88 protein-coding genes and 1 pseudogene (1 of these 89 running past the window's edge) are annotated in these 115343 nt (G+C 59.0%); 64 read left to right on the top strand and 25 right to left on the bottom strand.

Annotated features, from left to right (window positions below):
- Both ACFOTD_RS04490 and glnA read left to right on the top strand, forming a co-directional pair.
- On the top strand, positions 1-758 hold the 3' portion of the coding sequence (locus ACFOTD_RS04490; RefSeq protein ID WP_378116142.1) for an LLM class flavin-dependent oxidoreductase. It extends 265 nt beyond the left edge of the window; 758 of the gene's 1023 nt are visible here — the last part of the coding sequence; the start codon falls outside the window, past its left edge; it ends in the stop codon at positions 756-758.
- 318 nt (positions 759-1076) lie between these two features.
- Positions 1077-2501, top strand: coding sequence for a type I glutamate--ammonia ligase (glnA, locus tag ACFOTD_RS04485; RefSeq protein WP_378116140.1), 1425 nt, complete (start codon positions 1077-1079; stop codon positions 2499-2501).
- Positions 2502-2559: 58 nt separating this feature from the next.
- Here the strand turns inward: glnA and thpR are convergent, their stop codons facing one another.
- Positions 2560-3189 carry an RNA 2',3'-cyclic phosphodiesterase gene (thpR, locus tag ACFOTD_RS04480; RefSeq protein WP_378116138.1) on the bottom strand — a complete coding sequence of 210 codons (630 nt, stop codon included), beginning with the start codon at positions 3187-3189 and terminating at the stop codon, positions 2560-2562.
- Between the two features lie 126 nt (positions 3190-3315).
- Between thpR and serC the strand changes: the two genes are divergently transcribed.
- The 4 genes from serC (at position 3316) to ACFOTD_RS04460 (ending at position 7003) form a co-directional block, all read left to right on the top strand.
- Positions 3316-4404 carry a 3-phosphoserine/phosphohydroxythreonine transaminase gene (gene serC, locus ACFOTD_RS04475; RefSeq protein WP_378116136.1) on the top strand — a complete coding sequence of 363 codons (1089 nt, stop codon included), beginning with the start codon at positions 3316-3318 and terminating at the stop codon, positions 4402-4404.
- Positions 4405-4515: 111 nt separating this feature from the next.
- Entirely contained in the window at positions 4516-4983 is a 468-nt protein-coding gene (gene trmL / locus ACFOTD_RS04470; RefSeq protein WP_378116134.1) for a tRNA (uridine(34)/cytosine(34)/5-carboxymethylaminomethyluridine(34)-2'-O)-methyltransferase TrmL, read from the top strand.
- A gap of 158 nt (positions 4984-5141) precedes the next feature.
- Positions 5142-5384, top strand: a complete 243-nt coding sequence (locus ACFOTD_RS04465; protein ID WP_282907680.1) for an AbrB/MazE/SpoVT family DNA-binding domain-containing protein — start codon at positions 5142-5144, stop codon at positions 5382-5384.
- 497 nt (positions 5385-5881) lie between these two features.
- Positions 5882-7003, top strand: a complete 1122-nt coding sequence (locus ACFOTD_RS04460) for an aminotransferase class I/II-fold pyridoxal phosphate-dependent enzyme (protein WP_378116131.1) — start codon at positions 5882-5884, stop codon at positions 7001-7003.
- Between the two features lie 3 nt (positions 7004-7006).
- Here the strand turns inward: ACFOTD_RS04460 and ACFOTD_RS04455 are convergent, their stop codons facing one another.
- Entirely contained in the window at positions 7007-7315 is a 309-nt protein-coding gene (locus ACFOTD_RS04455; RefSeq protein WP_378116129.1) for a Rieske (2Fe-2S) protein, read from the bottom strand.
- Entirely contained in the window at positions 7312-8328 is a 1017-nt protein-coding gene (locus tag ACFOTD_RS04450) for a DUF2161 family putative PD-(D/E)XK-type phosphodiesterase (protein WP_378116127.1), read from the bottom strand. The genes ACFOTD_RS04455 and ACFOTD_RS04450 overlap by 4 nt, the downstream gene beginning before the upstream one ends.
- A 169-nt stretch (positions 8329-8497) precedes the next feature.
- Here ACFOTD_RS04450 and ACFOTD_RS04445 point away from each other — a divergent pair, with 169 nt between their 5' ends.
- The 11 genes from ACFOTD_RS04445 (at position 8498) to ACFOTD_RS04395 (ending at position 24564) form a co-directional block, all read left to right on the top strand.
- On the top strand, positions 8498-10393 hold the full coding sequence (locus tag ACFOTD_RS04445) for a PrkA family serine protein kinase (protein WP_378116125.1): 1896 nt from the start codon (positions 8498-8500) through the stop codon (positions 10391-10393).
- 176 nt (positions 10394-10569) lie between these two features.
- Positions 10570-12486 (top strand): D-apionate lactonase family protein, encoded by a 1917-nt coding sequence (locus tag ACFOTD_RS04440; protein ID WP_378116123.1) that lies wholly within the window; start codon positions 10570-10572, stop codon positions 12484-12486.
- Between the two features lie 19 nt (positions 12487-12505).
- Positions 12506-13792 (top strand): ribulose-bisphosphate carboxylase large subunit family protein, encoded by a 1287-nt coding sequence (locus tag ACFOTD_RS04435; RefSeq protein ID WP_378116122.1) that lies wholly within the window; start codon positions 12506-12508, stop codon positions 13790-13792.
- A 4-nt stretch (positions 13793-13796) separates the two neighbouring features.
- On the top strand, positions 13797-15266 hold the full coding sequence (locus ACFOTD_RS04430) for a four-carbon acid sugar kinase family protein (protein ID WP_378116120.1): 1470 nt from the start codon (positions 13797-13799) through the stop codon (positions 15264-15266).
- 78 nt (positions 15267-15344) lie between these two features.
- Positions 15345-16208 (top strand): phosphogluconate dehydrogenase C-terminal domain-containing protein, encoded by an 864-nt coding sequence (locus tag ACFOTD_RS04425; protein WP_378116118.1) that lies wholly within the window; start codon positions 15345-15347, stop codon positions 16206-16208.
- A gap of 10 nt (positions 16209-16218) precedes the next feature.
- Complete coding sequence (locus ACFOTD_RS04420) at positions 16219-17289, top strand: Gfo/Idh/MocA family protein (RefSeq protein WP_378116116.1); 1071 nt, start codon at positions 16219-16221, stop codon at positions 17287-17289.
- Positions 17290-17929: 640 nt separating this feature from the next.
- Positions 17930-18583 (top strand): GntR family transcriptional regulator, encoded by a 654-nt coding sequence (locus tag ACFOTD_RS04415; protein ID WP_378116114.1) that lies wholly within the window; start codon positions 17930-17932, stop codon positions 18581-18583.
- 46 nt (positions 18584-18629) lie between these two features.
- Positions 18630-19958, top strand: a complete 1329-nt coding sequence (locus tag ACFOTD_RS04410) for a glycoside hydrolase family 140 protein (RefSeq protein ID WP_378116112.1) — start codon at positions 18630-18632, stop codon at positions 19956-19958.
- Between the two features lie 318 nt (positions 19959-20276).
- The gene (locus tag ACFOTD_RS04405) at positions 20277-21623 is read left to right on the top strand and encodes an MATE family efflux transporter (RefSeq protein WP_378116110.1); all 1347 of its coding nucleotides are present in this window, start codon (positions 20277-20279) and stop codon (positions 21621-21623) included.
- 125 nt (positions 21624-21748) lie between these two features.
- Positions 21749-23407 carry a helix-turn-helix domain-containing protein gene (locus ACFOTD_RS04400; RefSeq protein ID WP_378116108.1) on the top strand — a complete coding sequence of 553 codons (1659 nt, stop codon included), beginning with the start codon at positions 21749-21751 and terminating at the stop codon, positions 23405-23407.
- A gap of 89 nt (positions 23408-23496) precedes the next feature.
- A complete protein-coding gene (locus ACFOTD_RS04395; RefSeq protein ID WP_378116106.1) occupies positions 23497-24564 on the top strand; it encodes an ABC transporter substrate-binding protein in 1068 nt (355 codons plus the stop codon).
- Positions 24565-24660: 96 nt separating this feature from the next.
- Here the strand turns inward: ACFOTD_RS04395 and ACFOTD_RS04390 are convergent, their stop codons facing one another.
- From ACFOTD_RS04390 to ACFOTD_RS04375, 4 genes are all read right to left on the bottom strand, one after another.
- Positions 24661-25557, bottom strand: a complete 897-nt coding sequence (locus ACFOTD_RS04390; protein ID WP_378116104.1) for an SDR family oxidoreductase — start codon at positions 25555-25557, stop codon at positions 24661-24663.
- 86 nt (positions 25558-25643) lie between these two features.
- Positions 25644-27044, bottom strand: coding sequence for a SpoVR family protein (locus tag ACFOTD_RS04385; RefSeq protein WP_378116102.1), 1401 nt, complete (start codon positions 27042-27044; stop codon positions 25644-25646).
- A 106-nt stretch (positions 27045-27150) separates the two neighbouring features.
- Positions 27151-27939 (bottom strand): hypothetical protein, encoded by a 789-nt coding sequence (locus tag ACFOTD_RS04380; protein WP_378116100.1) that lies wholly within the window; start codon positions 27937-27939, stop codon positions 27151-27153.
- A complete protein-coding gene (locus ACFOTD_RS04375) occupies positions 27926-28471 on the bottom strand; it encodes an RNA polymerase sigma factor (RefSeq protein WP_378116098.1) in 546 nt (181 codons plus the stop codon). The genes ACFOTD_RS04380 and ACFOTD_RS04375 overlap by 14 nt, the downstream gene beginning before the upstream one ends.
- Positions 28472-28616: 145 nt before the next feature.
- On the opposite strand from ACFOTD_RS04375, the gene ACFOTD_RS04370 reads away from it, so the two are divergent.
- The 4 genes from ACFOTD_RS04370 (at position 28617) to ACFOTD_RS04355 (ending at position 35187) form a co-directional block, all read left to right on the top strand.
- Positions 28617-29849 (top strand): GIY-YIG nuclease family protein, encoded by a 1233-nt coding sequence (locus ACFOTD_RS04370; RefSeq protein WP_378116096.1) that lies wholly within the window; start codon positions 28617-28619, stop codon positions 29847-29849.
- A 132-nt stretch (positions 29850-29981) separates the two neighbouring features.
- Positions 29982-32366, top strand: a complete 2385-nt coding sequence (helD, locus tag ACFOTD_RS04365) for an RNA polymerase recycling motor HelD (RefSeq protein ID WP_378116094.1) — start codon at positions 29982-29984, stop codon at positions 32364-32366.
- Positions 32367-32512: 146 nt separating this feature from the next.
- A complete protein-coding gene (gene recQ, locus ACFOTD_RS04360) occupies positions 32513-34360 on the top strand; it encodes a DNA helicase RecQ (protein WP_378116092.1) in 1848 nt (615 codons plus the stop codon).
- 179 nt (positions 34361-34539) lie between these two features.
- Positions 34540-35187 (top strand): transcriptional regulator, encoded by a 648-nt coding sequence (locus ACFOTD_RS04355; protein WP_378116090.1) that lies wholly within the window; start codon positions 34540-34542, stop codon positions 35185-35187.
- A gap of 293 nt (positions 35188-35480) precedes the next feature.
- On the opposite strand, the gene ACFOTD_RS04350 is transcribed toward ACFOTD_RS04355, so the two are convergent.
- A complete protein-coding gene (locus ACFOTD_RS04350) occupies positions 35481-35918 on the bottom strand; it encodes a hypothetical protein (RefSeq protein ID WP_378116088.1) in 438 nt (145 codons plus the stop codon).
- A 4-nt stretch (positions 35919-35922) separates the two neighbouring features.
- On the bottom strand, positions 35923-36696 hold the full coding sequence (locus ACFOTD_RS04345) for a hypothetical protein (protein WP_378116087.1): 774 nt from the start codon (positions 36694-36696) through the stop codon (positions 35923-35925).
- A gap of 144 nt (positions 36697-36840) precedes the next feature.
- Between ACFOTD_RS04345 and ACFOTD_RS04340 the strand changes: the two genes are divergently transcribed.
- From ACFOTD_RS04340 to ACFOTD_RS04225, 24 genes and pseudogenes are all read left to right on the top strand, one after another.
- Entirely contained in the window at positions 36841-38292 is a 1452-nt protein-coding gene (locus tag ACFOTD_RS04340; protein ID WP_378116085.1) for a spore germination protein, read from the top strand.
- A gap of 19 nt (positions 38293-38311) precedes the next feature.
- A complete protein-coding gene (locus tag ACFOTD_RS04335) occupies positions 38312-39418 on the top strand; it encodes a GerAB/ArcD/ProY family transporter (protein WP_378116083.1) in 1107 nt (368 codons plus the stop codon).
- Positions 39411-40598, top strand: a complete 1188-nt coding sequence (locus tag ACFOTD_RS04330) for a Ger(x)C family spore germination protein (RefSeq protein ID WP_378116081.1) — start codon at positions 39411-39413, stop codon at positions 40596-40598. Before ACFOTD_RS04335 ends, ACFOTD_RS04330 begins: the two co-directional genes overlap by 8 nt.
- Before the next feature lie 23 nt (positions 40599-40621).
- Positions 40622-40744 (top strand): hypothetical protein, encoded by a 123-nt coding sequence (locus tag ACFOTD_RS04325; RefSeq protein ID WP_378116079.1) that lies wholly within the window; start codon positions 40622-40624, stop codon positions 40742-40744.
- Positions 40745-40816: 72 nt separating this feature from the next.
- A complete protein-coding gene (locus ACFOTD_RS04320; protein WP_378116077.1) occupies positions 40817-41641 on the top strand; it encodes a phospholipase D-like domain-containing protein in 825 nt (274 codons plus the stop codon).
- Positions 41642-41690: 49 nt separating this feature from the next.
- On the top strand, positions 41691-42458 hold the full coding sequence (locus tag ACFOTD_RS04315) for a TIM barrel protein (protein WP_378116075.1): 768 nt from the start codon (positions 41691-41693) through the stop codon (positions 42456-42458).
- 65 nt (positions 42459-42523) lie between these two features.
- A complete protein-coding gene (locus ACFOTD_RS04310) occupies positions 42524-43033 on the top strand; it encodes a CBO0543 family protein (protein WP_378116073.1) in 510 nt (169 codons plus the stop codon).
- Positions 43011-43502 (top strand): CBO0543 family protein, encoded by a 492-nt coding sequence (locus ACFOTD_RS04305; protein ID WP_378116071.1) that lies wholly within the window; start codon positions 43011-43013, stop codon positions 43500-43502. The genes ACFOTD_RS04310 and ACFOTD_RS04305 overlap by 23 nt, the downstream gene beginning before the upstream one ends.
- Before the next feature lie 56 nt (positions 43503-43558).
- On the top strand, positions 43559-45004 hold the full coding sequence (locus ACFOTD_RS04300; protein ID WP_378116069.1) for a spore germination protein: 1446 nt from the start codon (positions 43559-43561) through the stop codon (positions 45002-45004).
- Between the two features lie 13 nt (positions 45005-45017).
- On the top strand, positions 45018-46103 hold the full coding sequence (locus ACFOTD_RS04295) for a GerAB/ArcD/ProY family transporter (RefSeq protein WP_378116067.1): 1086 nt from the start codon (positions 45018-45020) through the stop codon (positions 46101-46103).
- Position 46104: 1 nt separating this feature from the next.
- Positions 46105-47220: a Ger(x)C family spore germination protein gene (locus ACFOTD_RS04290; protein WP_378116065.1), complete on the top strand. Its 1116-nt coding sequence runs from the start codon at positions 46105-46107 to the stop codon at positions 47218-47220.
- A 135-nt stretch (positions 47221-47355) separates the two neighbouring features.
- On the top strand, positions 47356-48645 hold the full coding sequence (locus tag ACFOTD_RS04285; protein ID WP_378116063.1) for a class II aldolase/adducin family protein: 1290 nt from the start codon (positions 47356-47358) through the stop codon (positions 48643-48645).
- Between the two features lie 272 nt (positions 48646-48917).
- Positions 48918-49134, top strand: a pseudogene (locus ACFOTD_RS04280) (YwhD family protein); the annotation flags it as partial.
- 1084 nt (positions 49135-50218) lie between these two features.
- Complete coding sequence (gene aguA / locus ACFOTD_RS04275; RefSeq protein ID WP_378116061.1) at positions 50219-51361, top strand: agmatine deiminase; 1143 nt, start codon at positions 50219-50221, stop codon at positions 51359-51361.
- A gap of 138 nt (positions 51362-51499) precedes the next feature.
- A complete protein-coding gene (locus ACFOTD_RS04270) occupies positions 51500-52540 on the top strand; it encodes an alpha/beta hydrolase family protein (RefSeq protein ID WP_378116058.1) in 1041 nt (346 codons plus the stop codon).
- Positions 52541-52543: 3 nt separating this feature from the next.
- Entirely contained in the window at positions 52544-53542 is a 999-nt protein-coding gene (locus tag ACFOTD_RS04265) for a hydroxyacid dehydrogenase (RefSeq protein ID WP_378116056.1), read from the top strand.
- Positions 53543-53655: 113 nt separating this feature from the next.
- Positions 53656-55047: an extracellular solute-binding protein gene (locus ACFOTD_RS04260; RefSeq protein ID WP_378116054.1), complete on the top strand. Its 1392-nt coding sequence runs from the start codon at positions 53656-53658 to the stop codon at positions 55045-55047.
- Positions 55048-55445: 398 nt separating this feature from the next.
- Complete coding sequence (locus tag ACFOTD_RS04255) at positions 55446-58628, top strand: glycosyl hydrolase (RefSeq protein ID WP_378116052.1); 3183 nt, start codon at positions 55446-55448, stop codon at positions 58626-58628.
- A gap of 33 nt (positions 58629-58661) precedes the next feature.
- A complete protein-coding gene (locus ACFOTD_RS04250; RefSeq protein ID WP_378116050.1) occupies positions 58662-60869 on the top strand; it encodes a helix-turn-helix domain-containing protein in 2208 nt (735 codons plus the stop codon).
- 701 nt (positions 60870-61570) lie between these two features.
- Positions 61571-63160, top strand: a complete 1590-nt coding sequence (locus tag ACFOTD_RS04245) for an extracellular solute-binding protein (protein ID WP_378116049.1) — start codon at positions 61571-61573, stop codon at positions 63158-63160.
- Positions 63161-63237: 77 nt separating this feature from the next.
- On the top strand, positions 63238-64146 hold the full coding sequence (locus ACFOTD_RS04240; protein ID WP_378116047.1) for an ABC transporter permease: 909 nt from the start codon (positions 63238-63240) through the stop codon (positions 64144-64146).
- A gap of 12 nt (positions 64147-64158) precedes the next feature.
- Positions 64159-65025, top strand: a complete 867-nt coding sequence (locus ACFOTD_RS04235) for a carbohydrate ABC transporter permease (protein WP_378116045.1) — start codon at positions 64159-64161, stop codon at positions 65023-65025.
- A gap of 148 nt (positions 65026-65173) precedes the next feature.
- The gene (locus ACFOTD_RS04230) at positions 65174-66133 is read left to right on the top strand and encodes a DMT family transporter (RefSeq protein WP_378116043.1); all 960 of its coding nucleotides are present in this window, start codon (positions 65174-65176) and stop codon (positions 66131-66133) included.
- A gap of 43 nt (positions 66134-66176) precedes the next feature.
- The gene (locus ACFOTD_RS04225; protein ID WP_378116041.1) at positions 66177-68207 is read left to right on the top strand and encodes a family 20 glycosylhydrolase; all 2031 of its coding nucleotides are present in this window, start codon (positions 66177-66179) and stop codon (positions 68205-68207) included.
- Between the two features lie 19 nt (positions 68208-68226).
- On the opposite strand, the gene ACFOTD_RS04220 is transcribed toward ACFOTD_RS04225, so the two are convergent.
- Positions 68227-69870, bottom strand: a complete 1644-nt coding sequence (locus ACFOTD_RS04220; RefSeq protein ID WP_378116039.1) for an SGNH/GDSL hydrolase family protein — start codon at positions 69868-69870, stop codon at positions 68227-68229.
- 258 nt (positions 69871-70128) lie between these two features.
- On the opposite strand from ACFOTD_RS04220, the gene ACFOTD_RS04215 reads away from it, so the two are divergent.
- The 5 genes from ACFOTD_RS04215 (at position 70129) to ACFOTD_RS04195 (ending at position 77435) form a co-directional block, all read left to right on the top strand.
- Positions 70129-71946: a cache domain-containing sensor histidine kinase gene (locus tag ACFOTD_RS04215; RefSeq protein WP_378116037.1), complete on the top strand. Its 1818-nt coding sequence runs from the start codon at positions 70129-70131 to the stop codon at positions 71944-71946.
- A 1-nt stretch (position 71947) separates the two neighbouring features.
- A complete protein-coding gene (locus ACFOTD_RS04210) occupies positions 71948-73558 on the top strand; it encodes a response regulator (RefSeq protein ID WP_378116490.1) in 1611 nt (536 codons plus the stop codon).
- A 189-nt stretch (positions 73559-73747) separates the two neighbouring features.
- On the top strand, positions 73748-74677 hold the full coding sequence (locus ACFOTD_RS04205; protein ID WP_378116035.1) for an ABC transporter permease: 930 nt from the start codon (positions 73748-73750) through the stop codon (positions 74675-74677).
- Positions 74678-74688: 11 nt separating this feature from the next.
- On the top strand, positions 74689-75564 hold the full coding sequence (locus tag ACFOTD_RS04200) for a carbohydrate ABC transporter permease (protein ID WP_378116033.1): 876 nt from the start codon (positions 74689-74691) through the stop codon (positions 75562-75564).
- 152 nt (positions 75565-75716) lie between these two features.
- Complete coding sequence (locus ACFOTD_RS04195; RefSeq protein ID WP_378116031.1) at positions 75717-77435, top strand: extracellular solute-binding protein; 1719 nt, start codon at positions 75717-75719, stop codon at positions 77433-77435.
- A gap of 167 nt (positions 77436-77602) precedes the next feature.
- Here ACFOTD_RS04195 and ACFOTD_RS04190 read toward each other — a convergent pair whose 3' ends face one another.
- The 3 genes from ACFOTD_RS04190 to ACFOTD_RS04180 form a co-directional block, all read right to left on the bottom strand.
- Positions 77603-79444 carry a hypothetical protein gene (locus tag ACFOTD_RS04190; protein WP_378116029.1) on the bottom strand — a complete coding sequence of 614 codons (1842 nt, stop codon included), beginning with the start codon at positions 79442-79444 and terminating at the stop codon, positions 77603-77605.
- A 7-nt stretch (positions 79445-79451) separates the two neighbouring features.
- Complete coding sequence (locus ACFOTD_RS04185) at positions 79452-80558, bottom strand: glycoside hydrolase family 88/105 protein (RefSeq protein WP_378116027.1); 1107 nt, start codon at positions 80556-80558, stop codon at positions 79452-79454.
- Positions 80559-80667: 109 nt separating this feature from the next.
- The gene (locus ACFOTD_RS04180; RefSeq protein WP_378116025.1) at positions 80668-81492 is read right to left on the bottom strand and encodes an AraC family transcriptional regulator; all 825 of its coding nucleotides are present in this window, start codon (positions 81490-81492) and stop codon (positions 80668-80670) included.
- Between the two features lie 239 nt (positions 81493-81731).
- On the opposite strand from ACFOTD_RS04180, the gene ACFOTD_RS04175 reads away from it, so the two are divergent.
- The 7 genes from ACFOTD_RS04175 to ACFOTD_RS04145 all read left to right on the top strand — a co-directional run bounded on the left by ACFOTD_RS04175 (position 81732) and on the right by ACFOTD_RS04145 (position 93082).
- Positions 81732-82031: a nucleoside hydrolase-like domain-containing protein gene (locus tag ACFOTD_RS04175; protein ID WP_378116023.1), complete on the top strand. Its 300-nt coding sequence runs from the start codon at positions 81732-81734 to the stop codon at positions 82029-82031.
- Positions 82032-82410: 379 nt separating this feature from the next.
- A complete protein-coding gene (locus ACFOTD_RS04170; protein ID WP_378116488.1) occupies positions 82411-83295 on the top strand; it encodes an ABC transporter permease in 885 nt (294 codons plus the stop codon).
- Positions 83296-83313: 18 nt separating this feature from the next.
- Positions 83314-84192, top strand: coding sequence for a carbohydrate ABC transporter permease (locus ACFOTD_RS04165; RefSeq protein ID WP_378116021.1), 879 nt, complete (start codon positions 83314-83316; stop codon positions 84190-84192).
- 51 nt (positions 84193-84243) lie between these two features.
- The gene (locus tag ACFOTD_RS04160; RefSeq protein WP_378116019.1) at positions 84244-85794 is read left to right on the top strand and encodes an extracellular solute-binding protein; all 1551 of its coding nucleotides are present in this window, start codon (positions 84244-84246) and stop codon (positions 85792-85794) included.
- 33 nt (positions 85795-85827) lie between these two features.
- Positions 85828-88104, top strand: coding sequence for a helix-turn-helix domain-containing protein (locus ACFOTD_RS04155; protein WP_378116017.1), 2277 nt, complete (start codon positions 85828-85830; stop codon positions 88102-88104).
- Between the two features lie 222 nt (positions 88105-88326).
- Complete coding sequence (locus ACFOTD_RS04150) at positions 88327-90168, top strand: heparinase II/III family protein (RefSeq protein ID WP_378116015.1); 1842 nt, start codon at positions 88327-88329, stop codon at positions 90166-90168.
- A 94-nt stretch (positions 90169-90262) separates the two neighbouring features.
- Positions 90263-93082: a sugar-binding protein gene (locus ACFOTD_RS04145; protein WP_378116013.1), complete on the top strand. Its 2820-nt coding sequence runs from the start codon at positions 90263-90265 to the stop codon at positions 93080-93082.
- A gap of 47 nt (positions 93083-93129) precedes the next feature.
- On the opposite strand, the gene ACFOTD_RS04140 is transcribed toward ACFOTD_RS04145, so the two are convergent.
- Together ACFOTD_RS04140 and yhbH are read right to left on the bottom strand one after the other, a co-directional pair.
- The gene (locus tag ACFOTD_RS04140) at positions 93130-93309 is read right to left on the bottom strand and encodes a hypothetical protein (protein ID WP_378116011.1); all 180 of its coding nucleotides are present in this window, start codon (positions 93307-93309) and stop codon (positions 93130-93132) included.
- Positions 93310-93386: 77 nt separating this feature from the next.
- Positions 93387-94574 (bottom strand): sporulation protein YhbH, encoded by a 1188-nt coding sequence (gene yhbH / locus ACFOTD_RS04135; RefSeq protein ID WP_378116009.1) that lies wholly within the window; start codon positions 94572-94574, stop codon positions 93387-93389.
- 164 nt (positions 94575-94738) lie between these two features.
- On the opposite strand from yhbH, the gene ACFOTD_RS04130 reads away from it, so the two are divergent.
- A complete protein-coding gene (locus ACFOTD_RS04130) occupies positions 94739-95059 on the top strand; it encodes a phasin family protein (RefSeq protein ID WP_378116007.1) in 321 nt (106 codons plus the stop codon).
- A gap of 13 nt (positions 95060-95072) precedes the next feature.
- On the top strand, positions 95073-96746 hold the full coding sequence (locus ACFOTD_RS04125) for an ABC1 kinase family protein (protein WP_378116005.1): 1674 nt from the start codon (positions 95073-95075) through the stop codon (positions 96744-96746).
- A gap of 110 nt (positions 96747-96856) precedes the next feature.
- Here the strand turns inward: ACFOTD_RS04125 and ACFOTD_RS04120 are convergent, their stop codons facing one another.
- The 7 genes from ACFOTD_RS04120 to ACFOTD_RS04090 form a co-directional block, all read right to left on the bottom strand.
- On the bottom strand, positions 96857-97702 hold the full coding sequence (locus ACFOTD_RS04120) for a carbohydrate ABC transporter permease (protein WP_217594057.1): 846 nt from the start codon (positions 97700-97702) through the stop codon (positions 96857-96859).
- 12 nt (positions 97703-97714) lie between these two features.
- Positions 97715-98620 (bottom strand): carbohydrate ABC transporter permease, encoded by a 906-nt coding sequence (locus ACFOTD_RS04115; protein WP_378116003.1) that lies wholly within the window; start codon positions 98618-98620, stop codon positions 97715-97717.
- 82 nt (positions 98621-98702) lie between these two features.
- A complete protein-coding gene (locus tag ACFOTD_RS04110) occupies positions 98703-100097 on the bottom strand; it encodes an ABC transporter substrate-binding protein (RefSeq protein ID WP_378116001.1) in 1395 nt (464 codons plus the stop codon).
- A gap of 127 nt (positions 100098-100224) precedes the next feature.
- On the bottom strand, positions 100225-101508 hold the full coding sequence (locus ACFOTD_RS04105; protein ID WP_378116000.1) for an extracellular solute-binding protein: 1284 nt from the start codon (positions 101506-101508) through the stop codon (positions 100225-100227).
- A gap of 40 nt (positions 101509-101548) precedes the next feature.
- On the bottom strand, positions 101549-102535 hold the full coding sequence (locus ACFOTD_RS04100) for a substrate-binding domain-containing protein (RefSeq protein WP_378115998.1): 987 nt from the start codon (positions 102533-102535) through the stop codon (positions 101549-101551).
- 2 nt (positions 102536-102537) lie between these two features.
- Complete coding sequence (locus tag ACFOTD_RS04095) at positions 102538-104325, bottom strand: sensor histidine kinase (RefSeq protein ID WP_378115996.1); 1788 nt, start codon at positions 104323-104325, stop codon at positions 102538-102540.
- Position 104326: 1 nt separating this feature from the next.
- Positions 104327-105949 (bottom strand): response regulator, encoded by a 1623-nt coding sequence (locus tag ACFOTD_RS04090; protein WP_378115994.1) that lies wholly within the window; start codon positions 105947-105949, stop codon positions 104327-104329.
- A 228-nt stretch (positions 105950-106177) separates the two neighbouring features.
- Between ACFOTD_RS04090 and ACFOTD_RS04085 the strand changes: the two genes are divergently transcribed.
- The 4 genes from ACFOTD_RS04085 (at position 106178) to ACFOTD_RS04070 (ending at position 111971) form a co-directional block, all read left to right on the top strand.
- Positions 106178-106693: a DUF2569 domain-containing protein gene (locus tag ACFOTD_RS04085; protein WP_378115992.1), complete on the top strand. Its 516-nt coding sequence runs from the start codon at positions 106178-106180 to the stop codon at positions 106691-106693.
- Between the two features lie 173 nt (positions 106694-106866).
- Positions 106867-109395 (top strand): DNA topoisomerase 3, encoded by a 2529-nt coding sequence (locus tag ACFOTD_RS04080; protein WP_378115990.1) that lies wholly within the window; start codon positions 106867-106869, stop codon positions 109393-109395.
- A gap of 211 nt (positions 109396-109606) precedes the next feature.
- On the top strand, positions 109607-109999 hold the full coding sequence (locus tag ACFOTD_RS04075; RefSeq protein WP_378115988.1) for a DUF423 domain-containing protein: 393 nt from the start codon (positions 109607-109609) through the stop codon (positions 109997-109999).
- Between the two features lie 142 nt (positions 110000-110141).
- Positions 110142-111971 carry a putative bifunctional diguanylate cyclase/phosphodiesterase gene (locus ACFOTD_RS04070; protein WP_378115986.1) on the top strand — a complete coding sequence of 610 codons (1830 nt, stop codon included), beginning with the start codon at positions 110142-110144 and terminating at the stop codon, positions 111969-111971.
- A 29-nt stretch (positions 111972-112000) separates the two neighbouring features.
- Here the strand turns inward: ACFOTD_RS04070 and ACFOTD_RS04065 are convergent, their stop codons facing one another.
- Entirely contained in the window at positions 112001-112423 is a 423-nt protein-coding gene (locus ACFOTD_RS04065) for a hypothetical protein (RefSeq protein ID WP_378115984.1), read from the bottom strand.
- Between the two features lie 187 nt (positions 112424-112610).
- On the opposite strand from ACFOTD_RS04065, the gene ACFOTD_RS04060 reads away from it, so the two are divergent.
- Complete coding sequence (locus ACFOTD_RS04060) at positions 112611-112928, top strand: YunC family protein (RefSeq protein WP_378115983.1); 318 nt, start codon at positions 112611-112613, stop codon at positions 112926-112928.
- A 63-nt stretch (positions 112929-112991) separates the two neighbouring features.
- Here the strand turns inward: ACFOTD_RS04060 and mtnA are convergent, their stop codons facing one another.
- Together mtnA and mtnK are read right to left on the bottom strand one after the other, a co-directional pair.
- Positions 112992-114071: an S-methyl-5-thioribose-1-phosphate isomerase gene (gene mtnA / locus ACFOTD_RS04055; RefSeq protein ID WP_378115981.1), complete on the bottom strand. Its 1080-nt coding sequence runs from the start codon at positions 114069-114071 to the stop codon at positions 112992-112994.
- A gap of 35 nt (positions 114072-114106) precedes the next feature.
- Positions 114107-115321, bottom strand: coding sequence for an S-methyl-5-thioribose kinase (gene mtnK, locus ACFOTD_RS04050; protein ID WP_378115979.1), 1215 nt, complete (start codon positions 115319-115321; stop codon positions 114107-114109).
- Between the last annotated feature and the right edge of the window lie 22 nt (positions 115322-115343).

Below are 115343 nucleotides of genomic sequence, written 5' to 3'. Positions count from 1 at the left end.
AAAACTTCAGGGTGCTCGAAGGCTTATACCCGGGAAGGATCGATCTTGGCATCGGCCGGGCGCCGGGGGGGATGCCGCTCGTATCGCGGGCGATGGGAAGGGAGGAGGGAAAGGACAAAGAAGCGGGCTTCGTGAATTCGTTGCACGAGCTCGCGGCTTATCTGAATCTCGGACCGCCGCTCGGATCCGGGCATCCGTTGGCAGGACTGGCGGCTTCGCCCGCCGTCCGAACGCAGCCGGAGGCATGGCTACTGGGCTCCAGCAGCCATAGCGCGCAGGTCGCTTCGGCGATGGGCGCGGGCTTTGCGTTTGCCCATTTCATCAATGGAAAGGGCGGGCAAAACGCCGCGCGCGCGTACAGAAGACAATTTAAGCCGGGACCGCTCGGCGCGTCGCCCCGCGTTGCGGTATGCATATTTGTCGTCTGCATGGACGACGACGGCCAAGCGGAGCGGGAAGCGGCATCGCTCGACCTGCGGCTGCTTATGAACGACAAAGGCGAGTTCGGCCGGCCTGTGCCGAGCCGCGAAGAAGCGCGCGCTTACGCGTACAGCGCGGCTGACCGCGCGAGGATCGCGGAGAACAGAAGCCGAATGATCGTCGGCGGCCCCGAACGGGTGAAGCGGATGCTTTACGCGCTTGCCTCGAGCTATGGAGCGGACGAGATTATCGTCAATTGCATTACCGCGGACGCGGCTTCCCGGTCCGCCAGTCTGGGGCGCGTCGCTGGCTTGATCCGCAAGCGGATCGCCAGGTAAATCCGGGCAGGCCGCATTGGCGGAAAGTAATAAGAATCGGGCGGGAGCCGGACGTTCGGCTATTCGCGCGGCGGTCGGCCGACGCAAGCCGAAGGCCTGCGCGCCGCCCGCCGTACGCGGTTTTTCGGCCTTTTGGGGGCGCTGTTTTTCGGTTTGTCAAAAGTGTTAACATACCTCACACTTCCACAAAAAATACCTTACATAAGTATTGACGCTCTTCTATCAAAAAATTTATAATAGCGACAGAGTTCAGGTGAAAAGTTGAACGTTGTTTCGTTTCATAAGACCTAATGTTCGGAAATGGGGAGGAAATTCGAAATGTCTGCACAAAACGTTTTGGATCTCATCAAGGAAAAGAATATTGAGTTTGTAGATTTTCGTTTCGTCGACTTGAACGGCCGCGCCCACCACATCACGCTGCCGGCGACGGAAGTTGACGAAGATACTTTCGTTAACGGCGTAGCTTTCGACGGTTCTTCGATCACCGGTTTCCGCGGCATCGAACAATCCGACATGGTTATGATGCCCGACACGGAGACGGTCTACGTGGATCCGTTCACCGCTCACGCTACCCTGATCGTGATGTCCAACATCTACACGCCGGACGGCGAACGTTACGACCGCGATCCGCGCTCGATCGCGCACAAGGCTGAAGAATTCCTTCAACAATCCGGCGTCGGTACGGCTGCTTACTTCGCACCGGAATCCGAATTCTTCATCTTCGACGACGTTCGTTATGAGAGCACGATGAATTCGTCCTCCTTCTTCGTCGATTCCGAAGAAGCCGCTTGGAACACGAACCGCAAGGAAGAAGGCGGCAACCTGGGCTTCAAAATCGGCGTCAAGGGCGGCTATGTGCCTGTAGCTCCGGTCGACTCCCAACAAGACATCCGCAGCGAGATGGTCCGCCTGATGCAAGAAGCCGGCCTGCGCGTCGAACGTCATCACCACGAAGTGGCGACTGCCGGCCAAGCGGAGATCAACTTCCGCTTCGACACGCTGACGACGACTGCCGACAACCTGATGAAGTACAAATATATCGTGCACAATGTTGCCCGCCAATACGGCAAGGTCGCGACATTCATGCCAAAGCCGCTTTTCGGCGACAACGGTTCCGGCATGCACGTCCACAGCTCCATCTTCAACGGCGGCGAGCCTCTGTTCTACGAAAAGGGTTCTTATGGCAACCTGAGCGAGCTCGCTCTGAACTACATCGGCGGCATCCTGCACCACGCGCCTGCCCTGATTGCAATCACCAACCCGTCGACGAACTCCTTCAAACGTCTGGTTCCTGGCTACGAAGCGCCGGTTAACCTCGTGTTCTCCGCCGGCAACCGTTCGGCTGCCGTTCGTATCCCGGTCGCTGCCGTTACGCCGAAGGGCTGCCGCATCGAGTTCCGTACGCCGGACTCCACCGCGAACCCTTACCTCGCTTTCGCAGCGATGCTGATGGCAGGCCTCGACGGCATCAAGCGCAAGATCGATCCGCGCGCGCTGGGCTACGGTCCGTTCGACAAGAACATCTACGAGCTGACCGACGAAGAGAAGGCAGAAATCCGCAGCGTTCCGGGCACCCTGGACGAGGCGCTTGACGCCCTCGAAGCGGACTTCGAATTCTTGACCGAAGGCGGCGTCTTCACCAAGGAATTCATCGACAATTACGTCGAAGTAAAGCGTGCAGAAGCGAAGGCTGTTGCCATCCGCATTCACCCGCACGAATATGGCCTCTACTTCGATTGCTAATCGAAGCCGGTTTATCGAAAAGCTCCCGCAAGGGAGCTTTTCTTGCGTGTGCCCGGCTTTACCCGGGAAACGGGATCGTATCGAGCCGCTCGTAGGAAGGCGAACGTCCGAGATGAGAACGGAAGATCGTGACCGCGTCCCCTGGCCAGACGGCGTGCAGACCTTCCTCGCGAGAAGCCGAAGCCTGCCATATTTCCTGGATCGATTCCTTCGCGCAGCGTTCTCCTTCGCAGCTGCGGGCGAGCGTAATATGCGGATGATAAGGTCTGGCCTCTGGTTCGTAGCCGATTCGTTCCCGCAGTCGTTCGCCGAGCAGCCGGTGAAGCTCCTGCAGCGGAGAGACGGCAGGATCCGCTTCCTGACTGCCGGCGACCGCATTGTCCTCGTTCGATTGTTCAATGCCGCACCAGAGCACGCGCGGCGCGGATGGGGGACCGAAGGTGCCCGGCGCGGAGAGCGCCAATCGGGGCGGCTCCGTTTGCCCGACGGCTTCGATGGCTGCGATCCGGATATCGGGAAGCTTGTCCTGCGGCGTATTGCCCAGGTAATGAAGCGTGATATGATAATCGGCAGGATGGGTCCATTTTCGATAAGATAGCGCGGACTTCATTCCTTGGGATATGCTGCCCAGTGCGCTTTCGATAGGCTGCGGGAGTACAATTCCTAGGAAAAGACGAAAGTTTTCCATAAGGTCCTCCTGGTTCGTTCGGGAATTTTCTGTTTTGTCATCCTTTTGCCCTTTAAAGCGGTTGAACACCTGAAGCAGCTTTGTTATGATGTTTGAAGATGAAACGACTACAAGGTGGGAAATGAAATGTCCAATCGTGCGTACAACTTTAACGCGGGTCCGGCCGCTTTGCCCTTAGAGGTTCTGCAGCGGGCGCAGGAGCAATTCGTCGATTTTGAAAACAGCGGCATGTCGCTGATGGAGATGTCCCACCGCGGCGCCATTTACGAACGTGTACATAATGAAACGGAGCAGCTGGTGCGGGAGCTGATGGGCGTGCCCAAAGGCTACAAGGTACTGCTCGTTCAAGGCGGCGCCAGCACGCAGTTCGCGATGGTTCCGATGAACCTGCTTAAGCCGGACAAGGTAGCCGCTTACGTCGCTACCGGCAGCTGGGCGACCAAGGCGATCAAGGAAGCGAAGCTGTTCGGCGAAGTCGCGATCGCGGCTTCCTCCGAGGCGGATGCCTACAAGCGGATTCCGTCCCTTAGCGAGCTTAACGTGCCGGACAACGCCGCTTATGTGCATCTGACTTCGAACGAGACGATCGAAGGGACGCAGTGGGCCGAATATCCGGATACGGGAGACGTGACGCTCGTCGCGGACATGTCCAGCGATATTTTGTGCCGGCCGGTCGACGTATCTCGTTTCGGACTTATTTATGCCGGCGCGCAAAAAAATCTAGGACCGTCCGGAGTCACGATCGTCATCGTTCGCGATGACCTGGTCGGCGCGCCGTCGATGACCGTCCCGACGATGCTTCGTTACGATACGCATGCCAAGAGCGGCTCTCTTTATAATACCCCGCCTTCATTCGCCATCTACATGGCCAACCAAGTTTTGCATTGGGTGAAGACGCAAGGCGGCGCCGCAGGCGTCGAGCAGCTGAATCGCGAAAAAGCGAATCTCATCTATTCGACGATCGACGCGAGCGGCGGTTTTTACAAAGGCTTCGCAAACCCGGACAGCCGTTCAATCATGAACGTCACCTTCCGCCTTGGCAGCGAAGAGCTGGAGAAGAAGTTCGTGAAGGACTCCGAAGCCGCGGGCTTTATCGGACTGAAAGGCCATCGCGACGTCGGCGGCCTGCGCGCATCGATCTACAACGCCGTACCGCTGAACAGCGTCAAGGCGCTCGTGGACTTCATGGGCGAATTCGCCCGCACCAACGGTTAGGTTCGACCGGCTGCAGCCGACGCATGCATAACAGGCCGGAATGGATTAACCGCGGCGCTCGCCGCGGTTTTTTCGCATCGTTTAACGACAATTGCCAAAGGAGGCAACGAAATGCCTTTTCATATCGTACTCGTCGAGCCCGAGATCCCCGCCAATACCGGTAATATCGCCCGCACATGCGCCGCGACCGGCACGCATCTGCATCTGGTGCGTCCGCTTGGCTTCTCGACCGACGACAAGGTGCTAAAGCGAGCGGGTCTCGATTATTGGTATGCCGTCAACATTACGTATTACGATTCGTTCGCAGAGGTCCGGAGCGCCTTCCCCGAAGGCCGTTTTTTCTACGCCAGCACCCGCAGCGCCCGCCGCTACAGCGAACTGCAATACAGAGACGGCGACTTGTTCGTCTTCGGCAAAGAAACCAAGGGATTACCCCAAGCGCTCCTCGACGAAAACCCCGGACAGAGCATCCGGATGCCGATGACGGACAAAGTCCGGTCGCTTAATCTGGCCAACTCCGCGGCGATCGTCGTTTACGAAGCGCTGAGGCAAACCGGTTTTCCCGGTTTGGAAGGCTAAAATCCTAATTTTTTCGACATAAATCGGCAAGATTCTTGCATTATTTTAAGCAAAATCTATTTTTTGCAGGGATTGTCGAGGAAGTTAGCGAACCTAAGGTTAAGACTTGGGCATAATCCGCACTTGTTATGAATACCGAAAGAATGGAGAGGACTGCTTTGAAGCCTGCTGGTGTCGTAAGAAAAGTGGACCAACTCGGCCGGATCGTGCTGCCGAAATCGCTGCGGAAGCGTTATCAGATGAATGAAGGAGATCCCGTAGAGATTCTGGTGCAGGGAGATCATATTATTCTGGAGCGTTATCGTCCGCGGTGCGTATTCTGTTCGTCCATGGAGAACGTCACCGAATACAAGGAACGCCATGTTTGCGGCGCCTGCCTGAAGGAAATGAACACGCTCTAATCTACAATTCCATGACCGTTAGCGAGAGCCTTTCCCGACCGGTATCGTCTGCCGGCCCGGAAACGGCTCTTATTCGTTATAGGGCGCGTATAAGCAACAGGTACTTATTCGTTACGAGGCTCCTCTGCATTAAAAGATTTCTCTGCATTAAAAGACCCCCAGGACAGCCGCTCGCGCGGAATGGTCTTGGGGGTCTTGCCGCTTCGCGAAGCTTAAGGCGGATGCCTGTCCTAATCGGGGATTAGAGACCTTTGGTCTTGTCCTCGTTGTAAGAAGCAGTCAGCATCGCCGTAATGAACATCGCGAATACAAGCATGACGATCCAGAACTTGTCGCTCATACCGAATAACATGTTCGACACCTCCACTAAACTTCCTCTATTATAACCAAGCCCGCCCAAAAAGAAAACGCAAAAAACGGCGTTCGCGCAGCATACACTGTATCGTGGGCAAAACGCCCGGCGCGCGAGCGCTCGGAAGCGATTGGAGATGGGGGCCATGATCAATTGGATGGGCGGCTGGCCTGCCGACGGTTTGCTGGCTGAAGCAGAGTGGCAGGAAAAGCGCCAGGCGTCGTCCGTCGCGGCCGCGGAAGCGATCGCGTACAGACTGCGCCGGCAGGAGACGGAAAAACGGCTCGCCTCGCTGGTATTGTCGGGCCAGCTCGGTCCGTATTGGCAGCCTGCGGACGACCCGGGACAATGGCTCCTTACAGACGATGCGGACGAGGCGCTCAGATTGACGACGAAGACGCTGCTGCAGCCGGGAGATTCTATTCTGGTCGAGCGCCCTACGAGCCGCACGGCATTGCAATTGTTCGCCCGGGCCGGCGCCGCCGTTTTCGAGGTGCCGGGCAGCAACGAAGGCATGGATCCCGAAGCGCTGTCTGACGCCATCGCCGCCGTCAAGCCGCGCGCCGTCTATGTATCCCTGACCTGCTCGGACCCGGCGGGCTGCAGGTGGAGCGACGAGCGGCGCGCCGCTCTGCTGAGACTGTGCGCGCAAGCCGGCGTAGCGCTCGTCCTCGACGAGCGACAAAGCCTGACATGCGATTGGACGGCGAACCTGGCCGCGGGAGTAGAAACAGGACCGGCCGCGATCATCGGCGGCTTGCCGTCCGGGCTCGTATCGGGCATGCGCTTCGGCTGGCTCCAATGGACGGGATGGACAGCGTCCGATCCGGCGTTCATGCCAATTCCCCCTGCGAGAAGGCCGGACCGGGAGCGGGATGCGCTGGACGATCGCGACGCGCTGCTCCGCTATTGGAGCGAGTCGTCTCCGATCCCCGCGCTCGAGACCTTAAGGTTCATCTATCGGACGCGGCACGACTTGCTGGCGGAGCGAATCGCGCAAGCGGGAATTCCGGGATTGATCTGCAAGCAGCCCGAAGCGGGAAGCCATGCCTGGCTCAAGCTGCCGGACGGATTGGAGGGCGAGCCGCTGCTGAAGGCGGCCTGGCTCGAAGGCGTGCTGTTCCAGCCGGGGGCAGGTTACTATGCCACGGCCGCGGACCGGTCGCGGCTGCGTCTGACGCCGGTCCATTCGGATGAGCGGGAAATATCGGAGGGCGTCAAGCGGTTGCGCCTGACGATCGAGGCTTTTACGGGAAGATCGGGTTGAAGCTTAGTAATCGGAGCCGCAAGCGAATAACAGGCCGTCGACGAGCTCGACGTCGCGGCGCATGAGGCGTTCGTCGCCGCGGTTCGTACACGCGCCCGAGCGTCCGTCGAACGTCCAGTAGTGGAGCGGACAGTAGAAATCGCCGTCGGCAAGCAGCACCTCTCCGCCGGCGTGCGGGCAATAAGAGAGAAGGAGCAGCATGCGCCCTTCCTCGTCCTTCGTCAGCCAGTAAGGCGTGCCGTCCAGCTCCAACGATAGAGGCTCTCCGGTAAACATCTCCGCGGGGCCGAGCAGAATGCGTGAATCAGTCATCTACGCTGCAACTCCTCTATATATAAGTTAGCCGATTCAAGAGCGTCGGCATTCATGGCTTCTTCAGCTTCGGAAGCGACCGCGCCGGCGTCCGTTCGCACATCGGCATCTGGGGCGTCTGCGGCACTTGCGGCAACGGCAGCGGCTGCGGCCCACGGGAACCGGGTCTTCCAGTACGATACCGCTTCGCCATACTCAAGCAACGCGTCATGACCGGCGGGCGTTAACGCATACAAGCCGCGGCCCGCCTTGGCGAACCAGCCGTAGTAGTTGCTGCGCAGCAGCTGTCCCGGATCGGCGACCCCGGTAAGCGCGCCGACCTGCCTGGGCGCGAGCGCAGGCGCGTCCGAGCAGCGGAGCGCCAGCGCGCACTGGAGCGCGCGCTCCCTGTAGGCCGTGACGAGCTTGCGCTTGTTGCTGCCGCCGACATTGTAATCGCCGCTGCGTCCGGCGAATTCCTTGAGCAGCTTGGCGGCGCCCTTGCGCCGGCCGCCGGATCTGGCCGTCGGCACGGCGACCGGGAGGAGCGGGGCGGCGGCAGCTGCGTAGCGCTCGGCGCCGACCTCGGCGACAGCGGCCGCGACTCCTGCAGCGGGTATGCCTCCAGTCGATATGCCTCCAGTCGGCATGCCGCCGGCGGGCGGACTGCCGATCTCGCACCATACCTCGATGACCGGCGCCTTGGTTTTATAGAAAGTGACCGTCATGAAGCCGAGGGAGAGCCTGCGGCACAGATCCGAGATCTCGCCGAAGCGCTGGTTGTGCGCGCCCTTCTTGACCCGGTTGCGCTCGACGGCCAGCCAGACGGCGGCGCCCGTGCGCTGTCGCTCCAGGCCTTGGAGCAGCAAGGCGAGGGTAAACGTTTTTTTCATCTCGACGATGACGGGCAGCGAATCGTCTTGCCGGAGCGCGACCAGGTCGCAGCCTTTAATCTCCGCCTTGACCTCATAGCCTCTCGCCGTCCAGAACGCTTTGAGCGCAGGATAAAGCTCCGTCTCGTATTTGACCGCCACGCCGCTTCCCCCGTTCGCCGCTTGATTCAAACATTATAGCACGGTCATTTATTTTCATCCCGTTTTCGGGGCAAATTCGTCCACCTCCCCGCATAGGTATAGAGTACGTTGCGAAGACGATGAATGGGCACACCGATAGAGAGACGTATGAGACAGGGAGGATAGCGGCATGGACATCTTCAAGCGGCTCGCCGAGTACCGGACTGCTAGCGAGAGGTTGACGTGGACGGGATCATTTCGCGATTATATCGATTTGCTGAAGAACGACCCCGTACCTGCGATGACCGCGCATTCCAGGGTATACGACATGATCGTCTCCCACGGTGTGGAAGAGCAGAACGGCGTCAAGAAATACAAGTTTTTTGAAAACGACATTTACGGCCTCGACCGTACGCTCGAGCGGCTGGTCGAAGAGTATTTTCACTCCGCGGCCAGAAGGCTCGACGTCCGCAAGCGGATCCTGCTCCTGATGGGGCCGGTAAGCGGAGGCAAGTCCACGATCGTCACGCTGCTGAAAAGAGGGCTGGAGCAATATTCGAGGACGGCAAGAGGCGCTGTGTTCGCGCTGCAAGGCTGCCCGATGCACGAGGAGCCGCTTCACCTGGTGCCCAACGAGCTGCGGCCCGATTTTGAAAAAGAGCTGAGCGTCCGCATCGAGGGCAACCTCTGCCCGTCCTGCGCGCTCCGGCTGCGCAGCGAATACGGCGGAGACATCGAGTCCTTCCCGGTCGAGCGCGTATTTCTGTCCGAGGATACGCGGACCGGCATCGGCACGTTCAGCCCGTCCGACCCCAAGTCGCAGGACATTGCGGACCTGACGGGCAGCATCGACTTTTCGACGATCACGGAATTCGGCTCGGAGTCCGATCCGCGCGCCTACCGGTTCGACGGCGAACTCAACAAAGCGAACCGCGGCCTGATGGAATTTCAGGAGATGCTGAAGTGCGACGAGAAATTCCTGTGGAATCTGCTCTCACTGACGCAGGAAGGCAACTTCAAAGCGGGCCGGTTCGCGCTGATCAGCGCCGACGAGCTCATCGTGGCGCATACGAACGAATCCGAGTACAAGACGTTTATCGCCAACAAGAAAAACGAAGCGCTGCAGTCGCGGATGATCGTCATGCCCGTACCGTACAACTTGCGCGTGAGCGACGAGGAGAAAATCTACGCCAAGCTCATCGGGCAGTCGGACATGAGCCACATCCATATCGCGCCGCACGCGCTGCGGGCCGCCGCCATCTTCAGCATTTTGACGCGGCTCAAGGAATCCAAGAAGCAGGGCATGGATCTGGTTAAAAAGATGCGGCTCTACGACGGCGAAGAGGTCGAAGGCTTCAAGGACGCGGACCTCAAGGAAATGCAAAACGAGTTCAACGACGAGGGCATGTCGGGCATCGACCCGCGCTACGTCATTAACCGCATTTCCAGCGCGCTGATAAAACAGGACCAGGAGTACATCAACGCCCTCGACGTGCTGCGCGCGCTCAAGGACGGGCTCGACCAGCATCCTTCGATCACGAAGGAGGAACGCGAGCGGTACTTAGGCTTCATCTCCGTCGCGCGCAAGGAATACGACGCTCTGGCGAAAAAAGAGGTGCAGAAGGCATTCGTCTATTCGTTCGAGGAATCGGCGCGCACCTTGTTCGAGAACTACCTTGACAATATCGAAGCCTACTGCAACTGGCAAAAAATCAAGGATCCGCTGACTGGCGAATCGATGGATCCCGACGAGCGCCTCATGCGCTCTATCGAGGAGCAGATCGGCATTTCCGAAAACGCGAAAAAGGCGTTCCGCGAAGAGATTCTCATTCGCATCTCCGCCTACTCGCGCAAAGGGCGCAAATTCGACTACAGCACGCATGAGCGCTTGCGCGAGGCGATCGAGAAAAAGCTGTTCGCCGACCTCAAGGATATCGTCAAGATCACCACCTCCACCAAGACGCCTGACGAAAATCAACTCAAGCGCATCAACGAGGTCATCAACCGCCTAGTCGAGGAGCACGGCTATACGACGGCCAGCGCCAACGAGCTGCTGCGTTACGTCGGAAGCCTGCTGAACCGCTGATCGCATCGCCCGCCATCTTCATACTGCATCGCCGATCCTGCCTCCGGCAGGATTTTTTTTGCCCTCTGATCAATGCGAAGGATGTGAAAAGTGCTGTTGACGGATTCGTGCGAAGCCACTATGATCTAACTAAGATCTAAGATAGATATTAAATTGAATCAAAAGGTGGGGCCGAAGTGAAGCCTTCCGCTTTTTTGCAAATGGGGCCGATGCAAGCCGCGTTCGAGGACGGCGGATTGCGCGGGATTGCGTATGGCGGCACGGAGATCGTACGCGGCTTGTATGCGGCGGTAAGGGATCCGAATTGGGGGACCGTCGAGCCGCGCTTAAGAGACGTTCGCTCCACGAAATCCGCGGACGAATGGTCGCTAAGTTTTGTCAGCCGTCATACGCAAGGCGATATCGACTTCGAGTGGAGCGGCGTCATCTCGATGCGCGCGGATCGGCTGCGCTTCGACTTCGACGGCGTCGCCCAACGGTCGTTTATGAAAAACCGGATTGGGTTTTGCCTTTTGCACCCGATGACATTCGCCGGCTTGCCGGCCGTCATCCGGACGGAAGGGGGGATCGTGCACGGCGCTTTTCCGAACGCGATCTCGCCGCATCAGCCGTACAAGGCGATGCAGGGAATCGAATACGAGCCGGTCCCCGGCCTGCGCGTGGATACGACGTTCAGCGGGGATCTGTTCGAAATGGAGGACCAGCGGAATTGGACGGATGCCTCATATAAAACCTATTGTACGCCGCTGGAGCTTCCCTTCCCGGTCCCCGTGGAGACGGGACAGCGCTTGAGGCAATCCGTCGTCATTCAGGTTGCAGAGACCGGGATTGCAGGCGGCGCAGCGGCTGATCGGCTGCGCAGCGTTTGGGCCGGCAACGGCGATCCGGTGCCGGACTCGTCCGTCCGGATCGAAGCAGACGGGGCGGCTGCGTGCCGCCTGCCCGACATCGGGGTTGCGCTGGCGGAGGAGGCGCCGGATGCCGGGTCTGCCGCATGGCTGGAACGGCTGCGGCCTGCACACCTGCACGTATCGCTCGACCTGGGCGATGCCGGTTGGCGCGCCAGGTTGGAAGCGGCGGCTGCGGCTGCTGCCGGATACGGCTGCGGACTGGCGCTGGAGCTGCTGCTGGACGACAACAGGGAGCGGTTGCCGGAGCTCGCTTCGCTGCTCGCGGACAACGGGAGAGGGCGGCCGATGCCGGTCTTGCGACTGCTGCCGTATGCGGCCGGCGCGTTCACGTCGGACGCGGCTACGATGCGAGGTGTCCGGGAAGCGCTTGCGGCTGCGGGTCTGTCGCTGCCCGTCGGCGGCGGCACGCGCGCTTATTATGCGGAGTTCAATCGCGCGGCGCTGCCGCTGACGGATATGGAGCTGGCCGCTTATACGATCAATCCGCAAGTCCATGCCTTCGACGATCGTTCCCTGATGGAGACGCCGGCCGCGCAGCGGGAGACGGCGCTCGACGCCGCCGCCAAGTCCGGTAAGCCGCTCTGCATCGGGCCGATCACCTTCAAGCCGCGTCTCAATCCGAACGCGACGAGCGGCGGCGGAGCGATTCCGCTCGCGGACCGGACGGACGCCAGACAGCACGGGGCGTTCGGCGCGGCCTGGACCCTTGCCAGCGTCTCTGCGCTGTGCGTGCCGGCGGTGCGCGCGCTCACCTATTTCGAGACGTCGGGACCGCTCGGATCGGTATGCGGCGGCAAGGCAAGTCCGCTGTACTTCTTATTGCGGGACCTGATGCGGATGCAGGGCGCCGACGTGCTGTCCGCGAGCCGCTCGGCCGAAGACGTCGCCGTTCTGGCGGTACGGGCGACCGACGGCGGGCTGCGGGTGCTGCTGTCCAATACGACGGCTGCGCCGCGATCCGTGAAGATCGACGCGGGAGCGTCGTATGCGCTCCGGTCCGAAGCTTCGTACGGCTCGTATGAAGCCGATGCTGCCGGAGAACACGGTCCGGCGCCTGTCGAAGCGATGGCGGAACAGCCTTCGGCGGATGAGCGTGACCGTCATGACCATGTTCGCAGAATACTGGCGCCTTACGGTTGCATTTGTCTTGATTTTGAGAAAAGCAGCGCTATCGATACTTAGGAAAGAAGGTGAATCGCGGGTGCAGCAATCTTATGTCCGCGCGACTTATTTAATAGAAACGCCTCACGATCCGCAGCGTGCAGCATCCATTATGGCGGGCGAGCAGTCGACCGGCACCTTCGTTGCCGTGCCGGGCGAGACGGACGAGGTGAAGGCGCGCAGCGCCGCCAGGATCGTCTCCGTCCGGCAGCTGGAGACCGTTCGCGAGCCGTCGCTGCCTGGCGCCACCGTGCCGGCCGGTCATAACGGAGACTATTACCGCTGCGAGGTGGTGCTCGATTTTCCGTACGCCAACTTTGGCCCGTCCATTCCGAACCTGATGGCGACGGTCGCCGGCAACCTGTACGAACTGCAGGAATTTTCGGGGCTCCGCTTGACCGATCTGACCTTGCCGGACGAATTCGCAGCCGCTTATCCGGGTCCCAAATTCGGGATGTCGGGAACGCGCAGGCTGGCGGGCGTGCACGACGGCCCGATTATCGGCACGATCGTGAAGCCGAGCATCGGGCTAACGATCGAGGAGCTCGGCGCGACCGTACGCGGGTTGGCCGAGGCTGGATTGGACTTTATCAAGGACGACGAGCTGAACGCCAGCCCGTTGTTCGCGCCGTTCGACCGCAAGGTGAAGGCCGTCATGGAGGAGATCGAGCGCGTCGCGGACCTAACGGGCCGCAAGACGATGTATGCCTTTAACATTACAGGCGACATCGACGAACTGCGGCGCCGGCACGATCTCGTGCTTGAGGCCGGCGGCACCTGCGTCATGGTCAGCATTCAGAGCATCGGGCTTGCCGGACTGGCCGAGCTGAACCGTTATAGCCAGCTGCCGATTCACGGCCACCGCAATCAATGGGGCATGATGACCCGGCATCCGATGCTCGGCATGGCGTTCCCCGCGTATCAGAAGCTGTGCCGGCTCGCAGGGGCCGACCATCTGCACGTCAACGCGCTGAACAGCAAGTTTTACGAGAGCAACGCGTCGGTCATTCGTTCGGTCGAGGCGATCCGCGAGCCGCTGCTCGGCGGCTACGAAGCGGTGCCGGTGCTGTCCTCGGGCCAATCGGCGGTTACGGCCGCGGAGACCTACCGGGCGCTCGGCACCGTGGATCTGCTCAACGTGGCCGGCGGCGGCATCATGGCGCATCCGGACGGACCGGCTGCGGGCGTGCGCAGCATGAGGCAGGCTTGGGAAGCGGCCAGGCAGGGCGTGAGCGCCGAAGACTATGCCGCTTCGCACCCGGAGCTGCGGCGGGCGCTCGACAAATTCGGCGGACTGCAGGTCGCGCGGGCCAAGAAAGAGGGCTAGGGCGATGATTGAACGCAAACTAGATAGGGAGCAGGAGCAGGAGCAGGAGCAGGAGCAGGAGCAGGAGCAGGAGCAGGAGCAGGCACGGGAGCAGGAGCGCCATCAGGCAGCCGGTCTGTTGCTTTCTTTCTACGGGGACGACTTCACGGGGTCGACGGACGTGATGGAGGCGCTGGCGCTGAATGGCGTGCGGACGGTGCTGTTCCTGGAGCCGCCGACACCGGAGGCGCTCGCCGCAGAGTTTCCGGACGTCCGGGCCTTCGGCGTGGCGGGCGTGAGCCGGGCGATGAGCCCGGCCGAGATGCAGCGGGAGCTGGAGCCGATCTTCGAGCGGCTGCGGGCGATCCCGACTCCGCTCGTTCATTACAAAATATGCTCGACCTTCGATTCGTCCCCGGAGGTCGGCAGCATCGGACGGGCGATCGAGCTCGCATCGGCGGTCTGCCCGGAACAGCGCTGCGTGCCGCTGCTGGTTGGCGTTCCCGAGCTTAGACGCTACACCGTCTTCGGCAATCACTTTGCCGGCGTAGGCGCGCAGACGTATCGTCTTGACCTGCATCCGACGATGTCCCGCCACCCGGTCACGCCGATGGACGAAGCCGATCTGCGCGTCCATCTGTCGCGGCAGACGGACAAGTCGATCGGCCTGATGGATATATTGGACCTGGCCGGAGACGGGGCGCGCGTCCGAAGCAGGCTGGCGGAGCGGCTGGCCGAGCGTCCCGACATCCTCCTGTACGACGTGCTCGACGAAGAACGACTCAAGCGAGCCGGCGAACTGATCTGGGAAGCGGCCGGGCAAGGCGGCAATCGTGTCGTCGTCGGATCGTCCGGCGTGGAATATGCGCTCGCCGCGCATTGGCGGGAGACCGGTCTCGCCGCTCCCGATACGGCGATGCTGCAGCCGCGAGGCGCCGTCGACCGCTTGCTGGTCGTCTCGGGGAGCTGCTCGCCGGCGACGGAGTCGCAGATCCGGTACGCGATCGCCGCGGGATTCGCGCCCGTGCCGATTCAGGCGGAGAAGCTCGTCGACCCGGCAACGGCGGAGCAGGAGCGGCGCAGATTGACCGGGGAGGCCAATGCGCTGCTGCGCGAAGGCCGCAGCCCGCTGCTGTACACGGCGCTTGGGGCCGAGGATCTGGCCATCTGCGCGACAAGGGAGAAGCTGGCGGGGACCGGCCATGCGGCGGCCGACACAGGCAAGTTGATCGGCGAGCAGCTCGGACGGCTGACCCGCGAAGTCGTCGCGGACAACCGGCTGTCGCGATTTTTGGTGGCGGGCGGGGATACGTCGGGTTTCGTCATGAGAGAACTCGGCATTTATGCGCTCGAATGCTTGATGCCGCTCGCGCCGGGCGGACCGCTGTGCCGGGGCTATGCCAAGGACGATCGCTTCGACGGCGTCGAGCTGGCGCTCAAGGGCGGCCAGGTGGGCAAGGAAGATTATTTTGTCCGCGTGCTGCAGGGCAGATAGGCGGAGGAGACCGGCTATCGGTCCGGCGCGATTCATTCATATGGCTTTATCGATCTTTTAATCCAAGGAGTGTGTCTGATGACAACGACAATCGCGCTAATCGGGGCCGGCGGGAAGATGGGCTGCCGGATTACGGACAATCTGAAAAACGGCGCCTACGCTATGAAATACGTGGAGATCAGCGAACGGGGACTTGAGAACCTGAACGCGCGCGGTCTCTCCGCGACGCCTCAGGACGAGGCCGTGCAGGCGGCGGACGCGATCATCCTTGCCGTACCGGACGTCGCCATCGGGCAAGTATCCGCTGCCGTCGTGCCGCTGATGAAGGCCGGCGCCATGCTGATCGTGCTTGATCCGGCAGCGGCTTACATGGGACATCTGCCGGAAAGGGACGACGTGACCTATTATGTGGCTCACCCGTGCCATCCGCCCGTATTCAACGACGAGACCGAGCCGGCCGCGCGCAAGGATTACTTTGGCGGCATCCATGCCAGGCAGGCGATCGTCTGCGCGTTGATGCAGGGACCGGAAGCGCATTATGGGCTTGGCGAAGCGATCGTCCGCGAGATGTATGCGCCGATCCTGCGCGTGCACCGCATCACGGTGGAGCAGATGGCGATGCTCGAGCCGACGATGGCGGAGACGATCGGAGCGGCGTCTGCGATGTTCCTGCGGCAGGCGATGGACGAGGCGGTCCGCCGCGGCGTGCCGCAGGAGGCAGCGCGGGATTTTATGCTCGGCCATATCCAGATCGAGCTGGCGATCGCCTTCGGCGAAGCGGGTAACCCCTTCTCCGACGCATGTCTTGTCGCGATGGAATACGGACGCCGCTACTGGCTTAAGGATGGCTGGGAGCGCTTGTTCGATCCGGAGCTGGTGCGCGAGCAGATCGACGTGATGCTGCACCCGGAAAAGCTGGACGCGATCGCGGGGCAAAACTGAGAGGAGCGCGATGTCGATGTGGAAGGTCGGATTGATCGGCACCGGTTATTGGTCCGTGAACCATCTTGCGGCTTGGCGGCGGATTCCCGGCGTAGAGATCGCTGCCTTGTGCAATAGAAGCCGGGGGAAATTGGAGTTGCGGGGCGCGGAATTCGGCGTTCCGGCTTCATCGCTGTACACGAGTCTGGACGACTTTTTCGCCCGCGACGACGTGAATGTCGTGGATATCGTCACCGGCCCGGAGACGCATCTCGAACTGGTCACCCGCGCCGCGCGCGCGGGCAAGCATATCATGTGCCAGAAGCCGTTCGCTTCCTCGCCGGAGGAAGCCGAGGAGATGGTTCGGATCGCCGCGGAATGCGGCGTACGGCTGATGGTGACAGAGAACTGGCGTTGGCTGGAGCCGAATCAAGTCATCAAGCGGGTGCTGGATGAAGGGACGATCGGCCGGCCTCAGGTCGGCAGGTACATTCATACGGACTACTATACCTCCCGGATGGCGCCGGGGGTTCCGCTGCCACAGCCCTTTTTCCGCGACATGCCGAGGCTTCTCTTTTACGAAATGGGCGCGCACTGGTTCGACACCCTCCGCTTCTTCTTCGGCGATCCGAGGCGGCTGTACGCGGAGACGCTCCGGATCAGCCCGCATATCGCGGGCGAAGATTCGGGCATCGTCACGCTCGGCTACGACGACGCTTATGTCGTCATGGATATGAGCTGGGCAACCCGGCGGGAGCTGGACGGTCCTCCCTCGGAGCAAGTGCGGGCCGAGCATCGCGAGCAGATCGTCATCGAAGGCGAGCGGGGCACGATAAAGCTGTATATGGACGGTAAAATCACCCTGATCGACTCGAACGGCGCGGAGACCTTCGTGGCCGAGCGAACGGAGCTGGATCATGCGGAGAGCCATTTCAGGCTCCAATCGCATTTTATCGACCGACTGAACGACGGGCATCCCTTCCAGACGAGCGGCGAGGACAATCTGAAGACGTTAAATCTGATCTTTGCGGTATATCGGAGCGCGGAGCGGCATGAAGCCGTTCTCGATCCGGCCACGCGGGCGCCGATAGGGCAGGCATAGCGGAAAAGCGTGCCGCTATCGCGTCTCGGGGCCGCGGCATAGTAGGCATAGCGGAAAAGCGTGCCGCTATCGCGTCTCGGGGCCGCGGCATAGTAGGCATAGCGGCAAAGCGTGCCGCTATCGCGTCTCGGGGCCGCGGCATAGTAGGCATAGCGGCAAAGCGTGCCGCTATCGCGTCTCGGGGCCGCGGCATGGGCAGGCATAGCGGCAAAGTCTGCCGCTATCGTGCCTTAGGGCCGTGGCTAGTGTAGGCCTAGCGGAAATAAGTTCCGCTACCGTGCCTTGTGGCCGTGGCTAGTGAAGTTCTAGTGGAAATGAGTTCCGCTATCTTGCCATGAGGGTGCGGCTTGGGCAGACATAACGGAAATAAGTTCCGCTACCGTGCCTTGTGGCCGTGGCTAGTGAAGTTCTAGCGGAAATGAGTTCCGCTATCTTGCCATGAGGGTGCGGCTTGGGCAGACATAGCGGAAATAAGTTCCGCTATCGTGCCATGAGGCTGAGGCTTGGGGAAGCATAGCGGAAATGAGTTCCGCTATCGCGCCTTGCGCCCCGATCTTCGCGGCATCGAATGCTTCTGGATCCGACCCGTCTGTTAAACTAAGGTTGCAATGAGACCACGCACAAGGGCGGTTGATTTTCAGTGACCGATTCACACGTACAAAAACCGGCTGAGCTAATGAAGGAACGTGCCTACAGGCAGATTCACGAGGCCATTTTAAACGAGACATTTCAGCCGGGCGCTTTCTTGTCGGAGCGCAAGCTGATCGATTTTCTCGGCATGAGCAAGACGCCGATCAAGTCGGCGCTCGACCGGCTGGAATCCGAAGGGTTCGTACAGGTATCGCCCAAGCAGGGCATCCTCGTCAAGGATCTGGCGATCGACAAGGTTCGGGACATCTTTGAATTGCGCATGGTGCTCGAGCTGTATATATGCGAGCAGTTGGCCGGACATCTCAAGCCGCAGGAGGCCGCCTTGCTTGAGCAGAATCTTGAGCTGCAGAAGCGGACCGCGGACGAAGAAGACGAGACGGGCTTCACGAGAGCGGACTCCGAATTTCATCTGCTCCTGAGCTCATTATCGGGCAACGCCGAGATTCATGCGGTGATGACGATGTATCAGGCGCATCTGTACCGCTTCGCGCTCCGGATTATCCGCAGGGTGCCCAACCGTATGCAGGCCGCTTATCAGGACCATCTTGACATCTATCGCGCGCTGGCAGGCGGCGACGCCGGTCTGTGCCGGCGGCTTATTCAGGAACATCTGGCGTTCGGCAAAGGCGTATTGACCAACTAACAGGGAACGGTGCCGCGTCGGCGGCATGTCGGGAGGATATTAAAGGATGAGCACAGCGATGCAAGCGCTGCGAGTCGGCGAGAACGGACGGATCTTGACGAAGGCGGACGGGAAGCCCTTCTTCTGGCTGGGGGATACCGCCTGGGAGCTGTTCCACAAGCTGAACCGCGAGGAAGCGGAGCTGTATTTGCGGACGAGAGCGGCACAATCGTTTAATGTGGTGCAGGCGGTCGCGCTGGCCGAGTTCGAGGGGGTCACGACGGACAATGCCTACGGCCGCAAGCCGCTGACCGTCCTCGGCGACGGATCGCCCGATCCGTCGCAGCCGGACACGGCAGGCGAATATTCATATTGGGACCATGTCGACTTCATCGTCCGCATGGCCGCTGAGCTGGGCGTTTACATTGCGCTGCTGCCGACCTGGGGAGACAAATTCAACCTGATGTGGGGCAAAGGGCCGGAGATCTTCACGCCGGACAATGCCTATGCTTACGGACGCTGGCTCGGCGCGCGATACAAAGACACGGTGAACGTCATATGGGTGCTTGGAGGCGACCGTCCGCTGCATACACGGCGGCACTTCGAGATTACGAACCGGCTGGCTCAGGGCCTCGCCGAGGGCGACGAGGGACGACATCTTCGCACTTTCCATCCGAGCGGGGGAATCTCGTCGTCGCTGCATGTCCATGACGAGCCGTGGCTGGACTTCAATATGATCCAGTCTTCGCATGACGTCGGGGAGCGTGCGAATTACAAGCTCGTGCAGAACGATTACGCCAAGTTTCCAGCGAAGCCGACATTCGATGCGGAGCCTTGTTATGAAGACATTCCGCGCGGATTCAACGCCGACAACGGGTACTTCGACGAGGCAGACGTGCGACAAGCCGCTTACTATGCGGTATTCGCAGGCGGCTTCGGCCATACGTACGGCCATCATTCTGTCTGGTCGATGAGCGGCGGCGCCTACGATTCCGTCGAGTTCGACGCGCCCGGCGCGTTTTTCATCATGAGCTGGCAGGAGGCGCTGCACCGTCCGGGCGCCGGGCAGATGCGGCATCTGCGTACGCTGATGGAATCGCGGGACCTCGCCCGACGCGTGCCGGATCAGTCGCTCATCGCGGACAATTACACGGGCTCCAACTATATGACGGCTACGAGCGGGCCGGGTTACGGACTGATCTACTCTCCGAACGGATTGCCCGTGCGAGCCAAGCTATCTCAGATCCCCGGCGAGCGCGTAAAGGCCTCCTGGTATTGCCCGCGTTCGGGGAGCGTCACCTTCATAGGAGCATACGATAGAGAAGATGCCCGGACCTTCACGCCGCCGTCCCGCGGAAGAGGCAATGACTGGATTTTATGTCTGGACTATGAATGATCGGCGGTATGCGCGAATGGTCAGTCATCGGTCGAGCTGGATATAACGGATGCGTGCGGTCAGGGAGCGGCGCATGCGATCGTCATCGATCCGGCGCCGGGGCGTGCGGACGCGCCGCCGCGGGCCATTCCGTCAAGCCGACCTACACCGTGCCGCTCAGAAGCGATCGGCCGAAGGCGTCGGCGCGCCTCACGTTGAACGTTTAAGCGATGCAAAGAGTCGTTTGAGACCATTGACTTACGCCAAGGCCTGATGCAGACTAGATGAACATCTGACTAAAGAGGTTCATATCTTCTGACAAAAGAGGTTCATATCTTCATGCCCTTATTCCGCAACTGGCTTCAAATCATGATGCTCGCGCTTCCGTCGCTGTTCGCGTTCGCTACGCAGACGGTTACCGGCACCGTCAACCTGATCATGGTCGGGCACCTGGGCGTCGTCGTCATCGCCGTCGTCGGCGTCTCCAATATTATCATGTACAACGTGTTCGCGCTGTTCTCCGGCATCGGGCACACGGTCAACTATCTTGTCGCGCAAAACTACGGGGCGGGAGAGATGCGCAAGGGGATCGGCCGGACGTATCTGGCGTTGATCGCGAGCGCCGGCATCGGCGCGCTTATCGTACTCGCGGGCTGGCTGGCCAGCGAGGGCGTGCTCGCCCTCACGGGCGGTTCCGACAGCGTCGTCGCTACGGGGGCCGACTATCTCGAGCTGCGTTTCTACGCGATGGCGTTCGGCATCGTCAGCTTCGTGTTCCACGGCTTCTTCCGCGGCGTCGGCAATACCCGCATCTCGATGATCGTGGCGATCGTCTCCAACCTGATTATGATCGGATTGACCTACGGATTCGTCAACGGTGCCATGGGCTTGCCGGAACTTGGCGTCGAGGGCGCAGGATGGGCGATTCTCATCGGGGAAGCGATCCAGCTCCTGCTGTGCCTCATCGTTTTCTACGGTCCGATGCACCGCAAGTTCGCGACGCGCGCCGTACCGAAGCCCGACTGGCGGGAGCTGCGGCTCGTCGCCCAGGAGAGCGGCAAGCTCGGCCTGATGGAATTTTCGATGAGCGTGTCGATGTACATCTTCACGATCTTCGTCGCCCGGCTCGGGGACGCGGCGCTCGCGGCCAACGAGGTAGCGCTTAACATCATGTCGTTCGGCTTTATGCCGGCGTTCGCCTTCGGATCGACGGCGACGATCCTCGTCGGCCAGGAGATCGGGCGCGGCAAGCCGCTCCTCGCGAGGAAGGCGGGGACGGATACGGCCGTGCTGGGGAGCGTGTTCCTCCTGCTGCTCGGGACGGCGGAGCTGATCTGGGCGGTTCCGATCGCGCGGATGTTCAGCCACGATCCGCTCGTGTACGGGACGGCGGCGCATCTCATCCAGGTATCGGCTTATCTTCAGATATTCGACGGACTGTACAATTTCTATGCGGGCGGTCTGCGCGGCATCGGCGATACGACGTTCCTGATGCGGGCGTCGCTCGCGCTCAGCTTCCTGCTGTTCGTGCCGCTTACGTACTTGTTCGTGCAGGTGGCGGACTGGGGCAGCATGGGCGCGTGGCTCGCGCTGTATACGTTCTTGACCGTCCTCGGCACGACCGTGGCCGTGCGTTATTACCGGACGGACTGGCATGCGGTAAGGCTAAAAGAAGCGCACGGTTAACGTTCGCGTTTATCATCGATTTGGCCGCAGGCCGCCCCCAGGCTCTTCTTTTATAGCCTGCGGGGCGGCCTGCGGCTATAATTTAAAGAAGCTTGCAACTAGACATCAAGAGGAGCGCAAAATCGATGGAGATCACGCCCGAACACCTATATAGGCTGAAGCATGCAGCGTCCGTCGTCTCTCCGTTCGGGCCTATGGCGTTCGCAGCGCGAGCCTCCGGGCGGCTGACGCTTCTGGTCCCAACGAAGGGCGAGGGCGCCGTCGTAATCGACGGCATCAATTATCGGCTCGGCCAGATTGAAGCGCTTGTTTTGCCGGCAGGCGTGTCCTGGCGGCTCGAAAGGAGCGAAGAGAACCGTGCGCTTGCGTGCGCCGTATTGGAATTCGACAGCTATGCGGAGCTCGGTGACGGGAGGCTCGTCCTTCGCGCTCCTGCTACAGGCGTTAGCCGGATCGCGCTGCCGCCTGCCGCCGCCTCGCTGGCGCAGGCGGCGATCGAGGGTTGGTCTGGCGATGCGCTTGGCCGGATGGAAGCGAATGTCCGATTCCAGGCTTGCATCCTGGCCGTTTTGCGAGCCTCGGCCGAGGCGGAAGCAGGCGCTCCCGGCTCTCTCGTCGCTTCCGTTTCTCCCGGACGGGAGCGAGAGGAAGCATCTCTCCAGACCGACGGGCGCGAGGCCATTCGCGCCGCCATCGCATACATAAAAGCGAATCTCGCGCGTCCGCTGACGCGGGAGGCGCTGGCCAGGCAGGCCGGCATGAGCGTCGCCCATTTTTCCCGTCTGTTCAAGCAGGAGACGGGCCGGGCTCCGATGGAGTACCTGAATGATGCCCGCATCGGGCAAGCAGCCGAGCTACTGCAGCGTCCGGGCCGCACGATTCGCGAGACGGCGCACGAAGTCGGCTTTCAGGACGAATTTTACTTCAGCCGCAAATTCAAGTCCGTCAAAGGCGTATCTCCGGTCGGCTTCGCCAAAAGTCTGCGGCGATCCACGGCGCGCATCGCGTCTGTGGCGTATCCGTACACGGACCATCTGCTCGCGCTGGGCATTCGTCCGCATGCGGCGCTCGTGCCGTATGCGCTGCCGCCGGCTCCGGAATGGGAAGGCGTCATCGGCGTCGGACGCCTGCAGCCCGATCTCGACCGGCTCGTCGGCGCGCAGCCGGAGCTGATCATAGGGTTTCAGAGCGAGGACTACGAGGAACCTGACAAAGCCGCGTTTTTCAGCCGCATCGCGCAGACGTGCACGGTCGGATTCGGCGGAGAGTGGCGGGAGCATCTGATGACGATCGCGCGCGCGGTCGGTCGCATGGAAGAGGCCGAGCGATGGTTGGCGAAGTATGAAGCGCTCGCCTCCGGCGCGCGGCGATCGCTCCGTGACCGGATCGGCGAAGAGACCGTGGCGGTGGCGCAGCTCGAAGACGGGAAGTTCCGGCTGTTCGGCGATCGCAATTTGGGAACCGTCCTCTACCGCGATCTCGGATTGACCAAACCCAAGGAGCTGGCGAACGTGTCCCATTCCGCGCTGCTCTCGCCCGAACGGCTTGCAGCTTGCGACATCGACCATCTGCTGCTGTTTTCTTCCGACGATGCGCGCGTTCGTGCCACGCTGCTGCGCGCGCCCGGGACACGTTCCGCTCTTGCCGCGCTGAAGGCCGCGCGCACAGACCGCGTGTACGATCTTGGCGGTTCGCAGGCGTACGCCTGCTACTCTTCGCTGTCTCACGAACGCTTTTTGCGCAGAATGGCGGTAGGATTGATGAGCCGATCCTCCATGCGTTGATCACGCATGTCCATGGTGTGCCGGGCAAGGCCCGCCTATAATGATTTAGTGATAATGATTATCAAAATCAAAAAGGGTGGGTGCACGAAGTGTTTACAAATGGACGAATGATCGCGCCGCTTTTGAAGCGAAGCACGGCGCTCTTATCGGGACTGCTGTTGGCAGGCATGCTTGCGGCTTGCGGAAGCAACGGAGCAAACGGAGCAAACGGAGCAAACGCCAATAACGCGTCGCAATCTGCAAGCGCGGCGGCATCGCCGGAAGCTGCGCCGCAGACGGATGCATCGCCGGCAGCTTCGGAGGCGGCCGGGGCGACGCGCGTCGTCTCGACCGTAATGGGGGACGTCACCGTACCCGCCGAACCGAAACGAATCGCAGGCATGCTGTACGTGTTTGCCGATCATCTGCTGGCGCTCGGCATCGAGCCTATGGCCATGGTGACCTACAATGACCTCGGCTTCCCGTCGTATCTGGCGGATGGGATGCCCGACACGATCGCGGTCGGTTCCGGCGAGGCGCCCAACCTGGAGAAGCTTCTTGAAGCGAAGCCGGATCTGATCCTCGCCTCCAAGACGATGAACGAAGCGGGCTACGACCAATTGTCGAAGATCGCGCCGACGATTCTGTTCGACAACGAGAATGAAGACGACTGGCAGCGATTCCGCGACACCGCCGCCATACTGGGCTTGGAGGCCAAGGCTGACGAGATCAAGGCGCAATACGACGCCAAAGTCGCCAAAGCGCGTGACGAGCTCGCCAAAGTTGCGCCGGGCGAGACGGTCGCTTACATGCGCGTGCAGGACAAGCAGCTTCAGCTCATCCAGCCGTCCGACAACTTCACGCTGTTCGGTGCGCTCGGCCTGACGCCGGCCTCTGTCGAAGGCATCGACTTCAAAGGCTCCTGGAACGTAGCGATCTCGGAGGAGCTGCTGCCGGAGCTGAATCCGGATCGTCTGTTCATTATTCTCCGTCCGGGCCAGGACAACAAGGAGGCGCTTGACCACATCATGGATACGCCGATCTGGAAGAGCCTTAAGGCGGTCCAAAACGATCGGGTGTATATCGGTGACGCCAATCTGTGGTTCGCTGGCTTCGGGCCGATCGGTCTCGGCAAAGTGATCGACGAAATCACGGGCGCTTTTGGAATTTCGTCCTAACGATATGCGGTACGTGGAAAAAGGAAGCAAAAATGGCACGGGCAAAGCAGCGCAAAAGCTGCTTCGCTCCGTGCCTTTTTTCATCGACTTGATCGTTCAGCCGTTAATGACCGTACCGCCGTTAACATGCAGCACTTGTCCCGTCACGTACGACGAGTCCTCGCACGCGAGGTATACATACGCCGGCGCGAGCTCGTCGGGCTGCCCCGGCCGCTTCATCGGGCTGTCGGTGCCGAACTTCGCCACCTTCTGCTCGTCGAAGGTCGAAGGGATGAGCGGCGTCCAGATCGGGCCCGGCGCGACGGCGTTGACGCGGATGCCCTTATCGACGACGTTGCCCGACAGCGAGCGGGTGAAGGCGACGATCGCGCCTTTGGTCGAGCTGTAGTCGAGCAGCTCCGGGCTGCCGCGATAGGCGGTGATCGACGTCGTGTTGATGATCGCGGCGCCTTTTTTCAGATGCGGCATCGCCGCCTGCGTCAGGTAGAACATGCCGAAGACGTTCGTGCGGAACGTTTTCTCCAGCTGCTCGGGGGTGATGTCCTCGATCGTCTTCTGCGGATGCTGCTCGGCGGCGTTGTTCACGAGCACGTCGAGCTTGCCGAGGTGGGTCACGGTCTGTTCGACGGCCTGCTTGCAAAAAGCCGGATCGCCGACGTCGCCGTCCAGGATGATGCACTTGCGGCCCTCGGCCTCCACCTCGCGCTGCGTCTCGCGCGCGTCTGTGTACTCGCTGAGGTAGAGGATCGCGACGTCGGCGCCCTCCTTGGCGAACGTGATGGCGACGGACCGGCCGATCCCGCTGTCCCCGCCCGTTATAAGCGCGACCTTGCCGAGCAGCTTGCCCGCGGCCTTGTATGTCGGAGATTCGACCTCGGGGGCCGGATACATATCGCTCTGGATGCCGGGCTGCTGATCCTGATGCTGCGGCGGGACATGGGACGGACGCGTCGGCGTCTCGGTCGGGCTGGTCGTCTGGTTGGTTGGCGTCATGGCGCATCACTCCTTCAATGGTTTCTAGGAGTAAGTTAAACCAAACGACGCCGTTCTACGCACGATTCTCCGAATATGGCGGGACCTTACAGGTTTTTGCGCGTCGTCTTGCCGCCGTCGCAGGTGTACAGCACGGGCTTGCCGTCGACGACCGATTCGAGATGGACCGGCTTGCCCCAGAGCCTCGCCATATAAGGAAGCGTGCGCTCGGTATACTTGGCGTCCAGCTCGACGCCTTCGTACCGGTGGCTGACGTACAGCTCGCCATTGCGGTGGTAATCGCCGTCGGTCACGACCAGATACGGAAACCCGCCGTTTACCCTCGAATATACGAGCTGATCCCGGACGTTTTCCCACTCCTTGTCTGTGATCGTCCAGTCCGCGCCTTTTTTCTCGAACACGTACAGATCCAGGTCCTCGGTCAATTCCTTCGTCAAATAGTTGCGGATGAACGAAGGGTCCGAATCGAGCTCGCGCACCTCGAACATCGCCTCGCGGCCGAACCGCTTCTCGATATCCTCGAACATCTTAAGGCCCAGGTAGTAGGGGTTAAGCGAGCTGCGGGACGGCTGGACGACGGAGGCGTTCAGCTTGGCGTATTCGATCGTCTCTTCGGAATCGAGGTTCAGCTCGCGGATAATGCGCTGATGCCAGAAGGTGGCCCAGCCCTCGTTCATGATCTTGGTCTCGATCTGCGGCCAGAAGTATAGCATCTCGTCGCGAAGCATGGACAGAATGTCCCGCTGCCAGTCTTCCATGAACGGCGCGTATTCCTGGATGAACCAGAGAATGTCCTTCTCCGGCTCCGGCGGAAACTTGCGCAGCTCCGGCTTGTGGTCCTGAATCCGCAGCCGCTCCGAGCGCTCGACTTCGTCGAGCAGCCAAATATCGTCGTAAGCCGAAGTCGGCGCGGACTTGCGCCCTAGCTTTTGGTCTCGCTGCTGCGCTTCCATAAAACGGCGTTTATCGAGGCCTTGCGGGCGCACGATGCCGGGTTCTACATGCTCCTGAATCGCCAGCACGGCATCGAGGAACTTCTCGACTTCTTCGCTGCCGTATTCAAGCTCGTACTGGCTGATCCGCTCGGCGGTCGCGGACATGCTCTCGACCATGTCGCGGTTGGAGGTGGAGAAGCGTGCGTTGTTTTTGAAAAAATCGCAGTGCGCGAGCACGTGCGCCACGATCAGCTTGTTCTGGATGAGCGAGTTGCCGTCGAGCAGGAAGGCGTAGCAGGGGTTCGAGTTGATGACGAGCTCGTAAATTTTGCTGAGTCCCAGGTCGTATTGCAGCTTCATTTTATTGAAGGTTTTGCCGAAGCTCCAGTGGCTGAATCGCGTCGGCATGCCGTACGCCCCGAACGTGTAGATGATGTCGGACGGGCAAATCTCGTAGCGCATCGGGTAGAAGTCGAGCCCGAAGCCTTGTGCGATCTCCGTGATCTCTCCGATGGCCAACTCCAGTTGGCGTTGATATTCGATATGGGACATGGGCGCGTTTCCCCCTCGGATTGGCATGACATGATTACTCATGTATATGCGGGGAGGCTGCGCGGCTTGACTAGGTTGTGCTGAAGCGGCGTGAAGACGGGAACTGCTACTTCGAGGGCAGAGCAACCGTATGTAGCTCACCATCTTTGCCCTGCGTCTGCAGGATGTAGTCGTTCGGGCTGCCGTCCACGATCGCGAACCAAAAAAGGCCGTCCGCATTCTGCGTAATATCGGCGTTCGTCCGCGTTCCGTCACCTTTTTCAAGGCTTACGGACGAAATGTCGTCGCCCAATTGGCCCGCGATCACGGTAAAACCATGCAGTTCAAAGGTGTGCGCGGACAATCCGGCTTTTGAAAGACGTGACTCCTCTGCGGTGTCAGTGAAGTTGGCGGTAGCCCGCAGGCTCCATTCCTCGGAATCTCCGTCCTTGTCGTAATAATCGGCGCCGAATTTGTAGGCGTCATCCCCGTATCGAACCGACCAGAACTGGAGCTTTGAATGCTCGCCCGGCTGAATCCAAGTCAGGGCGTGGCGGTTATCTTTATCGTATGCTTCTGCTTCGGTTCGGCCGTCGGTTAAGATAGCGGGGCCGAACTTGACTTTGATCGGACCGTCTGTCGAGCCTATTGCCGAGCTGATCGCGTCCGTTTCGGCGTGGTTGTCCAAGATTACATTTGTCTGAGAGTCGGAGAGCCCCGCATAAAAGATCGCGCACGAAGCGACGACCGCGGCAGTCAGACTAGCAGCTACGACGCGGCGATAGTACGGTCCGCTGCTTTCGGGTAACATCGTCCGTTCCTTAATCCGCTCGGCTAGCGTTCCCGTAAAGTTGCGCTCGCGCAGCGGCTCGCCCTTCAACTGATCGTACCATTTCGGCTGGTCAGGCTTGTACATCTTCGTCGTCCTCCTTTAATAGAAACGCCATGCGGCGCCGCGCCGCGAATAACCGCGACTTGACGGTGCCTTCCGGAATTCGCTGCAGGTCGGCGATCTCCGCGACGGACAGCTCGTATTTGGCATGCAGCACCAGCGTCTCCCGCAGCTTCACGGGCAGGTCCATTACGCATCGCCAGATCTCGCTCATCGCCTCGCGCGCCAGATAGTCCTGCTCGGCGGATCGTCCGGGCTGCCGCGGCGATACGATATCCATCAGCAGCGCCTTGCGAAAAAACGCCGCATTGCGATAATTGAAGCTGACGTTGCGCGCGATTCGCAGCAGCCAGGTTTTAACCGATGCTTCTTGCCGGAACCCGGAGAAATGGCGATATGCCTGGATAAACGTATCCTGGGCGATATCGTCGGCCATCGCGCGATGCTTGACGAGGAAATAGGCGTAGTTCCATACGTCCTGCCCGTACCGGTCCAAGAGCTCCCCCAACATGGCCTGGTCCGGATTGACCCGGCGAGCCAGGTCTTCTTTGTCCACGACTGATCACCTCGGCATATAGACAAGCGAACGGGGCGCCCGGTTCGCTCTTTTAAGGAAATAATCGGGATTTTTACGTAATTGCGTTAAACCGTCCGACTTGCTAGACTAGTAGCTAGAATGTATGTTCGGGAGGAAGCCTAAATTGCCCGCATTCTTATTCGAACCAGCCAGATACCCGGAGCAGCCGGGCGTATACATCATGAAGAATAACGAAGGCAGGATTCTGTATGTCGGCAAGTCCAAGTGCATAAGGGACAGGCTGCGCGCCTATTTTAACGGTGCCGACAAGCGCAGGCGGATTCCCGCCTTGACCGCGGAGATCGCCGAGATCTCCGTCATCGTGGTGAACAACGAGCACGAGAGCCTGATCCTCGAGAACAATCTCATCAAGATCCACAAGCCTCCCTATAATCGTGCGCTGAAAAAGGACAACAGCGGATACGCGTACCTGCAGCTGACCCGTGAGCCCTTGCCGAGATTGATCGCGCATTATCGGGACCGGCGCGCGGTGCGCGAAGAGACCGGCGAGGCGGCTTCCGCGCGGAGCTTCGGCGGCGCGGCGGAGCGCGAGCTGCGCCTGGCGCTCGAGCAGACGGCGGCGGGCGCAGAAGCGCGTGACGGCGGGGCGCGCCCGCCCAAGCGGGCGGAGCCGGCCCCCACTCCCGCTCTGGAGGACCAGCCGGCCGAGCGGTTCGGGCCGTTTATCAGCAGCCGGTTCCGCGAGGCGGTCATCGCCTTCGTGACGGAGCATTACAAGCTCCGCACCTGCGTCACGCTGCCCAAACGGGCGTGCCTCGAATACCATCTCGGCAAGTGCAGCGGCGTCTGCGCCGGACATATCTCGCACGAGGAGTATCGAGAGACGGCGCGCGCGGCAGCCAAGCTGCTGGCCGGCGGCGGAGAGCGGCTGGTCGGCGCGATGTACAGCCAGATGGAGGCGTACGCGGAGCGGCTCGCCTTCGAGAAGGCGGAGCATATGCTGCGCCATATCCGGATTCTCGAGCGCACGCCGGAGCGGCAGATCGTCGACACGGAGACCGACGGCACCCAGGAGGCCGTCTACTTCGGCGAATCCGACGTCTGCATCGCGCAATTTCACGAGGGGATGCTGCACCGCCTCGAGTGCATCCCCTGGTCGCGCGGAGAGGAGGGAGCGGCCGCTTGCGACCGCTTCCTGATGGAGCGGTACAAGACGCTGTCGAGGCCCGACGAGATCATCGCGAGCGAGATCGGCGACGCCCGCTTGCTGCGCGCGGCGCTGCGGAGGCGCGGCCAGCCGGCCGTGCGGATCACCGTTCCGCAGCGCGGCATGAAGCGTGACCTGCTCGGCCTGTGCAGGCGCAATCTCGAGGAGACGAAGCGTTCGCAAGCATGAATCGCACGACGGTCCGCCGTTCGTGCGATTTGCATTTTTTTCGCGAATAGGCTTACTTGCACGGGACTTAAGGTCATGTTACAACAGGTGGATAACGTAAACGAAACGTATGCGATGCGGAGGAGAAGACAGGTGTCTGAACAGGAACGGACGGATGCACGGACCGGCGAGACCGAGCGCCTCGCCGAGGTGATCAGGATCATTGACCGCAAGCTGCTGAAGGAAATGTCCGTACAGGGCGAGCGGCGGGGCGACGTCGTCGGCATTCGCCAGGAATTCTGGGACGATCTGGCGATCAACTTTTCCGACGAGACGGAGCTCGGAGAGACGTGGAGCAGCATCGTGCAGCAGGCCGAGCTGCTTGCGGAGCGCGAGCGGAGCCACAGGGTCGCTTCGGAGGCCGCCGAGCGGCTGGCGCATCAGCACGACAATCCTTATTTTGCGCGGATCGATTTTGCGGAAAAGGCAGCGCCGGCGAGCGGCGCCGGCGGAGGCGCTGCGGGGGAGACTGCGGAGCCGGAGGTCATCTATATCGGCAGAGCGTCTCTCGTCGGCGATGACGGAGAGACGTTCTACATTTACGACTGGCGCGCGCCGGTCTCGAGCCTGTTCTACGATCACGAGCCGGGTCCTGCGTCCTATGAGACGCCGGGCGGGGAGATCGCGGGGGAACTGACGCTTAAGCGCCAGTTCGTCATCCGAGGCGGCCGGCTGCGGCATATGTTCGACACGGACGAGACGATCGGCGACGACATCCTGCAGGCGGTGCTATCCGAAAAGTCCGATACGGCGATGAAAAGCATCGTCGCCACCATCCAGAAGGAGCAGAATCGGATCATCCGCGACGAGCGCCACCGCCTGATCGTCGTGCAGGGCGCGGCCGGCAGCGGCAAGACTTCGGCCGCCTTGCAGCGCGTCGCCTATTTGCTCTATCGTTACCGGGACAGCCTCACGGCCGAGCAGATCGTGCTTTTTTCGCCGAACCCGGTATTCAAGGGCTACATCTCCCGCGTCCTGCCGGATCTGGGCGAAGCCAACATGCGCCAGATGACGTTCCGCGAGCTGATCGAGGCGCGGCTCGGCAGACGGTTCGACGCGGAGGACTTATTCGCGCAGACCGAAGACTTGGCAGCGACGGAGGGCACGCCGGAGGGCGAGGCCCGCGCGCGCGCGGTTCGTTATAAGGGCTCGGAGCATTTCTTCGAGACGGTCGGGACGTATTTGGACCGCCTCAAGCGGGAGGGCGTCGTCTTCCGGCAGCTCCGTTTCAAGGGCGATACGATCGTGTCCGCCGAAGAGATGAGCAGGCAATTTTACGGCGAGTACGGCGAAGACAGCTTCGGCGACCGGCTGGCCAAGCTGAGGCGATGGCTGAACGGTCGACTGACCGCCTGGGTGGATGCGCAGCTTGATGAGCCTTGGGTCGAACAAGCCGCCGAGCTGATGGAGGAAGAGGATATTCAGCGGGCTTACGTGAGCGTGAGACGCAAGGGCGGATTCCACGAGAGCGCGTTCGACGACGAGGACAAGATGACGGAGCTCTTGCTGCGGCAAGCCGCCGAGAACGCGATCGGGCCGCTGCGCAGAGCGGTCAAGGGCTTCCGGTTCATGGACGCGCCAGAGACTTATCGTCAGCTGTTCGTCAGCCGCTCGTTGTTCGCCGCATGCGCGCCGGACGGGCGCCTGGCCGAGGGCTGGGAGTGGATGGCGCAGCGCGTCGAGGACAAGCTTGGACGCAAGGAGCTGGACCACGAGGATGCGACGCCGCTGCTGTACCTGATGGAGGCGCTCGAAGGCTTCCGCAAGGTCGAGGGCGAAGTGAAGCATCTGTTCGTCGACGAGGCGCAGGACTATTCGCCCTTCCAGGCGGCATACCTGCGCAGGCGGTTCCCGCGCGCGCGGATGACGGTGCTGGGCGACTTCAACCAGGCGATCTATGCGCAGGCCGAGGACAGCGGCGGCTTCGGAGGCTGGACGCGACTCGCAGATCCGTCCGACACGGCCGTATGGCGGCTCACGACGAGCTACCGGTCCACGAAGCCGATCGTCGAGCTGTCCAAGCGGATATTGCGGCCCGAGGATGCCGAGGGCATCCGGCCGTTCAACCGCGAGGGCGAGGAGCCCCGGCTGATTCGATGTCGCGACGGCGCGCAGCTGGCAGAGCTGGCGGCGGCGGACGTGACGGCGCTGCTCGCGGCGGGTCACGCTACGATCGGCGTCATCGCGAAGACGGCGCAGGAGGCCGGCGACGCCGGCGCGCTGCTGAAGGAACAGCTTGGCGAGGACGTGCCGGTGACGCTTATCAGCGGCGGCTCGGCCAACCTGCCGAAGGGCGTTTCGGTGCTGCCTTCCTATTTATCCAAGGGCATCGAGTTCGACGCCGTCCTCGTATGGGACGCTTCGGCGGAGCGATACGGACAGGAGCGGCACCGCAAGCTGCTGTACACGGTAAGTACGCGCGCGCTGCATGTGCTCCACATTTATTATACGGGAGAGCTGTCGCCCTATCTGACATAGCCGCGGAGCTCAAGTGCGAGCATCGGACTTAATAGGGCGGCATATGAACCCGGGACGGGCGATCGCAGTGAAATAAGGAAGAAGTTTTTGGCGGGGCTGCGCATATCTCGGCGGGCTTCCGCGCGGAATTACGAGGAGGAACCTAAATGCCTGACACGATAGACAAGGACATCGACCGGTCGATGGGGGAGGCGCGCAGCGTGCTGAAGCGCTTCTTCGGCTACGACGCGTTTCGTCGGGGACAGGAGGAGCTGATCGAAGCGATCTTGAGCGGCCGGGACGCGCTCGGCGTCATGCCGACCGGCGCGGGCAAGTCGATCTGTTATCAAGTGCCCGCGCTCCTGCTGCCCGGCGTGACGATCGTCGTATCGCCGTTGATCTCGCTCATGAAGGACCAGGTGGATGCCTTGAACGCGGCGGGCATCGAGGCGACGCTCATCAACAGCACGCTTTCGGCCAAGGAAACCAACGATCGGCTGCGCGATATTTACTACGGTCACTACAAGCTCGTATATGTCGCGCCGGAGCGGCTCGAGTCGGAGCGCTTCCGCGGCATGCTGCGCCACATCAAGGTGCCGCTCGTCGCCGTCGACGAGGCGCACTGCGTCTCGCAGTGGGGGCATGACTTCCGTCCGAGCTACATGGGCATCTCCCGCATGCTGCAGGACATCCAGCCGCGTCCGGTGATGGCCGCCTTTACGGCGACGGCGACCGACGTCGTCAAGGACGATATCGTCGATCGGCTGCAGCTGGCTTCGCCGGCTCGCGTCACGACGGGCTACGCGCGGGAGAACCTGTCCCTCTCGGTCGTCAAAAACGCGGACAAGCGGGACTATCTCGTCCGCTACATCCGGGAGCGCGCTGGACAGTCGGGCATTATCTATGCGGCGACGCGGCGGGAGGTCGAAGGACTCTCCGGGTTCCTGACCTCGCTGGGGCTTCCGGCCGGCATGTATCATGCGGGCCTGCCGGAGGAGGAGCGCGCGCGGACCCAGGAGGCATTCATCCGCGACGATCTGCAGCTGATCGTGGCGACCAACGCGTTCGGCATGGGCATCGACAAGTCGAACGTCCGTTACGTCGTGCACTTCAATATGCCGAAAAACCTGGAGGCTTATTACCAGGAAGCCGGTCGCGCGGGGCGTGACGGCGAGCCGGGCGAATGCGTGATGCTGTTCTCCGCGCAGGACGTCGTGACGCAGAAGTTTTTTATCGAGCGGAGCGAAGCGGACGACGAGCGCAGGCGGAACGACTATCGGCTGCTGAACGATATGGTGGAATACGCGCATACGTCGGATTGCCTGCAGCGCGCGATCGTGCGGTACTTCGGCGAGGACGGCGGCGAGCCGTGCGGGAGGTGCAGCAGCTGCACCGACGAGCGCGAGCTGCGCGACGTTACCGATCAGGCGAAGCTGGTATTCGCCTGCGTCTCCGCGATGAAGCAGCGCTTCGGCATCACGCTGACGGCGAAGGTGCTGCGCGGCGCGAGCGACGCCAAGGTGCGGCAGTTCGGGTTCGACAGCTTGCCCTGGTACGGCAGGCTCGGCAGTCTGTCGGAAAAGGAAATCGTGCAGCTGATCCACGGACTCGTCGCCGACGGCTATCTCAAGCTGACGGACAGCCAGTACCCGGTCGTGCAGCTGGCGGCCAAAGTCCGCGGCGTCATGAGCGAAGGCGAGCAGGTGTTCCAGCGGATCGAGCCGCAGCAGAGCGGCGGACGGACGAGCAGCCGCTCGCGCTCGGGCGGCGTGTCGGCCGTGCCGCCGGCCGACGCCGAGCTGTTCGAGCGGCTGCGGGAAGTCCGCAAGTCGCTTGCGACGCGCGAGGGCGTGCCGCCGTTCATCATTTTCGGCGACGCCACGCTGCGGGAGATGTGCGCGCTGCGTCCGACGTCCGAGCACGAGATGCGCCGCGTCAAAGGCGTCGGCGACGCCAAGCTCGAGAAGTACGGCGAGGCGTTTGCGGAGGCCATTCGGGATTACGTGGAGGGCTAAGGGGCCGGCTGGTATGATCGAGCCATCGTAGACAAATTAGTCCTTTCACAGCTATAATTACATCAAATTAATCGACGTGAAGCACACGCCGCTTTCATGCGTTATCCGGTCTCGTATACCGGAATGACGCAGGAAGCGGCTTTTTTTTTCATGGCGAAGAGATGAGAGGAGTCGGCAGGATGTCCAGGTTCGACGAGATGTTCGAAGCATGGCTGCAGAAGCATATTAATGCGGAAACCAATCCGCGAAGGAAGGAAAGGCTCGTGAAAGGTTTAGGACACGGTACGATCGAGTTTTTACGAACGATTTGGTTTCCTCGTGTCGGCCATTTCGATGACTTGTATCCCGAATGGGAGGTTCGCGACTTCGGCGGCGGTTATAGGTACGTTGATCTCGCCTATATGCCAGGTGGCGCAAAGGGAGCTATCGAGATCCAAGGCTACGGGCCGCATGCGAGAGATCTCGACGTGAGACGATTTAAGGATTTATGCCGAAGGCATTGCCTAATGGCGCTCGACGGATGGACGCTTTTGCCTATCGCCTATCCTTCGATCGTAGAGGATCCTGGCCAGTGCCAGCAGTTGGTGCTTGCGTTTATCGGCCATTTCGTTGCGTCGGAATCGTCATTCTCCCTGAATTGGCTGGAGGCTGAAACCATACGGCTTGCGCGGCGCTTGCCGCGGCCGATTAAGCCGTTGGAGCTGGCCGGCCATCTAAGGGTGAGCGACCGGCATGCAAGACGCGTACTGAATAGGCTTGTGGGCTTGCAGCTGTTGGAGCCCGCCAGCGGGAGCGAACGTGTACGAGCCTATAGACTCAGAAGCTGAGCGGGAGTGGACATCGAGTGCCGTAAGCGGACTCAGAATCCCCTATTTCACAGTAACCAGGTTCTACGCGGGCGTTCCGGACCCAGGATCCGTTATTCGCGCCAGAGTGGGGGGATTAGGGAGTTAAAAGGGAAAATAACGAACCTCCTGTCCGCAGCAGGCCCGTTTTGGCAGCTTAATGCGAAAATAGCGGAACTGTGGTCACGAGCCGAAAAAGGGGGGAGCGCGGAGCGGCGACTGAGCGGTCATTGAGCATAAAGCGGTCATAGAGCGCAGAGCGGACTCCCCAGCGTTCAAGCTCCGCTCTCGCCGACCGATAGGGCGCCGCGGCGGTACATGACAAAGCGGACGGTGTCGGACATGCCGGCGGGGCATTGGACGATGACCGTCACTTCGGGCGCCGGCGCCGTGGTGCCGGATCGGGCGGGGCCTCGCAGCCAGATCCGCTGCAGGCAGTAGCCCGCGGCGAAGCCGACGATCGCGCCGACGATCCCCCATACGATCGGCCCCCATGCGAGGCCGAAGCCGGCGGCGACGCCAATGACGGCCAATGCCGTCGCCCAAGCGGCGCCCATCTCGACGGCATCGCTTTGTTTGGCTTCGGCGGACGCGTCTGCGCGGAGATTCATGCCGACCGCCAGTATATGCATGCGGTCGACCCCGCTGCGTTCGATGTCGGCGAGCGCTTGCTCGAGCTCTATCGTATGGGCAAAACATCCGATTAACAGCATTTTCTCACCCCGACTCCCCAAATAGGGCAATTTCGGCCCGGTCGTACGTGTTTCTCAAATAAGCCCGCTGCGCCTCGCGGAACAACTTGTTCTGCTCGATTGTTCCCCGGTACGCCTGGTAGGCCGCCCCGCCGAGCACGGAAGGCATGAACATGAACCAATGCTGCGAGAGCATCGCGGTCGAACGGGACACCGATCCGTACAGCAGCTCGACCCCTGCCGACGGCGCATGGGACATTCCGATATAGACCCACCACCAGAACATGAGGTAAAAGGCCAAGCAGAAGCGTTGATTGTAAAGCTGACCGAGCCCAGGGAACAAAATCGAGTAAAGAAAGCCGGACAGCGGCTTTTTCCGCTCGATGTACTGGATATCCAACGGGTGGATGACCATGCGTCGGATCGGCAGCCCGCCCGCCGACAGCTCGCGAAGACGGCCCAGGTATTCGGCGCGTCGATAGCTGTCCCAGATGGCGAACAAATAGATCGTTGCATAGCCGAACGCCCAATCGGCATCCAGTACGGCCGCGGCATCGTCGAATCGTCCGCAGAACGTGTACACGATCGCATCGTTCAGCCTGCAACACGTATTAATCAGCATCTCCGTCAGCGTGAGCAGGACGCCGCGCGCATACTGATTGATGACGAAGTGCCCGAAGCCCGGAAAAGCCGCCGACCACCAGGCAACCATAGCCGGCCGGGGGGCGGACGAATACGTGACGCCGAGCATGCTCATACGAAGGAACGGATAGCGGTTGCGCGAGCTGGTCTTTTTCATGGCATTAGTTTGCAAATTATTACATAAGTTATGCACCCTTCCAGTCGGTGTAGAAACGCTTCCGTCTGGATATACTTGGCACATTGACGATCGGCTGGATAGGCGGCATTCCATTCGTAAACCTGACATCGGGCGGTGACGATCATGAGCGAGAGGCAAACGGCTGCTTCGCCGGAAATGCTGAAGACTGATTTGAGCGAGAATATCGCAATGATCAGGTCCAAGCTCGGCAACGCGTCGGACCTCCTCGTCAGCCAGCATGTCTCCAGGAGCGGCATTCGCTACGCCGTCTTTTGCATCGACGGCTTGTCCAGCCGCCTGGTCGTTCAGGAATATATGCTCGAGCCGCTGATCGATTCGGATACCGACAAGGCGAAGCTGCCTGTCCAGGAAGTGAAAACGACGAGCCTGCTGGACGACATCCTTATCGCGATTTTGTCCGGCGATTCTGCGGTTCTGTCCGAGAACAGCGACAGCGCGCAGATTGTCGGAACGAAATTCTGGAATTCGAGATCGGTGGAGGAGCCGCAGACCGAGGCGTTAATACGCGGGCCGAGAGATGGCTTTACGGAAGATTTTCGCACCAATACGGCCCTGATTCGAAGAAGGCTGCGAGATCCGAACCTTCGCTTCGAAACGTTCCAGCTGGGCAGGCGTTCGCGTACGGACATTGCCGTCGTCTACGTCGAAGGTATCGTCCATGACAAGCTGCTCGAGGAGGTCCGCAGACGGATCCATACGATCGACGTGGACGAGATTTCAGGATCGGGCTTCATCGAGCAGTGGCTTACGGACCATCAGTTGTCCCCGTTTCCCCAGGTTATGAGCACCGAGCGCCCGGACAAGCTATCGGCGGCGCTGCTGCAGGGCAAGGTCGGCATTGTCGTCGACAACACGCCGTTCCAGCTCATTATGCCGATGACGCTGTTTTCATTTTTTCATTCGCCGGAGGACTATTATCAAAACTGGATTATTTCGACGGTTATCCGCATCATGCGGTTCGGAGCCGCTTTTTTGGCTACTTTTATGCCGGCGTTCTATATCGCTCTCACCGAGTTTCATCACGGCATGCTGCCTTCGGAGCTCGCCTTCTCGATCGCGGGCTCCAGAGAGGGCGTGCCCTTCCCTTCGGTCGTGGAGGCGTTCGCGATGGAAGCGACGCTTGAGCTGCTCCGGGAGGCGGGCATCAGGCTGCCGCGGCCGATCGGGCAGACGATCGGCATCGTAGGCGGTCTCGTCATCGGGGAGGCGGCGGTCAGAGCAGGCATCGTCAGCCCGATCATGGTTATCGTCGTCGCCATTACGGCGATTTCCTCGTTTTCTTTGCCTTCCTATACCTTTGCGATTTCGCTGCGCTTGCTGCGCTTTTTAATCATGCTGGCGGCGGCGTTGTTCGGCCTGTACGGCATCGTGCTGGCTTACATAATGTTAAACATCCATGTGGCCAATCTGATGAGCTTCGGAATCCCGTATTCGACGCCGTTCGCGCCGACTTTCCTGAAGGACTGGAAGGATCTCATCCTGCGCGCGCCGCTTAAGCTGTTGTCCAGCCGGCCGCAGATGATGCGAACGAAAGACAAGAAGAACATGAAATAAGCGTAAAAGGCGGCTATCCATGAAAATATTCGATTACGGAGACAATCGGATCGGTGCTCGGGAAGTGTCGATGACGATCTCGTCGATCATGATCGGAATCGGCATTCTCACGCTCCCGAGCATGCTTGCCAGTCATATCGAGGCTTCAGACGGCTGGGTATCTATATTGGCTGCTGGAATGATCGCTGCAGCATGCGGACTCGTCGTCAGCAGATTGACGAGCCGATTCCAGGGAAGCACCTTCCACGACTATGTGGCACGAATCGCGACGAGGCCGATCGCATCGCTCATATCGGCGATCTATGGCATTTATTTTCTGCTTTATCTTGCATACGAGGTGCGGTCAATCGCCAAGATTTCCCGGATGTATTTGCTTGAAAATACGCCGATCGCCTTCATTTCGGTCGCCTTTTTGCTCGTGGTGGTGTATGCGGTATCCGGCACGACGGCGGCGGTGATTCGCTTGAACTCGATGTTTTTGCCGATCGTGCTCCTGATTTCCGTTGTCGTTCTTCTATTCGGCATTCAACTGACGAGCTTTAACAACCTGAAGCCGTTCATGACGACGAGTCCTTACGATCTTGCCGCAGGCACGAAGGATACGACCTTTGCCTTGCTGGGCTTCGAAGTGCTGCTGTTCTACGCGCCCTTGCTGAGGCCGGCCGCGCGCACCGAAAAGGCGATGCTGATCGGCATCGCGATTCCGGTCGTTCTGTGCTTGCTGACTTATCTCTATTCCGTTGCCATTTTCACGAGGGAAGCGACCGCCCAGATCTTGTTTCCGACCGTCGAGATCGCGAAGGAGGTGCGATTGCCGGGTCAATTTTTCGAGCGCTTGGAATCGATTTTTTTCACCGTATGGATTATGACGATTTTCAACACTTCTTGCATGGCCATGGAAGCCAGCGTCTCGTGCCTGCAGGGGATCGTCTCCAAGTTCGACAAGCGCATTTGCATATTGATCTTGTGTCCGGTCGCCTACTTCATCAACATGCTGCCCGATAATATGCTGCAGTATCAGAAGTTCGGCTGGATCGTCAGTTATATCGGGTACGGGACCGCCGGAGCGATCCCGATCATTTTGTTGGTCGTGGCGCGGCTTCGCGGGGGCGGAAGCGGTGGTTAGCCCGCGGAAGGTACGGACGCTGATGCTGGCAGCCGCCTTAGCGTTGCTGGCAACCGGTTGCTGGGATCGCGTCGAGATCAATAACCGGGGCTTCGTGGTCGGCATATCGATCGATGCGTCGGCTCCGAAGAGCGATGCGGAGAGCGAGGAAAACGCTTCGCCATTCCGGATTTGCTACCAAATCGTTATTCCCGGCGGACTGAACGGCGGCGGAGAAAACGCCAAAGGGAGCACCGGCTACTCGAATATTTGCGGCCAAGCGGCAAGCATGTCTTCGTTTGACCAGTATGCGACAGACAAGCTTAGCAGAGCCCCGTTTTACGACCATCTGAAGGTCATACTCGTTTCCGAGCAGGTCGCCCGATATAGTACCGGTTTCGCCGATATGCTCGATTTTTTCATAAGAGGCACCGGCGTTCGGCGTTCCATCAAAATACTGGTCGCCAGAGGCAAAGCGTCGGATGCTCTCTACGCCCAGTCGCCCAACGAAGGGCTGCCTGCCAGCGACATCGAGAAAATATCCGGCAACCGCAGCAGCCTCGAAAAGCTTCCGGCGACGCAGATCGGCTATATACACGAACGCTTAATGAACGAGACGAGTTACGCGGTGCAGGCGCTCGAGACAAAGGACAAATCCGCCTTTATATCCGGCAGCGCCGTTTTCGACGGCAAAACGAATCGTCAGCGCGGCGCGCTCGATGCGAGACAAACGACCGGGCTTAATTTTTTGCGGGGTTATCAGATGAGAGGCACGATCATGCTGCGTTCGTCTGGAGCGAATCTTTCGCTTAACGTGTACGAGATTAGATCCCGCATGCGTGCAGACGTTCGCGATCCGGCGCATATCGTCTTCCATGTCTCGGTCGGCGTCGTCGTCTCGATTCGCGAGACGACCGGCGCGATCGACGTCATGCAGCCGGCGATCGCGGACCGGATCCATGCAGACGCCACTGCCGAGATCGAATCGCTGATCGAGGAAGCGGTCCACGCCGTGCAGGCGATCGGCAAGGACGCGCTGGGTCTCGGCGAAGAGCTGAAGCGAAACCATCCCCGCACGTGGGGAAAAGTAAAAAACGATTGGGATCAAGGTAAAAATCTGCTCGCCGCATGCGAAGTCAAAGCGCATGCGCAAGTCAGCATTCGCTTGACCGGCACCGTCGATCAGACGGAGCGGGGATAATCTCGCGAGGAGAGAATGCGCTTATGCTGTTCAACGGAGAGATGCTGATCGGGCTTTTTCTAAGCGCTGCCGTTCCTTACGCGTTAGGCAAGTTAAGCCGCTACCTGCAAGAAAAGTCGGATCCGCCTTGGAAAAAGAAGCCTTAGCGCGTATTGCCCGCGATGCCCGTCTGACATACAATTGGAATAGTCAGGAGCGGGAAGCGGGGAAAAGACAGCATGAAAAAAGGAGTTTGCGTCCTTCTCGCGGCTATGCTGCTGCTGCCTGTCGGCGGATGCGGGGTGTCTTCATCGACTGCGTCGTCGTCGGCTATCGGCGAGGGGAACGTGCAATGGGCGTTCACGCAAGACGATCAGCATCCGGAGAAGCTGTTGATCGGCGTCATTCAAGGTGCCAAAGAGACGCTTGACGTCGCCATCTACAGCCTGACCTACCCGGATATCGTCGCGGCCATCCGCGACGCCCATCGGCGCGGCGTTGCCGTGCGGCTGCTGACGGACCGGATCCAGTCATCGGGCAAGACGCAGAAGGAGGCGCTCAAGCTGCTCGGCAGCGCGGGCATCCCGATCAAGATCAACAGCCACAGCGGATTGATGCATCTGAAAATGACCGTGGCCGACGGACAAGTGGCGACCACGGGCTCGTTCAACTATTCCAAGGCGGCGAGCACGACGAACGACGAGATGCTGGTCGTGCTGCGCGACGCGGCCGCGGCCGCATCGTTCGAGGAAGCGTTCGAGCGCGCCTGGAACGATCAAGGCGGATACGAGACGCTGCCGGCTGCCATCGCCCAGGACGATTCGCCGGACCAAGGCAAGCCGGCGCCGTCGGTGCAGGCGCAGCAGTCCGACGAGGAAGAATACGGCGCGGAAGCGCCTGTCGCGGCGTGCGAATCGCCTCAGATCAAAGGCAACATCAATTCCAAAGGGGACAAGATCTACCATGTACCCGGCGGCAAGAGCTACGACCGCACCAAGCCCGAACAATGGTTTTGCAGCGAGGCGGATGCCACGGCGGCCGGATTCCGCAAGGCTGCAAGCTAGCGTGCGGTCGAAGTAACGATAGACATGATGGAGGACAGGGGGGCTCGCGATGAAGTTTTCGTTATGCATCGGCGCGTATCAGGGAGAGGACGAGATCTATCATCTCGAAAAAGTAAAAACACTCGGATTCCACGGCTTGGAGTATTACGCTTGGTGGCAGCTCGACGATCTGAAGCGCACGGCGAAAGCCCAGGAGCGGATCGGCGTCGGCATCGTCGCGACATGCACGCCGTTCATCAGCCTCGTGGACGAATCGCTGCGCGGCGACTATCTGGACGGGATCACCAAGACGATCGAGGCTTGCAAGACGCTCGGCACCAAGTCTATTATCTCTCAGACCGGCAACGAGCTGGACGGCGTGCCGCGGGAGCTGCAGCAGCGTACGATGGTGGAGACGCTGAAGCGTGCCGCGCCGCTGCTCGAAGCGGCCGACATCGTGCTGGAGCTCGAACCGCTGAACGGCCTGGTCGATCATAAAGGCCATTACCTGCAGCGCTCGGACGAAGGGGCGGAGATCGTGGACAAGGTCGGCAGCAGCCATGTCAAGCTCGTGTTCGACGTCTACCATCAGCAGATTACCGAAGGCAACGTCATTCGCAATGCGACGGCGTACCGCCATCGGATCAACCACTACCATATCGCGGACAACCCCGGCCGTCATCAGCCGGGCACCGGCGAGCTGAACTACGTTAATATTTTAAGGGCGATCAAGGAGACAGGCTTCGAGGGCTACGTCGGCCTCGAATGCGGCTTCACGATCGATCCTGACGATGCTGTCGAGCAGTTCCACGAGGAAGTCATCGCCCGCCTCGGGTAATATAAGTTCACATCGGCGCATACCGCCCCCGAAATTGGCTATTCTAGCCAACGGGGGTGTTTTTGATGTTGATCGATCGTTTATGGATGGGCGGCAGCGTGCTGCTGCTGGCAGCGCTTATGATTCGTTTGGTTTCGCGCGATCGCCTGCGTGAAATGTGGGCCGTGCTGTTGACGATGCAAGGCTTGAAGTGGCTGCTCGGCGCGCTGAAGGCGCAGTTTCACTTGGCGGCTTTTCCGAAGCGCCTGTTTCCGTTTGCGACGCAGCAGGATTTTGCGACCGACTTCGCGGTGTGCCCGTCCCTGGCCGTCGTTTACGCGGTAATCGTGAACGGTCGCTCTCCGCGCGATCGGCTGCTGATTACGGTTGCGTTCGCCATTGCATTTGCCGTCTGGAGCTTGGCAATGACGAGGTGGACGAATCTGCAGGTCCATCACCGATGGAGCTTCGGGATCGATTTTCTTTGCGTGCTCATTCTGCTGCCACTGTCGACCCGAATCGGGAGCTGGATCGTATCCGAAACGCGTGAGCGAGAAGGAGCGGTACGCCTGCATGGCAGCCAATCGGCTCATTGAATCGCTTGTATGGATCTTGTCGGCGCTCCTTTTAATTTTATTCATTCCGCCAGACCGGCGAAAGGAAGCTGCGCTGAGTTTTCTGTTCATGCAATTTATCGCTTGGATTTTGGGATTGACTGCCGTGGAAATGCGCTTCCTTAGCTACCCCGATCGCTTTTTCGCCGCCGCGACGCGCACCAACCTAACTTTTGAATTTTGCGCTTTGCCGACGATTAGCGCTATCTACAATGTACGGTTTCCTAACGATGCTTCCCGCCTGCTTAAAATACGTTATATGCTGGCTTTTCCAACCTTAATGACCGCTCTCGAATGGCTGATCTCCGTTCATACTTCGCTTATACGCTATTACAGCTGGAATCTCTGGTGGACCTGGATCAGCGAGTTTGCCGTATTGCTGGGAGGATACTGGTTTTACAGGTGGTTTTTTCGCGTGCGCGCGTCAAGACGAAAAACAGTTCGCGTATGAGGCTGGAGCGGCCAGGGTAAAATGGGGGAGAATGTCAGGGGGAATGGAGGTTCGCGATGGCCGAGACCAACGAAAAGGGCAGGAGCGGGCAAGCGGAGACGGAGCCGACGGTTGCGAACGTAATGGAAGCTTTTAAAGATTGCTCGGATTGCGTTCATCAAAAACTTGGAGGCAGCGGTGCTGATCTGGTCTACTTCGCGACGATTATAGATGCGAACAGCCTGCACCGGGATTTGATCCGCACATTGTCGCAGGCTTCTGCTGACCGGCTCGGCGAGATCGTATCCGATGCCCCTTATAAATCCGCGGGCGACTTAAAGACTTGCGTCAAAGGAATCTTGGGCGGAGCTGCAGCCGTATTTGCAGACGATAACGTTTATTTGTACGACGCCCCGAAGCAAACTGGGAGAAATATCGAGCAGTCCGAGACCGAGACGATCATCACGGGCCCCCATGACGGATTCGTGGAAAACCTGGACGATAACGTCGGCGTCATCCGCAAGCGCATCCGGAGCTCCAGACTCAAGTCCGCGACGTTTGAAATCGGCGAGATTACGAAGACTCGCCTCACGATGTTGTATATCGATGGCATCGTGAACTACGATTACGTGAGCATGCTGTCGGGCCGCCTTCGTGATGTAGAAATCGACGGCATATCGGATGCGAACATGCTCGTTCAATTGATCGACGAAAATCCGAATTCTGTGTTTCCGCAGTATTTGACGACTGAAAGGCCAGACGCCGTCGTTTCAAAATTGCTCGGCGGCCGTATCGCTGTTGTTATGGACGGAAGCCCGAGCGTGTTTTGCGCGCCAACCGCCTTTCTGGAATTTTTCTCGTCCCCGGACGATTATTACCAGCGCTGGCCCATCGGTACGGGCTTGCGCATTTTGCGGCTGTTGGGCTTTTTGATCACGATTTGCTTTACGGCCTTTTATGTCTCGGTCACGACTTTCCATTACGAAATGATACCGCATACGATGCTGCTTAATCTGGCCGAGTCGCGAAGTCGGGTGCCGTTTCCCCCGCTCCTTGAAGCGCTGCTGATGGAAATGACGATTGAGTTGCTGCGCGAAGCCGGCGCGCGCCTGCCGACCAAGATCGGGCAGACGATCGGCATCGTCGGCGGTATCGTCATCGGCCAAGCCGCAGTGCAGGCCGGCTTCACGAGCAATATCCTCATCATTGCGGTCGCCATCTCCGCGATCGCCTCCTTCGTCATTCCGAGCTACATCATGAGCGCTTCGCTGCGGCTGATCCGTTTCGGACTGATCATACTGGCTGGCTTGCTTGGCAACCTTGGACTGATAATGGGCATCGGCTTCCTTGTGATTCACATGGCGGGCGTGACGAATCTCGGCGCGTCGTACCTGACCCCGATTGCGCCGGTGAAATTCATGGACATTTTGGACACGTTTGTCCGCGGACCGTTCTGGGCGCTCAAGAAGCGGCCGACGATCAGCCGCTCGCCGAACCCGGTACGAACTAAAATCAAACGATAGCGGAGGCTTCCCCGTGAAGGAAAAACTGAACGGTTTTCATGTGGCGCTTCTGATCTATGCAATTGAGCTTGACGTAACCGTGCTTAGGCTGCCGCGGCTCGTGGCGGTCGAACTTGGAACGAACGGCTGGCTGGGGTTTATAGGGCTGGCGCTATTGGCCGCGTTCAATATTTGGCTTTATCGTGCCGTGTTCCGGGCGGGCAAGGGGAGATCCTTGTTCGATATCGCCGAAGGGGCATTACCCAAGTTCGTCTTGTATCCGTTCTACGCATCGCTTGCTCTGCTCTGGCTCGGCATGGGGGCGATTACGGGAAAAAGCTTCATTCTGGTTTTCCAGACGCTATCCTTTCAGACCACTTCTCCTATGCTCATATTCGCCGTGTACTGCATCATGGTTTATACCTTGTTGGCTAAGGATTTCTACAACATTGTCAAGGCATCGACCGTCTTTTTTCTGCTCTCGATCTGGCTCGTCCTGCTGGCGCCTTATTTTTTTAAAGATTGGAGCCTTCATCGGTTTACTTCGTTTTTTTTCGAGGGTACGGAGCATGGGCACAGCCTGACGGGCGTGCTCAACGTTTTCACGGTGTTCGTAGGATACGAGCTATGCGTATTTTTATTTCCCTATTCCAACACAAAGACGAAGCTGTTTAAAGGTGTGTTTCTCGGCCATCTGATCGTATCGTGCAATTATTTGCTGGCCATTTTTATCTCCTTCGGTTTTTTCAGCTTCGAAGAAGTCAAAATTTTGGAATTTCCGATCATTCACACGCTCGAATTCATTGAAATGCCGTTTATCAACCGGGTTGAAAATCTGGTATTTCCCTTCTTTTTGTTTTCTAACATCATCAGTTCGGTCATGTTCGCCTTCGCGTCGCTCAGCACGGTCCGCCGCATGCTGCCTAAGATGAGCCAAAAGCAGCTTGCGCTCCCGCTGACCTTCGCCTTTTTCTTGTTTGGTTTTCTGTTGTCGGCTTTTCGGGAAGCGGCGATCTGGGTTCAAGTCGGTTATTTTTCGGAGACGGCCGTCGCATTCGCGCTCCCAGTGCTGCTTTTTTTGCTGATAAAACTGGGCAAGCCGATCAAGGAGGCATCGTGAGATGAGAGGCCGGCGCATTTTAATAAGAATGCTTCCGCTCGTGCTCTTGTGCGGTTGCCAGGATGAGAAGGTGCTCGAAAAGATCGGCTTCGTACGCACGATCGTCATGGAGACGGCAGAGGGCCAAGATCAAGCGATGAAAATGACGATCAGCATTCCCAAAACCAATCAGACCGAAGCCATCGTCTATTCGACGGTCTCCAAATCCTTTAAGCAAGCAAGAATCCGATTCGATATGGAAAACGACCGCAAGATCGTATTTGGCCAGCTTCGTCAGGTCATGTTCGGAGAGTCGTTGGCTCGCAGAGGCGTGTGGGGGCCGTTAGAATCCGTAGTCCGGGATCCCGCCATCGGCGTCCGCACGCACATATTAGTCTCCGAAGGGGACGTTAGCCGTTATATTTCAAAAAGATTTCTCCAAGGCGGCACTATGGGCGAGTATATCGATAATCTGGTTCGTTCGGATCCGGCCACCCGCGGCAGATTCGATACGAACCTGCATACGTTCATGCGGGATTATTATGACGACGGCATCGATCCGATCGCGACGATTATCAAGGAAACGGAGCGGGGCCTGGGCGTGAACGGCATCGCGTTGTTCGCGGGGGACCGCTGCGTCGGGAAAATAGACGCCGAAGACGCGATGTTCTTCGCACTGCTCAGGGACAAGCTAAAAAGCGGCACCTTGTACATGGATGAAGTCGAGACGCCCCGGGGGATGGGCACCCTCACGCTCGGCAATGTCACAAGCCGGCAGCGCATCGAAGTTCTGTCGCCGCCGGATGCCAAGCTTGGCAAGGCGGCCCGCGCCGTCATTAAGCTCAAGATCCGAGGCTCCTTGCTGGAATACGACGGGTTAATGTCGCTCAATAACATCCGCAGTCAGCCGATGCTTGAGCGTGCCATGGAAAAATACGTAAGCGGCCGATGCGAACGTCTCGTCAAGGACATGCAGCGAACGGGATCGGATGCGCTGGGGGTCGGCATTCGCGTTCGGAACAAAATGAAATATAAAGCATGGAAATCGCTCGATTGGAACAAAGCTTTTGCAGAAGCGGAGATTAAAGTGTCGGTCAAATTGGAGATCAAAGATTTCGGAAGGTTGCTCGAATCTTAGGTTGCTCGAATCTTAGGTTGCTCGAATCTTAGGTTTGCCTAATGAATGTGACGGATGTCATTGCCGGCAGAGGCAGCTTATGGCAAGCTTATAGCACAACGGCTTTAAACATTGTGCGTAAGAGGAGGCATCCCCATGAAATTCGACGATCTTCCGCCGGCCGATCAGATTATCGAGATGATCGGCCGCATCTACCGCTTCGGCATGACCACGACGTCCGGCGGCAACTTGTCGGTTCTGGACGACGACGGCGATATATGGATTACGCCAGCGGGCGTGGACAAGGGCTCCCTGCGCCGGGAGGATATCGTGCGCGTGCGCGCGGACGGGAGTCATGTCGGCTTGCACAAGCCATCGAGCGAATTCCCGTTTCACCAGGCGATCTACCGGGCGAGACCGGATCTGCGGTCTGTCGTGCATGCGCATCCGCCTGCGCTCGTCTCGTTCAGCATCGTGCGCAAGGTTCCCAACGTGGACATGCTGCCCGGCGAGCGTGAGATCTGCGGCGAGGTCGGGATCGCGCCTTATGCGCTCCCCGGCAGCGCGCAGCTGGGCGCGAACATCGCCGCCGTCTTCGCCGAGGGCAAGCGCTGCGTGATGCTCGAGAACCATGGCATCGTCGTCGGCGGCGATTCGCTGGCCGATGCGTACAAGGCGTTCGAGACGCTGGAGTTTTGCGCGCGCATGGAGATCCAGGCTTCTGGCCTCGGCCGTCCGAGATCGCTCACGGCGGCGCAGCAGGCGCTGGCGGCATCGGCCGTCGCCGCGCTGTCCGAGCTGCCGGCGCGACAAGGTCCGATGCCGACCGCCGAGCGCGAGGCGCGCGTGCGAATGTGCGATTTCATTCGCCGCTCCTACGAGCAACGCCTGTTCACGAGCACGCAGGGCACTTACTCCGTGAAGCTGGCGGACGACGCTTTTATCATCACGCCGCACGGACTGGACCGCAAGTATCTGGAGCCCGAAGACCTTGTGCTGATCCGGGACGGATCGGCGGAGCCAGGCAAGCAGCCTAGTCGCTCTGTCCTGTTGCACCGGGCGATTTATGCGCAGCAGCCGCATGTCGGCTCGGTGCTGGTCGCCCACTCTCCCTACACGATGGCGTTCGCTCTGACGGACCATCCGTTCGAGTCGAAAACGATTCCGGAAGCTTATATCCTGCTGCGCGGGATGCCGAAGCTGCCGTTCGAGTCCGTCTATGCGTCGGTGGAGGAGACGGCGGCGCGGTTCGCGCCCGACGTGCCGCTCGCGCTCGTCGACAACAACTGCGTCATCGCGACGGGCAGCAGCCTGCTGAACGCCTTCGACCGGCTGGAGGTCGCGGAGTACAGCGCCAAATCGATCATCGAGGCGGCGAGCCTGGGCGCCATCGTCCACATGGACGACGACAGCATCCGGGATATCGAGCGGGCGTTCGGGCTATAGAATCGCATTTCGGTCGAGGTCGGTCCAGCGCTAACGAAGACGGCTCTTCGTTAGCGCTTTTTTGACATTGGAGAAAGAATAACGTTATAGGCTCATTTTAAAACGAAGGCAGCGGTATCGACGTACAGTCTTCATATCCATGCGGTTGTCGAAGCCCAGTTGCGTCATCGTATGCCGCTAAGCCCCTCGGGCTACCGCACCGCCGGGGCAATAACGGCATCGTATGCCGCTAAGCCCCTCGGGCTAGCGCACCGCCGGGGCAGCTTCTACGGGGGCGCCCAGCGTGCGAAATGCTGATCGATACCGAAGCGGCGCGGCTGGAAGCTGCTGGCCGAGCACGTGAACCGGATGGACCGCGCCATCAAGCGAAAATTCCTGCTCGAGGACCTGGGCGAAGAAGATAAAGCGGCGCTACGCCGGTTGCAGCAATCGCACAACTACGAGTGGTGGGACCGCTCGCCGGAGGAACTGAAGGATCAGCTGGCTTAATCGTTGTCGCGGCATAAACAAAGACTGCCTACTCGCGGGGAGATTCCCGGGCGAGCGTAGGCAGTCTTTTTGGTTTTGCTTAGGTGTTGTTGCGGTATTGGGAGGGGAGCCGAGATGGCGAGCCCATGCTCGGAGTAGCGATGTGCCAGCGTCTTATTTGCCGAAATTGTTGTCCCGAGCAATCGCACCGCCGGGGCAATAACGGCATCGTGTGCCGCTAATCCCCTCGGACAGGCTCCCATATCCGCAAGCTATTTCTTTTAATTGTACTGTCTTCCAAAAAGAAGGGCTCGCAATTCTGAGTTTATGAACGAAGATGCCTGCAAGATCCGGCTTATGGATCAACGGGTAACGAACAGAAGAGAAAAGGCCGTACTCTTCTTCCTGACGCGGGCGGCGGCGATTCGTGGACCGGTAGGCGCGCTTTCGTCGTGCCGGAGCTATTCGGATGTTTGTCAGCGGTCCCTCAAAACCTGCATATGAAGTCAATTTCATAAACATTTTTTTCCAGTATAAATCCGAACTTTTAATACGAAATAGAATCTCTGAGATTCGGAAATAATCCCAAAACCGAACGTTATTCGCCAAATCTTATGAATAAGTTTGTTTGAACTTGCGATTTTTTGAATTATGAAATTGACTTTATGTACATGCATTTCTGTCAATCCAAGGGTCCTTGATTAAATGCCTGCAAATGTGCAGGTATATGCCAAACACCGGCCGCAAATCAGGCTGATGATGGAAAAAAGCTGCATATTTGCATCTATCATGTCCAAAAGGAGCGACATCGGCAATATTAGATGTACATCTGCAGGCATTACAAAAAAACGGCGCGGCGACATAATTCAACCTATCGGAGCGGCTGCCGAATATGCCTTGATAGGCATTCCGCGCGAATGGCGTTTCGGATATCCGCCAATCCTAAAAGGACCGCCCGGGCAATCGTCGATCTCCCTGGCGGTTTTTCTTGCGTCCGTTTAAAGGTGCCTAAGATTCGCACGCATCTCCGCTGGGCGTGTGTGACCGCCTCGACGCCCGGCGAATATGGAGTAACAGAGGCATCCGCCGCAAGCGGATAGCTTCCATGAGCGAGGTGCTGACCATGGTCAAAACTTGGCGGGGCGCGCCGGCGGCAGGCGGCTTCCGCATGCCGGGCGAATTCGAGCCGCACGCCGGCACTTGGATGCTGTGGCCCTCTAGGACCGATACTTGGCGGTTGGGCGCGAAGCCCGCGCAAGAGGCTTTTCGGCGGGTCGCGCTGGCGATCGCGTCTTTCGAGCCGGTCACGGTCGGCGTGAACGGGAGCGGGTACGAGCATGTCCGCCGGGTCATGCCGGATAAGGTTCGTGTCGTCGAGCTGTCCTCGAACGATGCCTGGATGCGGGATATCGGTCCAACCTTCGTAAAAAACGATGCGACCGGCGAGGTGCGCGGCATCGATTGGGGCTTCAATGCATGGGGCGGTTTAAACGGCGGCCTTTATTTCCCGTGGGACCAGGATCAGCTTGCGAAGCAGAAGGTGCTTGAGATCGAAGGCAAAGACCGATATGACGTCCGGAACTTCGTCATGGAAGGCGGGGCGATTGCCGTGGACGGCGAAGGCACGCTGCTCGCGACCGAGCAGTGCCTGCTGCATCCGAACCGCAATCCGAGCCTCTCCCGGACGGAGATCGAATCCCGGCTTGCCCGGTCCCTTGGCGTACGGCGGATCGTCTGGCTGAAGCGCGGCTTGGCCGATGACGAGACGGACGGCCATATCGACGAGCTGGCGGCATTCGCTTCGCCGGGTGTCGTCCTGCTGGCTTGGACGGACGATCCGGATCATCCGCAGTACGAGATCGTGCGGGAGGCGGCGGCTGCGCTTGATGCGCAGCAGGACGCGAGAGGGCGCCGCCTGCGGATCGAACGGATCCCGCTGCCGGAGCCGATCGAGCTTAGCGCTTCGGATAGCCGCACGATCGACCGCGCCGCGCAAAGCTTCGTACGCGCGCCGGGCACACGTCTTGCGGCATCGTACGTCAACTTTTATTTTTGCAACGGAGGCCTGATTCTGCCGGCGTTCGGCGATCGCCGGGACAGGGAAGCGCAGGCGCGATTCGCCGCCCTTTTCCCGGACCGCAAGGTGGTGCAGGTGTATACGAGGGAAATCGCGCTCGGCGGCGGCAACGTTCATTGCATTACGCAGCAGGTGCCGGCCGGGAAGCGCGGAGCATTCGCTCGCGACTAGAATCATTTATTTTTTCTGATATATATCTAACTCACAAATTGATTGACTGTCCTATTTATACGGGATATAATGCCTGTAATGTGATCCAGATATAAGTTAGAGTCGGATTGATCGGCTAGAAAAAGGAGCCTTTGCGCTATGGCCTACATTTTATCCCAAGTGAACAAGACCGGCCTGCCGCCGCTGCTTGCGGGCATTGCCGACAAGACGCAATGGCTGGATAAGCGGACGCGGATTCGCCGGACATGGCTGGATTACATCGGGACGCTGCCGGAGCGGCCGCCGGCAGGCCTGCGCTATTTGTCCGCGACAGAGGAGGCGGGTTATACCCGCCATCGCGTCGAGTACGATACGGCATACGGCGATACGATTCCCGCTTATTTACTTGTGCCCGCTCCGCTTGCGGACGGCTCCCGTCCGACTTCGGGGTATCCCGCCGTCATGGCGCTTCATCCGACCCACGAGATCGGCAAGGACGACATCGCGATCGTACCGGGCAGGCCCAACCGCGGCTATGCGGTCGAGCTGGTGCTTCGCGGATACGTCGTGCTTGCGCCGGACGCGCTCACGGCCGGAGCGCGGATCTGTCCGGGCTATCCGGCTTTTGACAGCACCGCGTTTTATGAGGCGCATCCGGAATGGTCGACCGTCGCCAAGAACGCGACCGATCATATGCAGGGCGTCGATGTCCTCGAGTCGCTTGCGTTTGTCGACCGCCGCGCGATCGGGGCGATCGGACATTCCTTCGGCGGCTACAACGCTTATTTTCTGGCCGGTCTGGACGACCGCATCCGCGCAGTCGTATCGAGCTGCGGCTTCAGTCCCTTCGCCGGAGACCCGCATCCGGACCACTGGGGCTACCGTACGTATCCTTATACGCATATTCCGAAGGTAAGCGCCGACTTGCAGGAGGACCGGATTCCGTTCGACTTCCACGAGATTGCAGCGCTTTGCGCGCCCGTACCCTTTTTTAACTACGCGGGCCAGCAGGATGCCATCTTCCCGCATTGGCGCTCGGTCGCCGAGGGGATGGGAGAGCTGGCCAAGTTGTACGGTCTGCTCGGCCGGGAGGACCGGTTCCGGTTCTATCTCGGCGAAGGCAAGCACGATTTTCCCGAAGAGATGCGGCTGCTGGCTTACCGCTTTTTGGACCGCTGGCTCAAGCAAGAAGGAGAATGAACGATGAATCCGCTGAAAATCGTAATGCTGCAAAGCCGTCATTTTACGGACCGCATCTTCTCCGAAGCGCACCTGGCGCGAATCCGGCAGTTCGGAGAGCTGGTCGTCAACGACGCCGTAGGCAATCCGACGCCGGAGCGGGCGGCGGCGCTCGCCGAAGGCGCGGACATCGTTATCACGTCATGGGGCTGCCCGCCGCTTGACGCGCAGGTGCTCGAACGCGCTCCGAAGCTCGGCATCGCCCTGCATGCGGCCGGCACGGTCAAGCCGATCCTGAGTACGGAGCTGCACGAACGCGGCATCCGGGTCGGCACGGCGAACGAAGCGCTGGCGCGCGGCGTGGCGGAGACGGCGCTTGGTCTTGCCATCGTGTCGCTGAAAAATATGTGGCAGCTGGCGCGCAACACGCGCGAAGGCGAATGGGACAAGCAGAGGGAGCGCGTGCGCGAGCTGTACGAGGTCACCGTCGGCGTCATCGGCGCGGGCTTGTCCGGCCGCCATCTGATCAAGCTGCTGCAGGCGTTCGAGGTTCGGGTGCTCGTGTACGATCCCTTCGTGAGCGAAGCCGAGATCGCCGGTCTGGGCGCCGAAAAGGTCGAGCTGGACGCGCTGCTGACCGGCGCTGACGTCGTCTCGATCCATGCGCCGTCGATTCCACAGACGGATCGCATGATGAACGCGCGCACGCTCGGTCTGATGAAGGAGGACGCGATCCTCATCAACACGGCCCGCGGCTCGCTCATCGACGAGGAAGCGCTGGCCGCTGAGCTTCGCAAAGGAAGGTTATGGGCATGCCTCGACGTCACGGACCCCGAGCCGCCTGCGGCCGATCATCCGTTCCGTTCGCTGCCCAATGTCACGCTGCTTCCGCATATCGCGGGCGCCGAGAACAACGGCCTGCGCCGGATCGGCGCCTATATCGCCAGCGAGGTCGAGCGGTATGCGGCCGGCAAGCCGCTCCAGGGAGAAGTCGACGTATCCCAGCTGTTCAGGTTGGCCTAGTCCGTATTGACACTGCGCGAAGCGCGCAACTAAGATAAGAAGAACATCGGATTCCGACTCGTCCGCGGGTACGCGAATCCTTTTTATTTCGCAGAGGCGGCAGGGAGATCGTTATGAAAACAAAGCAAAGCCGCAAAACGTTCCGGATCCGCCAGGAAGAGATGCTGAGCCGCCTGAGGCAGGACATCCTCGACGGCGTTCGCAAGCCCGGGGAGTTCCTGCCCTCGGAGAAGGATCTGTCGGACCAGTTTGCGCTTAGCAATAAAATCGTAAGGGACGTGCTGGCCGAGCTGGCGGCGGAAGGTCTCATCGAGAAGAAGCCGCGGATCGGCAGCGTCGTCTCGCAGCGCAGCGAGCCGGAGCGCATCATCGTGAAGCTCGGCCATCACGGTTCGACGCTCCAGGAGACGGAGCTGAAGGCGCTGCTGGCAGGCTTCGAGGCCTTGTACCCGCATATCCGGGTGCAGGACGTCACGCTGCCTGGCCACGATCCGGAAGTGCTGCAGCCTTATTTGTCACACGGGCTGATCGACGTCATGACGCTCAACGATGCCGAGCTTCGCGCCTTCGGAGAAACGGGTGTCGCGAACGGGCTGCTGCCGCTTGAAGGAGACCCGGAGTGTTATCCGTTTTTGACCGACGCGATGACGATCGGGGACGCGCTGCTTGCGAGACCCTTTACGTTTAGTCCTACGATTCTGTGCTACAACCGGGAGCACTTCCGCGAGCGCGAGCTGTGGGAGCCGGACAGCGGCTGGGGCTGGGACGAGCTGCTTGGCGCGGCGGACCGGCTCACGGTGCCCCAGGAGCGGGCGGGCTTTCATTTTTCGGCCACCCAGCGCAACCGGATCGCCGTATTTTTGCTGCAAAGCGGGGCCAAGGCGGAGCGGGATGCCGCCGGCCTGCTTCGCATGCGCGGTACGCGGATGCTTGCGGGCGTCAGGCGCTACAAGGAAATCGTCATGGACCGGATGGCGCCGCTCATGTCCGAACGCGATGCCGGTTTTCGCGTCGAGGAGCTGTTCGCGCAAGGCAAGCTGTCGATGATGCTGACGACCTATTACGGCTTGAATGCGCTCCGGCAAGCCGGCATCGCTTACGATATCGCGCCGCTTCCGCGGCTGGCGGATCCGGTCACCCTGATCATCGCGATCGGCCTCGCCGTGAACGGGCATTCCCCCCGCGCGGCGGAAGCCAGACTGCTCGCGGAGTACTTGACGGGCCCGGCCGCGCAGGCGGCCATTCGCCGCGATACGCTCAGCCTGCCCGCATTGCGCGGAGGCGTCGACGAGTCCGGCAGCGGAGACGGCGCCGAAGGGGCTGCCCGGCCCTCCAGGTTCGGCATGTACCGCGAGATCATACCGTCGTACCGGTTCGGCGATGCGCTTGGCCTGCTGGAGAGGGAGTGGCGCTGGTTCCTGCCCGAGGTCATGCTGTATTTGTCCGGGCTTCAGACGGAGGAAGCTTTTTGCGAGCGCATCGAGGCGCTTGCCGCGTCTTTGTGAAGATGCGCATGGCTTACGCGGCCTGATGCGATGACGGTTTGACGAAGATAGGGACGGGACAGGAACGCGCTGTCTCGTCTCTATTTCGTTTTTCAAGAGATGTTCCGGCCTTTAGCCTGGTATCGCCCGTCGGAAGCACGACCAGACCAGACCAGACCAGATCAGATCAGACCAGACCAGACCAGACCAGACCAGACCAGACCAGACCAGACCAGACCAGACCAGACCAGATCAGATCAGACCATGCCGCAATCCTGGGCTTTTTTATAGATTCTGATCTTTTTTCGAGGAACCCGAAAGAAGTTGCAACATGTGGAATACCGCTGATTTCCCGCGGCCGGCCATCCTTATATGATGTAGGTATCTTAGGAAGCAAAAAAAGGGGACCGTTCGAAAAGATGAAAAAAAGACTAGATTCCGGGCAGCTCCCGGCCGGCATCGAGCGGCTGCGCGACAAGTGGGCGGACCCTCCGATGGAGCACCGGCCGGTGCCGTTCTGGTCCTGGAACGGAACGCTTGAGCAGGCCGAGCTGAACAAGCAGATCGAAGGCTTCAAGGCGCAGGGCATGGGCGGCTTCATGATGCATGTACGCGAGGGACTCGAGACGCCTTATCTTGGGCAAGCCTTCATGGACCGCATTCGAGAGACGGTGGCTAAGGCCAAGGCGGAAGGGATGCATGCCTGGCTGTACGACGAAGACAGGTATTCCTCGGGCATGGGCGGCGGCCAGGTGGGGCGGATCGGCGGCGGCGCCGTCCGCGCGAAGGCGCTGTCTCTCACCGTGGAGCGGACGCTGGAAGCGGACGATTCGATTCAAGCTGCGTACGTCGCGGTCATCGACGGCGACGCGCTTCGCAGCTGTGCGAGAATCAGGGATCCGGAGTCGTGCGCGGATGCTGTAGTTCGCAAGCTTGCGGAGGACGAAGTTTATCTCGTTCTCCGGCGCCATGTCGCGGCGCCGAACGAATGGTGCCACGGCGACACTTATCCGGACGCGCTGAATCCCGAAGCGGCGAAGCTGTTCATCGAGACGACGCACGAGAGGTACAAGGCCGCGGTCGGCGCGTCGTTCGGACGCACCATTCCCGCCATCTTTACCGACGAGCCTTCGATCCGCGGCTTCCAGGAAGGCTTGAACCGGCCGGACATGACCTGGATCGCCTGGTCGGATGTGCTGCCGGAAGCGTTCTTCTTGCGTCACGGCTACGAGATCTGGGAGCTGCTGCCATACTTTTTCTTTCGCGGACCGCAAGCGGCTCGGATCCGGCACGACTATTGGTCGACGGTGACGGAGCAATTCACCAGCGCCTATACGCGGCAGCTGGCGGATTGGTGCCGGGCGAACGGCATCGATCTTGCCGGACACTACTGCGAGGAAGGCAGCTTGATCGGGGCCACGCTTCATGGCGGTGCCGTCATGGCGCATTACCGGTATCTGGACGTGCCCGGCATCGACACGTTGTGCGAGCAGACCGACGAGAGTCTGACGGTAAAGCAGGTATCGAGCGTCGCGAACCAGTACGGCAGAAAAAAGGTCATCACGGAAACGTACGGCGTAACCGGGTGGGGGCTTACTTTCGAGAGCCGCAAGTGGATCGGCGACTGGCAGCTCGCGCTCGGCGTCAACGTGCTGACGCACCATCTCGCGCTTTATACGCTACGCGGCTGCCGCAAGCGGGATTATCCGCCGTCGTTTAACTACAACGTCAACTGGTGGCCGCACAATCGGACCATCGAGGACTACTTCGCGCGTCTTGGCGCGGTGCTAAGCGAAGGCAAGGTTCGAAGAGACGTCCTGGTCATTCACCCGGCGTCTTCAGTATGGACGAAACTCGGCCGGGACGTGCAAGCGGGACCGTGGCGCAATCGGGCGGGAATTACGGATGCGCTCGTCGCTTATGACAAAGCGTTCAGCCGGCTGGTAGATCTGCTGCTCGGCGAACACTACGACTTTGACCTGGGCGACGAGACGATCCTGCGCGAGATCGGCGCCGTAGAGGGAGATCGGCTTAGGATCGGGCAAGCCTGCTACCGCGTCGCGGTGCTGCCTGATCTTTGCAATCTGGCGCGCGCGACGATGGAGCTGCTGCACGCCTTTATGGACGCGGGAGGTATCGTGCTGTCGATCGGGGACGGGCCGGAGCTGCTGGATGGCAGGGAAGCGGCTGCGGAGCTGTCCGCTTTGATCGGGCATCCCCGGTTCAAGCGGCTGGGCGATATGCACGAGCTGCCGGAAGCGCTGGCCGGCATGTTCGCGCGGCCTGTCAGCCTGCGCGGCCGGGACGGCGCCGAGCAGCGCAAGCTTCTCTGCATGCGCAGGGAGCTGCCGGACGGCATCGTCGTATTCGCGGCGAATAACGACCGGGAAGCGGGCTGCGAGGTTCAGGTCCGGATCGAAGGGTCGGGGACGGTCGAGCGGTGGGATCCGCTGTCCGGCGATGCGACGCCCGTCGCGTCCTGGCAAGACGAGGGCTTTACTGTGTTCGAGGAGCGGTTCGGTCCGGCGGATTCCGGACTTTACGTGCTGCGCGCCGGAGAAGCGGCGCAAGGCGCTGCTGCCGAGGGAGCTCGGACCGCCGGCACGCTCCGGACCGTTGAGCTTGCGCGCCCTATACCGTTTTCCGAGCCTTGGTCGGTCCTTGATACCCCGGTCGCCTTTTCCCGTACCGCACCCAATGCGCTTGTCCTCGACCGCTGCCGATATCGCCTTCGGGACGAAGCGTGGTCGGAGGAGATGGACGTATGGCAGGCGCAGCGGGCGCTGCGCGAACGATTGGGCATGCGGCAGGTTTACGCCAACGGCACGCGTCAGCGCTATTTTTGGATCGGCGAGCCGCATCCTCTCGACGGGACCGGGGCGGAATTCCGCTTTACTTTTCGCGTTCGCGATATCCCCGAGGGAGAAGTCGGTTTGGCTTTCGAGCAGGCGGAGCGGTTCCGGTTTGCGTTGAACGGCAGCGCTGTCGAGCGTTCGCCTGACGGCTGGTATCTGGACCGATGCCTGGATACGATCAAGCTGCCGACCCTTGCGCCAGGCGAGAATACGCTGGACGTTTATTGCGCCTACGCGCACGATATGGAGCTGGAGGACGCATTTCTCATAGGCAGCTTCGCGCTCGATTCTGACCGCAGCCTGATCCGCGAGCCAGAGCGCTTGACCCTCGGGGATTGGTGCCGGCAGGGCTACCCGCACTATTGCGGAAGCATGGTTTATCGTTTTGAGTTCAGGGGCGACGAGCGTCAGGACGATCGTGTCTTCATGGTGATGGGGACGTACGAAGCGGTAACGGCGAAGCTGACGATTAACGGTCGTCGCGAGCAAGCGATCCCATGGCGTTCCGCAGGCACGGTAGAGCTGACCGAGTGGCTGTCGGACGGCATGAATCGGCTTGAGATCGAGATTGCGGGCAGCCCCCGCAATTTGCTCGGTCCGCTGCACGAGGCCAAGTCAGGCGCCGCGTGGACCGACTGGTGGTCGTTCCGTCCTGCGGGTGACGATTATACGCCGGAATATCGGCTGCTGCCCTACGGAATCATGGGACCGGTCAAGCTATTTGTTATCCCTCAATCATACATTTAATGGTACGATCAGAGGAAAAAGGGAGGAAGTCGCATGAGAAAATTCAATCCGATCCCTCTGTTCAAAGACGGGTCCACCTCGTTGTTTTTGCGGCTGCTCTCGGGCTTCCTCTGCATCATCCTGCTGATGAGCTCTCTCGTGCTTTATTTTTACGCCGAATCCAAAAAAAACGTCCGCGAGGAGATCGTCAAATATAATACGCTGATGCTCCAGCATACGACGGAAAGCTACGAGAAGCATCTGGACATGGTCAAGCGCCAGATGCTCGTTTTCCTGCTCAGCGAGAAGGCCCAGAACCTGCGCACGGCCCCTAACTACCGGGAGATTCCGCTTCTGCAGCAGGAGATTAACGGATGGACCTCGGACTTGCAGATGTATATGAACAATATCGTTTTTTACAACCGTTCCAAAGATCTGATCGTCGAAAAGGGCACGAGCGCGCCGGCGGAGTCCATGTTTAACGTCTTTTACGAGAGCGAGGCGTACGATGCGGCGTTCTGGGAGCAACAGTTCGACGAGGATTACAGCGCTCGCGTGCTGCCCGCCGCCGTTTTCCGCAATCATATGTATCGCGACACGACCACGACCGTCGGAGAGCTCGTTCCGATCGTTTTCAAGACCAGGAGCAGCCACGACTTTCTGATGATCGTCTTTCTGGACGCCCGGAAAATGTATCAAGCCCTTCATCAGGCCGCGGGCGACGACTTTATGGTTATCGACGATACGGGCCGCGGGATTTATCGGAGCTTCGGGCAAACGCCGGAGATCGACCCTGCGGCGCTGCGCCAGGCCGGCGGCGAGTACGTCGCGGACGGCAAATACTATTTTCAGTCGAAAGGCGCCCAGACCGGCTTCACCTACGTTCAGCGCGTGCCTGTCGAGCGGATCGCCTCGCAGACTCGCATGAACATTACGCTTATCGTGGCGACAGGCTTGTCGATCGCGGCCGGCATCGTCATCTCCTGGCTGTTTGCTGCGGGCATCAATAATCCTCTCCAGAAAGTGATCGGCGCCATCCGCGGCGAAGCCGGCAACGCATCGTTCCGGTCTTCGATCCGCGAGTTCAATATTATTCGCCACCAGCTGCAGGACAAGGAAAAAATGCACAAGCAGCTCGCATTCCTGCAGCAGCTCAAGGCGATCCCCAGCCACGGCGCTCCGCCGCCCGCGGCCTTCAAGGACGAGCCGTTTGTCATCGTGCTGTTCCACGCGATGAGCAGGCGGGAGGAAGACGACGAGCAGGAGTACTTCCGGACATGGCTCAGTTATATGAAGGTACATATGGAAAACCGGCTGGGCCGGGCCTTCCCCGAATCGATGACTTTTCACATTGAAACCCATCAAATCTTAAGTCTCGTCTACACGAATCAGCGCGAGGAAATCATCATTCGTTTGAAGCAGATGGAGCCGCTGTTCGAGCAGGATCGGGCGTTCGGAACGGTGACGGTCGCCGTTTCCTCCGTATACGGCAACGCCGGCCGGATCGGCGCCGCTTACCGGGAGGGGCAGGATCTCGTGCTCGAACGCAAGCTGGCCGACCGGATGCAGATCGTGACCGCGCATACGGCGGCTGCGGAAACGATCGGATTTGCGCCGGATCAATGGAAGGAATTCCAATCGAACCTGCGCGAAGGCAACGAGGCGCAGCTGACGAACCTGATCAAGCGCGTTTTCGCCAAATGGCAGGGGAAAGAAGCGACTGCGGCGGCCTGGCTGGCGTTCGGAGAGGGGCTGATCGGCAAGATCAAGAGCGAGGCAAGCCCGCTCGTCATCGCGCCGGACCGGCTGCAGGAGATTTTCCCGGACATCGACCGCCGGCTGCGTCGCTGCATCACCGTGTCCGAGCTGGAGGAACTGCTGACGACCAAGACGGCGCTGGCCGCCGAGGCGTTCCGGGAGAAAAAGCAGCTTCGCGATCCGATCACGACGTTTGTCGTCGAATACGTCAATCAGCATCTGTCGGAAGAAATTTATCTGGACACGCTGGCCGACCGGCTCAATCTGAGCGGCGGGTACCTGTCCTCTTACTTCAAAGAAAAGACCGGGATGAACATCGTAGACTTCATTAACGAAACCCGGATCATGAAGTCGGCGAGCCTCTTGGCGGACAGCAAATACAAGGTGCAGGACGTGGCCGAGGCCGTCGGCTACCGCAATATCACCTCCTTCAATCGCATGTTCAAAAAGTACATGGGCCTCACCCCGAGCGAATTCCGCAGAAAGCCTGGCGCGGAAGGTTGAGGGGCGGAGGGCGGGCAAGGCGGGCGAGGGGCGAGCGCGGAAGGTTGCGTGGCGGAGGGGTGAGCGCTGCCGCGTACACCGGTGCTTCGATTGCGAAAGGGTGAATTCGGAAAAAGCGGGTGCGTGCGTAGTGGCAGGCGAAGCCTGGAGTGATCGGATCCGAGGCGGGCGCAGTCGAATCGGACTCGGCAGCCGTTATTTCCGCCAATTGTGCGCGCATTATCGAATCGGACTCAGCAGCCGCTATTTCCGCCGATTGTGCGATTTTCGTTCCTCTGCGGACCGAGCGTCCGTTATTCCGGTAAATCCAGCCGCTGCAGCCTCGATTATGACGAAATAGCGGACGCTGTGTCCCAAACATGCCGTGGATGGCCAGGTACGGAGTGGATAACGGATTCTGTGTCCGGTTGAGGTAGGAGGCTATGTTCGGAAGCGGTACGATCCGGTGTCCGCAGGTGTGGCGGACGAAGTTCGCTGTATCGGGTAACCCCTGGGCTGATGTTTAGAAATGTGGGCTTTTTTTCGACTATCCGAAAAAAGCTGCAAAAGGACCGCATTCCGGTCATTTACGGACCGGATGGTCGCTGTTTACGATGAGGTTGCAAAAGGCGGCGACGAAAAAAGCAAACATGCCGAACCATCGCCTTTGCAAGCGCAGCCGGCTTCATCGGCTTAGCCAAACCATTCGGAAGGGGTTTCCTATGAAAAAGAAAACGACGGGCAGAAGCGCCGCCGGCGCGCTGATCGCCTCCGCGTTGACCACGGCCATGCTGGCAGGCTGCAGCGGCAACGACAATAATCAAGCAGGCGCGTCGAGTTCGCCGGCGGCATCTCCAAGCGCCAGCGCCTCCGCAAGCGCCGCGGCCAGCGGCAGTGCTTCCGCCTCGCCAAGCGCGGCGCTGCCGGATCCGGCCCAGATCTCGATCTTCACCGAATATTCGACCGCATGGCCGCCTCAGGCGGACTGGGGCGTGTGGAAATGGGTGAAGGAGGAAACGAACATCACCGTCGAGCAGAAGACGGCTACGACGACCTCGCCTTCGGAAGCGCTTGCGCTCGCCGTATCGTCCGGCGACATGGCGGACGTGATGTCCGTATTTCCGGCAGACGTCCAGAAGTTCGGATCGCAGGGCGCCTTCCTCGACCTGTCGAAGCATATGGACAAAATGCCGAACGTCAAAACCTATCTGGACAGTCACCCTGTCATTAAAATGCGGGTGACGCAGCCGGACGGCAAAATATTGAATATCATCAACGACGGCGCCGGCGCCGGCAACCAGCTGGTCTGGTTCTACCGCGAAGATATCTTCGACAAGAACGGACTGACGCCGCCCAAGACTTGGGATGAGCTCTATACGACGTCCAAAAAGCTGAAAGAGCTGTATCCGGACAGCTACCCGCTCGTGTTCAGGCACGGCCTCGGCACGTTGCAAATCTTCGCCCCGTCGTTCGGCATTCTTCCGGAATATCAGAAGGATCCGGCGACCGGCAAGATGACGTACGGACCGCTCAACCCGAACTACAAGACGATGCTCGAATACCTGAACAAGTTCTACGAAGAAGGGCTGTTCCCGCCGGACTGGCTGTCTATGGATTACAAGGCCTGGACCCAGTTCATGGCCACGAACAAGTCGTTCATCAGCGTCCAGTATATCGGCCAGATCGAGACGATGAACAACCAGCTGACCGATGGCCGTCTGAAGTTCATGGCGCCTCCGCTCGGCGCGGGCGACAAGGCTTACCTGCCTCAGGGCGGTTACGAGGATTACGGCTTCTCCGTCGCGTCGAATACGAAAAATCTCGACGCCGCGCTCCGGTACCTGGACTATATTTATTCGGAAAAGGGACGAGACATCCAAAGCTGGGGCAAGGAAGGCGAGACGTACACCGTCGTCGACGGCAAGCGCAAGCTAAACGACGTGTACAAGGAATCGAACGACCTGCGCCGCGTATCCGGCATTCTGTCGGCGGGCACGTACGGCTGGTTCGACTTCGAAGCGCCGTTGTCCCTGATCAAGGAGAGCGAGCGGGAGGCTTACGTCGAGTCGCCGAAGTATCAGTTCCCGGTCGCCAGCACCATGCCGATCCTGTCCAAGGAAGAGACGGATTCGATCTCTACGCAGATCGACGCGATCTACAAATATTACTCGACGTCCATCAGCAAGTTCATCATGGGCGAGACGCCGCTCACCGAGTGGGACAATTTCCTCAAAGAGCTGGATAAGTACGGCCTGCAAAAGGTGCTGCAAACGTATCAGACCGCGCTCGATCGCCAGAACGCGTCGAAATAATCACGAATCGAAGAGCGGGGCCGTCGTCGGAGCATCGACCGACGGCCCTCTCCATATCGCGGAAAGGGGATGAAGCCGTGAAGCCGACGCTGATCCGGAATCTGAAGCGAGACCGGACTTACTTCCTGCTGCTCGCCCCCGTGTTGCTGTACTACGTGCTGTTCAAGTATGTCCCCATGTTCGGGATCGTCGTATCCTTCAAGGACTACAATTTGTTCGCAGGCGTATGGAAAAGCGACTGGGTCGGGCTGAAATATTACAAAATGTTCTTTCAGAACCCCGATGCCTACGACATCATCAAAAACACGTTCGTGCTCGGCATTTACAAAGTCGTATTCGGATTTCCCGCGCCGATCGTCCTGGCGCTGCTCCTTAACGAGCTGCGGTGGAAGGCTTACAAACGCTTCGTACAGACCGTCAGTTATCTGCCGCATTTTTTATCCGCCGTCGTCGCCTCGGGCATTATCATCATGCTGCTGTCGCCGAGCACCGGCTGGATCAACCATGTCATCCAGAGCTTCGGTTTCTCGCCTGTCAACTTCTTGCAGCAAGCGTCCTGGTTCAGAACGGTCTATATCAGCTCGGAAATCTGGCAGGAGATCGGCTGGGGCTCGATCATCTACCTGGCCGCGCTCACCGCGATCGATCCGCAGCTGTACGAGGCGGCGCGCATCGACGGGGCGAACCGGTGGAAGCAGACGCTCCACGTGACGCTGCCCGGCATCGCGCCGGCGATCGTCATCCTGTTTATATTGCAGATCGGCAAGGTTCTCGAATTCGGATTCGATAAGGTGTACCTGCTCTCCAACCCGGCCACGTACGAGACGTCCGACATCATCGCGACATACGTATACCGCATGGGGATCATTCAAGGCAACTTCAGCTACGCGACGGCGATCGACCTGTTCATGGGGCTCATCGGCCTGGTCTTCGTTTATTCCGCCAACCAGGTGAGCCGCCGGCTCGGGGAGACCAGCCTATGGTAAGGAGCGACTCTCATGACTAAACGCATCGGCGTCTTCGATATCGTCAACGTCTTCATCTTGTCCATTGTCGCGGCAGTGGCTTTGTTCCCGTTCGTCCATATGGCGTCCGTGTCGCTCAGCTCCGCAAATTACGTCGTCCGCAACGAGGTCAGCTTTTGGCCGCGGGGTCTGCAGTTCGATGTTTACGGCGAGGTGTTCCGGGACAATCGTCTGTTGGTAGGCTACAAAAATACGCTCGTTTACGTGGTGCTCGGCACCGCGCTGTCGCTCTTTTTTACGTCCATGGGCGCTTACTCGCTCTCGAAGCGGACGCTGACGTTCGGCAAGCAGATCATGCTGTTCATCGTGTTCACGATGCTGTTCAGCGGCGGGATGATCCCGACGTACCTGGTCGTGCGCAGCTACCACCTGATGGATACGGTGTGGGCGATGGTGCTGCCCGGCCTCGTCTCGACCTGGAATCTGATCGTGATGCGCACCTTTTTCCAAGGCATGCCGGCGGAGATCGAGGAGTCCGGCAAAATCGACGGTCTATCCGACATGCGCACGCTCTTCAGCATCGTGCTTCCGCTGTCCAAGCCGGTGCTGATGACGATCGGGCTGTTTTATGCCGTCGGCATCTGGAACAACTTTTTCTACGCGCTGCTTTATTTACGGGATGAGAGCCTGTATCCGCTGCAGCTCGTCATCCGCAATATCGTCATGGTCGGCCAGATCGGCGATGCGATCACAAGCGCGGCCAGCGATCAGCAGGGCATCGTGCTCGAGTCGCTCAAGTACGCGTTTATCCTCGTCGGCACGCTCCCGATTCTTGTCGTCTATCCTTTCATCCAGCGCCACTTCGTAAACGGCGTGCTCATCGGCTCGGTGAAGGGCTGACTGCGCGAAGCGCGCATCGGCCGCATTTAAAGTCAATTTAATCTCAGTAAAACGTCATGACATCCCATATTCAAGCGAATCTTCCCTATGGTAAGGTGGAAAATAAAGATTGATTCGCAAGGTTCACGAAGAGCAAGGAGGGTGCTCGTTGGTCGGCTATGCGGTCGTGCTCGGCGCGGTATTCATCTGGGGCGTTTCTTACATCGTCATGAAGGAAGCGACGACGGACTACCCGCATGTGCTTTTTCAGTTCTGGCGTTATGCCGCGGTGTCGCTCATTTATCTCGCCTGGTCTTACCGCTCGCTGAGGTCGATACCGGCGAAGGTATGGAGGGCCGGGCTGTTTGGACTTGGGCTCGCGAACTTCACGCTGGGCATCTTCTCGATCTTCGCCGTGCAGTATACGACGCCGACGCGGGTCGTCGTCATCAACAGCTTTATCATCGCGGTCGTTCCCTTGCTGCGCTGGATTCACGACAAGGCGCGTCCCGAGCGGCACGAAAAATGGGCGATCGGCATCGCGCTCGTCGCCATCGCGCTGCTGATCGATCCGCGGGACGGCGGCTTGAAGCCGGGGGACGGGCTTGCGCTGCTCGGCATGATCGGCTATGCCTATTCGATCGTACTGACGAACCGGCTCCTGCTTCGGGACCGGGCTTCCGTCGTGCAAGTTTCCATGCTCGGAATCGTAGGCTGTTCCGCGTACTTTAGCGTCGCGGGCATCGTCTATGCCTGCCTGCGCCCCGAGGGGTTCGGGCTTAAGCTTCTGGTTTCTCAGCCGGGCACGCTGACGGGCATTCTCTTTATGATTTTGTTCGTCTCGCTCGCGGCCAATCTGCTGCAGGTGTTCGGACAACGCAAGCTCCCGCCGGTGACGGTATCGATCCTGTTCTGCCTGGAGCCGGCGGTGACGGCGCTGCTAGACTACGTCCTGCTAGGCAATCCGCCGTCGCTTCGCATGGCGCTGTGCGGTACGCTGCTTATATCGGCGACGCTGGTCGTCGCGCTGCGGGGTCTGACAGGCCTTCCGCGCAAGCGAGACGCCGGGACAGGGAGACGCGCAAGGTCCGCAGCCGGCGATAAGCGCGGAGAGAGTCCTCCTTTGTGAAGAGACTGACGGAACGCTACGGAGACGAGGGGAAGATAAGACCATGCAAGTTCGCGATCAGGATTACTTGACCGCTTGCGCAGCGCTGGCGGATACAGGGGCTTACCTTACGACTGGCACGCAAACGGATTGCGCCTACGAAGCCGTGACCGCATTGCTGACCGAAGCGCGCGTCCCGACGACTGAGGCGGATGCTTACCGGTCGGTCGCTTTTCTCGAGCAATGGCCGCCGTCGCTCGCGGCGCGCATTCAAGCCGCATTCGGCGCGGCGGCGTCGGATGATCCGGAGGCATACGCGATCGTGGCGGAGGAGGACGAAATCACCGTTTTTTCCGCCTCCGGACGCGGCCTGCTGTACGGCGCGGCGACGCTGGTTCGGATGGCGGAGGACGGCTTCGTCCGGCACGGTCTCGTTTACAATCGGCCCGCTTGCCCGGTTCGCGGCGTAAAGCTGTATTTGCCGACGCGCGAAGGCATCGCTTTTTTTAAACGCTTCGTCGATATGCTGTGCCGCTTCCAGTACAACACGGTCATGCTGGAGGTGGGCGGCGCGATGGCATACGAACGCCACCCCGAGATCAACGAGGGCTGGGTTCGCTACTGCGCGGAGATGCGGGAATATAGCGGCAAGACGATACGCATCCAGGAGCAGACCTTCCCCTGGTACAAAAACTCGATGCACGTCGAGAACGGCGGGGGAAGCTTCCTGACGCAAGACGAGGTTCGCGAGCTCGTGCAATATTGCAAAGCCCGCTTTATGGATGTCATTCCCGAAGTGCCCTCGCTCAGCCACTGCGATTATTTGCTGATCAACCACCCGGAGATCGCCGAGCGGAAAAACGATCCGTATCCGGATACGTACTGCCCGTCCGACGAGCGCTCGTACGCGCTCCTGTTCGACGTGCTGGACGAGGTGCTGGACGTATTCGAGCCGAAGACGGTGCATGTCGGGCACGACGAATACTACAGCATCGGGCTTTGCGAGCGCTGCAAGGGCAAGGCGGCCGAGGCTTTGTACGCGGACGACCTCCGGCGCATTCATGGCTATCTGGCGGAAAAAGGCGTACGGACGATGATCTGGTGCGAGAAGCTGATCGACGCGAAGGACGGAAGCGGCAAGCCCTGGGGCGGCGCGGAGCGTCCGATGGTCAGCCATGAGACCGGCGAGCCGTTCGGCGAGACGATCCCGCCCACGTACAAGGCGATCGATCTGGTGCCGCAGGATATTCAGATGCTTCATTGGTACTGGCAGATCGACGCGGCATACGACCGGCTGTTCCTGGACCGCGGCTTGCCGCTCGTCTACGGCAACTTTGACGGCCCTTCTTTTTTAAATTGGAAAGCGCGTCTCGGCGCCGGCGCGCAGGGCGGCATTCTCTCGAACTGGAGCGAGACCGCTGAAGGCAATCTGCAGCGCAACGGGATTCTTTTCTCGATGGCTTATTCGGCTTTTATGTTCTGGCGGGCGGATTACGAAGAAGGGGAATATGCGGCGATCGCCGACGCTTCGTTCGAGGCGTTGTACCGCGACCGCTACCGGTCGCTTAAGCGCCTTGCGGCGCACGCGGAGGCCGGCGCGGGTACCGTATACGTGGAGATCGTGCACGCCACGGACGACTTTTGGCCGTACCGTCGCTTTTTCGACGGTATCTTCCTTGACGAAAACGAGTACCGGATCGGCGCCTATACGCTGGTTTACGACGACGGCAGCGAAGCGGAGGCTGCGATTTGCTACGGGACGAACCTATCGGGACTCGACCGCAGCTGGGAACGCGCGGTGCCGGACGACGAGCCGCTCATGAAGGACGCCTATAAGGTCGACGATTCTTTGCTCGAAGCCGCGTATACGACACGTCCGACCCACACGCCTTCAGGCACGTATTACCGCTGGATGCTCAAAAATCCGCACCCTCGCAAAAACGTTGCGCGCGTTCGCCTGACCGTGGACGACCCGGCGGCCGCCAACATAATCGTCAAGGAAATCAGGCCAGTGCCGCCGTCTCCCGCCTGGACGGCGGGACGAACGGCGCGCAAGCCGTTGGTGCGGATTCTCGGAGAAGGCGGCATCGTCTGAACCGGGCTCGATGAATGTATCATTCAGGTCCGAGCAGCGCGTTCAGCATCGCCTCGCCCAGCGTCCGGTCGAACGGTCCCCAGCCGGTATCTTCGTTTCCGAACGCGTGATTGACCATGTTGCCCTTGAGCTCCGTTACGAAATATTTGCCGAACCGGTGCAGGCTGTCGAAGTATTCGAACCCGCCGACAAAAGCCACGCCGTATTCGGCCGCCAGTCTCCGGTACAAGGCGTAAAACCGGCGGATATTGCGCTTCGCGCCGTGCTTCGTGAAGAGCGGATTGACGCCGTTCACCATGACGATCATGCAAGCCGCGCCGTATTCGAGAATGCGCTCCAGGATCGTTCTGACCGTCCGCTCGATATGCGCCTCGGAATGTCCGGAGCACGCGTCGTTGATCATATATTCGAGGACGACGAGATCCGGCGCGACGGCGAGCACCTCTTTTTCCAGCCGATGAATGCCCATCGTCGATTGCTCTCCGCCGACCGCGACGTTCGAGCTGAACAGCTTGGCGTCCGGGTATCGCGCGCGAAGGCCTTCCATTACCTGATAGGGCCACAAGCCCGCGCGAGTCGCGCTCTCGCCGTAAAAAGCGATGCGGAGCGGACGCCCTGCCGCCATGGATTGCCGGAAGCCTGCAAGATGTCCCGTCTGCTCCAGCGGGATCGACGCCGCCGGCGTGGCGCCGGCAAGCACGGACCTGCGGTCCAAGATCATCTCCGGGATGGCTTCGATGGTGAAGCGCAAGGGGACGGCTACATCATCCCAGGAAGGCAGCGGGAATGCGAGACCGAGGCCCCAGTCGACTTCAAAACCGTAAGCCGTCTCCATGACGAGGGGCAGCTCTTCGTCCCACTCGAATGAACGAGCCGTCGTCCAGCGCAGCGTTTCCTGCGTCAACGTCAGGCCGGTGCCGTAATCTTCGCCCGAGGCGCCCATGCGGATCAGGGGACTTCCGCCGGAATTCGGTTCAATCTCTACGTAATAGGTGCGTCTGACCATATCTTCGTACCGGCCGCGGAGCGCGACGGGCGGGGAAGACGTGGACATGCTCGAGAGCGCGCTCTCGCCCCCGTACACGCAGGATTGTCCCCAACCGGTAAAAATATGGGCAAGCACGAAGCCTTCCTTCACAAGCGGCGGCTCGGGCAGCAGCAGCTCCCTGGAATCCGGCGCGTCGACCTCCCCCTCGACTACCGACAAGGATCCGTCTTCCCGGAGCACGACCGCATCGTACCGGCAGAGCCACACCGCATAATCGAGCGAGAGCGTCTCGCCGTCCGCGATCCTTCCGCCGGGTATTCGCTTCACCGTGCCCCAATGATAATCGTACGTATAGTCGGCATCGGGCGCATACTTGGTCGCGCGGTCGCTTGCATACACCGCCAGCGTACCCGGTACCATGCGCTGGTAGGGGGCGCCGCCGCTGCCGCGAATGTCCTCGCCGTTCCACCAGGATGGCGAGGCGGTGCCTGTCCCGCGAATCGCGTACACTTGGTCGAGGTACTGCCTTTGACCGGCTGGCCGGATCTGCAGCTTGGTCTCGCCGGGCAACTCTACGACGCGGTCCGCTATAGTAAGAAAGCCGGGTTGAACGATAACCGCCATCGAGACGGGGGCGGTAGAGACGACCGATAGGCCGGAGACCTGCGCGTTCAAGGGAATTCACTCCTTCGAGCTCTGTTGGTTTGCCCCTATTGTAGAACGCGCTTGGCCGAACCTATATAGATAATCGTACAATCGCGTATTGATTTTTGTGCAGCTTTAAGGCCCTGGAAACGCAGGGCCTATTATTATATGTATTGTCCCGGAAACTGAAAGCGTTTATATTAGCGATACAGCGGCTTGTACCGGTCCGGGCGGCTGCATGTTATCTGTAAGTGCGAGGCCGATCGATCACGCGACAGGGATGATGCGATGAACTTCATGAAGCGCTTTACGCCATTTTTTCACAACCGTAGCGTAATCTCCAAGTTTGTCGCCATTTACGTGTCCATTTTATTGGTATCGTTGGCCGTCACGGGCTATACGTTGTACCGGCAGGCTGCGAATTCGGCTATCGAGCAGGCGCAAACCGTATTGGAGCAAAATCTGCTGCAGACCAAGGAGAGCATTAAAGAGAAGGTGGCGATGACGGAGAATATATCCCAGATCATCGCGTTCGACTCGCGCATGCAAACCTTTCTTGACAGCGATTTCATGATCGAAAGCATTCAGCTTCAAGATTACCGCGACAATATCGCGCCGATTCTGGACAATATCATGAGGCAGAACCCTTACATTCATTCGATCCATGTCTATATGGGCAATCCGACCATTCCGGAGCTGTACGGGGGTTATGACGGCTTCTATAGCCTGCAGCGGATTCGGAACGACCCGCAGTACCAGCCCATCCTGGAAAACCATGCGCTGCGCTCGGTTTGGCGTGATCTGCACAAGGAGAAGGTGCTGCTGGTCCGGCCCGACCTGACCGCGACCGCGGACGTGCTGTCTTTTAACCGGAAGGTTTACTCCATCCGCAATTACGAGGTGGCCGGCATGGTCGAAATTGAAATTACGGCCAAAGAATTGTTTAAAACGCTGGAAGATTCGGTATCGACCGAAATCGGGGACGTATACATCGCGGACGGCAGCGACCGGATCGTTTCCGAAAACGTGCCTGGCGCCTACGGAAAGGAATTGAAGAAGCTGAATGTTACCGGTCTCCCGCTTGAAGGCAGCGTTAACCGGATCGGGAATGTAGGGGGCAAGCGCGCCATCGTCATTTCGGTTCCGCTGCCTGGGCCGGGGCTGCGCGTTGTCGGCGTTTTCCCCCTCGGACATGTGCTGGAGAAGGTAAACGAGTCCATCCGGACGACCATCGTCGTCCTGGCTCTGGCGCTATTGCTGCTCAGCCTATTGGTCTACTACGTCACGGTGAAGCTGCTATCCCGCATGAAGGTGCTGCTGAAGGCCATGAAGCAAGTACGGGAGGGCTCGCTGGACGTATCCGTGCCCGTCGTATGGAACGATGAATTTTCCCAAATGGCGCTGAGCTTCAACCATATGACCGAGCGTATTCACGGGCTCATAGAGACCGTTTATAAAGCCGAGCTGCTGGAGAAGGAAGCGGAAGTGAAGGCGCTGGAGTCCCAGATCAACCCGCATTTCCTGTACAATACACTGGCGACGATCTCCTGGGTGGCACGCAAGGCGAAGGCGCCGGAGGTCGTCCGCATCTCCGATTCTCTCGCGAAGTTCTATCGGCTGGTACTGAACAAGGGGAGCTCGGAAACGCCGATCGGGAACGAGCTCGACATGGTCAAAGCCTATCTGGCGATTCAAAAGTTCCGTTTCGAGGATCGTTTCGACGCCATTTACGAGGTGGACGAGCAAGTCAGGGAATTCATTACGGTCAAAAACATTTTGCAGCCGCTCGTCGAAAATGCGCTGGTGCACGGCATCGAGCCGAAGCGGGCGCACGGCACCATCATCGTCAAGGCCAGGCTGGAGGAGGATCGGGTCGTGCTGCAGATCGCCGACGACGGCGTCGGAATAAGCGGCGAGCGCTTGCGCGAATTAAAGGAAGGCCGGCCCGTCGATTCGCAGGGCAGCGGATATGCGCTGGCCAATATTATGGGACGCCTGCGCATGATGCACGGCGATAGCCATCGGCTGGAGCTATTCAGCCGCCCCGGGATCGGGACGGTCGTTACGATTTCTTTTGCGGCAAGGAGGAGGACGGACATTGCTTAAGATGCTTATCGTCGAGGACGAGCGCTGGGAGCGGGAAGGGCTCGCGGAGCTTTTTGATTGGCCGGCGCTTGGCATCGGCTCCGTCGAGACCGCTTGCGACGGCATTGAGGGCCTGGAGAAGGCGATCGGCATCGAACCCGACATTATCGTTACGGACATTTCGATGCCAGGACTCAGCGGCATCGAGATGGCGAAGCTGATCCGGGAGAAACTGCCGGACGTGCGTTTTGTCGTTCTGACCGGTTACGACGATTTCCAATATGCGCGCGACGCGATCCGGTTCGGCGCCGTCGATTACCTGCTCAAGCCGATCGACGAGGAGGAGCTGCACGCGACGCTGGCGCGGATCGCGACCGATTGCGTGGAGGCCGCGCGGCGGCGCGGCGACGAAGAACAATGGCGTCGGGCGCATGAAGAAGGCCGGCGGGCGTCGCTTAGGACGTCGTTGGCCGCGCTCGTCGCCGATCGCGAACTTGCGGCAGAAGACGCCGCCGGCCTTGTAGCGGCGCTTGCCGTAGCGTTCGAAGGTCCGGCTCCGGAGGCATTCGGCATTTGGATCGTTCGCGCGCCTGCGGCAGTGGATCGGACTGCTCCTGCCTTCTTCGAGGAGGAAGCTGCGCAGGCGCTTCAGCGCCCCGTTATCGCATATACGACGGGAGAGGGCGCTGCTCTGGACGCCGCGCTCCTGTTCGGCATCCGGACGGAGGAAGCCGAGTCTTTGCCCGAGCTGGCGACGCGGCTGCTTCATCGCCTGGCTTCCGTACAATCGCCGATGCCAGGCGGCGAATGGACGGTTGCGATCGGCGGCCCGGCGAAGACGCTGCCGTCCGCGCGCGAAACGTACCGGGAGGCGGTCAAGGCGCTTCGCTTCGCCGTATGGAGCGGACGGACAGGGGTGGCGGAAGCTGCCGACGAAGTGAAGGAGCGAGCGAGCTTCGCCAGGGAAGCGGAGACGTTGGACCGCCGCTTCAAGGAGCTGGCGAAGCAGGTACGCAGTAGTCTTGGCAGCGGCGACGAGCAGGCGGCCGAGGAGACGCTGGACCAGCTATTCGCGCTTATTGCCGCTTACCCGGGCGCTAGCCGCGCCTACGTAGTCAGCCTTCTCGGCGGACTCGTCGAAGGGATGCTGTCGGTTGCGGCGCCTGCCGGACTGGCTGCGGAAGGCGATAACGCGTTCGAGCTTGAGGCGCTGCTCGCGAGCGAGGGGCAGGGCGAGCTTCGCATTCGCATGCAGACCGCCGTACGTCGTATGGCCAGGATGATGCGCGATAAGCGCGGCAACAAGGACGATTCTATGGTAGAACGGGTTGTTCGCCTGATTGAGGAACGGTACGGCAACCCGAGTCTGGGCCTCGCTTATCTTGCAGGGGAGGTGTTCGTCTCGCCCAATCATCTCGGCGCGACGTTCAAGAAGAAGACCGGGAAGACGCCGACCGAATACATTCAGGATTACCGGCTGGCCCGGGCCGAGGAGCTGCTGCGCACGACGGGACTTCGCGTATCCGCCGTCGCCGAGCGCGTCGGCATTCCGAACACGTCCTACTTCGGCACGTTGTTCAAAAACGCCTACGGCATGACGCCGGGCGAATACCAGGATATGAGCCGGCGATGATAATGTCCAGACGCCTTTTTAAGGCGACTGGGCTTTTTTTGTCAGCGCTTTCGGTGAGGAGTAAGCGTTTCATGCGAACGCCGTTGGATTTTGATACTCGTGTGTGTTTTTTGTATATCGGACTGTTGGTAGCGCTTTCTATAATGGGAATACGCCAACACTCAAGTCGAAATGGAAAGGAAGAAGGCCATGAGCAGCATGCCCGCCAAGCGCAGCCTGACCAAGCGGATCTGGCTGCAGCGGTACCTGATGATTCTCACGCTGCCGGCGATTCTGTGGATGATCCTGTTTAATTACATTCCGATGTACGGCATCATTATCGCCTTCCAGGAATACACGCCCTTCAAAGGATTTATCCATAGCGATTGGACCGGCCTTGCCAACTTCAAAGAACTGTTCGCGGACCCGACGTTCCGGGAATCGCTGTCGAACACCTTCAAGATCAGCATCGCGAAGCTCGTCTTCGGTTTTCCGGCGCCGATCGTGCTGGCCCTGCTGTTAAACGAACTCGTTTTCAAACGCTTCAAGCGCGTCGTCCAGTCGCTCACTTACTTGCCCTATTTCGTTTCCTGGGTGCTAGTCGTGGGTCTCATGTATACGCTGCTCGATCCGGACACGGGCGTGCTCGCCAAACTGCTCGTGAGGCTCGGCCTTATCGGCGACGAGACGATGCTGATGGGCAGCGCGCATTCCTTCCTGGCGCTCGTGGTCATCACCGAGATCTGGAAAAATATCGGCTGGAACTCGATCATTTATCTGGCGGCGATCGCCGGCATCGATCCGCAGATGTATGAAGCGGCCGTGATGGACGGGGCCAACCGCTTCCAACGAATCTGGCACATTACGCTTCCCGCGATCAAACCGACCATCATCATTCTGTTGATTTTGTCGATCGGCGGTCTCGTGAACTCGAACTTCGACCAGATGTACCTGATGCAGAACTCCATGACGCAAGATGCGGCCAACGTGCTGTCCGTCTATTCCTACAAGATGGGTCTCGTATCCGGCAGATTCTCGTACGGCACGGCTGTCGGGCTGTTCCAGTCGCTCGTTGCGTTCGTGCTTATGTACATGGCCAATTATTCGTCGCGAAAAATAACGAAAGAAAGCTTGTTCTAGGAGGAGAGCCGATGTTGACTTCGCGGAGCTTAAGCGGAAGGACCTTCGATGTACTCAACGCGTTTTTCATGATCGCCTTGTGCGTCTGTACGCTGTATCCGTTCTACAATATCCTCATTACGTCTTTTAACGATCCGGCGGACGCCGCGCGCGGCGGCATTACGTTCTGGCCGCGGGAATTTTCCATCGAGAATTACAAGGTCGTGTTCCGGGACGACAGCATGATCCGGGCCTTTGTCGTCACGATCGCGCGGACGGTCATCGGCACGGCGGCAGCCGTTCTCTTCACCGGCGCGTTCGCCTACGGCATTTCGAAGTCCGAGCTGGTGGGCCGCAAGCTGTTTCTTATGATGGCGATCGTTACGATGTATTTCAGCGGCGGCATTATTCCTTATTACTTGGTCGTCGCGAAATACTTGCATATGAAAGGCCACTTTCTCGTGTATATCATTCCGAATTTGTTCAACGTATTTAATGCGATCATCATGCTCACTTTTTTCCGGGCGCTGCCCAAGGAGATCGAGGAATCGGCGAAAATCGACGGCGCCAACGATCTGCGCATTTTTTTCCAGCTGGTGCTGCCGGTTTCCAAGCCGGTGCTGGCGACGATCGCGCTGTACAATGCGGTCTTCCACTGGAACGCTTGGTACGACGCCATGCTGTTCGGCGGGGAGAAGCTGCTGACGCTGCAGCAGATTCTGATGCAGATCATCAGCTCCAACAGCAACGTCAGCCTGATCGCGAGTCAGCTAGGCTTAGGGTCGGTCACGGCCTCCTCGCTGAAGCTGGCGACCATGGTCATCACGACGCTGCCTATTGTATTCACTTATCCGTTCGTGCAGAAATACTTCGTCCAGGGCGTCATGATCGGCTCGGTCAAGGGATGAATCGGCACAAACCGCAACGGTATGGAGCGCATCGTTGGGGGCCGCACCGGTTACCCGGCTTCGGACCCCCTGAATTCGCCAAATTTTCGGCTTAACCGGCTTCGGCCGTTCAAAGCATAGAGCAAGCTCATAATCTCGAGGGAGGTCTCACCATGATAAGAAAAGGCATTCAAACGGGCGCCGCCGCAGTACTGTTCGCCGCGATGCTGGCAGGCTGCAGCTCGAGCAACAACAACGCCGCGGCGAGCGCCAGCGGTCCGGCAAGCACGAGCGCGCCAAGCGCTAACGAAAGCGCAAGCGCTTCCGCATCCGGCCAGACCGGCGCTTCGCAGCCGTCATGGCAGAAGGATACTTCGCCTCTGACATTCACGCAGTATTTCTACGGCAACTGGGCGTCCAATTATCTCTGGAAAGACCAGTTCGCTATGGATCTCGTAAAGAAGAAGACCGGCATCACGATCGACCGGAAGCTTGCGACCGGCAGCGACGACGATTATCTGAACACGATGATCGCCGCCGGCGACCTGCCCGACACCATCATGCTCGACTGGAACAACCCGGCCGTTACGAAGCTGATCCAGAACGGCATGGTCTACTCGATCGACGAACTGATCGAAAAGTACGCGCCGGAGTTCAAGTCGCAGCTCGATCCGGATATGATCAAGTATCATTCCGTGGACGGCAAGCTCTGGTATTTGCCGAACCTCTACGAGACTCCGGATCGTCTCACCAGCGGCGTGCCGATCGTGCCGATCCGTCCGTGGTTTATCCGCTCCGACATCTATCAGGCGATCGGCAGCCCGAAGATCGAGACGACCGACGATCTGATGAATGCGCTTAAACAGGCCAAGGCGAAGTTCCCCGACGTCAGTCCGGTCGGACTCGAGTTTTTTGACGTCGCGCAGAACGGATTCCACGGCAGCAACTCGATGGATTACTTGATCTACTCCTTCTCTCCTCATCTGCTCGAGGAACAGGTCAAGGACGATCAGCAAATCGTGGAATACCCGATGCGCAACAAGGGCTTTATCGATTCCTTCCGTTATCTGAATCAGCTGTTCCGGGGCGGTCTGCTCGACTCGCAGCTGCTCATCTACAAGCAGGAGCAATACGAGGAGAAGCTGTACGGCGGGCAGTACGCGGTCGCATCCCAGTTCATGACCAATATGTACACGATGTTCAATCCGAAAATCCAAAGCGCGGTAGGCAAGGACAAAACCTATACGGTGCTGGACGGCTTGAAGGCGAACGGCCAGGATCCGCGCTACCCGGCGAGCCGCCTCATGGGCTGGCAAGGCTTCTTCATTACGAAAAACGCCAAAAATCCGGAGCGGATCATCAAGTTTGCCGAGTATGCCTGGTCGGATGAAGGGCAGCTCGACATGCGGTACGGAACGGAAGGCGAGACGTACGACATGGTGGACGGACTGCCGAAGCTGAAGGCCGATATTTTGAACATGAAGCTGAACGACAACGCCACGTTTAATTCGAAATACGGCTTCGACGATTCGACGCTGCTGTGGAGAGCGGGCAAACAGTGGGACGGCGCGGCCGCCCGCGACCTCAAGGAGAGCCAGCCGGAGCAGTACGACGCGTCCGTGCTGTTGTCCAAGTACGATTACGACAGCTATTCGCTCGGCATGGAGAACCTGGAGCCGGACGGCTCGTCTCAGGAAGGCACGATCAATACGAAGGTAAAGGATCTGTGGAACAAGACGATTCCGAAGCTCGTTATGGCGAAGACGGACGATGAGTTCAATTCCGTATACGACGCCTTCGTCAAGCAAATCAACCAAGTCGGCGCGGAGAAAGTCGAGAAGGTCATGTACCAACGCCATCTGGCGGATTTGCAGAAAAAAGGCTTGAAGTAAAGCTTGATGTAAAAGGTAGCTCGATTGCGAGCTAATCGGCTCCCCATACGGTTGACAGGCGAAGTGATTCATCAGCCTGCCGCCGCGAGGGGAGCCTTTTCGCGCGACCAGGATGATGAAAATAGTGTTAGGCCGACATCAGCGTGCTGAAACGATTGTACGATCTATCATCCAAATCGCAACGTCGTCTCGTGCCCGTCCGCGCGGATCGCGTACGTCCCGCTATATCGTTCCGCCCGGCAATACGGATTGTCGAACCGCGGATAATTGTCGAACGGAATGGCGCTGCCTCTCACTAGCAGCGGGCCTTCCCAGCCGAAGGCGATTTCTCCGTAGGCTGGATCCTGCCACATCACAGAAGAATGGGCATCTACGCGCAGTTCGCCTTGCAGCAGCCGTTGCACGAACGTTTCGAAGGAGCCGTCTTCGGCCAGACGTCCCACCCGGCACACCCATACATTTTCCAGCGCGTCGCAACGCGCCTCTTCTTCGGGCAGGCGTTCCGTCCAATGATACCCGCGCTGGGAGTATAGCGCCACATAGCCGTCTCCTTTTCGGCCGAACAGCCAGCCGCCGCGCTCCAGCGTTTCATCGAACCGGCGCTTGGGGAAAAAGCCATGCGTGTACGGCAAGCTGACATCGGAAGGCAGCCGATAGATGGAAATGACAACGGATCCATATTGGATCGATCGAGGCATCACGTCGTTGCCAGTCCACAGGTCGTGCCGGCCGGTCCGCGCGCTTTCCGTACCCGGATGATTCGTGAACACGACCACGCCTCCGCTCAGCGAAGCTTGCCATATATGCTGCTGGAATCCGTTCTCCCCTTTCCGGAAATCTTGCGCGCAGCTGAGCATATAATCGCCCGTGCGGCGGGTGATTTTGTTGACGCGGCTTAAGTACGTGCTGCCCCGGCACGGCTTCGGGGCGATGCCCGCCTCTGCGCACTGGGCGAAATAAGCGGCTTCCTGCACCAGCTGGTGATTGACGGGAATGCCGTATTTTCGCGCCATGTCGATATTGGTCCGGATTAAATCCTTGTGCGTGTACCCCATGTTCTGCCAGTAAAAGGCCGTATCTTCCTCCGTCGCAACGCCTTTTCCAAGCTTCTCGCCATCCTCGACATCGAAGCTTTGCTGTTCCCGGCTTTCCATGGCGACCGTATCCAAGGCTGCAGCAACGACGGCAGCGGGAGCCTCGTAATCGCTGGTGGAAAGGGCGGTGGCGCTTAAGTGCAGGAGATGGCCGGCATGCTCGCCTCTGTCCCACAGTAAATATTGCAGCGGCTGCGTCGATTGGTTGGCAGGCTCCAGAATCATCTCGGAATAAGTCCGACCCTGCGTGCAGCTATAAGCGCCATTATAGGAGTTGACCGCCATCCCGAACGACATGAGGTCGAGCAATTGTCGGGCCGCATGGCGCAATCCGGCATCATCGGCCAGATCGTAAACGTTCAATACGGACAAATAGTTTTCCGACATGTAGCAATGAGAATCCCATTCGCTGAATCCCACCATCGCCTTCACCCGAATCCAGTCGGCGATAGAGGCGGCCGCCGGCTGGATCAATTCGTGTCCGTACCGTTCATGCGCCGCAAACCAGTCGTCCGGGTAGAATTGGGCTGCGAGCAGTTGGCAAGTTCGGTATAGCATAACGTGATTTTCCGTGACGAAATATTGCGACCCGGAATGCCAGCTCCGCTTGGCGTCGTACCAGTATTCAAATCCGGTAAGGGTGGACCGAATCCGCTGCAGCAGCGCATCGCCGAGCAACGGGCTCCCGCCGTACAATAGGAGCATCCGCAAGATCACATTCACTGCAAAATCGCTGCAATCTTCGCGCCGATCGATCGTCTCCAGCATCCGGACGAATGCCTCTTCGTCCACAGGAAGCCCAAGGGCGAGACGGCTTAGGGCGGAAGTCGCCACTTTATAGCGGTGGTTATCGTGATCGGCCTTGGCGGAAGCGACCAGATAAGCTTGCTTGCGCAGCTTGGCGTCAGTGGCCATGGCGTTGTTAGCTCCTTTCCTGCATAAATTCGGCTAGCAGCATGAGGGTCAATCCTTGACCGTAAAGGGTCGCATAACAAGTCAGCTCATTGTAATCTTCGACGGTGTCCATAATGGGGGTGCCGCCGGATACGGACAGCACTTCGCCGGTGTCGGCGATTTGGCCGACGACGCCTTGCAGTCCCAGCTCCGCGTACCGCATATAAGAGGCCTCGACAAGACCGAGCTTCACCGCTTTGGCGATGCCGCACGCGATCCCCGCGCTGCCGGACGTTTCTTGATAAAATGAAGGACGATCCATCACGGTGTGCCACAGGCCGTTCGTCGCTTGGTATTTGACGATATTGCGCACGAGCGTATCATAACGATTCAGTACGGCGGCGGATGCCGGCACGCCGACCTTACGGGCTTCCTCCACGATCATAGGGGTACCTACCGCGAGCCATGCGTTGCCGCGTGTCCATCTGGCTCCTGACAGATGATCGCCCGTAGCGCAGTCATAGCCGTGAAACAGCACCCCGGTTTCGGCATCTTGCAGCACTTCCAGATGCAGCTCCAGCTGCCGGAGCGCCTCCCTGACATAAGCGGCGTCGCCGGACAGGCGGGTCAGCTTCGCCAAGAACAACACCGCCATGAAAATCGTATCGGCCCACACCTGGTCCTTTAGCTTGTCGTAGCTCTCTACGGAATTGACCGTATGCTGCAGCGCTCCGGCTTGCGTCCGGTGGGCATTGTCCAACACCCAATCGCCCCATGACAGGGCCATTTCTTTATAAGCGGGATCTTCCGTCCGCCAGTACAGATCAGGCAAAATACCGAAAGGAGCCGTCGCATTCACGGCTTGAATGTCGTTGCGTTTATGCGCGTTATTCCGCATCCATTCCAGCAAGTAAGCCTGCACTTGCCCTTCGTGACTGGATTCGAAATAGGCCGACATGGCGATTAGGCCGACGCCGGGGTTCCAGTCCCAATGATGAATCGCCATGCCCCAATCGCCGGCATGGCAATCTGCGGCATGGCGGATGACTTTGCCGGCTTGTTCGCCGTGATCGGCAATCATAAACGTAAATACGCGGTCGGCCAACGTAGATAGTGTCGAATCTGATAACGTCATGGCAGCGCACCCTCCGGATCGTCGGTAATATCGCTCCCATTGTATCGGAGTAAGTACGCTTCCGGTCATCCGACGTTGCGGCATTCATCGTCCAGAATTGCTGTCTCGTCTACCGTCGCCGGAACTGCTCTGGCGTAAACCCGGTAAGATCCTTGAAGCTGCGGATAAAATGCGACGACGTCTGGAAGCCGACCTGATCGCTAATCAGGTGAATAGGGTACGCCGTGTGCAGCAGCAGCGTTTTGGCTTCATTGACGCGAATCTGCTTCATATACGCTTGCACTGTCGTGCCCATCTCCCGTTTGAAGAAGTGGCACAAATAATATTTGCTGACGTGCAGCGCCTCCGCCATGAGATCAAGTGAAAGCGGTTCCCGGTATCGCTCGTGGAGCAGCAGCAGGACCTGGCCGACCAGCTTGTCGCGTGCCGTTTGTGGCGCAGCTGTCCACTGCCGCCCGGGAGAATTGCGAAGCTGCCGGGAGATCAGCAGGAGCAGCTCCTGCAAATAAAGCTGCAGCGCAATTTTTCGCTGCCATTCGTCGGCCACGTACTCTCGGCCGATTCTGCCGAACAGCTCCGCGAGCCTTTCCTGCTCGCCCGGCAGGTCCACCAAATGATTCGGATAGGCCAGCCGTTCGAGCGGTTCCAGCAAGGCATGTGCGCCTTCCGGTACGACACTGGGTAGAAAATGGATCAGATGCCGCTCGTACGGCGGCTCTATCACATGAAACTTGTGCATCGTCAAGGCATTAAAAACTAGCATGTGGCCGGGTTTGACGCGATACAGATGGTTTTTCAGAACGACTTCAAGTACGCCGCTCGTCACCCATACGATCTCGTAGCCGAGATGCGAATCGAACACTTTGGGATAATCCTGATTCGTCTTCCTCTCGTAAACGAATCGGTGCTCTCGCAGCACATCGTAGAAAGTCATGCTTACTCACCTTTTCTCAAAAAAACTGGGTTGTATTGTAAAAAAAGTTTCTATACAGTTATTCGTGAAAACGAGGGGGAGAGGAGACGAGCATGGCATGGGGGCCGGCATCACGCGGCATGGCGAAAAACATTGTCTCTATTATCGTACTTATGGATCGCGCTTGCAATTGTAACATTTAATGAAGGAAAGGGATTATAATTCCATTCATAGGCAAAGTAAAATCGCGCGTTATCGTATTGACGGACATCAGCAGCGTGACCGGGGGCTTCAAGGAGCCGGATGACGCCCAATCGCTTGTGCGCTTCCTGCTGTATGCGAATGAATTTGATATTGAGTATACAAATCACTGGAAAGACCGGAAGCCCGCGTACATTCGTGAAATATTGGAGCCCTACGGCCAGGTGCACGGGAATCTATCGCTTCACGACCCGGCCTTTCCCGGCAAGGAGGGGCTGCTGCGCGTGGTGAAGGCTGGCAACCCGAATGACGGCCCGGCGTTTGTCGGAGAAGAACCAATGACGGGGAGCCGCCTATGACCAGCTACGGGCGAGTTGTCGTTACCGAGAAACTGTCTTAGCGTGAATCAGGAGAAAAGGATGGCTTGTGTTCAGGAATAATAGGAGCACAGGTCTTTTTTTCTTCGCGGCCGATGTCAACAGATGTGCATGCTGGGTGAAGAAATGATTACTTATGCGAGGAAAAGCCCGATTTCATCGGTTTTTCCCAAACGCTTGAACAAATGAATATCGACTGTCAGGATATTTACCTCCTACCATGGAAGAGGCAAGTCACATGAAGGAGTGAATCATCTTGGCTGTCTACAATCATTCGGCCGATACCGAGTTGAACCGGATAAGCGCTGGAGCTGCAAGTGTCGGTGCAAGTGTTGGGAGGAAGAAGAGTCGGCTGCGCAAGATGACGATGGACCGCTGGCTTTACTTGATGCTGCTGCCGGGTGTCATCTACTTTCTATTATTTAAGTACGGTCCGATGTGGGGCATCGTCATCGCCTTCCAGGATTATTCGCCCTTCCTGGGGATGACGGGCAGCGAGTGGGTAGGCATGAAGCATTTCCACCGTCTGTTTACCGATCCGACCTTTTTCATGCTGCTGAAAAATACGCTGCTGCTTTCGCTTTTGAACATCGCCTTCGTATTTCCGATGCCGATAATTTTGGCGCTCATGCTGAACGAGCTGCGGGCGGCGAAGTTCAAGCGAATCATTCAGACGCTGATCTATATTCCGCACTTCATGTCCTGGGTCATCATTGTCGGCATATTTTACGTGATCTTCGAGATGCAGGACGGGGTTTTCCAGGAAGTCCTGACTGCCGTCGGACTGCAGAAGTTTACCATTATGATGGATCCGGACCTGTTCCGCCCGATGTATATCTTGCAGTCGATCTGGAAGGATACGGGCTGGGGTACGGTCATCTACCTGGCTGCGCTGGCGGGGGTCGATCCTCAGCTATACGAGGCGTCCAGGATGGACGGGGCAAGCCGGATGCGTCAGGTTTGGCACATTACCCTGCCCTGTATTCGCAGTACGATCATCATTCTATTGATCTTGAAAATCGGCGACATTCTGGAGCTTGGCTTCGAGCATGTATTCTTGTTGTTAAATCCCCTTAACCGAGGGGTGGCCGAAATATTCGATACGTATGTGTATACGTCGGGTATCGTTCAAGGCGCCTTCAGCTACTCGACGGCCGTCGGACTGTTCAAATCCTTCGTCGGACTCGTGCTTGTGCTCGCTGCGAACAAGCTGTCCAAGAAGTTCGGCGAGGAAGGAATCATTTAAGAAGGGAGGAAGCCGTCCATGATGAAGCATAACCACACGTTCGCCGGCCGAATATTCGACTATTTGAACTATACAGTGCTGTCCTTGTTCGCGCTCGCTGCGACCATTCCGTTCGTTCATATCGTAGCGACCTCGTTTGCCTCCGAACAGGAGATTCTCACGAAGGATTTCGTCCTGTTTCCTACCGATTTCTCGCTGAACGCCTATCGGATCATCTTCGCGAACGACCGGCTTGTGCACAGCTTGCTCGTCACGGCATTCATCACGGGGGTCGGGACGCTGATCAACATCGTCGCGACATCCATCATGGCGTATCCGTTGTCCCGCAAGGACCTGATCGGACGGAAGCCGCTTATGATGATGATCCTGTTCACCATGCTGTTCGGCGGGGGCCTGATTCCTACGTTTCTGCTCATCAAGGCGCTGGGACTGATGAATTCCTATTGGGCCCTTCTGCTGCCGGGCGCGATCAGCGTGTTCAATCTCATTATTTTGAAAAACTTTTTTCAGCAAATGCCCGACGGGCTTGAGGAATCCGCCAAAATCGACGGCGCGAACGACCTCGTCATCCTGTTCCGGCTCGTGCTGCCTCTCTCCCTGCCGGCCATCGCCACCTTCAGCTTGTTCTATGCGGTAGGGCATTGGAACACGTTCATGCCGGCCGTGCTCTATATTAACGATCCGGACAAATGGCCGATTCAAGTGCTGCTCCGTAACGTCGTGATGCTGTCGCAGGGCTGGATCGACAACCCCGAGGCGACAGCCGAACAGCCCGTTTCGCCGGAAACGGTCAAGATGGCCGTCATTACGGTAGCCACGCTTCCCATCTTGTGCGTGTATCCGTTTCTGCAAAAGCATTTTGCTAAAGGGGTGATGCTAGGTTCCGTAAAAGGTTAGTCCGCAAGCCGGCAATTCCACAACATTATCAATCGGGAGGTCCATTCGTTCATGAAACGATCGACGATGAGAAAGATTACGGTTGCCGTAGCGGCAACGGCATTGACAGGAACGCTTCTGGCAGGATGCGGCAACGACGATGACAATGCCGCTTCCTCGACGGGCGCGGCCAGCGGCAAGCCATCCACGGCGAGTGCATCGCCCGATGCATCGCCTACGACGATCAAGATTATGTCCCAGACGGTCACGGATCCGATTAAGGACGACAACCCGATGAAGCTCGAGCTGGAGAAGATGACGAATACGAAGCTGGAATTCACTTGGGTTCCGGCAACGGCTTACAACGATAAATTTAACGCGACCCTGGCCTCCGGCGAGCTGCCGCAGGTGATGCTGACGAATACGGCCCGCGTGACGAACGTGGTGAATGCGGTGAGGGCCGGCGCATTCTGGGAGATCGGACCTTACCTTGACCAATTCCCCAATCTGAGCGAATTGAACAAAGAGATGTTAAGTTTTACGAGTTACGACGGCAAGATCTACTTGCTTCCGCGGTCCCGCGACGGCGCCAGACATCTTATCGCTTATCGCAAGGATTGGGCGAACAATTTGGGCCTCGCCGAGCCGAAGACGCTTGAAGATTTGGCCAACCTGGCAAAAGCGTTTACGGACAACGATCCGGATAAGAACGGTAAAAACGACACGATCGGCTATGCGGAATCTTCCTCGCTCGACGCGTTGTCCCGCGATATCTCCGTTTATCTCGGCGGACCTATGAACAACGGCATGATGAACGATCAGGTCGTGCCTAACTTTTTGACGCCGGCATTTTTCGAAGGAATGAAGTGGTATCGCGAGCTGTACGCGGCCAAAGCGATCAACCAGGATTTTGCATTGCTCAACGGCGCGCAGCAAGCGGATCTGTTCAAGAAAGGCAAGGCCGGCATTATCATCGCTGTCGACAGCAATGTGAAGAACTATCCGAAAGATCTGCAGCTGGTAGATTCGAAGAGTGAAGTGGGCGTCATTCAAGGCCTTTCAGGGCCTGAGGGCTTAAGAGCTTCCTCGACAGGCGGCTCGCTCGGCGGATTTTTGTTCTCCAAAAGCTCGATAAAAACAGAAGAGGAGCTGCTCCTGATTCTTGGCTTCTTCGACAAGTTATCCTCTCCTGAGGCCATGACCATTGCCTATCGCGGTATGAAAGATGTAGATTATAAGATGGAAGACGGCTTCGTCGTACCTAACGAAGTGCAGTCTGATGAGGCCAAGGCAGGAATCGCCGCGTTTAGCGAGCTGGCTGTCGCACACGTAAAAGTAGGCGTACCTCTGAAGGTGACCCCGTTCACCGAGCTGGTCAGCGGCATGGTCGCAGCCAACGAGAAGATCGCCGTCTATGACGTAGCCGGTCCCCTGATCTCGAATACCAAAAACGAGAAGGGGCCGGAGCTGGACAAGATGAAGACGGATGCGATCGTGAAGTTCATTATGGGTCAAATCGACGAAGCCGGCTATCAGAAGGCGATTGAAGATTGGAAGAAAGCGGGCGGCGATCAGGTCATCGTAGAGCTCACCGAAGAATATAAGAAGGCGCAAGGCAAGTAAACGATAAGGCCGCGGCAACAGGGAGGAACGACCATGAGCTTTCGCCAGATGACTTATTTGAATAAATTGCTGGTGTATGGGTTCCTCCTTGGCGTCGTACCTCTCGCAATCCTTGGATTCCTGTCCTATTCCCGCGCTTCGGCAACGATTCAGAAGTATGTGGAAGCCGGCAATCTGCAAATTCTAAAGCATAGCCAGCTTGCCGTCGAGCAAAATATGAAGACCGTCGAGACTGCCCTCGTGGCCTTCCTCAACAGCCCGCAAGGCACGGATTTGTACAATATCCCGCTTGATAATAATAAGTACGGGCCGTTCAGCGAGCTCGAATCCAGCATGCGCCAGCTGCAAATCTATGAGACTGGCGTTTTCGACGTGACGTTATACAACATGCAATACCTTTGGCGGGTCAACAATGCGGGGATTGCCACGCTCGATAATAAAGAAGAGGAGCTGCTGCCCTACCAGGATTTTCTGAATTCTTCCTTGAATTCCACCTGGATTAACAATGAGCATGGCATCCGTTTTCTGAAGAAGAGTCCGCTCTATGTAAAGAACCCGGCGATGCTAGTCGTGGCGGATATCCCGTATTCTCATCTCGGCAAGCTGCTGCTCCGGACGAATCCGCTAGGCAGCACAGCGATCCTGAACAGTCGCAGGGAACTGATGCTCGGTCAGGATCAGGGCTCCGTACAGCAGCTGCTTGGCCATGCGGAGCTGATGAAGAAGCTGTCCGGCGACGATCTTGAGGGACAGTTAGTCGTAAAGCGCGGCGGCAAATCATACGGCGTGACCTTCGTCCGCTCCACCTATTCGGGATGGTATTATATCGCAGCCGCTTCAATCGACGAGATCACCAAGGAATCACGGTCGATCGGGCAGTTTATCTGGTGGATCTGCGCCGGCATTCTGTTGTTGATATTGCTCGCCGCCTGGTTCGGCTCCAACAATATGTATCGGCCGATACGCAAGCTACACAGTGCGATTGTCGGATCGGGGGACAAGTCGGGCGATCCTGGCGACAGCAAGGAGGATCATATTCAGCAGATCGGCCAGCGCGTGACGAAGCTGCTCGACCGGGAGAAGAAGATGTCCAGCCAGATCGAAGGCTACACGGCGCAGCTCGAGGCGTTTTTCGTACAGAAGCTCATCCTGGGCGATGTGCGCAAACGTGAAATCGACGAGAAGCTGGACATGTTCGGCTATGCGGCCGATTGGCGCCATATGACGGTGATGGCGGTGGAGATCGATACGCTGGAAGGAACGCGGTACAGCCGCAACGATCAGGATTTGCTGCTGTTCGCGATCAGCAATATGGTCAACGAGATTATTCCGCAGACGAACCGGCTGGCGCCGATCGTCTCCGGCAGCAGCCAGTTAAATGTGCTGGGCACGGCGCCGGACGATCCGGAGGCATGGAACGCCGAACTGCAGTTATGGGCGGAAGCGATTCAGAAGGCGGCGTCCAATTATTTGGACGTGACGGTCAGCGTCGCCTTGAGCAGGCCGGCAGCGCAGTGGACGGATGTGCCGCGGGCTTACCGGGAGGCTGGTGAAGCGCTGAACTATCGGGTGCGACTCGGCAACGAAGCGATTATTTTCAGCGAAGACGTTGTATCCGGGCCAGCCGAGACCATTCATTATCCGCTGAAACTGGAGCAGGAGCTGCTCGCTTCGATCAAGAGCGGGTACCGGCTGCAGGCCGAGGAGCAGCTGCGTCAATTCATGCAGGAGCTGGTACGGCCGCCGTTCCACTTTCAGGAATACCAGCTGAGCTTATTTAGGATGCTGACCGAGATTACCGGTCTGCTGCAGGCCGAAGGGATTTCGTTTAGTGAACTGGCGGGCGGAGAGGCACCGCTCATTGAACAGATGTCCCGGCTCCGAACGGTGGAGGAGATGGAGGAGTGGTTCCAGCAAAAGCTAATTACGCCGGTCATCACCGTCTTGGAAGAGCGCCGCAGCTCCCAGTTCCAAAATATTTCCGAAGCGGTCATTCAGATGATTCACGAGGACTTCGATACGCTGCTCACGCTGGAGCTATGCGCTTCCCGGATCCATTATCATCCGCATTATGTGAGCAAGGTGTTCCGTCAAGAGACCGGCGTGAATTTCAGCGAATATTTGCTGAAGCATCGGCTCGAGATGGCGAAGGGCTGGTTGACGGAGACGAGCATGACCGTGACGGAGATTGCCGAGAAGCTCAAGTATACGAGCCCGACTAACTTCATTCGCTACTTCCGCAAGATTGAAGGCATTACGCCCGGACAGTATCGGGAGAGAAATGCCGGGAGCGTATCCAAGGACGAATAGGAACAAGTTCAGCGCTTGCCTTTAAAGAGGCGGCGCTGTTTTTTTGCGCATAGAGCGATGTGAAGGAATGAATAGCCTCGTATTACTTGCGGAACAGGTGTTGGCTGAGCGGCCCTTATCGTCAGCACGTTAGTTCATGAATATAGACTGCGATGCGAATTCGTAAGAAAATCAATCTGAATTCATAGAAGGAAACAACGGCAAGGAGGTGGGAGTGGATCCATGATCAGCCTCAATCGTATCCGTTCGGCTATACTGTCAGCGGAGTACGAACGGGATCGCCTTCTGGGCGTGCGGCTAACGGATGAACGGAAGAAGTCTATCGTTCAGTCCGAGATCTTCGCCCGGCTAGTGGAGGACATTAGGCTGGAGTCGGCCAGGGCCAGACAGGAGCCGATTCCGGCGCTTCCGTTCTCCAAGTTTCATCTGTTCGTGAAGCAAGGTACGCGCGCGGAATACCAAAAGGCCTACTATGAACGTCGGGGCAGGCTGCTTGCCCTGGCGCTTGCGGCTTGGTTGCTTCCGGAAGAAGCGGCGCTCGAGACGCTGGAGGATCTGATCTGGGCGATCTGCGAGGAGCATTCGTGGGCGTTGCCCGCACATCTGCCATGGAGCTACGAACAACTGGTCGAATCGCGCGTCCCGATGGCGCAGACGGTCGACTTGTTCGCGGCGGAGACGGCGCACGCGTTGGCGGAAACGCTGTATCTCCTGGAGGATCGACTCAATCCTTGGGTCGTGCATCGGGTTAAGGAGGAGCTCGAGCGCCGGGTGTTCGGGCCGGTATTCAGCTCCGCCTACACCTTTCGCTGGGAGTGGCGCACGAGCAACTGGGCATCCGTCTGCGCCGGAGCGATAGGGATGGCCGCATTACTTATGGTTGAAGACGGCGAGCGCCTGGCCGGCATGATCGGTCGGCTCACCGGCGCGATCGCATGCTTTCTGGAAGGCTTCGGAGAGGACGGCTGCTGCACGGAAGGATTCAGCTACTGGGAATACGGATTCGGCTATTATGTATATTTCGCCGAGATGCTGAGGGCGTATACCGGAGGGGGGCTCGATCTGCTTCAGGGAGACAAGATCGCCGCTATCGCCCGTTTCCCGGCTGCCGTGGCGCTGACTTCGCCGCAATCCGTCAACTTTTCGGATAGCGTAGAGCAGCCGTTCCTCAGCACCGGTCTGCACAGCAGACTGTACGAACGCATTCAAGCGCCGCTGCCGGAGATGACCAGGACAGCCCGATTTCATGAGAATGCGACGTACCGGTTTCCGCAGATGGTCCGCAATCTGATCTGGACGGATCCGACCCATCTCAACCGGCCGATTACGACAGGCACCTACTTATTCTCCGATGCCGACTGGGTTGTAGACAAGCGGATGCTCGGGGGGACCTTGTTCGCATTCGCCGCTAAGGGGGGGCACAACGACGAGCCGCATAATCATAACGATCTAGGTCACTTTCTTCTGCATGCAGGAGGCGAGACGCTGCTTGTCGACCTGGGACAAGGCGCATACACCCGCGATTATTTCGGAGAGAAGCGATATGAGCAGGTGCATGCTTCCTCGGAAGGGCACGCCGTACCGGTCATTAACGGCTGCGTTCAGGGGACGGGGAAATCTTACCGCGGGATCGCCTTAGAAACGGATATTCGCGAACGGACGCTGGCCGTTAAGCTGGATCTGACCGAAGCGTACCCGGTGGAAGCGGGTCTAAACGTCTTCTGCCGGACCTTCCAATGGGCTTGCGAACCCGAACGCGGGGAGGCCGAGCTGACGCTGACGGATGCGTTCGTCTTCCGCGAGTCCGATAACCGGCTCTCCGAAACCTTTATCAGCCTGGCGGCGCCTATTATCGGGAAGGGCTGTATCGCCTGGGAAGGGCGGCAGGGGAAGGTGGTGATGTATTACGAGGCAAACTTGCTGACTGCGAAGCATGAGGTGCTCCGAAATGATGCCAACCCGGTTCGCACCCGCGTCGTTCACCGCGTTCGTCTGCATGCAGTCAAGGTGCCCGAACAAGCGGTTTTTGTATTCCGGTTCCGCTGCATGTCCAAGCCGAGCTGACTGAAACCCGCGGCCTGCCCCCGAACCGAGTAATCGGAATTACGAAGATGTAATCGCTTCCATTATTTCAAATCTGAAGGGAGTTGTGTAATTGATGAGGTCTAAAAAAGGGTTCAACAGGTTGTTGGCGGTTTTATTAGTTTTAAGCTTCGTTTTTTCGGTCGGGTTGGTTCAACCGAAAGCGGCATCCGCGGCCGTATTGTTTTCCGACGATTTCGAAGACGGAGACGCGGCCGGCTGGTCCGTCGTGAAAGGAGGGGCAACGAATTTTAGCGTAATATCGGACAGTACGATGGTTTACAAGGCTCAATATTCGAGCGGAGGCATCACGGAGAAATTAGCCGTTGCCGGAAACGCGGGATGGACGAATTATGCCGTGGAAGCGAAATTAAAACTGCTTTCGGGCAGCAACACAGGGTTGATCGCAAGATACGTCGACGACAATAACTTTTACTATCTAAGAATCGACAGTTCGAACGATAACATACAGCTGAGTAAAAAAGTAAACGGCACCTTCGCGCTTATCGCCGAAACGGCGATGACCATTAATACCAATACGGCCTATCAACTCAAATTAACGGTAGATGGCGTAAACTTAACCGGATTTGTGGATGGGGTACAAAAAATCAGCGCTTCCGATACCGCCTTTTCCGCAGGGAAAATCGGCACGAGAGGAACTTCTTCCACGTTCACCCTCGACAATGTCACCGTTTCGGACGCTCTTTCTCCGAATGCCGCTACCGTTACAGCCAAAAAAACGTTAAGTCCGATTTCCGTAAACGGGGTTCTGGACGAGTCAGTCTGGACGATCGCCCAAAGCGCGTCCAAGGTGGTACAAGGCACGATTGACAACACCGTAACTTACGGGACGCTGTGGGACGACAAGTATTTATATGTAGGCGTAAAGGTGCTTGACGGCAATCTGTACAACGATTCGTCAACGGACCCCTTCGACGATGATTCGGTCGAACTCTTTATCGACGCCGATCATAATCGCGGCACTACGTACGATTTAAAAGACTGGCAGTTCCGCAAAAGGTACAACGACACCGGTCTGTTTGAAAAATTGGACGAAACCGTCGGCGTAAAGCATGCTTGGTCGGCGATAGCAGGCGGATATGCGGTCGAGCTGGCCATCCCGTGGATCAACTTAGGCATCTCGCCTTCGGCGCAGACCGTCATCGGCTTCGACATCGCTGTCAACGATGACGATAACGGGGGAGTCCGTGACGGGCAGCTCGTATGGGCGGGCACTGCGAATAATTGGAATAATACCTCGGGATTCGGTGACTTGATTCTGTCCGCGACGACGGTCGGAACGCCGCCGACGCCGCCAACGGCGCCGCAGCCGGTCAACCGTTATGTGACGCCGCAGGGGGCGGGGACAAAAGACGGAAGCAGCTGGGCCAACGCATTCAAGGGCGACCAAGTCGGCGGGCTGCAGGCTGCATGGAATGCAACGGGCGTTACGAACACGCTTTTCGTAGGCAGCGGAACTTACACGGTGCCGCAGACGTTAAGCTTGTCGAACGGCGGCACGGACGTCTTGCATATGAAGAAGCTTATCGGCACGGATACGGGCGGCGGGCTGCCTGAATTCAGAGGCGACTTCACGCTGGCCAGCCAGGGCTCGCGAAAATTCATAGACGTGCCGCTTGGCGTCGGCTATTGGCAGATTCAGGATATCGTTATCGGCAACTATTTTTACGGCATTTATGTCAATGGGCAGAGCGAAGGAATCCGCATCTATAACGTGAGCGTTCATGACATGAGCGACGGCATCTACTTCTGGGGCAAAGCGACGCGTTCTAACTTGAATGCGGGTACGCATGACATCGTAGTTAAAGGCGGCAATTATACCAATTATACGAAAAGGGCCGTTCGATTCCGCAACGGCAACTATATGGCGAGCGTTATTGGCGTCAATGCCGACGCGGGAGGTCAGGCGAATTGGCACTCGGGCAATTTCCCGTTCGGCTTTAGCATCGGGAATTCGCCGGCGGAGTCCCCTTACATTTTCGATCACGATATTTTGTTCCAGGACGTGACCGCCCGCAATAGCTGGCACCAGGACGGCACCAACTATTGGAACGGCGACGGATTCACGGCAGAGCGCTCGTCGTACAATTTAACGTATGTGCGCAGCAAGGCGTTCGACAGCACGGACGGCGGCTATGACGATAAATCGAAAAATCCGGTGTATATCGATACGGTCGCTTTCGGCAACAAGCGGAACTACCGGTTGTGGTCGGCGGAAAAAGCGACCCTGATCCGTGCCATCGGCGGGTATTCGTTCAAGCGGGGCGGAAGCGGAGACGCACTCAATCTGCATGTGACCGGCGACGGTAATGTAGATGCTTACTACAGCACGTTCTGGAACAGTCAGAATTCGGAGATCGGACTCGAAGACGCGGGTACGGTCAATATTGTCGATTCGATTATCGGCAAAAATAACGGAACGTCTCTGTATAACTTATCCGGCGGACAATTAAACGTCGTCAACTCGGATGCATACGTGCTTGGCTTGCAGGGGACGGACCCCCAATTGGTAAACGGAAGCAACTCAGCCTGGGAAGGCGGCAGCAGCGATTTCAACAGCCAAGCTTACGGCAATACGAAAGGTTATACGTATCCGGGCCCGAATAACACGCCCTACACGGTTCAGATCAACTCGGGCAACCTTTCATTAAGTTTATACGGAAGCAGCACGATCAGCGCGCAGGTGCTGGACGGCAACAACAATCCGGTGGCGGATCCCGGTAATATCATTTGGTACAGCAAAGACGGATTCATTACTCGGCTTTTGCAGTCGCGCGGAGCAAGCGCCACCGTGCAAGGCTTGAATGCCGGAACGACAGACCTTATAGCGGTGTATAAAGGCGAAGAAGCGAAAATCTCGGTCACCGTAAGTTGATTCTGTAAGAGATTTTACTAAAAGGAGTACGTAGACGCCGCTGCCCGCTACTTTCCCCAACGGATAAACTTGTTGATCAACGCGTAAAAGGGGCTCGAATCCAGGTCCGCGAATCCGTTCATATCGCCGATCAGATCGGCGAACAGGAAGGGCAGCAGTCCGATCGCGAGCGCGGCGACGACCAACCCGACCGTTAAGCTCCGTAACAAGCGGCTCCATACGATCATGAGGCTCATCTCCTTCTATTTTATACTGTACGACGAAGAAGCGATCGCCCCGGATGAGGTGCGATCGCTTTTTCTCTTTACACGACGATCTCCCGCTTCTTGAAGAACGTCTTCAGCGCGTTGTACACCTCGGACTTCTCGCGGATCACGTAATAAAGGAACTGCTGATGGTCCAGATGCTTGTAGGCCGACATCAGCGTGCTTGAACGATTGTACTGGTTGACCTCGCCGTAGCCGAAAATATTGGCGCGGCCCAGCAGCTCCTTGATCAGACGGACGCAGCGCTCATTGTCGCTCGTCAGGTTGTCGCCGTCGGAGAAGTGGAACGGGTAAATGTTGTAGCTCGACGACGGATAACGGCTGTCGAGAATTTCGAGCGCCTTGATATAGGCGGACGAGCAGATCGTGCCGCCGCTCTCCCCGCGCGTGAAAAACTCCTCCTCCGTCACTTCCTTCGCCTCGGTATGATGCGCGATAAAAACAATTTCCACCTTTTCGTATTGACGGCGGAGGAAACGGGTCATCCAGAAGAAAAAGGAGCGCGCGCAGTATTTTTCGAAGGATCCCATCGATCCCGACGTATCCATCATCGCGATGATGACGGCGTTGTTCTGCGGCTTTACGATCTCCTCCCACGTCTTGAAGCGCAGGTCGTCCGGCGAGATGCCGGCGATCTCGGCCCGCCCGTCCCGGGAGTTGCGCCGCAGGTTCTCGAGAATCGTCCGCTTCTTGTCGATGTTGGACATGATTCCCTTGCGCCGGACGTCCGTGAACCGGATCTCGGTCGACTCGATGATCTCCTTGTCCTTGCGCTTCAGATAAGGAAGCTCGAGCTCCTCGAACAGCATGTTCTCAAGCTCCGCGATCGAGACTTCGGCTTCGACGACGTCTTCGCCGGGCTCGCTGCCCGCGCCTTCGCCTTTGCCGCCTTTCGCCGCCGGATCGGTTCCCAGTACGTCGCCAACCTGGCTGTCGCCGTCTCCTTGGCCGACATGCTTTTTCTTGTTGTGATTGTAAACGATATGGTATTCGTCCATGCTGCGGATCGGAATCTTAATGATCTGTTTGCCGTTCGACATGACGATATTTTCTTCGGACAGCAGGTCGGGCAGGTTCTGCTTCAGCGCCTCGCGGACTTTTTTCTGGTGACGCGACTGATCCTGGTAGCCCTTGCGGTGAAGCGACCAATCTTCTCTCGATAAGATGAACGATGGCTTGTTCACGATTTTTCGCACCCCTTTTCGGCCTTCTGCTCCGGTATGCATTTAATATATTCGGCTTTGGCCGTACGATGTGTGCGAATTGGAGCGGGCTGCCGCGACTGTTTAATTTTCCGATTCTGGGACGCATACAATGGGGTAAAGGGATGAAAAAGAACGTTTTGAATCATCATGAAAATGATGACAAACGAAAAGGAGCGATGAGACGGGTGAAGGATACGATCGATAAAATGATCTCGCTGGGATTGGGAGTCGTCGTCGCGAGCAAGGAACAGATCGAGAAGACGGTCGACGAGCTGGTGCGAAAGGGAGAAGTCGGGCGCGAGGAATCCAAAGGGCTCGTTGACGAGCTGATGCGAAAAGGCGCGGAGGCGCGGAGCAAGATCGAGGAGATGGCGCAGGAGAAGGCTAGCGCCTTCCGCGGAGACAACCGGTTCGTCACCCGCGAGGAGCTGGCGGCGCTCCAGCTCCGGATCGAGGCGCTCGAGGAGAAGATGCGCCAGGCAGAGATACGTCCGGCAGAAATGTGAGCGCGGTGCCGACATGAGCGCGGGTAAAAGGATACGGCAGCTCCGGCGTTACCGGACGATCGCGACGGCGCTGGCGCGCAACGGGTTCGGGTACGTGTCCGACGAGCTCGGGCTGGTCGACAAGCTTGCGTTTTTCCGCGTCGCGGAGCGCAACGACATCCGAACGAAGAGCGTCGGCGAACGGCTGCGGCTGATGCTGGAGGAGCTGGGGCCGACGTTCGTGAAGCTGGGTCAGCTGGCGAGCACGCGGCCGGACTTGATTCCGGCTCCGATCTTAAAGGAGCTCGAGCAGCTTCAGGATCAGGTGCCGCCGTTTGCCTTCGCGGAGGCGTCGCGCATTATCGAGCGCGAGCTGGACGCTCCCCTGATCGACTTGTTCGATCGCTTCGAAGAGACGCCGATTGCGGCTGCCTCGATCGGACAAGTCCATCGGGCCACGCTGAGTGATGGAACGGAGGTCGCGGTGAAGGTGCAGCGTCCGGACATCTCAGCCCAGATGGATACCGACCTTGCGATTCTGGCGGATCTGACGCGCCTGGCCGAGCATCGTCTCGAATGGGCGCGGCAGTACAGGCTGCGCGACATGGTCGAAGAATTGGCGAAGGCGTTGCGAGCCGAGCTTGATTACGGCGCCGAAGCCCGTAATGGAGAGCGGTTCGCCAAGATGAGCGAGAAGTGGGCGCATATTGAGGTGCCCAACGTGCATTGGGACTACTGCTCGCGGCGCGTCCTGACGACGGATTACATAGAAGGCATCAAGCTTTCCGACCGTATGCAGCTGGACGCTGCCGGGCTGCCCCGGCGACTCCTCGCCGAGCGGTATGCCGCGACTTTATTCGAGCAAACGCTGGTCGAGGGCTTTTTTCACGGGGATCCGCATCCCGGGAACGTGCTCGCGCTTTCCGACGGCCGGCTCGCGCTGCTGGATTTTGGCATGGTCGGACGCCTGACGCCCGCAGCCAAACGCAATTTCGCCGCATTCGTAATCGCGCTTCGCAATCAGAGCACCAGGGGCGTGCTGCGCGCCATCGCCAATATGGGAGCGATTCCGGAGGACGTGGACGACGAGCGCCTCTATGCCGATATCGACGAGATGCGGGACAAGTATTACAAGGTTCCCTTCGACCAGATCTCGATGGGGGAAGCCGTGCAGGATCTGTTCGCCGTCGCGTTCCGCCATCGGATCCAAGTACCGGCGGAGCTGACGCTGCTCGGCAAGACGATGCTGACGATGGAAGGCGTCGTGTCGTCGCTCGATCCCGACTTCAGCGTGTTCGACGTGGCCGAGCCGTTCGGCAAAAAGCTGCTGCGCGAGCAGTTGAACCCGGCGCGGATCGCCAAGGCCTGGATCGAGGAGGCGCCGGAGTTCGCCGAGCTGATCCGGGAGGTCCCTGCCGGACTTAGGCAATGGTCCAAGCTGGTGCACAAAGGCCGTATCCGGGCGGAGATCGAGATCGCCCAGGTTGACAAGATGACCAAGAAGCTGAACCGGATCAGCAATCGGCTGTCGTTCAGCATCGTACTGCTTGCGCTCAGCATCATTATGGCGGGGCTCATCATCGGAGCCGCGCTTGGCCATGCGGAGACGTCGATCTGGCGCTTTCCCATCATTGAGACGGGCTTCGTCATTGCCTCGCTCATGTTCGGATGGCTGATTTACGCTATCATTCGTTCCGGCAGGTTCTAGCTTCTACCCGCAGCACAGCCTCGGGGACGTTCCTGCGCTTTTGCAGGATGGCCCCGAGGCTGTCTCGCGTTAAAAGCCGCATGAGATGCTGTCGGAGCCGGCTCTCGCGGTTATTTGACCGCGCCGGCCGTGATGCCGCTCGCGATCTTGCGCTGGAATAAAATGTAGACGACGAGCACCGGTATAATCGTGATCAGCAGCGCGGCGAACAGCGGACCCCACTCGGTGCGGTACTGCATCTCGGCCTGCAGGACGCCGATCTCGACCGGCAGCGTGTATTGCTTCGGATCGTTGATCAGCACCGTGCCCACGACATATTCGTTCCAGATGTTCAGGACGTTGATGATGGCGACGGTGACGAGCCCGGGCTGCGAAAGGGGAAGCATGATCCTGAAGAACGTTCCATAATACGAGGCCCCGTCGATGACCGCCGACTCCTCGAGCTCCTTGGGCAGCGACTTGAAAAATCCGACGAGGACGAACACGCCGAAGGCGAGCACGCTCGAGGCGTACACGAGGATGAGGCCGAACCAGGTGTTGATCAGGTGGAGCGAATTCAGCAGGAAAAACAGCGGAATGAGCGCCAGCACGAACGGCACCATCATCGAAGCGATGTAGAACAGGTAGAGGAGGCCGCTGCCCTTGAAGGAATAGCGGGCGAGGACGTAAGCCGTCGAGGCCGAGAGCAGAAGCCCGAGCGCGGTCGATCCGGCGGTGATGACGAGCGAATTGACGAAGTAAGCATCGAAGTTGTATTTATCCCATACATACGAGAAGTTGGACCAGAGCAGCGGCAGCTTCGGCAGCGCCCAAGGCGCATTGGCCAGGAACTGGGCGTTGTTCTTCAAGGCGTCCAGCAGCGTCCATGCGAGCGGGTACAGGACCGCAAGGCTCCATACGAGCAGGATGGCGTAAAAAATCGTTTTGGCGGCCGGGTTGCGAAGTCCCAGTTTCATCGTCGTATCCCCCTAACTCATCTCGATCGTTTCCCGGTGAAGCAGCCGCTGCAAGGCGACGGTCGTGATCAGCGACGTGACCAGGATCAGCACGCCGATCGCGGCGCCGAAGCCGAAGTGGTATTGGCGGAACGCCATTTGGTACAAATACGAGCCCATGACCTGCGTCGTATTGTCCGGGCCGCCCTCGGTCATGATCCAGACGATGACGAAGGAGCCGTTCAGCGTCGTCATCATGATGTTGATGATGGACACCTTCATTTGTTCCCATACGAGCGGCAGCGTGATATGGCAAAATTGGTGCCATTGGTTGGCGCCCTCCAGCTCGGCGGCCTCATACAGGGAATCCGGCACGTTCTGGATCGCCGCGATGAGCAAGATCATGTAGAAGCCTATTCCCGCCCAGACCGACGGCGGCAGCAGCATCCAGATCGTATGCGACGTGAAGCCGAGCCAGGTGATCGCGACCGGCTCCTTCGTAAAGAGGGAGAGGAAGGCGTTCAGGAAGCCGATCTGCGGATTGTATATAAAGTTCCAGAGGACGCCGATGACGACCACGGAGATGACGTTCGGGATAAAGTAGATCGAGCGGAAAAAGCCGGACATTCGGAAGCCGAATCGGGTGAGCGCTACCGCGAAAAACGTCGCGAGCAGCATGATGCCGGCGATCTTGCCGGCCACGAGGAAGTAATCGTTGCCAAGCGCCTGCCAGACGATCGGGTCGCGCAGCATGTCCTTGAAATTTTGCAGGCCGATGAAGTCCATATGATCAGACATGCCGGACCAGTCGAAGAGCGAATAGTACAAGGCTTTGATGACCGGATAGATGGTGAATACGCAGAAAAACGCAAGCGTCGGAATCGTAAAGCTGGCGATGAACAAGCCGCGCTGCCATTTGGCGGTACCGGATGTCTTCAAGTAGGCCCCCGTCCTTTCCTATCCATGAGCCGAAGGAGACCCGGCTGCCGGGCCTCCTCGAGCCTAAAGCATGGATGTTTTTTTATTTGCTGACCTTGGCGGCGGCGTCGGTCACGCGCTTTACCCATTCGTCCGGCGTGATTTTGCCGATCGAGAGCGCGTCGGTCGCGTCCCACATGACTTTCTCGACGTCTGCGTTAAACGTGATCATCGGGATGACGACCGTGTTCGGGTCGGTCAGGAACTTGGCCGCGTCCTTGACGAAGTTCGGCGCGCTGGAGCTTGATATGTCGCCTTTGATGTTGGACGGCGCGCCGCTCAGCTCTGCCCACTGCGAAGCTTGCGCCTCGGAGAAGATGAAGGACAGGAATGCCTTGGCCGCTTCCTTGTTCTTCGCCTTGCTCGCGATCGCGACCGACGCGGTGGACGTGTTGGCGACGACTTTGCCGCCGGCCTTCTGCGTGACCGAAGGGATGAACCCGAAGTCGAAGCCGGACGGAATGTCCTTGCTCATCTCGTTCGGCAGCCAGAGGCCGTTCGGAATGAACGCGTCTTTGTGTTGCAGGAACGACATTTGCGAATCCGTGTGGTTGATTTGAATGGAAGCCTTGTCGATGAAGCCCTTGTCACGCAGCTCCACGATCTTGTTCAAGCCGGCCATGACGGCCGGGCTCTTGAACGCGTCGACCTTCGAATCCGCCATGTCCTGCAAAATTTTATAGTCGTCGTTGTTCGCCGAGACGATCGCGGGGAAGAGGAAGGCGTCCTGGATGTAATACGGGTATTTGCCGGTATGGATAAAAGGCGTGACGCCGGCGGCCTTGATCGTATCCGCGGCAGCGATGAACGAATCGTAGTCGGTCGGCTCGGTCCAGCCTTTTTCCTTGAACAGCGCCTTATCCCAGAAGATCCCCCACGAGTTCAGGACGAGCGGGATGTTGTAGATTTTGCCGTCATATTGCTGCGGCTGCTGCGCCAGAATGTCCTTAATCAAGGTGCCGTCCACGTTTTTCGCCGTCTTGTACCATTCGGTCAGGTCTTCGACCTGGCCGTCCTCGACCATCTGGCGGTCGTTCAGTCCCGCGCCGTCGATGTAGACGAAGTCCGGCGGATTGCCGCCGATCCAGCGCGGTTTGTTCTGCTCGTTGATCTTGGGGCCTCCGCTCTCGATGACGTTCAGGTCGGGATTGGCCGCCTTGAAGTCGGCGATCACTTTTTTCCACCACTTGTCGCCGTAGCCGCCGACGAAGTATTGGATCTCGAAGTCGCCGGTCAGCTTCGTCGCCGCGGCCTCGCCGCTAGCGCCGGCAGAAGCGCTAGGAGCGGCCGATGCGCTTGCCGAAGCGGTCGCCGCGGCGGAGGAAGGGCTCCCCGCGCCGTTATCCTTGTCGTTCGAGCCGCAGCCCGCGAGCGGCAGCACCGCCATCGCGGCGGCCAGCCCGACGGCCGCCATCTTTTTGTTCAATACCAATACCATGCAGCAAAACCCTCCCCGGATATGGATGATACGGTCGCTTAACTTGGCGCCTGCAATCATCATACCGGGGAGGGCGCCGGGGCTCTATCGAATATATTCCGGGAAATCTAGAGGATCTTATGATGTATTACTGGGCGGCGTAGGCGGCGCTGCGGGTGATCGCGAACGATTGCAGCTGGTCCAGCGCGGCCTTTGGCGAGAGGTGGTCGAACAGCACTGCGTCTCCCATTTTGCGCGTCTTGTCGAGGACGGCTTGCCAGGCGGGCTCCTGGATCGGGTAGAACTTGGCCGCCGCCAGGGCGGCGATATCGCGCTTCATCGAAGGATCGTCGGCCGACAGCGTATCGCCGACCGTCGACGTCACCGGGATAAGGCCTTCGCGCACGACCATGTCTCCGTAGTTCGCGTCGTCGTAGAGGAAGTCGAGGAACTTGGACAGGGCGACCGGGTCCGTATGGTCCGTCTTGAACGAGACGAGCACGTCCTGCACGCCGAACGAGACGGGCGCCTGCCCGTCCTTCACCGGTATCGGTCCCGATCCCCATTCAAAGCCCGGAAATTCGCGCGGCACGACGGACGAGAAGTAATTGCCCGAGATCATCATGCCGAGCTTGCCGTCGCCCATGATGCGCTGCTTTTCGTCCCGCGTCGTCACGGTCGGCTCCTGGTCGGTCAGCCCTTCGTCGTACAGATGCTTGAGATAGGTCAGCGCCTCAACGTTGGCCGGCGAGTTGAGTGCCCAGCGCCCGTCCTTGATCCAGTCGCCCCCCGCTCCGAAAAAAAAGTAGGAAAGATAAGCTTGCACCTCGTCGTCCGTCAGGTCGACGCCGAAGCCGCGAGCGTCACCTGCGGAGACGAGCTTGCGCGCGCTCGCTTCGAGCTCGGACCAGGTGGCCGGCGGCTGCCCGATGCCTGCGGCTGCGAACAGCTTCTTGTTGTAGTACAGATTGCGGACAGAGGCGACATAGGGGATTGCGTATTGTTTGTCGTCGAGCCGGTCCATGGCGGCCAGATTCGGATAAAACTTGGACAGCAGCCCAGGCGAGACGATCTCGCTTAGATCGTTCAGGATGCCGGCTTTGGAAAAATGCGCGTAGACGTTCGTGTTGAGCAAGTCCGGCGGCTGGTTGCGGCTGATCATCGCGGTGTAGATGCCGTCCAGCACGTTCCAATTTGCGACCTGCAGCTCGACGATAATGTCCGGATTTTTGAGCTCGAATTCGTGGACGAGCTTCTCGAGATTCGCCTTCGTCTCCGTGCTGTACTCCGCGGCGACGAACCGGATGAGCGATTGCTTGGGCTCCGCAGGCGCGGCAGGCGCAGGCTGCCGCTTGGCGCAGGCGCCGAGCGGGAGCGCGAGGCATGCTGCGGCGACCAATCCCGCGGCTGCCGCGCGATAGAGGCTTGGCATGTGGATGCCTCCTTTGAGGTGGATGAGATGATTCCGTCGACTAGCTGCCGTCGCCGTCGAACGGGAAAAGCAACTTCTGATTTTCCGGCGCATACATGTTGGACTTGGTCACCACGACCGAATCCGTGTACGAGACCCGGCTTGCGCCTCGCGGTTCCGCGCGCTTCAGCGCCGCCTTCACGCCCAAGTACCCCATGTTGAACGGCTTCTGCACGATAAGCGCGCTCATGACGCCGTCCTCGAGCAGCCGGATCTCGTACACCGAGCTATCGAAGCCGATCAGCTTGATTCGCTGGTCCCCGGCCTCTATGATCGCGCGGGCCGCGCCGAGGGCCGCCGTCTCGTTCAGCGCGACCACGACGCTCGGGGGCTCCGGCATGGCGAGCACGGCTTTCATGATCTCGTAAGCCTTATCCTCCGAATCCTCGCAGTAATAAATCTCCGTCGCGCCGCCCGGATACCCGTTAACCGCTTCCCTGACGCCTGCCTCGCGCTCGCCGGATACGCGAGAGCGCTCGAAGTCGCTAACGATCGCGACGTTCGGCCGTCCGTCCGCCAGATCGGCGGCTGCCTCGCCGGCTTGCCTTCCGGCTTCGCGGTGATCGTTCAGCACGGACACCGGCGCCGTCCCCGACTGAAGCGGCATGTCGATGACGACGACCCGGATACCCGCCTTGCGGATCGCTTGCACCGCCTCGGAGACGCGCGGATCGTCGACGGGGGCGACGACGACGGAGGAGCGGCGGGCGGCCAACGCATCCTGGAGAAGACGGACCTGCGTATCCGCATCCGTCTCCTCCAGCGGGCCCTGAATATCGATCGTCGCGCCCGATTCCTTGGCGGCCGCCGCGGCGCCCGCGCTGACGGCCTGCCAGAAGTTCGAGCGCACGCTGCTCGACTTGAGCACGACGGAGACGGAGCGGTCGCCGCCCTCGGCGAAATAGAAGAGCTTGATATACAAGCCTGCGCAGAGCGCGGCCGCAGCTAGCAGCAAGGTCAACGCCCAGGCGTATTTATGATTGCGCATCGCTAGTTTTCCACCTTCGGTATTTTGATCGTGACGCGCGTTCCTTCATAAGGCTCGCTCTTGATGGAGATGCCGTACGCCGGACCGAAGAACAGGCGGATGCGCTCGTGCGCGTTGCCGACGCCGATCCCTTTGGCCAACCCGGCCTCGACCGGCGCGGGATTCCAGATTTTCTCGATCGTCTCGGCGGTCATCCCGACGCCGTCGTCCTCCACCTCGAAGACGATCGCGCCGTCCTGTTCCCTGCCGCTGACGACGATCGTTCCTTTCTCCGGCAGGTTGCGGATGCCGTGGTAGATCGCATTCTCCACGAAAGGCTGGAGCAGAATCTTGAGCGTCTTGTACTTCAGAATGGCTTCCTCGAATTCGATCCGGTATTCGAGCTGGTTCGCGTAGCGCATTTTCTGGATCAGCATGTAGCTGCGGATATGCTCCTGCTCCACGCTGATCGTCACGAGCTCCTGGTCTTTGGCGATGCTCGCGCGGAACAGGCGGGCGAGCGCGGACGTCATGAGCACGACCTGTTCGTGCTGCTTCTGCTCGGCCATCCAGACGATCGAATCCAGCGTGTTGTACAGGAAGTGCGGATTGATCTGCGACTGCAGCAGGGCGAGCTCACTCTTGCGCTTGTTTTCCTGCGTGGAAATGGCCTCGGACATGAGGTTTTTGATCTGGCCGACCATCATGTTGAAGGTCCGGCTGAGCTGTCCGATCTCGTCCATCTGCCGTACCGGCGCCTTGACCTCGAAATTGCCTTTTTCCACGAGCCGCATGTTCCGCTGCAGGTTGCGGATCGGCCTCGACAGCCGGTGGGAGAGCGCCACCGAGAGCAGGAGCGCGACCGCGATGCCGATCAGGGAGATGAGCAGCGAATTGCGAAGCGTCTCCTTGTATCCGATCAGGTCGCCTGCATAAGCGACGCCGACGATCTTCCAGCCGAAGTTCGTGTCCTGCACCGAGTAGAAGCGCTTGCCGTTCTCGTCGTCTACTGCGAAGGAGGTGCCGCTAGGTGCCCGCAGCACGTCCGCGATGCGTTCCGTCCGCAGGGAGCTGTAGATGAGCTGCTGCTGAGGATGGTAGACGATGTCGCCCTCCCGGTCGACGATGAACACGTAACCCTTTTTACCGATGTCGATTCGTCTCAGCAGGTCGCTAACCACGCTCAGGTTCAGATCGACGAGGAAAATGCCGTCCGCGGTGATTCCGTCCGTATTTTTCAGCTCGCGCGAGAGCGATACGACCCAGCGGTATTCGTCCTTGATGATGTTTTGCACATGCGGCGCGGAGATGACGGACTTGCCCCCGGCCTGGCGGGCGCCGATATACCAGGACTGCTCCTTGGGCGGCGCGTTCGGGTTCAGCGTCGTGATGCGGCGGTCGCTCACGTACCGTCCGTTGTAGCCGAACACCATGATGGAGGCGATATCCTTGCGGGTGTACAAAATGGATTGGAACAGATCCGAAATGCGTTTTTCGTACGGCCGTCGCTCTTCGTCGGTAATAAAGCTGTTGCTGGAAATGTAGTATTTGACGTCCTTGTTCGTCAATGCGAGCAGGGAAATGTTCTCCATGTTGTCGACGTAGGATTGAATGTTCGTGTTGACCTGCTTGATGACCTCCTCAATGTAGTTCTCGGAGTTGTGCCGGACGGCGCCGGCGGACAATCGGTAGCTGAAGAAGGTCGTCGCGGCGATCGTCAGCAGGATGAGGCAGGAGAAGGCGACGGCGATGCTGGCCTGAATGCTCTTGAGCGGGAAAATCGGCAGAAAAGGCCTGAATTTTCTCAGCATGTCAGCGGCGCTCCTCCCGGTCCGAGAGATCGCGGTAGTCCCGAGGCGACATGCCGGCATGCTTTTTGAACAGCAGGCTGAAGTAATTCGGATCGGCGTACCCGACCTTGCCGGCAATCTCGTAAAACTTGAGCGGCGTCGTCCGAAGCAGCGTCTTGGCCTTGTCCATCCGCACCCGGGTCAAATATTCGACGAACGTCTCGCCTGTGTGCTGCTTAAACATTTGGCTGAAGTAGCTCGTACTCATCAGGACATGCCTGCAAATCTCCTGCAGGGTCAGCTTGTCGCTCGGATAATTGGCTTCGATATAGGCCGTTGCCTTGCCGATCTGCTCGCGAATGAACCGGTTGCGGCTGCTCGCCGCGGCCTCTATCATGGCCGCGACGATCTCTTTGAGCCAGTGTTCGATCTCGTCGAGCGTCTTGAATTTATAAACGTCGGTGAGCCAGAGCGGGAGCGCCTCCGAGCCGCTGCGAATCCCCATTTCCTGCATGACGTCGGTCAACGTCAGGACGAGCTTCTGCATATGAAGAAAACAGGCTTCGATCGGCAGCCGCGACATTTTAAGCTCGCGTACGCTGTCTTCAATATGCGCGTAAGCTTCGGCGGACGAGCCCGTCCGCACGGCGGCGGCAAGACGGCGGCACCCGTCGTCCGGCGAAGGCGCGGCGGGCGGCTCGCCCTCCAGGTCGGCGATGCCCAGCACGCGGTTTTTACCCATCAGGAAGCGGTAGTCCAGCGCCGACAGCGCCCCGCGGTACGACTGCGGCAGCTGCTCCGCCGAAGCGCAAGGCCTGCCGATGCCGACGGTAAGCGTGAAGCCGAGGAACCGGTCCACGTGATGCCTGACCTCCTCGGCGATGCCGAACGCCTGCTCGTAGAGCGCACTCTCGTCCTCGTGGCCGAAGAGGACGGCGACCATTCGCTCCTCCCGCGTGCGGAACAGCAGGACGTCTTCGCGGCCCTGCACCGTTTCCTCGAAAATATTGTAGGCGGCGAAGCGAAGAAACTCCGCGTCGTGCGCGTCGCTGAAGTGGGTCTCCCGATCGCCGAAATCGTCGATGTCCGCAGCCAGCGCCAGATACGGCGGAGAAGCGGCAGGAATGCCGAAGTAAGCGAATCGCTCTTCGATCTCCGGCCGGGAAAGGCCGAGCGCGACGAGACGCTCCAGAAAACGTTCCTTGAGCAGCGGCAGGCTCTGATGCAGCTGGCTGTGCAGGCGCGTGAGATCCTCGCGGCGTTGCATTTCCTGGTCCATCTCTGCGCGAATCTTGTCCAGCAGCGTCCGGATCTCAGCCGCGGTAATCGGCTTAAGGATGAAGTCGGACACCTTCAGACGGATCGCCTGCTGCGCGTATTCGAACTGGTCGTAGCCGGTCAGGATCAGCACCTTGATATAAGGATAATTCGCGGCGATGAGACCGGTAAGCTCGAGTCCGTCCATAAAGGGCATGCTGATATCGGAAATGACGAGATCGGGCCTCGCGTCTTCGATCGCATCCCACGCTTCACGGCCGTTGGCGTAGTCGCCTACGAGCGCGAAGCCGTGCTTTTGCCAATCGATCGTGTTTTTCAAGCCGTCGCGGACGACCGCCTCGTCGTCGACGAGGATGACTTTGTACATAAGGTGTTCGCTCCTCCGCTTGAATCCTCGCTCTCATCATAATCGAACCTGCGCCGGCGAAAGGGGAAAAAAACGATTTTCAGGGGGCAATAATCGATTATTCAGGCTGGTCCCCCGTTTAAGCGGGCAGGCATGCATCATGCCATTTTGCAAATTTTACTGTTCAAAACCCAATCAAGTAGATATAATTCCATATCATGCCATTTAAATGAAAGTAGGAGACGAAACATGTCCTTTTTGCCCGCGGATCAGCAAGAGCCCGCCCATACACCCTTGAGACTCGGGGTCTCGGGGCTGGGCGGGTGGCTGATCCTGATCCAGATCGGCCTCTATGTGACGCTGATTCAGCTCGTCATCCAGATTAACCAGTATACGATTCCATCCTTCGAGAGCGAGACATGGAACGCGCTTACGTCTAAGGGGGCAGATCTCTATCACGTGCTCTGGAAGCCCGCAATCCTATTTGAAGCTGTCTTCAACTTGGGGATGTTCGTAATGACCATCTTCTGCCTGGCGTTTATGTACATGCGAAAACGAATATTTCCCAAGCTCATGATCGTTTATTACAGCGTCAGTCTGTTGGGCGGCATAGCTGATTATGCCCTGGTCCAAACGATCTCGTCGGATGTCGGGCTTGACCTCGACAATTCGCTTCGCGACACGTTTAGAGCGGTAGTGACCTGCTCGATCTGGATTCCGTATTTCCTGCGGTCCGAGCGCGTAGCCAATACGTTCCTCCGCTAGCGATCATTGCTTTATTCATCGCGAGCGGCCACGCTGTGGCGCAAAATGTCGCCGCCGTGTTATCATTTGAATAGTAGCGCGAACGCGGCGAAGCACGCCCCCGGACGACGGTCCTCTGTCAGCCGGGGGTTCGTTTTGCGCATCGACAATTGCCAGACAGGAGGAGAGCGCCGTTGAAGACGCTGGTCATCGCGGAGAAGCCGGATATGGGCCGCAATATTGCCGCCGTCATCGAGCCGAAGGCCCAGAACAGACGCTCCTACCTTGAAGGAGAACAATACATCGTCACGTGGGCCATCGGACACCTGATCGGACTCGCAGAGCCGGATCTGTACGACGATAAGTACAAAAAGTGGCGGCTCGGCGATCTTCCGATCATCCCCGACCGGTTCAAGCTGCTGCCCAACCCGCGGACCAAAGACCAGCTGGAGACGATCCGCGAGGTGGCGAAGCGCTGCGACAGGCTGGTCAACGCATGCGACGCCGGACGGGAAGGCCAGCACATTTTTTCGCTGATCCAGCGGCATCTCGGGCTGTCGCAGCCGGTCAAGCGGCTGTGGATCTCGGATCTGACGGCCGAGACGATCCGCAAGGGATTCGCGGAGCTGAAGGAAGGCGCCGAGTACGAGAATCTGACGCGCGCGGCCAGGGCCCGCAGCGAAGCGGATTGGCTTATCGGCATGAACGGCTCTCGCGCCTTTACGACCCGGCACAACGAGCTGCTGTCCGTCGGCCGGGTGCAGACGCCGGTCCTCGCGCTGATCTATGACCGCCAGGTGCAGATCGAATCATTCGACTCGCTCAAGTTTTACGAGGTGTCGGCGCAGTTCGTCCAGGGCGATACCGAATATCGCGGACTATGGCAAGGGGATCGGATCTCGGACGGCGACAAGGCCAAGGCGATCGCGGACAAGGTGCGGGGCAAAGAGGGGAAAATCGCGAGCTACGAGGTGAAGGATACCAAGGAGTATCCTTGGCGGCTGTACGACCTCACGCTGCTGCAGCGCGAGGCGAACGGCAAGCTCGGCTTTTCGGCCAAGAAGACGCTCGACGTTGCGCAGGCGCTTTACGAAAAGCATAAGGTCATTACGTATCCCCGGACCAACTCCAACTACGTGAACAACGAAAATATACCGGAGATGCACAAGGCGCTCGACGCGCTGCGTGGGACGGACTACGAGGCGATCGCTGCCGGCGGCAACAAGCGGCTCGTTCACACCGGTAACAAAAGCGTCTGCAACCCGTCCAAGGTCGAAGATCACCACGCGATCATGCCGACCGCCAAGAAGGCGGGGGCTTTGTCGCCGGACGAGCGCAAGCTGTACGAGATGATCGTGCGCCGGTTCGTCTCGCACTTCTACCCGCCGGCGGAGTTCAAGATGCATACGGTGCTGACGGAGGTCGCGGGCGAGACGTTCAAGACGACGGTCAAGCAGCTGATCGCCAAGGGATGGAAGGTTGTATACGAAGACGCGGGCGGAGGCGCGCCGTCGGGCGGAGGCGCGAAGAAGGGAAAGGCGGATGCGCCTTCGACAGGCAAGGAAGACGATGCGGAGTCCGAGCGCGGCGAAGAAGTGGAGACGAGCGGCGAGTTCTCGCTGCAGGCGGAGTTGCCCGTGCAGTGCGTCGAATCCGAGGCCAAGGAGAAAGAGACGCAGCCGCCCAAGCCGTATACCGAGGGGACGCTGCTGAAGGCGATGGAGAGCGCGGGCAAGCAGATCGAGGACGAGGAGCTGCGCGACGCGATGAAGGATTCGGGCCTCGGCACGCCTGCGACGCGCGCGGCGACGATCGAGCGGCTGAAGCAGGTCGGCTACGTGGACATGCAGGGCAAACGTATCGTCATCACGCCCAAGGGACGATCGGCGATCCAGTTGATTCGGGGAGCGGGCGTCGAGCTGCTCGCCTCGCCGGAGATGACGGGGCAGTGGGAGCGTCGGCTCGCCGAGATTTCGCGCGGACAAGCGTCCGCGGACGTGTTCATGGCCAACGTGCAGAAGTTCACGCGGCTTATCGTCGATAAGGTCCGCGTTCAGCCGCCTGCGACGAAGGCGGCGTTTGCGAAGCCGGAGCCGGCTGCGGGCCGCGGGCGCGGGAAAAGCAAAGAGGCCGGCGATGCCGAGGCGGCGGGTGGCGCGCGGGGCCGCGGCAAGGGCAAAGCCCGGGCCGACGGCGGCGATCGCGCGGGCGGCGCAACGACGCGCAGTCGGGCCAAGGGCGCCGGCAGTCAAGGCGCCGAAGGGCATGAAGGCGCGGGAGCGGCGACAGCCGGACGCTCGGCTGGCGTTAAAAGCGGAGCGTCCGTGGCGACAGGCGCCAAGTCGCGCGCGGCCGCTACGGGGGCGCTCGCGTCGCGCGCATCGGCGAGGCCGGCTGCGTCCGCTGCCTCGGCAGCGACGACCGGATCGGCGGCTCCGCGTTCAGCCGGGCCTGCCGTCATTGCCAAGTGCCCGCGTCCTGGCTGCGGCGGTTCGATCTTCATGGGCCGCAAGGGTTACGGCTGCAGCGAGTACAAGTCGGGGTGCGGCTTCGTCATCTGGCGCGACAGCTTCGGGCTGACGCTGGACGACCGGCTTGTCGCCGAGCTGATTCGGACGGGCCGCACGTCCAAGCTGAACCTGCGGGACGAAGCCGGCACGATGCGAGAAGGGCGAATCGTGCTGGCGGATCCGACTACCGGCCGACTGGCGATCGAGGACTAAGTGCGAGTTTGCCCAGCGAGATACACGGAAAAACCGTGTATCTCGCATAATGCAGCGCCGTGCTCCACCGAGATACACGATATAAACGCGTATCTCCGACAGCGAAGCCCGCTTACCCGCAATGCACGGCCTAACCGCCTATCCCGGCGTTGCAGCGCGTTTTCGCGCTAACATCAAGTTCATTCCAGCTCAACCTAACGGAGGTAAGAAGATGCTACTCAAAAAATATATCGGCATTGGCGCCATCGTCGCCGGTCTAGCCGTAGCTTTCGGAGCGTTCGGCGCCCATTCGCTCAAGGAGACGCTGTCGGAGCATTACCTGGAAGTGTTCGAGACCGGCGTGCGCTATCAAATGTACCATGGCCTCGGCTTATTGCTGGTGGCGCTGCTGTCGGAGCGGCTTCCGTCGGCGATTAAGCTGATGCGCTGGGCGGCACGGCTGCTGCTGATCGGAACCGTCTTGTTTTCCGGCAGCCTGTATATTCTGGCCCTCAGCAGCACCGACTGGCTGGGCGCGATTACGCCGCTTGGGGGCGTCGCTTTTCTGGCCGGATGGGCATGTCTGGCAATTGCGGCTTTCAAAGGCGGACGAAGCGCTGCCTGAATAGCCTCAAAATTTTCCCTTTTTAACGGCGCTTCGCTTTCTTCAATGGAATAATGCTGTACGATTGGAAAGTTTGCACTATAATGATACCTATAGCAAACTGCAAGCGGACGATTTTCCATAGAGAAAGAGGGGGCGTATTATGGATCATTGGAGCGCGCTTGCGCTCGCGGCGGCCGTCTTCGCTGCGCTGCTGCTCGGAACCGCCGCCGTCTTACTCTTTTTGCTTCGGCGAGAGCGGCAGCGATCGCGCACGATCGCAAATGCCGTCGATTCCGACTGGATCAACCTGCTGCGGGAGAGCCCGATCTCGCTCACGATCATCAATAGCAACGGTGTCGTGGAAAATATTAGCAGACAGCTTCTCCCCATGCTGGGCACCTCCTCCGATCGCGTTTTCGGTCTTCATTTCCGGGACATCATTCATGCGGACTCGGCCGGTCAAGCCGCATCTATCTTCGCTCGCACGCTGCGCGGAGAGAAGTGCGTCGCGGACGTCAAGCTGCTGCGCTCGGACGGAGCGGCCATCGAGGCGCATGTCGAGACGAGTCCCTATATGCGCGAAGGCGCCATCGCGGGCATCGTCGTATTTACCCAGGACCAAAGCGATCAGAAGCGCTCGATGGAACGAATCCGGTACATGGCCTATTACGACGATATGACGGGCTTGCCGAACCGCCGATTTTTCATGAACCGGTTAACGGAGCGGCTGCACGCCGCAGGCCGATCGGGGAGCCGGGTTGCCGTCTGGTATATGGACATCGACCGTTTCAAGCTGGTCAACGCGTCCTACGGCCGGGATTATGGCGATATGCTGCTGCTTCAGGTCGCGGAGAGGCTGACGCGCTGGTTCCCGGATTCGACCGATATCGCCCGCGTGGAGGGCGACGAGTTCGTCGGCATGTTCGCCGGCTTCGATCAGGACGATCAGGCCATCCTGCGGATCGAAGGGTTGATGAAGCAATTCGAGGCGCCGTTCGAGCTTGGCGGCGTCACGGTTCACGTGACGGTCAGCGTAGGTCTGGCGACCTGCAGCTCCGAATATCCGGACGCGAACGTACTCCTCAAGCAAGCCGACACCGCCCTGCACCGGCTCAAGGAAAACGGGCGCAACGGCTGCCTGCTCTACGATCCCGCCTTCGAGCATACGGCGATTAACAAGCTGACGCTACAGCACGAGCTGATGGAGGCGATGAGCCGCCGTCAATTCCTGCTGTACTATCAGCCTCAGTACGATCTTCGAAGCGGGCGGCTTGTCGGCTTCGAAGCGCTGATCCGGTGGCGTCATCCGGAACGGGGCATGGTTCCGCCTTCTCATTTCATCCCGGCGGCCGAGGAAAGCGGACTGATCATGACGCTCGGGGATTGGGTGCTCTTTGAGGCATGCAGGCAGAATCGCGTCTGGCAGCGAGCAGGACTCCCTTCCTATCCGATTTCCGTCAATTTGTCGATCCGACAGTTCGCGCAGCCCAATCTGGTCGGGCGAATTGCCGAGATTCTGAACGAAACGGGACTGGCGGCCCCCTATCTGAAGCTGGAGATCACGGAGAGCATCGCCATGGACGTCGAGAGAGCTACCGCGATTCTGGAGTCGCTCAGCGACTTGGGCGTCGGGATCAGCGTGGACGATTTCGGAACGGGCTACAGCTCTTTCAGCTACCTCAAGCGGCTGCCCATCGATTGCTTGAAGATCGACCGCTCGTTCGTAAGGGATATCCATCAGGACCCCAACGATAGGGCGATCGTCGCCGCGATCATAGCCATGGCGCACAATTTGCAGATCGGCGTCATCGCCGAAGGCGTAGAGACCGAGGAGCAAGTGCTGTTCCTGCAGCAGCATGCCTGCGACGAGATGCAAGGCTATTACGGAAGCCCCCCGCTTCCTGCCGAAGAGGCCGGCGCGATGCTGGGCCGCGACCACAGCTTGTCCATAGCCGTCTTAGACAACAACAACAACGCCGCGGCCCATTGAGGGCTGCGGCGTTTGTTTTGCATATGCCGTTAATCTGCAAAGTCGTCGATCTCGTTAAGTCGGAAGGAGTAGACGCTTTTTTCGTCGACATGGTAAACGGTCAGCAGCTCGTTGTCCGGATCGAAGTTGACGACCCGGCAAGGAACGCTTAGCTTGTCGCCCTTGGGCCGGTTCACTGTGATCCGGATCAAGCGGGAAGTTTTGATATATTCGCGAATCCGCGAATCGAGCGATTCCGTAAGTACCTGGTGTTTGGTTTTCGCTGCCTTTAATTCATGTTGAATGGTTTCGCCGAGCACGATGCCGGACTGAATGCGAAAGTCGGAATAGCCTCCCGCGTTCAATGAACTCAGCAGCCTCTCGAGCGCTTCCCCGTTCGTGCCAGCCTTCACCAGGATATCAACAGAGAATAGATAGGAACGTTCTGGGTTGTTGTCTGGAACTTTAGTCATGAGTTGCCCCCTATCTAACGACGATCTGTATCCATGGGATCAGGTTTGCTAGGAATAATATATCATGAATGCTAGGCTCGACATAGTATTATTTTGGGTACCAGTCTATGTCCTGATGGGTCGAAGGGAGCATATGCTGAACTCAGATAGCCGCGCTCCTCATCGTATCCGTTGGAGGTGAACGATAATGATCAAACTGGTGCCGATCGTCATCGACGGGTATACCGCGCTCGGCGTCGAGGTGCTGCTCCCGAAAACGACGCTGCTGGCCGTGACGATTGGAGACGGTTACATTATGTGCGGCGCGCTTGACGTCGCTTTGTTGAACGACAAACTCAAAGACAGAGGCATACTCGCCGGCCGCGCGGTCGGCGTAAAGACGCTCGATCAGCTGCTGGACGCGCCGCTGGAATCCGTCACTCACGAAGCCGAGCGTGCAGGCATCGTCCCCGGCATGCAGGGCCGTGAAGCTATTGCTCGCATGGCTTCGTTGTCCGCGCAATAACAGGCAGTCGGATGGCAAATGCGGTTACTCTCCGAGTAACCGCATTTGGTCGTCGACACTGCTTTATTCTTCGAACAGCTTGCGAAGGCCGATGTCGTAAGGCGCAGTGACGATGCCTTTCTCGGTGATAATAGCCGTTACGAGCTCGCTTGGCGTGACATCGAAAGCGGGATTGTAAACTTTGACGCCTTCGGGCGCTGTCCGCTTGCCGAAGCCGACGGTCACTTCGTCCGCATGCCGCTCCTCGATCGGGATGCTGGCGCCGGTCGGCGTCGACAGGTCGATCGTGGACATCGGACAAGCCACGTAAAACGGAATGTTGTGCGCCTTCGCGAGCACGGCAACGCCGTAGGTGCCGATCTTGTTCGCTACGTCGCCGTTCGCCGCGACCCGGTCGGTGCCGACGATGACGGCTTGTACCCAGCCTTTGGACATAACGTGAGCAGCCATGTTATCCGTGATCAAAGTCACGTCTACGCCGGCCTGCTGCAGCTCGAATGCGGTGAGGCGCGCGCCTTGCAGCACCGGCCTCGTCTCGTCCGCGTACACCTTAAGCGCGATGCCTTGCTCCAGCGCAAGGTAGAAGGGGGCAAGCGCCGTGCCGTACTTGGATGTGGCAAGTCCCCCTGCATTGCAGTGGGTGAGCACGCCCATGCCGTCCTCGAACAGCGTGAGCGCGTGCTCGCCGATGCGACGGTTGGTCTCGATGTCCTCCGCTTGAATCAGCTTCGCTTCGGCGAGCAGAGCCTCTGCGGCTTCGCGGGTCGATACGCCGGAAGCTGCCAGCGTCTTCGCGCGCTCCTTCATCCGGTCGAGCGCCCAGAACAGGTTAACGGCCGTCGGCCTTGACGTTGCGAGGTGGGCGGCGTGACGAAGCGCCTCGTCGGCCATCGCAGTCGCGGGACCCGGAAAATGCTGGACGCCGAGCACCACGCCGAACGCCGCGGAGATGCCGATCGCAGGCGCGCCGCGGACGGCCAAATTGCGAATGGCGTCCCATACTTCCTGCACGGTCGACAGGGTCAAATATACCGTTTGCTCGGGCAGCAGCCGCTGATCAAGCAGCTCCAGCGTTCCCTCGTTCCACCGGATCGGTTCCAGCACGCCTTTAATCGGGGCGCCCGATTGTTGTATGTCGCTCATCGATTATTCTCCTTATGCTCTAGTTAGTCGTTTGTTTAGCTGCGATAGCCGGCAGCTGTCTCGGCAATCCGGACGAGATCCTCGATCGACGTTGCGCTGCGGTTGGACACGATCAAGTTGCGGGCGATGTCGATCGCAAGACGCTGCGCCCGTTCGCGCGCTGCTTGATCGGGAATCGTGGCGATATCGGCGACTTGCGCGAGCCCGTAGATGCGTCTTAGCGCCTTGGCGCCTGCGAAGCCGATCGTATCCTGCAAGAGGCGTTTCATATAATCGTCCTGATAGCCGGGGACGCTAAGCCGCTTGTCGGTTCCGTGCTCGTCCCACAGCGCGCGGAATTTGTCCTCGAACCGGGTCCACAGGTCCGTAATCGTCTTGGTCAGATAGGCTCTGCGGTCTCGTCGGCCGGCTTCGTCCGGACTCCAGTGCTCTTGCCCCGCAAAGTTCAACAGCAGGTTCGCGACCGTTGCGCCGATATCGAAGCCCATCGGGCCGTAATAGGCGAATTCGGGATCGATGACCTTGGTCGATGCCGGCGTGACGAAGATGCTGCCCGTGTGCAGGTCCCCATGAAGCAGCGCTTGCGCTTGGGTCAGGAACTTCTCGCGCAGCTTGGCAGCCTCGAGCAGCAGCTCTTCGTCGCCCCAGACGGCCTCGGCGGCGTCGCGAAGGTACGGCTCGATGTTGTTGGATTCCGCGTCGTAATAAGGGAAACTAAGGACGAAGTCTTCCGTAATCTTGCACAGATCGGGATTGATGAAACGGCCGAGCTGTACCTTCTTGTCCTGCTGGTTCATGCCGAGATCCGAGGTGAAGAACAGGGTGCGGGACAGGAACTCCGCGAGATGCTCGGCAAAATCGGGATAAACGCCGCCTTCGATCAAGCCTTTGCGCATAATAACATGATCGCTCAGGTCTTCCATGATCGTGAGCGCCATATCGGCGTCGGAGCGGAACACGACCGGCACGAGGCCGGGGGCGAGCTCGCCCTGCTTGATCAGCGCTTCGCCTTCGATTCGCGCGCGGTCGAGACTGAGCGGCCAAGAATCGCCGATAATTTTGACGTAAGGGAGCGCTTGCTTGACGATGATGCTGCGTCCGGTCGCCGGCTGCGTAATATGGAAGACGAGATTCAGGTTGCCGTCCCCGATCTCGCGGGAAACGAGCTCTTCTCCTGTTGGAAATACTTCGACGATCGAGCGGGCGATCTCGACGGCTTCCGCTTCGCTCAGCGGGTGATACTTGCTCATGACAGGGCACCTCCGATAATGT

The sequence above is a fragment of the Cohnella sp. GCM10012308 genome, assembly GCF_042649185.1.
Lineage (GTDB): Bacteria > Bacillota > Bacilli > Paenibacillales > Paenibacillaceae > Cohnella.
Note: the sequence above shows the minus strand (reverse complement) of the source record. Positions and strands in the feature narration are given on the sequence as shown.

Coding starts and splice junctions, on each gene's coding strand:
- glnA (WP_378116140.1), top strand. CDS start 1,077: ATGTCTGCACAAAACGTTTTGGATCTCATCAAGGAAAAGAATATTGAG.
- thpR (WP_378116138.1), bottom strand. CDS start 3,189: ATGGAAAACTTTCGTCTTTTCCTAGGAATTGTACTCCCGCAGCCTATC.
- serC (WP_378116136.1), top strand. CDS start 3,316: ATGTCCAATCGTGCGTACAACTTTAACGCGGGTCCGGCCGCTTTGCCC.
- trmL (WP_378116134.1), top strand. CDS start 4,516: ATGCCTTTTCATATCGTACTCGTCGAGCCCGAGATCCCCGCCAATACC.
- ACFOTD_RS04460 (WP_378116131.1), top strand. CDS start 5,882: ATGATCAATTGGATGGGCGGCTGGCCTGCCGACGGTTTGCTGGCTGAA.
- ACFOTD_RS04455 (WP_378116129.1), bottom strand. CDS start 7,315: ATGACTGATTCACGCATTCTGCTCGGCCCCGCGGAGATGTTTACCGGA.
- ACFOTD_RS04445 (WP_378116125.1), top strand. CDS start 8,498: ATGGACATCTTCAAGCGGCTCGCCGAGTACCGGACTGCTAGCGAGAGG.
- ACFOTD_RS04430 (WP_378116120.1), top strand. CDS start 13,797: ATGATTGAACGCAAACTAGATAGGGAGCAGGAGCAGGAGCAGGAGCAG.
- ACFOTD_RS04425 (WP_378116118.1), top strand. CDS start 15,345: ATGACAACGACAATCGCGCTAATCGGGGCCGGCGGGAAGATGGGCTGC.
- ACFOTD_RS04420 (WP_378116116.1), top strand. CDS start 16,219: ATGTCGATGTGGAAGGTCGGATTGATCGGCACCGGTTATTGGTCCGTG.
- ACFOTD_RS04410 (WP_378116112.1), top strand. CDS start 18,630: ATGAGCACAGCGATGCAAGCGCTGCGAGTCGGCGAGAACGGACGGATC.
- ACFOTD_RS04405 (WP_378116110.1), top strand. CDS start 20,277: ATGCCCTTATTCCGCAACTGGCTTCAAATCATGATGCTCGCGCTTCCG.
- ACFOTD_RS04400 (WP_378116108.1), top strand. CDS start 21,749: ATGGAGATCACGCCCGAACACCTATATAGGCTGAAGCATGCAGCGTCC.
- ACFOTD_RS04390 (WP_378116104.1), bottom strand. CDS start 25,557: ATGACGCCAACCAACCAGACGACCAGCCCGACCGAGACGCCGACGCGT.
- ACFOTD_RS04385 (WP_378116102.1), bottom strand. CDS start 27,044: ATGTCCCATATCGAATATCAACGCCAACTGGAGTTGGCCATCGGAGAG.
- ACFOTD_RS04380 (WP_378116100.1), bottom strand. CDS start 27,939: ATGTACAAGCCTGACCAGCCGAAATGGTACGATCAGTTGAAGGGCGAG.
- recQ (WP_378116092.1), top strand. CDS start 32,513: ATGCCTGACACGATAGACAAGGACATCGACCGGTCGATGGGGGAGGCG.
- ACFOTD_RS04355 (WP_378116090.1), top strand. CDS start 34,540: ATGTCCAGGTTCGACGAGATGTTCGAAGCATGGCTGCAGAAGCATATT.
- ACFOTD_RS04350 (WP_378116088.1), bottom strand. CDS start 35,918: ATGCTGTTAATCGGATGTTTTGCCCATACGATAGAGCTCGAGCAAGCG.
- ACFOTD_RS04345 (WP_378116087.1), bottom strand. CDS start 36,696: ATGAAAAAGACCAGCTCGCGCAACCGCTATCCGTTCCTTCGTATGAGC.
- ACFOTD_RS04340 (WP_378116085.1), top strand. CDS start 36,841: ATGAGCGAGAGGCAAACGGCTGCTTCGCCGGAAATGCTGAAGACTGAT.
- ACFOTD_RS04335 (WP_378116083.1), top strand. CDS start 38,312: ATGAAAATATTCGATTACGGAGACAATCGGATCGGTGCTCGGGAAGTG.
- ACFOTD_RS04325 (WP_378116079.1), top strand. CDS start 40,622: ATGCTGTTCAACGGAGAGATGCTGATCGGGCTTTTTCTAAGCGCTGCC.
- ACFOTD_RS04320 (WP_378116077.1), top strand. CDS start 40,817: ATGAAAAAAGGAGTTTGCGTCCTTCTCGCGGCTATGCTGCTGCTGCCT.
- ACFOTD_RS04315 (WP_378116075.1), top strand. CDS start 41,691: ATGAAGTTTTCGTTATGCATCGGCGCGTATCAGGGAGAGGACGAGATC.
- ACFOTD_RS04310 (WP_378116073.1), top strand. CDS start 42,524: ATGTTGATCGATCGTTTATGGATGGGCGGCAGCGTGCTGCTGCTGGCA.
- ACFOTD_RS04305 (WP_378116071.1), top strand. CDS start 43,011: ATGGCAGCCAATCGGCTCATTGAATCGCTTGTATGGATCTTGTCGGCG.
- ACFOTD_RS04300 (WP_378116069.1), top strand. CDS start 43,559: ATGGCCGAGACCAACGAAAAGGGCAGGAGCGGGCAAGCGGAGACGGAG.
- ACFOTD_RS04290 (WP_378116065.1), top strand. CDS start 46,105: ATGAGAGGCCGGCGCATTTTAATAAGAATGCTTCCGCTCGTGCTCTTG.
- ACFOTD_RS04285 (WP_378116063.1), top strand. CDS start 47,356: ATGAAATTCGACGATCTTCCGCCGGCCGATCAGATTATCGAGATGATC.
- aguA (WP_378116061.1), top strand. CDS start 50,219: ATGAGCGAGGTGCTGACCATGGTCAAAACTTGGCGGGGCGCGCCGGCG.
- ACFOTD_RS04270 (WP_378116058.1), top strand. CDS start 51,500: ATGGCCTACATTTTATCCCAAGTGAACAAGACCGGCCTGCCGCCGCTG.
- ACFOTD_RS04265 (WP_378116056.1), top strand. CDS start 52,544: ATGAATCCGCTGAAAATCGTAATGCTGCAAAGCCGTCATTTTACGGAC.
- ACFOTD_RS04260 (WP_378116054.1), top strand. CDS start 53,656: ATGAAAACAAAGCAAAGCCGCAAAACGTTCCGGATCCGCCAGGAAGAG.
- ACFOTD_RS04255 (WP_378116052.1), top strand. CDS start 55,446: ATGAAAAAAAGACTAGATTCCGGGCAGCTCCCGGCCGGCATCGAGCGG.
- ACFOTD_RS04250 (WP_378116050.1), top strand. CDS start 58,662: ATGAGAAAATTCAATCCGATCCCTCTGTTCAAAGACGGGTCCACCTCG.
- ACFOTD_RS04245 (WP_378116049.1), top strand. CDS start 61,571: ATGAAAAAGAAAACGACGGGCAGAAGCGCCGCCGGCGCGCTGATCGCC.
- ACFOTD_RS04235 (WP_378116045.1), top strand. CDS start 64,159: ATGACTAAACGCATCGGCGTCTTCGATATCGTCAACGTCTTCATCTTG.
- ACFOTD_RS04225 (WP_378116041.1), top strand. CDS start 66,177: ATGCAAGTTCGCGATCAGGATTACTTGACCGCTTGCGCAGCGCTGGCG.
- ACFOTD_RS04215 (WP_378116037.1), top strand. CDS start 70,129: ATGAACTTCATGAAGCGCTTTACGCCATTTTTTCACAACCGTAGCGTA.
- ACFOTD_RS04210 (WP_378116490.1), top strand. CDS start 71,948: ATGCTTATCGTCGAGGACGAGCGCTGGGAGCGGGAAGGGCTCGCGGAG.
- ACFOTD_RS04205 (WP_378116035.1), top strand. CDS start 73,748: ATGAGCAGCATGCCCGCCAAGCGCAGCCTGACCAAGCGGATCTGGCTG.
- ACFOTD_RS04200 (WP_378116033.1), top strand. CDS start 74,689: ATGTTGACTTCGCGGAGCTTAAGCGGAAGGACCTTCGATGTACTCAAC.
- ACFOTD_RS04195 (WP_378116031.1), top strand. CDS start 75,717: ATGATAAGAAAAGGCATTCAAACGGGCGCCGCCGCAGTACTGTTCGCC.
- ACFOTD_RS04190 (WP_378116029.1), bottom strand. CDS start 79,444: ATGGCCACTGACGCCAAGCTGCGCAAGCAAGCTTATCTGGTCGCTTCC.
- ACFOTD_RS04185 (WP_378116027.1), bottom strand. CDS start 80,558: ATGACGTTATCAGATTCGACACTATCTACGTTGGCCGACCGCGTATTT.
- ACFOTD_RS04180 (WP_378116025.1), bottom strand. CDS start 81,492: ATGACTTTCTACGATGTGCTGCGAGAGCACCGATTCGTTTACGAGAGG.
- ACFOTD_RS04170 (WP_378116488.1), top strand. CDS start 82,411: ATGACGATGGACCGCTGGCTTTACTTGATGCTGCTGCCGGGTGTCATC.
- ACFOTD_RS04165 (WP_378116021.1), top strand. CDS start 83,314: ATGATGAAGCATAACCACACGTTCGCCGGCCGAATATTCGACTATTTG.
- ACFOTD_RS04160 (WP_378116019.1), top strand. CDS start 84,244: ATGAAACGATCGACGATGAGAAAGATTACGGTTGCCGTAGCGGCAACG.
- ACFOTD_RS04155 (WP_378116017.1), top strand. CDS start 85,828: ATGAGCTTTCGCCAGATGACTTATTTGAATAAATTGCTGGTGTATGGG.
- ACFOTD_RS04150 (WP_378116015.1), top strand. CDS start 88,327: ATGATCAGCCTCAATCGTATCCGTTCGGCTATACTGTCAGCGGAGTAC.
- ACFOTD_RS04145 (WP_378116013.1), top strand. CDS start 90,263: ATGAGGTCTAAAAAAGGGTTCAACAGGTTGTTGGCGGTTTTATTAGTT.
- ACFOTD_RS04140 (WP_378116011.1), bottom strand. CDS start 93,309: ATGATCGTATGGAGCCGCTTGTTACGGAGCTTAACGGTCGGGTTGGTC.
- yhbH (WP_378116009.1), bottom strand. CDS start 94,574: ATGCATACCGGAGCAGAAGGCCGAAAAGGGGTGCGAAAAATCGTGAAC.
- ACFOTD_RS04125 (WP_378116005.1), top strand. CDS start 95,073: ATGAGCGCGGGTAAAAGGATACGGCAGCTCCGGCGTTACCGGACGATC.
- ACFOTD_RS04120 (WP_217594057.1), bottom strand. CDS start 97,702: ATGAAACTGGGACTTCGCAACCCGGCCGCCAAAACGATTTTTTACGCC.
- ACFOTD_RS04110 (WP_378116001.1), bottom strand. CDS start 100,097: ATGGTATTGGTATTGAACAAAAAGATGGCGGCCGTCGGGCTGGCCGCC.
- ACFOTD_RS04105 (WP_378116000.1), bottom strand. CDS start 101,508: ATGCCAAGCCTCTATCGCGCGGCAGCCGCGGGATTGGTCGCCGCAGCA.
- ACFOTD_RS04100 (WP_378115998.1), bottom strand. CDS start 102,535: ATGCGCAATCATAAATACGCCTGGGCGTTGACCTTGCTGCTAGCTGCG.
- ACFOTD_RS04095 (WP_378115996.1), bottom strand. CDS start 104,325: ATGCTGAGAAAATTCAGGCCTTTTCTGCCGATTTTCCCGCTCAAGAGC.
- ACFOTD_RS04090 (WP_378115994.1), bottom strand. CDS start 105,949: ATGTACAAAGTCATCCTCGTCGACGACGAGGCGGTCGTCCGCGACGGC.
- ACFOTD_RS04085 (WP_378115992.1), top strand. CDS start 106,178: ATGTCCTTTTTGCCCGCGGATCAGCAAGAGCCCGCCCATACACCCTTG.
- ACFOTD_RS04075 (WP_378115988.1), top strand. CDS start 109,607: ATGCTACTCAAAAAATATATCGGCATTGGCGCCATCGTCGCCGGTCTA.
- ACFOTD_RS04070 (WP_378115986.1), top strand. CDS start 110,142: ATGGATCATTGGAGCGCGCTTGCGCTCGCGGCGGCCGTCTTCGCTGCG.
- ACFOTD_RS04065 (WP_378115984.1), bottom strand. CDS start 112,423: ATGACTAAAGTTCCAGACAACAACCCAGAACGTTCCTATCTATTCTCT.
- ACFOTD_RS04060 (WP_378115983.1), top strand. CDS start 112,611: ATGATCAAACTGGTGCCGATCGTCATCGACGGGTATACCGCGCTCGGC.
- mtnA (WP_378115981.1), bottom strand. CDS start 114,071: ATGAGCGACATACAACAATCGGGCGCCCCGATTAAAGGCGTGCTGGAA.
- mtnK (WP_378115979.1), bottom strand. CDS start 115,321: ATGAGCAAGTATCACCCGCTGAGCGAAGCGGAAGCCGTCGAGATCGCC.